At 64.2% G+C, this 115343-nt stretch carries 111 protein-coding genes and 1 tRNA gene (2 of these 112 only partly in view); 49 read left to right on the top strand and 63 right to left on the bottom strand.

What is annotated here, in order from left to right; translation table 11 throughout:
- Positions 1 to 382 carry the end of a S9 family peptidase gene (locus V9F06_04375; protein MEI2616869.1) on the top strand. It extends 1568 nt beyond the left edge of the window, so only the last 382 of its 1950 coding nucleotides appear in the window; its start codon lies beyond the left edge, outside the window; it ends in the stop codon at positions 380 to 382.
- Positions 383 to 1718: 1336 nt separating this feature from the next.
- Here V9F06_04375 and V9F06_04380 read toward each other — a convergent pair.
- The 3 genes from V9F06_04380 to V9F06_04390 are packed head-to-tail and all read right to left on the bottom strand — an operon-like array spanning position 1719 to position 3305.
- Complete coding sequence (locus V9F06_04380; GenBank protein ID MEI2616870.1) at positions 1719 to 2156, bottom strand: hypothetical protein; 438 nt, start codon at positions 2154 to 2156, stop codon at positions 1719 to 1721.
- On the bottom strand, positions 2153 to 3061 hold the full coding sequence (locus V9F06_04385; GenBank protein MEI2616871.1) for a Xaa-Pro peptidase family protein: 909 nt from the start codon (positions 3059 to 3061) through the stop codon (positions 2153 to 2155). The genes V9F06_04380 and V9F06_04385 overlap by 4 nt, the downstream gene beginning before the upstream one ends.
- A 25-nt stretch (positions 3062 to 3086) precedes the next feature.
- On the bottom strand, positions 3087 to 3305 hold the full coding sequence (locus tag V9F06_04390; protein MEI2616872.1) for an aminopeptidase P family N-terminal domain-containing protein: 219 nt from the start codon (positions 3303 to 3305) through the stop codon (positions 3087 to 3089).
- A 410-nt stretch (positions 3306 to 3715) separates the two neighbouring features.
- Between V9F06_04390 and V9F06_04395 the strand changes: the two genes are divergently transcribed.
- Positions 3716 to 4606, top strand: a complete 891-nt coding sequence (locus tag V9F06_04395; protein MEI2616873.1) for an NlpC/P60 family protein — start codon at positions 3716 to 3718, stop codon at positions 4604 to 4606.
- 96 nt (positions 4607 to 4702) lie between these two features.
- Here the strand turns inward: V9F06_04395 and V9F06_04400 are convergent, their stop codons facing one another.
- The 4 genes from V9F06_04400 to V9F06_04415 form a co-directional block, all read right to left on the bottom strand.
- Complete coding sequence (locus V9F06_04400; GenBank protein MEI2616874.1) at positions 4703 to 6634, bottom strand: S9 family peptidase; 1932 nt, start codon at positions 6632 to 6634, stop codon at positions 4703 to 4705.
- Positions 6635 to 6677: 43 nt separating this feature from the next.
- Positions 6678 to 7613: a DUF1177 domain-containing protein gene (locus V9F06_04405; protein MEI2616875.1), complete on the bottom strand. Its 936-nt coding sequence runs from the start codon at positions 7611 to 7613 to the stop codon at positions 6678 to 6680.
- An 82-nt stretch (positions 7614 to 7695) separates the two neighbouring features.
- A complete protein-coding gene (locus tag V9F06_04410) occupies positions 7696 to 9447 on the bottom strand; it encodes a M28 family peptidase (protein MEI2616876.1) in 1752 nt (583 codons plus the stop codon).
- The gene (locus V9F06_04415) at positions 9444 to 11756 is read right to left on the bottom strand and encodes a xanthine dehydrogenase family protein molybdopterin-binding subunit (protein ID MEI2616877.1); all 2313 of its coding nucleotides are present in this window, start codon (positions 11754 to 11756) and stop codon (positions 9444 to 9446) included. Before V9F06_04415 ends, V9F06_04410 begins: the two co-directional genes overlap by 4 nt.
- A gap of 1038 nt (positions 11757 to 12794) precedes the next feature.
- On the opposite strand from V9F06_04415, the gene V9F06_04420 reads away from it, so the two are divergent.
- The 9 genes from V9F06_04420 (at position 12795) to V9F06_04460 (ending at position 25834) form a co-directional block, all read left to right on the top strand.
- Entirely contained in the window at positions 12795 to 17999 is a 5205-nt protein-coding gene (locus V9F06_04420; GenBank protein MEI2616878.1) for a DEAD/DEAH box helicase, read from the top strand.
- On the top strand, positions 17996 to 20728 hold the full coding sequence (locus tag V9F06_04425; GenBank protein MEI2616879.1) for a helicase-related protein: 2733 nt from the start codon (positions 17996 to 17998) through the stop codon (positions 20726 to 20728). Before V9F06_04420 ends, V9F06_04425 begins: the two co-directional genes overlap by 4 nt.
- Positions 20706 to 20846 (top strand): hypothetical protein, encoded by a 141-nt coding sequence (locus V9F06_04430; protein ID MEI2616880.1) that lies wholly within the window; start codon positions 20706 to 20708, stop codon positions 20844 to 20846. Before V9F06_04425 ends, V9F06_04430 begins: the two co-directional genes overlap by 23 nt.
- 15 nt (positions 20847 to 20861) lie before the next feature.
- Complete coding sequence (locus V9F06_04435; GenBank protein MEI2616881.1) at positions 20862 to 21692, top strand: hypothetical protein; 831 nt, start codon at positions 20862 to 20864, stop codon at positions 21690 to 21692.
- A 344-nt stretch (positions 21693 to 22036) separates the two neighbouring features.
- A complete protein-coding gene (locus V9F06_04440; GenBank protein ID MEI2616882.1) occupies positions 22037 to 23599 on the top strand; it encodes an N-6 DNA methylase in 1563 nt (520 codons plus the stop codon).
- A complete protein-coding gene (locus V9F06_04445) occupies positions 23568 to 23897 on the top strand; it encodes a hypothetical protein (protein MEI2616883.1) in 330 nt (109 codons plus the stop codon). Before V9F06_04440 ends, V9F06_04445 begins: the two co-directional genes overlap by 32 nt.
- A 31-nt stretch (positions 23898 to 23928) precedes the next feature.
- Positions 23929 to 24351: a hypothetical protein gene (locus V9F06_04450; protein MEI2616884.1), complete on the top strand. Its 423-nt coding sequence runs from the start codon at positions 23929 to 23931 to the stop codon at positions 24349 to 24351.
- A gap of 393 nt (positions 24352 to 24744) precedes the next feature.
- The gene (locus V9F06_04455) at positions 24745 to 24966 is read left to right on the top strand and encodes a hypothetical protein (GenBank protein MEI2616885.1); all 222 of its coding nucleotides are present in this window, start codon (positions 24745 to 24747) and stop codon (positions 24964 to 24966) included.
- A gap of 535 nt (positions 24967 to 25501) precedes the next feature.
- The gene (locus V9F06_04460) at positions 25502 to 25834 is read left to right on the top strand and encodes a hypothetical protein (GenBank protein MEI2616886.1); all 333 of its coding nucleotides are present in this window, start codon (positions 25502 to 25504) and stop codon (positions 25832 to 25834) included.
- A gap of 137 nt (positions 25835 to 25971) precedes the next feature.
- Here V9F06_04460 and V9F06_04465 read toward each other — a convergent pair.
- Positions 25972 to 26054, bottom strand: a tRNA-Leu gene (locus V9F06_04465).
- 115 nt (positions 26055 to 26169) lie between these two features.
- On the opposite strand from V9F06_04465, the gene V9F06_04470 reads away from it, so the two are divergent.
- Positions 26170 to 26670, top strand: coding sequence for a DNA-directed RNA polymerase subunit alpha C-terminal domain-containing protein (locus tag V9F06_04470; GenBank protein MEI2616887.1), 501 nt, complete (start codon positions 26170 to 26172; stop codon positions 26668 to 26670).
- 205 nt (positions 26671 to 26875) lie between these two features.
- On the opposite strand, the gene cofE is transcribed toward V9F06_04470, so the two are convergent.
- From cofE to V9F06_04500, 6 genes are read right to left on the bottom strand one after another with little or no spacing between them, the layout of a single operon-like run.
- Positions 26876 to 27631: a coenzyme F420-0:L-glutamate ligase gene (gene cofE / locus V9F06_04475; GenBank protein MEI2616888.1), complete on the bottom strand. Its 756-nt coding sequence runs from the start codon at positions 27629 to 27631 to the stop codon at positions 26876 to 26878.
- 35 nt (positions 27632 to 27666) lie between these two features.
- Positions 27667 to 28425: an ABC transporter permease subunit gene (locus V9F06_04480; GenBank protein ID MEI2616889.1), complete on the bottom strand. Its 759-nt coding sequence runs from the start codon at positions 28423 to 28425 to the stop codon at positions 27667 to 27669.
- Entirely contained in the window at positions 28425 to 29420 is a 996-nt protein-coding gene (locus V9F06_04485; GenBank protein ID MEI2616890.1) for an ABC transporter ATP-binding protein, read from the bottom strand. Before V9F06_04485 ends, V9F06_04480 begins: the two co-directional genes overlap by 1 nt.
- A 2-nt stretch (positions 29421 to 29422) precedes the next feature.
- Positions 29423 to 30298, bottom strand: a complete 876-nt coding sequence (locus V9F06_04490; GenBank protein MEI2616891.1) for a hypothetical protein — start codon at positions 30296 to 30298, stop codon at positions 29423 to 29425.
- Positions 30288 to 31259: an ABC transporter ATP-binding protein gene (locus V9F06_04495; protein MEI2616892.1), complete on the bottom strand. Its 972-nt coding sequence runs from the start codon at positions 31257 to 31259 to the stop codon at positions 30288 to 30290. The genes V9F06_04490 and V9F06_04495 overlap by 11 nt, the downstream gene beginning before the upstream one ends.
- Entirely contained in the window at positions 31259 to 32167 is a 909-nt protein-coding gene (locus tag V9F06_04500; GenBank protein MEI2616893.1) for an arginase family protein, read from the bottom strand. Before V9F06_04500 ends, V9F06_04495 begins: the two co-directional genes overlap by 1 nt.
- 85 nt (positions 32168 to 32252) lie before the next feature.
- On the opposite strand from V9F06_04500, the gene V9F06_04505 reads away from it, so the two are divergent.
- Complete coding sequence (locus V9F06_04505; GenBank protein ID MEI2616894.1) at positions 32253 to 32813, top strand: GNAT family N-acetyltransferase; 561 nt, start codon at positions 32253 to 32255, stop codon at positions 32811 to 32813.
- Positions 32814 to 32858: 45 nt separating this feature from the next.
- Here the strand turns inward: V9F06_04505 and V9F06_04510 are convergent, their stop codons facing one another.
- The 7 genes from V9F06_04510 to V9F06_04540 all read right to left on the bottom strand — a co-directional run bounded on the left by V9F06_04510 (position 32859) and on the right by V9F06_04540 (position 40453).
- Entirely contained in the window at positions 32859 to 34754 is a 1896-nt protein-coding gene (locus tag V9F06_04510; GenBank protein MEI2616895.1) for a biotin carboxylase N-terminal domain-containing protein, read from the bottom strand.
- Positions 34751 to 35554 carry an enoyl-CoA hydratase-related protein gene (locus V9F06_04515; GenBank protein ID MEI2616896.1) on the bottom strand — a complete coding sequence of 268 codons (804 nt, stop codon included), beginning with the start codon at positions 35552 to 35554 and terminating at the stop codon, positions 34751 to 34753. Before V9F06_04515 ends, V9F06_04510 begins: the two co-directional genes overlap by 4 nt.
- A gap of 20 nt (positions 35555 to 35574) precedes the next feature.
- Complete coding sequence (locus tag V9F06_04520) at positions 35575 to 37155, bottom strand: carboxyl transferase domain-containing protein (GenBank protein MEI2616897.1); 1581 nt, start codon at positions 37153 to 37155, stop codon at positions 35575 to 35577.
- Between the two features lie 99 nt (positions 37156 to 37254).
- A complete protein-coding gene (locus tag V9F06_04525; protein ID MEI2616898.1) occupies positions 37255 to 37809 on the bottom strand; it encodes a DinB family protein in 555 nt (184 codons plus the stop codon).
- A gap of 42 nt (positions 37810 to 37851) precedes the next feature.
- Complete coding sequence (locus V9F06_04530; GenBank protein MEI2616899.1) at positions 37852 to 39096, bottom strand: MFS transporter; 1245 nt, start codon at positions 39094 to 39096, stop codon at positions 37852 to 37854.
- On the bottom strand, positions 39093 to 39602 hold the full coding sequence (sixA, locus tag V9F06_04535) for a phosphohistidine phosphatase SixA (GenBank protein MEI2616900.1): 510 nt from the start codon (positions 39600 to 39602) through the stop codon (positions 39093 to 39095). Before sixA ends, V9F06_04530 begins: the two co-directional genes overlap by 4 nt.
- Positions 39603 to 39688: 86 nt before the next feature.
- Positions 39689 to 40453 (bottom strand): aldolase/citrate lyase family protein, encoded by a 765-nt coding sequence (locus tag V9F06_04540; protein MEI2616901.1) that lies wholly within the window; start codon positions 40451 to 40453, stop codon positions 39689 to 39691.
- A 90-nt stretch (positions 40454 to 40543) separates the two neighbouring features.
- Between V9F06_04540 and V9F06_04545 the strand changes: the two genes are divergently transcribed.
- Both V9F06_04545 and V9F06_04550 read left to right on the top strand, forming a co-directional pair.
- Positions 40544 to 41062 (top strand): ADP-ribosylglycohydrolase family protein, encoded by a 519-nt coding sequence (locus V9F06_04545; GenBank protein MEI2616902.1) that lies wholly within the window; start codon positions 40544 to 40546, stop codon positions 41060 to 41062.
- Entirely contained in the window at positions 40956 to 41456 is a 501-nt protein-coding gene (locus V9F06_04550) for an ADP-ribosylglycohydrolase family protein (protein ID MEI2616903.1), read from the top strand. The genes V9F06_04545 and V9F06_04550 overlap by 107 nt, the downstream gene beginning before the upstream one ends.
- On the opposite strand, the gene V9F06_04555 is transcribed toward V9F06_04550, so the two are convergent.
- From V9F06_04555 to V9F06_04565, 3 genes are all read right to left on the bottom strand, one after another.
- Positions 41418 to 43127, bottom strand: coding sequence for a DUF5671 domain-containing protein (locus V9F06_04555; GenBank protein MEI2616904.1), 1710 nt, complete (start codon positions 43125 to 43127; stop codon positions 41418 to 41420). The two genes, V9F06_04550 and V9F06_04555, sit on opposite strands and share 39 nt — an antisense overlap.
- Before the next feature lie 40 nt (positions 43128 to 43167).
- Positions 43168 to 43617 carry a hypothetical protein gene (locus tag V9F06_04560; protein ID MEI2616905.1) on the bottom strand — a complete coding sequence of 150 codons (450 nt, stop codon included), beginning with the start codon at positions 43615 to 43617 and terminating at the stop codon, positions 43168 to 43170.
- 85 nt (positions 43618 to 43702) lie between these two features.
- Positions 43703 to 44893, bottom strand: a complete 1191-nt coding sequence (locus V9F06_04565; GenBank protein MEI2616906.1) for a Xaa-Pro peptidase family protein — start codon at positions 44891 to 44893, stop codon at positions 43703 to 43705.
- Between the two features lie 72 nt (positions 44894 to 44965).
- On the opposite strand from V9F06_04565, the gene V9F06_04570 reads away from it, so the two are divergent.
- Together V9F06_04570 and V9F06_04575 are read left to right on the top strand one after the other, a co-directional pair.
- Complete coding sequence (locus tag V9F06_04570) at positions 44966 to 46150, top strand: acyl-CoA dehydrogenase family protein (protein MEI2616907.1); 1185 nt, start codon at positions 44966 to 44968, stop codon at positions 46148 to 46150.
- A 70-nt stretch (positions 46151 to 46220) separates the two neighbouring features.
- Positions 46221 to 47639 carry an amidohydrolase gene (locus tag V9F06_04575; GenBank protein MEI2616908.1) on the top strand — a complete coding sequence of 473 codons (1419 nt, stop codon included), beginning with the start codon at positions 46221 to 46223 and terminating at the stop codon, positions 47637 to 47639.
- A gap of 34 nt (positions 47640 to 47673) precedes the next feature.
- Here V9F06_04575 and pip read toward each other — a convergent pair whose 3' ends face one another.
- The 3 genes from pip to V9F06_04590 are packed head-to-tail and all read right to left on the bottom strand — an operon-like array spanning position 47674 to position 50793.
- Positions 47674 to 48627 carry a prolyl aminopeptidase gene (gene pip, locus V9F06_04580; GenBank protein MEI2616909.1) on the bottom strand — a complete coding sequence of 318 codons (954 nt, stop codon included), beginning with the start codon at positions 48625 to 48627 and terminating at the stop codon, positions 47674 to 47676.
- 55 nt (positions 48628 to 48682) lie between these two features.
- Positions 48683 to 49048, bottom strand: coding sequence for a hypothetical protein (locus V9F06_04585; protein ID MEI2616910.1), 366 nt, complete (start codon positions 49046 to 49048; stop codon positions 48683 to 48685).
- 32 nt (positions 49049 to 49080) lie between these two features.
- Entirely contained in the window at positions 49081 to 50793 is a 1713-nt protein-coding gene (locus V9F06_04590) for an urease subunit alpha (protein MEI2616911.1), read from the bottom strand.
- A gap of 89 nt (positions 50794 to 50882) precedes the next feature.
- Between V9F06_04590 and V9F06_04595 the strand changes: the two genes are divergently transcribed.
- Positions 50883 to 51989 carry a C45 family peptidase gene (locus tag V9F06_04595; protein MEI2616912.1) on the top strand — a complete coding sequence of 369 codons (1107 nt, stop codon included), beginning with the start codon at positions 50883 to 50885 and terminating at the stop codon, positions 51987 to 51989.
- 6 nt (positions 51990 to 51995) lie between these two features.
- Here the strand turns inward: V9F06_04595 and ureB are convergent, their stop codons facing one another.
- The 3 genes from ureB to V9F06_04610 are packed head-to-tail and all read right to left on the bottom strand — an operon-like array spanning position 51996 to position 53681.
- A complete protein-coding gene (gene ureB, locus V9F06_04600; protein ID MEI2616913.1) occupies positions 51996 to 52370 on the bottom strand; it encodes an urease subunit beta in 375 nt (124 codons plus the stop codon).
- Entirely contained in the window at positions 52367 to 52681 is a 315-nt protein-coding gene (locus tag V9F06_04605; GenBank protein MEI2616914.1) for an urease subunit gamma, read from the bottom strand. Before V9F06_04605 ends, ureB begins: the two co-directional genes overlap by 4 nt.
- Entirely contained in the window at positions 52656 to 53681 is a 1026-nt protein-coding gene (locus tag V9F06_04610; GenBank protein ID MEI2616915.1) for a hypothetical protein, read from the bottom strand. Before V9F06_04610 ends, V9F06_04605 begins: the two co-directional genes overlap by 26 nt.
- Positions 53682 to 53814: 133 nt before the next feature.
- On the opposite strand from V9F06_04610, the gene V9F06_04615 reads away from it, so the two are divergent.
- Positions 53815 to 54417 (top strand): HD domain-containing protein, encoded by a 603-nt coding sequence (locus V9F06_04615; protein ID MEI2616916.1) that lies wholly within the window; start codon positions 53815 to 53817, stop codon positions 54415 to 54417.
- A 7-nt stretch (positions 54418 to 54424) separates the two neighbouring features.
- On the opposite strand, the gene V9F06_04620 is transcribed toward V9F06_04615, so the two are convergent.
- From V9F06_04620 to V9F06_04635, 4 genes are read right to left on the bottom strand one after another with little or no spacing between them, the layout of a single operon-like run.
- Positions 54425 to 55912, bottom strand: coding sequence for an ATP-binding protein (locus V9F06_04620; GenBank protein MEI2616917.1), 1488 nt, complete (start codon positions 55910 to 55912; stop codon positions 54425 to 54427).
- Positions 55913 to 55928: 16 nt separating this feature from the next.
- Complete coding sequence (locus V9F06_04625) at positions 55929 to 56642, bottom strand: response regulator transcription factor (protein MEI2616918.1); 714 nt, start codon at positions 56640 to 56642, stop codon at positions 55929 to 55931.
- Positions 56643 to 56661: 19 nt separating this feature from the next.
- A complete protein-coding gene (locus V9F06_04630; GenBank protein ID MEI2616919.1) occupies positions 56662 to 57969 on the bottom strand; it encodes a pitrilysin family protein in 1308 nt (435 codons plus the stop codon).
- Positions 57966 to 58532, bottom strand: a complete 567-nt coding sequence (locus V9F06_04635) for a CinA family protein (protein ID MEI2616920.1) — start codon at positions 58530 to 58532, stop codon at positions 57966 to 57968. Before V9F06_04635 ends, V9F06_04630 begins: the two co-directional genes overlap by 4 nt.
- Before the next feature lie 94 nt (positions 58533 to 58626).
- Here V9F06_04635 and V9F06_04640 point away from each other — a divergent pair, with 94 nt between their 5' ends.
- On the top strand, positions 58627 to 59064 hold the full coding sequence (locus tag V9F06_04640) for a hypothetical protein (GenBank protein MEI2616921.1): 438 nt from the start codon (positions 58627 to 58629) through the stop codon (positions 59062 to 59064).
- Between the two features lie 56 nt (positions 59065 to 59120).
- Here the strand turns inward: V9F06_04640 and V9F06_04645 are convergent, their stop codons facing one another.
- On the bottom strand, positions 59121 to 59669 hold the full coding sequence (locus tag V9F06_04645) for a c-type cytochrome (GenBank protein MEI2616922.1): 549 nt from the start codon (positions 59667 to 59669) through the stop codon (positions 59121 to 59123).
- A 199-nt stretch (positions 59670 to 59868) separates the two neighbouring features.
- On the opposite strand from V9F06_04645, the gene V9F06_04650 reads away from it, so the two are divergent.
- Positions 59869 to 60315 carry a hypothetical protein gene (locus V9F06_04650; protein MEI2616923.1) on the top strand — a complete coding sequence of 149 codons (447 nt, stop codon included), beginning with the start codon at positions 59869 to 59871 and terminating at the stop codon, positions 60313 to 60315.
- 9 nt (positions 60316 to 60324) lie between these two features.
- On the opposite strand, the gene V9F06_04655 is transcribed toward V9F06_04650, so the two are convergent.
- Entirely contained in the window at positions 60325 to 61131 is an 807-nt protein-coding gene (locus tag V9F06_04655; GenBank protein MEI2616924.1) for a serine hydrolase, read from the bottom strand.
- Between the two features lie 192 nt (positions 61132 to 61323).
- Here V9F06_04655 and rlmN point away from each other — a divergent pair, with 192 nt between their 5' ends.
- Both rlmN and larC read left to right on the top strand, forming a co-directional pair.
- Positions 61324 to 62406: a 23S rRNA (adenine(2503)-C(2))-methyltransferase RlmN gene (gene rlmN / locus V9F06_04660; GenBank protein ID MEI2616925.1), complete on the top strand. Its 1083-nt coding sequence runs from the start codon at positions 61324 to 61326 to the stop codon at positions 62404 to 62406.
- Between the two features lie 72 nt (positions 62407 to 62478).
- On the top strand, positions 62479 to 63702 hold the full coding sequence (larC, locus tag V9F06_04665; protein ID MEI2616926.1) for a nickel pincer cofactor biosynthesis protein LarC: 1224 nt from the start codon (positions 62479 to 62481) through the stop codon (positions 63700 to 63702).
- Between the two features lie 2 nt (positions 63703 to 63704).
- On the opposite strand, the gene V9F06_04670 is transcribed toward larC, so the two are convergent.
- Genes V9F06_04670 through V9F06_04680 form a run of 3 tightly spaced genes read right to left on the bottom strand, consistent with a single transcriptional unit; the run spans position 63705 to position 66772 of the window.
- Positions 63705 to 64574: an alpha/beta fold hydrolase gene (locus V9F06_04670; GenBank protein MEI2616927.1), complete on the bottom strand. Its 870-nt coding sequence runs from the start codon at positions 64572 to 64574 to the stop codon at positions 63705 to 63707.
- 2 nt (positions 64575 to 64576) lie between these two features.
- Positions 64577 to 65392: a slipin family protein gene (locus V9F06_04675; protein ID MEI2616928.1), complete on the bottom strand. Its 816-nt coding sequence runs from the start codon at positions 65390 to 65392 to the stop codon at positions 64577 to 64579.
- A gap of 39 nt (positions 65393 to 65431) precedes the next feature.
- A complete protein-coding gene (locus tag V9F06_04680; protein ID MEI2616929.1) occupies positions 65432 to 66772 on the bottom strand; it encodes a nodulation protein NfeD in 1341 nt (446 codons plus the stop codon).
- A gap of 162 nt (positions 66773 to 66934) precedes the next feature.
- On the opposite strand from V9F06_04680, the gene V9F06_04685 reads away from it, so the two are divergent.
- Positions 66935 to 68395: a folylpolyglutamate synthase/dihydrofolate synthase family protein gene (locus V9F06_04685; GenBank protein ID MEI2616930.1), complete on the top strand. Its 1461-nt coding sequence runs from the start codon at positions 66935 to 66937 to the stop codon at positions 68393 to 68395.
- Here V9F06_04685 and V9F06_04690 read toward each other — a convergent pair.
- The 3 genes from V9F06_04690 to V9F06_04700 all read right to left on the bottom strand — a co-directional run bounded on the left by V9F06_04690 (position 68354) and on the right by V9F06_04700 (position 71026).
- Entirely contained in the window at positions 68354 to 69298 is a 945-nt protein-coding gene (locus V9F06_04690; GenBank protein ID MEI2616931.1) for an MBL fold metallo-hydrolase, read from the bottom strand. The genes V9F06_04685 and V9F06_04690 overlap by 42 nt on opposite strands.
- Before the next feature lie 29 nt (positions 69299 to 69327).
- Positions 69328 to 70455, bottom strand: coding sequence for a metalloregulator ArsR/SmtB family transcription factor (locus V9F06_04695; protein MEI2616932.1), 1128 nt, complete (start codon positions 70453 to 70455; stop codon positions 69328 to 69330).
- 106 nt (positions 70456 to 70561) lie between these two features.
- Complete coding sequence (locus V9F06_04700; protein MEI2616933.1) at positions 70562 to 71026, bottom strand: cupin domain-containing protein; 465 nt, start codon at positions 71024 to 71026, stop codon at positions 70562 to 70564.
- A gap of 140 nt (positions 71027 to 71166) precedes the next feature.
- Here V9F06_04700 and V9F06_04705 point away from each other — a divergent pair, with 140 nt between their 5' ends.
- Together V9F06_04705 and V9F06_04710 are read left to right on the top strand one after the other, a co-directional pair.
- Complete coding sequence (locus V9F06_04705) at positions 71167 to 71991, top strand: CAP domain-containing protein (protein ID MEI2616934.1); 825 nt, start codon at positions 71167 to 71169, stop codon at positions 71989 to 71991.
- Between the two features lie 384 nt (positions 71992 to 72375).
- A complete protein-coding gene (locus V9F06_04710) occupies positions 72376 to 72966 on the top strand; it encodes a hypothetical protein (GenBank protein ID MEI2616935.1) in 591 nt (196 codons plus the stop codon).
- 7 nt (positions 72967 to 72973) lie between these two features.
- On the opposite strand, the gene V9F06_04715 is transcribed toward V9F06_04710, so the two are convergent.
- Both V9F06_04715 and V9F06_04720 read right to left on the bottom strand, forming a co-directional pair.
- Positions 72974 to 73702: a phosphatase PAP2 family protein gene (locus V9F06_04715; protein ID MEI2616936.1), complete on the bottom strand. Its 729-nt coding sequence runs from the start codon at positions 73700 to 73702 to the stop codon at positions 72974 to 72976.
- A 52-nt stretch (positions 73703 to 73754) separates the two neighbouring features.
- Positions 73755 to 75926 (bottom strand): peptidoglycan recognition family protein, encoded by a 2172-nt coding sequence (locus V9F06_04720; protein ID MEI2616937.1) that lies wholly within the window; start codon positions 75924 to 75926, stop codon positions 73755 to 73757.
- 164 nt (positions 75927 to 76090) lie between these two features.
- On the opposite strand from V9F06_04720, the gene V9F06_04725 reads away from it, so the two are divergent.
- Together V9F06_04725 and V9F06_04730 are read left to right on the top strand one after the other, a co-directional pair.
- Positions 76091 to 76930: a DUF2085 domain-containing protein gene (locus V9F06_04725; GenBank protein ID MEI2616938.1), complete on the top strand. Its 840-nt coding sequence runs from the start codon at positions 76091 to 76093 to the stop codon at positions 76928 to 76930.
- A gap of 8 nt (positions 76931 to 76938) precedes the next feature.
- The gene (locus V9F06_04730; GenBank protein MEI2616939.1) at positions 76939 to 77400 is read left to right on the top strand and encodes a hypothetical protein; all 462 of its coding nucleotides are present in this window, start codon (positions 76939 to 76941) and stop codon (positions 77398 to 77400) included.
- Between the two features lie 114 nt (positions 77401 to 77514).
- Here V9F06_04730 and rpsU read toward each other — a convergent pair whose 3' ends face one another.
- A complete protein-coding gene (gene rpsU / locus V9F06_04735; protein ID MEI2616940.1) occupies positions 77515 to 77706 on the bottom strand; it encodes a 30S ribosomal protein S21 in 192 nt (63 codons plus the stop codon).
- 212 nt (positions 77707 to 77918) lie between these two features.
- On the opposite strand from rpsU, the gene V9F06_04740 reads away from it, so the two are divergent.
- Both V9F06_04740 and V9F06_04745 read left to right on the top strand, forming a co-directional pair.
- Complete coding sequence (locus V9F06_04740) at positions 77919 to 78140, top strand: hypothetical protein (protein MEI2616941.1); 222 nt, start codon at positions 77919 to 77921, stop codon at positions 78138 to 78140.
- Positions 78141 to 78285: 145 nt separating this feature from the next.
- Positions 78286 to 78900, top strand: a complete 615-nt coding sequence (locus V9F06_04745; GenBank protein ID MEI2616942.1) for a 50S ribosomal protein L25 — start codon at positions 78286 to 78288, stop codon at positions 78898 to 78900.
- A 7-nt stretch (positions 78901 to 78907) separates the two neighbouring features.
- Here V9F06_04745 and V9F06_04750 read toward each other — a convergent pair whose 3' ends face one another.
- Positions 78908 to 80320 (bottom strand): glycosyltransferase, encoded by a 1413-nt coding sequence (locus tag V9F06_04750; GenBank protein ID MEI2616943.1) that lies wholly within the window; start codon positions 80318 to 80320, stop codon positions 78908 to 78910.
- 53 nt (positions 80321 to 80373) lie between these two features.
- Here V9F06_04750 and V9F06_04755 point away from each other — a divergent pair, with 53 nt between their 5' ends.
- The gene (locus V9F06_04755; GenBank protein ID MEI2616944.1) at positions 80374 to 81555 is read left to right on the top strand and encodes a glycosyltransferase family 2 protein; all 1182 of its coding nucleotides are present in this window, start codon (positions 80374 to 80376) and stop codon (positions 81553 to 81555) included.
- Here the strand turns inward: V9F06_04755 and V9F06_04760 are convergent.
- Together V9F06_04760 and V9F06_04765 are read right to left on the bottom strand one after the other, a co-directional pair.
- Complete coding sequence (locus V9F06_04760) at positions 81515 to 81868, bottom strand: hypothetical protein (protein MEI2616945.1); 354 nt, start codon at positions 81866 to 81868, stop codon at positions 81515 to 81517. The two genes, V9F06_04755 and V9F06_04760, sit on opposite strands and share 41 nt — an antisense overlap.
- Positions 81861 to 82523, bottom strand: a complete 663-nt coding sequence (locus V9F06_04765) for an RraA family protein (GenBank protein ID MEI2616946.1) — start codon at positions 82521 to 82523, stop codon at positions 81861 to 81863. Before V9F06_04765 ends, V9F06_04760 begins: the two co-directional genes overlap by 8 nt.
- A gap of 88 nt (positions 82524 to 82611) precedes the next feature.
- Between V9F06_04765 and V9F06_04770 the strand changes: the two genes are divergently transcribed.
- A complete protein-coding gene (locus V9F06_04770) occupies positions 82612 to 83100 on the top strand; it encodes a flavin reductase family protein (protein MEI2616947.1) in 489 nt (162 codons plus the stop codon).
- Here the strand turns inward: V9F06_04770 and V9F06_04775 are convergent.
- Both V9F06_04775 and V9F06_04780 read right to left on the bottom strand, forming a co-directional pair.
- Positions 83076 to 83357: a hypothetical protein gene (locus tag V9F06_04775; GenBank protein MEI2616948.1), complete on the bottom strand. Its 282-nt coding sequence runs from the start codon at positions 83355 to 83357 to the stop codon at positions 83076 to 83078. The genes V9F06_04770 and V9F06_04775 overlap by 25 nt on opposite strands.
- On the bottom strand, positions 83357 to 83878 hold the full coding sequence (locus tag V9F06_04780; GenBank protein ID MEI2616949.1) for a hypothetical protein: 522 nt from the start codon (positions 83876 to 83878) through the stop codon (positions 83357 to 83359). Before V9F06_04780 ends, V9F06_04775 begins: the two co-directional genes overlap by 1 nt.
- A gap of 145 nt (positions 83879 to 84023) precedes the next feature.
- Between V9F06_04780 and V9F06_04785 the strand changes: the two genes are divergently transcribed.
- Positions 84024 to 84158 (top strand): hypothetical protein, encoded by a 135-nt coding sequence (locus V9F06_04785; GenBank protein ID MEI2616950.1) that lies wholly within the window; start codon positions 84024 to 84026, stop codon positions 84156 to 84158.
- Here the strand turns inward: V9F06_04785 and V9F06_04790 are convergent.
- From V9F06_04790 to V9F06_04805, 4 genes are all read right to left on the bottom strand, one after another.
- Entirely contained in the window at positions 84155 to 85882 is a 1728-nt protein-coding gene (locus V9F06_04790) for a proline--tRNA ligase (GenBank protein MEI2616951.1), read from the bottom strand. The two genes, V9F06_04785 and V9F06_04790, sit on opposite strands and share 4 nt — an antisense overlap.
- Before the next feature lie 87 nt (positions 85883 to 85969).
- Positions 85970 to 87316 carry an aspartate--tRNA(Asn) ligase gene (gene aspS / locus V9F06_04795; GenBank protein ID MEI2616952.1) on the bottom strand — a complete coding sequence of 449 codons (1347 nt, stop codon included), beginning with the start codon at positions 87314 to 87316 and terminating at the stop codon, positions 85970 to 85972.
- A 390-nt stretch (positions 87317 to 87706) separates the two neighbouring features.
- On the bottom strand, positions 87707 to 89041 hold the full coding sequence (locus tag V9F06_04800) for a hypothetical protein (protein MEI2616953.1): 1335 nt from the start codon (positions 89039 to 89041) through the stop codon (positions 87707 to 87709).
- Between the two features lie 75 nt (positions 89042 to 89116).
- Positions 89117 to 89890, bottom strand: coding sequence for a VOC family protein (locus tag V9F06_04805; protein MEI2616954.1), 774 nt, complete (start codon positions 89888 to 89890; stop codon positions 89117 to 89119).
- A 151-nt stretch (positions 89891 to 90041) separates the two neighbouring features.
- Between V9F06_04805 and V9F06_04810 the strand changes: the two genes are divergently transcribed.
- On the top strand, positions 90042 to 90803 hold the full coding sequence (locus V9F06_04810) for a hypothetical protein (GenBank protein MEI2616955.1): 762 nt from the start codon (positions 90042 to 90044) through the stop codon (positions 90801 to 90803).
- A gap of 383 nt (positions 90804 to 91186) precedes the next feature.
- A complete protein-coding gene (locus tag V9F06_04815; GenBank protein MEI2616956.1) occupies positions 91187 to 92317 on the top strand; it encodes a class II histone deacetylase in 1131 nt (376 codons plus the stop codon).
- 13 nt (positions 92318 to 92330) lie between these two features.
- On the opposite strand, the gene V9F06_04820 is transcribed toward V9F06_04815, so the two are convergent.
- The 3 genes from V9F06_04820 to ggt all read right to left on the bottom strand — a co-directional run bounded on the left by V9F06_04820 (position 92331) and on the right by ggt (position 96775).
- The gene (locus V9F06_04820) at positions 92331 to 92720 is read right to left on the bottom strand and encodes an RsmG family class I SAM-dependent methyltransferase (protein MEI2616957.1); all 390 of its coding nucleotides are present in this window, start codon (positions 92718 to 92720) and stop codon (positions 92331 to 92333) included.
- Positions 92721 to 93059: 339 nt separating this feature from the next.
- Positions 93060 to 94934, bottom strand: coding sequence for a 1-deoxy-D-xylulose-5-phosphate synthase (gene dxs / locus V9F06_04825; protein ID MEI2616958.1), 1875 nt, complete (start codon positions 94932 to 94934; stop codon positions 93060 to 93062).
- Between the two features lie 179 nt (positions 94935 to 95113).
- Positions 95114 to 96775: a gamma-glutamyltransferase gene (ggt, locus tag V9F06_04830; protein ID MEI2616959.1), complete on the bottom strand. Its 1662-nt coding sequence runs from the start codon at positions 96773 to 96775 to the stop codon at positions 95114 to 95116.
- Between the two features lie 124 nt (positions 96776 to 96899).
- Between ggt and V9F06_04835 the strand changes: the two genes are divergently transcribed.
- Positions 96900 to 99023 carry a molybdopterin oxidoreductase family protein gene (locus V9F06_04835; protein ID MEI2616960.1) on the top strand — a complete coding sequence of 708 codons (2124 nt, stop codon included), beginning with the start codon at positions 96900 to 96902 and terminating at the stop codon, positions 99021 to 99023.
- Here the strand turns inward: V9F06_04835 and V9F06_04840 are convergent.
- Positions 99020 to 99361 carry a hypothetical protein gene (locus V9F06_04840; GenBank protein MEI2616961.1) on the bottom strand — a complete coding sequence of 114 codons (342 nt, stop codon included), beginning with the start codon at positions 99359 to 99361 and terminating at the stop codon, positions 99020 to 99022. The genes V9F06_04835 and V9F06_04840 overlap by 4 nt on opposite strands.
- An 87-nt stretch (positions 99362 to 99448) precedes the next feature.
- Here V9F06_04840 and V9F06_04845 point away from each other — a divergent pair, with 87 nt between their 5' ends.
- From V9F06_04845 to V9F06_04875, 7 genes are all read left to right on the top strand, one after another.
- Entirely contained in the window at positions 99449 to 100078 is a 630-nt protein-coding gene (locus tag V9F06_04845; GenBank protein ID MEI2616962.1) for a sigma-70 family RNA polymerase sigma factor, read from the top strand.
- Positions 100075 to 101259 carry a DUF4367 domain-containing protein gene (locus V9F06_04850; protein ID MEI2616963.1) on the top strand — a complete coding sequence of 395 codons (1185 nt, stop codon included), beginning with the start codon at positions 100075 to 100077 and terminating at the stop codon, positions 101257 to 101259. Before V9F06_04845 ends, V9F06_04850 begins: the two co-directional genes overlap by 4 nt.
- Before the next feature lie 99 nt (positions 101260 to 101358).
- Positions 101359 to 102357 carry an ABC transporter ATP-binding protein gene (locus V9F06_04855; protein ID MEI2616964.1) on the top strand — a complete coding sequence of 333 codons (999 nt, stop codon included), beginning with the start codon at positions 101359 to 101361 and terminating at the stop codon, positions 102355 to 102357.
- Positions 102354 to 103208 carry an ABC transporter permease gene (locus V9F06_04860; GenBank protein ID MEI2616965.1) on the top strand — a complete coding sequence of 285 codons (855 nt, stop codon included), beginning with the start codon at positions 102354 to 102356 and terminating at the stop codon, positions 103206 to 103208. The genes V9F06_04855 and V9F06_04860 overlap by 4 nt, the downstream gene beginning before the upstream one ends.
- Before the next feature lie 43 nt (positions 103209 to 103251).
- On the top strand, positions 103252 to 103926 hold the full coding sequence (locus V9F06_04865) for an MBL fold metallo-hydrolase (protein ID MEI2616966.1): 675 nt from the start codon (positions 103252 to 103254) through the stop codon (positions 103924 to 103926).
- Between the two features lie 12 nt (positions 103927 to 103938).
- Positions 103939 to 104712: an MBL fold metallo-hydrolase gene (locus tag V9F06_04870; GenBank protein MEI2616967.1), complete on the top strand. Its 774-nt coding sequence runs from the start codon at positions 103939 to 103941 to the stop codon at positions 104710 to 104712.
- Positions 104702 to 105067 carry an MmcQ/YjbR family DNA-binding protein gene (locus tag V9F06_04875; GenBank protein ID MEI2616968.1) on the top strand — a complete coding sequence of 122 codons (366 nt, stop codon included), beginning with the start codon at positions 104702 to 104704 and terminating at the stop codon, positions 105065 to 105067. Before V9F06_04870 ends, V9F06_04875 begins: the two co-directional genes overlap by 11 nt.
- Positions 105068 to 105220: 153 nt before the next feature.
- On the opposite strand, the gene V9F06_04880 is transcribed toward V9F06_04875, so the two are convergent.
- Positions 105221 to 106720, bottom strand: coding sequence for an aldehyde dehydrogenase family protein (locus tag V9F06_04880; GenBank protein ID MEI2616969.1), 1500 nt, complete (start codon positions 106718 to 106720; stop codon positions 105221 to 105223).
- Positions 106721 to 106757: 37 nt separating this feature from the next.
- Complete coding sequence (locus tag V9F06_04885) at positions 106758 to 107021, bottom strand: YciI family protein (GenBank protein ID MEI2616970.1); 264 nt, start codon at positions 107019 to 107021, stop codon at positions 106758 to 106760.
- 217 nt (positions 107022 to 107238) lie between these two features.
- Between V9F06_04885 and greA the strand changes: the two genes are divergently transcribed.
- From greA to V9F06_04900, 3 genes are read left to right on the top strand one after another with little or no spacing between them, the layout of a single operon-like run.
- Positions 107239 to 107706 carry a transcription elongation factor GreA gene (gene greA, locus V9F06_04890; protein MEI2616971.1) on the top strand — a complete coding sequence of 156 codons (468 nt, stop codon included), beginning with the start codon at positions 107239 to 107241 and terminating at the stop codon, positions 107704 to 107706.
- 1 nt (position 107707) lies between these two features.
- On the top strand, positions 107708 to 108832 hold the full coding sequence (locus V9F06_04895) for a YbaK/EbsC family protein (protein MEI2616972.1): 1125 nt from the start codon (positions 107708 to 107710) through the stop codon (positions 108830 to 108832).
- Between the two features lie 55 nt (positions 108833 to 108887).
- A complete protein-coding gene (locus tag V9F06_04900) occupies positions 108888 to 109346 on the top strand; it encodes a hypothetical protein (GenBank protein ID MEI2616973.1) in 459 nt (152 codons plus the stop codon).
- An 18-nt stretch (positions 109347 to 109364) separates the two neighbouring features.
- Here the strand turns inward: V9F06_04900 and V9F06_04905 are convergent, their stop codons facing one another.
- Together V9F06_04905 and V9F06_04910 are read right to left on the bottom strand one after the other, a co-directional pair.
- Entirely contained in the window at positions 109365 to 110642 is a 1278-nt protein-coding gene (locus V9F06_04905) for an ArgE/DapE family deacylase (protein ID MEI2616974.1), read from the bottom strand.
- Between the two features lie 10 nt (positions 110643 to 110652).
- Positions 110653 to 111702 carry a D-2-hydroxyacid dehydrogenase gene (locus V9F06_04910; protein MEI2616975.1) on the bottom strand — a complete coding sequence of 350 codons (1050 nt, stop codon included), beginning with the start codon at positions 111700 to 111702 and terminating at the stop codon, positions 110653 to 110655.
- Positions 111703 to 111804: 102 nt separating this feature from the next.
- Here V9F06_04910 and V9F06_04915 point away from each other — a divergent pair, with 102 nt between their 5' ends.
- From V9F06_04915 to V9F06_04925, 3 genes are read left to right on the top strand one after another with little or no spacing between them, the layout of a single operon-like run.
- Positions 111805 to 112914 (top strand): Xaa-Pro peptidase family protein, encoded by a 1110-nt coding sequence (locus V9F06_04915; GenBank protein ID MEI2616976.1) that lies wholly within the window; start codon positions 111805 to 111807, stop codon positions 112912 to 112914.
- Positions 112915 to 112959: 45 nt separating this feature from the next.
- The gene (locus V9F06_04920) at positions 112960 to 114117 is read left to right on the top strand and encodes an FAD-binding oxidoreductase (protein MEI2616977.1); all 1158 of its coding nucleotides are present in this window, start codon (positions 112960 to 112962) and stop codon (positions 114115 to 114117) included.
- A 17-nt stretch (positions 114118 to 114134) separates the two neighbouring features.
- Entirely contained in the window at positions 114135 to 114428 is a 294-nt protein-coding gene (locus V9F06_04925) for a DUF503 domain-containing protein (protein MEI2616978.1), read from the top strand.
- A gap of 61 nt (positions 114429 to 114489) precedes the next feature.
- Here the strand turns inward: V9F06_04925 and V9F06_04930 are convergent, their stop codons facing one another.
- Positions 114490 to 115343 carry the 3' portion of a cbb3-type cytochrome c oxidase subunit I gene (locus V9F06_04930; GenBank protein ID MEI2616979.1) on the bottom strand. Its footprint extends 895 nt past the window's final position, so only the last 854 of its 1749 coding nucleotides appear in the window; the start codon falls outside the window, past its right edge; its stop codon occupies positions 114490 to 114492.

Below are 115343 nucleotides of genomic sequence, written 5' to 3' on the forward strand. Positions count from 1 at the left end.
TAGCAATCGCTTCAAGGCAGCTGTCTCCGGCGCAGGCATTTCGAACTGGGTCAGCTTCCAGGGAACGGCGGATGTTCGCGGTGTGTTCGACGCCTACCTCGGGTCGGTTGTCGACGATGTCGAGACGCACTGGCGGCTGTCCCCGATCCGGCTGATCGGCAACGCGACGACGCCGACCCTGATCCTCTACGGAGGGGCCGACGCTCGCGTTCCGCCAACGCAGGGTTATGAGCTGTACGAGGGGTTGAAGGCGGTCGGAGTCGAGACACAGTTGGTGACATACCCGCGCGAGCCGCATACCATCGGCGAGCGTAAGCATCAGCTAGACCTGCTGGGGCGCGTTGTCGAGTGGTACGACCGGCACCTGGGCCGGGGAGAGTAGGGGACGAGTCGCGGGGCGATGGGGATGGGCTGCTGCGCCAAGTCCCATCGCCGGCCCGTTGGTTCCGTAGCGGCCTCGCTGGCTTGTCATTCCGAGCGCGCACGCGAGGGATCTCCCCTACGTTGGACTGCCACGAGCGTGGGGAGATGCGTCGCTGCCGGGAGCCCTCTGGGCAGAGCATGTCCGAGCGGGGTGACGCTACTGCTCCCGCCACTCCCGCGTCTTTGTCATCCTGAGTGCTCCGACCGCAGTGAATGTGTCAGGCCGGCCGCTTCCCATTTCTTTGTCATCCTGAACGGAGTGAAGGATCCGGTTTCCTGCGTTCGGTCACAGCCGCCGGGGAGGAACGGATTCTTCGCTGCGGCTCAGAATGACAGAACCGGAGAACCCGCGAGAATGACAGGATCACTGCGGTCGACTACTGAGTGTTCCGACCAGCGTGATGTGTCCTGCACTGTGGTGCGACCGCCACCACCGCTCGTTGTCATTCCGAGCCGCAGCCGAAGGATCTCCCTGCGTTCGGTCGCGGCCGACGGGGAGGAACGGATTCTTCGCTGCGCTCAGAATGACAGAATCGGGGAACCCGCGAGAATCACAGAATCAGTGCGGTTGACTACTCAGTGTTCCGACCAGCGTAAAGTGTCGGTGTTGGTTGCGGCCGCCACCCCTTCCTCTGTCATCCGACGTCCAGAGGGCACCCGGCAGTGAAGGATCCGTTTCCCTCGTCTATACACCCAGCAGCGGGGGAGGACGGATGTTTCGCTCCGGGTGCCCTCTGGGCGACACATGACAGGGCGGCTGGGTAGTTGTCAACGAGTCACTTTACGCTGGTCGGAGCACTGAGTGACCCGACCAGCGTGATGTGTCAGGTTGTTGGTTGCGCCAGCCTCCCCTTCCTCTGTCATTCTGAACGGACTGAAGGATCCGTTTTCCCTCGTCTGTACGCCCAGCAGCGGGGAGGACGGATGTTTCGCTCCGGGTGCCTTCTGGGCGACACATGACAGGACACGGGACTGGCTGCCAACAAGTCACATCATGCTAGTCGGAGCACTGAGTAGTCGACCGCAGTGAATCTGTCAGGCGAGAGAGCAGCCGTTGATCCGTGCGTAGGGACAGGCCTGGGCCTGTCCTCGCCGTGAGGCGACCCTCTCCCGTACGGCCGCCACCGCGCTATCATCGCTCGGCACCGTCTGGCCGCCACTGCCGTTCGCATGGACCCAGGGCGTGACCGTCCGTTGCGCGCCGCTGTGCGAACCGGGAGGGTCGCCTCACGGCGATGACAGCGCGAGCGCTGTCCCTACACAAGACTCGAATATCGCTCGCTCGCCTGACAGATTCACTGCGGCCTCAGGTTGACAGGGCGAGGGGATAGAGTCACCCCCGTATCCTTGCCATCCCGAGCGCGCACGCGAGGGATCTCCCCACGCTCGTGGCAGCCGAATGCTGGGGAGATGCGTCGCGGCCGGGAGCCATCGCCCAAGGGGCACCCGGGCAGAGCGTGACAGGCAGTGACGGTCGGGGGTTGGCCGCCGGTGAGATTCGGCGGCCCTGCCTGGAGTTGCGATACACACGTGTGGGCTGTCGCCAACATCCTTTCACTCCCGACCAGCGTCACTGGTGTCGGCGAGCCGATTGTGTAGGTGCCCTGGCGGATGATGATGACGATGAAGATCGCCATGACGATGAGAAAGACGAACAGCGTCGCGACCATCGCGATCCGCGAGTCGCGCGACTCCGGGAACCGATAGCGGTCGCGACGCGGCTTTTCGCTCATTCGATAACGATCGGATCGTAGGGATAGCGGGTCAACGGGCGTGCCCGATCCCCCTCAACGACGACCACGTCCTCGCAGCGGACGTAGAAGCGGCCGGGGATGCCGATCTTCGGCTCCAGCGCGAAGCACATCCCGGCGCGGATCGGCTCCTCGAAGCCCGGCGTCATCCAGGGGTTCTCGTGGACGTCCATTCCGATGGCGTGGCCGAGCGCATACCAGGAGAATTGCTCGCGGAACCCATCCTTCGACACTTCGTCGACGACGAAGTCATGGATGCCGTTCGGCGTGATCCGACCATCGCCCATTTCGGCCATTGCCAACTGGATCACCCGCGTAATCGACTGCCACGCGGCCAGAGCGGTCGGGTCCGGTTCGCCGATGAAGGCCGAGCGGCCAAAGTCAGAGCAATAGCCGCGGTAGCGCACGCCAAGGTCGAAGGCGAGCGACGTGCCGTGGTTCAGCGGGCGCGGCTCGTCGCGATCGACCCAGGTGCGGGCGTAGCGGGCCCCGTGGCCGTCGATGACGACGGCAGGGATGAACGAGTAGCCGTCTCCACCGTGCTTCTTGAGCTGGTAATCGACCTCGATTGCCAGATCGCGATCGAGCATGCCGGGGCGGATGCTCGCGATGACGTCGGCGAAAGCGGCATCGGTGATCCGGGCGGCAGCCTCTAACGTCTCGATCTCGTCGGGGTCCTTGATCTCCCGGACCCGGTCGATGAACTCGTCGCTCAGCGCGACGAAACGCGCGGCCGGCAGCGCTGCCTGCAAGCTCAGCAGGGTTTGTCCCCAGAGCATCTTCGGCACGCCGATGACCTGGCCGTCCAGTCCGAGTGCCCGCACCGACTCGGCCAGGAATGTGTCGGGATCGGCGCCGTCGGGCAGGATAATAACCTCGAATGGCAACCCTTCCGCATATTCGCGTATCCAGCTAGGCCGCAGGATGAGCGTCGGATCTCTCGTCCATCCGCAGCACGAGGCCCGTAATCCAGTCTCCGGTCTGCCGGCCGACCTCCCAGGTCGTTGGCGTCTCGAGGCCGGTGACGTATTGGAACGCGGGGCCGTAGGTGAGGTAGGCTGCGTCGATCCCTGCTTCACGCATTGCGACACGGAGCCGCGCGATGCGCCGCGCCTGGTTGGTCGTCTCCATTGCTTCCCCTTTGCTTCCATCACACTGATCTACCTGCTTGCGGGACAATATCGGAGAACAGCGGGATGATGCAACCCGTTGCCTGCCGGATGCGCGAGGCCGAGACCTCGTCGACATGGCCTGCGTAATTGCGCCAGCTCCACACGTTGGAGATTGGCGATTCAGGTGCGTCCGTACGCCCTTTGATAACAATGATGTGACGTCTTTGTGACACGAATCACATTGTCGCGTTACAGCAACGCCCGTACAATCCTCCCTCGGCAGGATCTGAACAGATCGAACGCGCAGGCTGGGGGGCTTGCGCCGCCAACGTACATGCCGGCGCCAGAACCTGACGGTTTCACAGCGTGCCAGCATAGTCCCAGTGGAGGGGATGCGTTATCAAGCGGAATAACTTCCTTGGCCTTCTGTTGCTCGGCGGGACGTTGCTTGTCTCGTCGATCGCGCCGGGCTTGATGCCGGGCGGGACGACAGTAGCCCAGGCACAAGAGCCGACGCACTCATTGACGATCTCGACGACGCCATGGATTTCGCTCATCGCTCGTGTCTCGATCGAGGCCGGCGTGCCGGCCGGCGCTTTGCGGGCGCTCATCGCGGTTCAGTCCGACGGCAACGCCGCCGTCGCTACCGGCTCTCACGGACAGACCGGCCTGGCCCAGATCACGCCGGAGATGGCAAACGTCGTGCAGGCCGGCGGCGACCTGACTCATCCGGACGCGAACCTGACTGCTGGCGCTCGTTATCTCTCGGCAGCGTACGCACGGTGGGGCGACTGGAACCTTGCGGTTGCGTCGTTTGTCGGCATGATCGACGACACTGGCCAGGCGCCAGCCGAACGCCACGACCGAGCGTCGTCGGACTTCGGGATTCTCGCGCGCTACCAGCAAGTGCTGCATCAGCAGCTCTACGTCGATGGCGCGCCACTGACACAGGCTACCGCGCTCGCCTACGGGTTGGAGGCGATCGGGATGCCGTATCTCTCCGGCGGCGACGACATTGCGGCCGGCGGGTTTGATTGCGCTGGCCTTGTCTACTGGTCGTTTCACATGGCAGGAGTCGAGCTGCCTCACGGCTCGGGCCCACAGTGGAACGCAACCCAGCGGATCGATCAATCTCAGTTGCGCCCCGGTGACCTTGTCTTCTTCGCCGGAACCTGGGACGCGGGGATCTCCCACTCCGGGATCTACGCCGGCAACGGCTACTTCCTGCACTCGGTCAATTGGGGAGAGCCAGTCCAGTTGACCTCGTTGAGCGACAGTTACTGGGGAGCTCACCTGGCTGGCTTCGGGCGCATTCCGTAGCGATCAGGGGTTGAATGCGGGCCGGATCGAGATGGGGCGAACACGAGGTTCGCCCCTACGCCTTGGCGTCCTGAGTCCCGATTCCCTCGTCCCCCGTCAGACGCGTTCGGTGAGCCAGCGGACGCCGCGTTCCAGCACATCGCGCAGGTGCTCGCGCTCGATCGGCCCGTGGCCCTCGCGCGGGTAGACAGCGAGCTGCGTTTCGACGCCGCACTCGCGGAGCGCGCGCCACATCTCATATGCCTGGCCGACCGGGCAGATCGGGTCCTTCTCACCGTGGAGAAACAGCGTCGGCGTCTGGGTGTTGCGGACATGGGCCATCGGTGAGAACTGGCCGTACCGGCCGTCCCAGCCAAACGGATCGTCCTGGTAGAAGACCTGGTCGAACGCCTGGATTGTGCTGCCGCCGTGGAAGGAGATCCAGTTGGTGATCGACGCGCCGGCGACGGCCGCGCGGAAGCGGTTGGTCTGTGTGATCGCCCAGGCGGTGAGGTAGCCGCCGTAGCTCCAGCCACCGACGCCGAGCCTGTTCGGGTCGGCGATGCCCTGCTCGACGAGCATCTCGACGCCAGACAGGATATCGACGAAGTCGCCACCGCCCATGTCGCCGACGTTGGCCTCGGCGAAGGCGCGACCCCAGCCCATGCTGCCACGAGGGTTGGGCAGGAAGACTGCGTAGCCGGCCGTAACCAGCAGCTGAACCCAGCCCATCGATCGCGTGCCCATGAAGTCGAAGCCCCAGAGCGCGGTCGGACCTCCATGGATCAACACAACCGTCGGCAGCGGCTCGTTCGTAGTCTTCTCTGGCTGGAGCAGCAGCCCCTGGATGTCGGTCCCGTCGATTGACTGCCAGCGGACTACCTCCGGGCGTGGCATCAGCTTGCCTCTCACGCTCGGGTTCTCGTGAGTCAGTTGCTGCCACGTCAGGCCGCCGTCGTGCTCGGTCGCAAGATGGACATCAGCTGGAACATCCGGGGCGCTGAGCACCGCCGCGATGCGAAGCCCGGTCGCAGTGGTCGCGACGGACAGAATCGGACCGGTCCAGCGGGCAATGCCCCGCTCGCCTCGCCAGAGCTCATGATACTGGCCATCTTGTCGGAGCCGGCCGATCGACAGCTCCCCATCGTCGATCGTGGAGCAGAGCAGGTGCGTGTCGTCTACCCACTCGACGGACAGATATGATCGCGGGTGGCCATCGCTGATATTCCGCGCGATTCCGTCAAGCCCGACGACCATGACGTCCCCGCCAGTCATACCCTGATCGCTGAACGCCGAGACGATCACTGCGACGTGCCGGCCGTCTGACGACCAGGCTGGCCGGGTCATCTGCCAGTCTCCCGCGAGTAGTGTCTCGACATTGCCGCTGGCCAGGTCAATGCGCGCCAGCCGAGCGGCGTACCACGCCCAGTTGTGGGGCGATTCGGAGACGAGCGCGACGACTGCCGCGCCGTCCGGAGAGATGGCGAACTCCCAGACGTGCAGGTCGCCGTGAGCGATCGGGGCACGCTCGGCGGTCGTGGCGTCGATGCGCCAGAGGCGGGTCAGGCGGGACGTGTCTTCGTAGAGGAGCCAGTCGCGGCCGGCCGCCTGCTCGGCCTCCTCCCCCTCCGGCGCGGAGTCGGGGATGGCGGCAATCAGGCCGCGGCCGTCGGGCGTCCAGGCGAAGGCCGAGACGCCGGCCCGGCCGGAGGTAATCTGGACTGCCTCGCCGGGCGACTCGCCCAGGACGAACAGCTGGTCCGGCCCCTGCGGATCGCGATTGCCGAGGAAGGCGATTGACGCGCCGTCCGGCGACCAGCGGGGAGAGTGGGCGCGCGTGCCGGCGGCGGTCAAGGGACGTGGGCTGGGGCTCTCGGTATCGACCAGCCAGACGCGCGAGGCCGGTTTGCGCTCGTGGTGCGCGCTGGCGTTGTCGGCGACGACGTAGGCCACGCGGTCGCCCTGCGCCGGGATCTGCGCGTCGGAGACCTGTTGCAGATCGAGCAGATCGTCGATGGTCAGTCTGGCCGGCTCCGGCGATTCGGTCATTCGGGCTCCCTTCTTCGATTCCGTTCGCGTGTTGCAGGCGCGATCAGCTCGGCGGTGGCGCTTGCAGGTGGGTCATCTCGCCGTAGAGCTCGATCAGCCGGGCGTACTCGGCGGGGTCATGGAAGCGGCACTGGCCAGCGCCGAATGCCTTGGAGACCTCGATGCAGAATCGAGCAACCTGCTCTACATCGGTCAGATGTGTCGCGCCAGTCCCCGAGCCAGGCACTGGCACCTCTGTCGTGATCGCGACACCGACGACCGGCGCGGCAGTGGCGGTGGCCGGCTGGAGGATGCTATTCAGGTGGAAGACGTCGTTGCCGTATGGGGTAATGTCCTGCGTCGTCAGGGCGAAGACGGCCGGCAGCCGGCCGGTGGTCCACTGCATGATATCGAGCAGATCCTCGCTGACACGGAGGATATAGCCCTGCTTCACGGTCGGCGAGATGGCGAACCCGCGCGTGTTGATGATCCGGTTGCCCTTGGTCGTATCCACGGACAGTATCGCCTCCATCCGGGCATCGACCTCGTATTCGTTCATCTGGCTGGTCTCGACCGGGGAGGCCATGAACGGAACCGGGTCGTGCGGGCGGACCGGGGCGTTTGGGCAGACGTGGGTAGCGACGATCACGTCGCCCGGGAGCGCGTCGCCGTGACGCTGCATCAGCCCCAGCTTCATCGCGACAGCGATCGCGGCCAGCGCGCCGTCGCCGTCGGAAACGAAACCGATCCTCTCCGGGCGAGCCCCCAGCCCGCCGAGCCGGCCGATGATCCCCAACGTCGGCGCGTTGCCTCCAGCCGATCGGCCATTTGTGCCTGGCACGACTGCCTTGATGAAATCGGTATAGCCCCGATCGCCGTGGACGCGTTGGATTGTCACGTCGTCCACGCCAGAATCACGGACTAGCGCCGCGGCTCGCTCCCCGTCGGCCGTCGCGCTATCCAGCGCCTCGAAGGCATCGATCACCTGTCGGAAGACCACAGCTGCCCCTCCCGTTCATCGCTCATGCAGACACCTCAGGTTCGCGACCATGGCGCGTGTCGGCCGGTATTATCGCCCGCCCTTATCGGGTTGCGTCCAACGCGGCGCGGGTGGCCACGTTGGCCTGATCGAGCGCGTCGGCGACGCGGTTGCGGGCACGGACCATGGCAACCCACCAGGTCTGATACTCCTCCGAATCACGGGGATACGACGCGAGCCGCGGATACGGAACCAACGACGGGATCATCTGCGTCTGCCAGGCATGTCCGTAGCGATCCTGGCCATACGGCCCGACGACGGTAGATGCGATCGGCGTCAGCGTTCGCGAGAGCTGGATCATCGCGGAGTTGAGCCGTTCGGCGACCATCCCTCCGTCACCCCTCTGGCGGCAGGCGAGACTAGCGGCATCCAGCCGCGTTGCGAGGGACTGGAATTCGCGAGCCCGATCGACCGCGCCGGCCATGTCGATGCCCGACACGTCCAGCGTGGCCATCTCGGCGAGGCGATCGACGAAACGGCCGGCCAGCGGCGCATACTCGTACGGCAGGACATTGTCAGTCAGCAGGCCCCATATCCAGCGCGCATACACGCGCAGGTGCTGCGCGAGCCGCCCCTTGTCGACCTTGTCAATCGTGTTCTCGATCGAGTGGTGCCACCAGCCGAGGCTGGCGAGCGCGGTGCGCTGGATCTGCTCGTCGGTGAACGACATCTCGCCGCCGATGCAGGGCAGGCCGACGCCGAAGAATGACGAATCGCCGTTCTTCTGTTGCCGGCCCCAGTGAATCTCCATCTCCGGCCCGAGCGCTTCGCGAGCTACGCGGACACCGTATTGCTGGATATCGTCGGTGGAGCTGAGATGCCAGGTCGATGAGCCAGCGATGGCTGGCTGGTCGATCTGGAGGTAGGCGATGCAACTGCGGCGCAGACGGTCCCAGTTGGTGTCGGCGAAACGGGAGGACGAGATCATCGTGCCGGTTTCGTGGCCCATCCAGAAGCCCGCCACGAGACCGCGCGGCAGGTCATCGGCGATGAGGTTGAACACGCGGGCAAGCTCGAGAATGCAGGCGCTGCCAGCCGCGTTATCGGTCGCTTGCGGGCCGAACCAGGAGTCCATATGCCCGCCGATCAGCAGGAACTGCCGGCCAGCGTCCGCGCGGAACTCGCCAGTCGTCATCGTCAGTGGCTGCCAGCCGTTGTATGCCTTTGCTCGGAGCCAGACACGGGTCGGGCCGGCGAGGCTGGCGTCCTTCAGCCGCAATCCCTCGGTCCGGGCGATCCCGAGACAGGGCAGGTCCGGCATCTCGCTGACGAGCGTTTCCGGTGTCGGGTTGCCCCAGGCCGACTTCATCGAGCCGAACGGGATCGCCTCATTCGTCTCGTGACCCCAGTTCATCATGATCTGGGCGGTCGAGCCCTTCTGCCAGGCGATCAGCGCTTTCTCGTGCCTGGCCGGAGAGTAGGACAGCTCGGAGAGCGTGATCTTGCCGACGACGTCCTTGCCCTCGTAGTCCGACTCCGCGCCAGAGCCGACGTAGACAAGATCGCCCTCAATGCCCTCGGTTGATGCCGAGTGGCCCAGCGTATTGGCCTGGATGATCCGTGGCTCGGGGGAGAGCACGCGAACCTCGCCGGCCTCCGGAAAGGAGACGAGGCCGCGGAACTCGTGCATCTGGCTCGCCAGGCCGGCCTCCGCGAGCTGATCGTTGGCGTACTCCGCCATGCGTCTGGAATTCTCCGAACCCGCCAGCCGGGAGGGAATGTCCTGCGTGATGTGCTCCAGATGCGCCCAGGCGCGATCGACCGACAGTTCTCCCAGAATACGCTCGAGGGTCATGCCTCGTCCCCCTCGTGCATCGCGCGCCAGAGGCGCTCGCTGGTGATCGGGATCGCCGCCGGCCGGACGCCAGTGGCCGCATGAATCGCGTTGGCGATCGCGGCTGCGCCGGGGACGACGGGTGGCTCGCCAACGCCGCGCGCGCCGAACGGGCCGTCCGGAGATGGCACCTCGACGATGATTACCTCGACGTGCGGGATGGCCGCAGCATGCGGCAGCGCATATTCCATCAGCGTGCTGGAGGTCATCTGGCCGTCGGAATCGTGGATGAGGCGCTCGTAGAGACCCCAGCCGATCCCCTGGGCGACCGCGCCGATCATCTGGCCCTCGACGGCAGCCGGATTCAGAGCATGACCGACATCCTGCGTCACGACGTAGTCGAGCATCGTGACCTCGCCAGTCTCCATGTCGACACGGACGCGGGCCAGCTGGGCCGAGAAGCCCGGGGCGGCTGCCGTCTGAGCGCCAGTCCCGCGGCCCGCGACGGGCGCGTACCGTGCGCCGAAGCCGCTCGTGAGCGAGGCGATCTTCTTGATTGTCAGCTCGTAGGGCGCGTCGGCCGGCATACCCTTGACCCGCACGCGGTCGCCGAAGATCTCCAGGTCGTGTGGCGCGGCCTCCAGCACTTGACTGGCAAGCTCGAGGATCTGGGACTTCGCGTCCTCGGCCGCTCGCTCGACTGCCTGCCCGACGGTGTAGGTGATCTTGCTGCCGCCGCTGCCGCCGGAGTATGGCGCGTTCGAGCTATCGGCGCTGACTACGCGGACGAGATCGTAGTCGACGCCGATCGTCTCGGCGGCGATCATGCGCATCGTTGTGTAGGTGCCGGTGAGATCGACCGCGCCGACGACGACATTGATCACTCCGGATGCATCGACGAGGCACCATGCCGCGGCCGGCTCCAGCCCACCGCGCCAGCCGCCGACGGCGATGCCGACTCCCTCGCGGTAGCGGCCATTGCTGGAGGCCGCCTCGCCCCGCCCGGTCCAGAGCGGATGATCCTTCAGTGGCAGCAGGCAGTCCGTGATGCCGATCACCGGCCAGGCAGGGCCATCCGGGCGCGGGTCGCCTTCGGACGGGACATTCTTCAGCCGGAATTCAAGCGGGTCGATGCCGAGCTTGCCGGCCAGATCGTCCATCACAGACTCGATGGCGAAGCAGCCCTGCGGGTTGCCCGGCGCTCGATAGGCGCCCGGGCCAAGCCGGTTGGTCATCACCTCGTAGCCGCGGATATCGATGTTCGGAAAGTGGTAGCAGCCAGCGATCGAGAATGCGGCGGCCGACATCGGCGAGCCGGGGTAAGCGCCGGTGTCCCACAGGAGATGCCCCTGGACTGCCGTCACCTTGCCGTCCCGGGTCGCGCCGACGCGGACCTCGATCTTCCCGGCCGGGGCTGGATTGGACGCCAGGAAGTCCTCGGTGCGGGTGAGCTCAAGGCGCACCGGCCGGCCGACTGCCAGCGCCGCGGCGGCAGTCAGCGGCTCGATCAGGCCGAACTTGCCGCCGAATGCGCCGCCGACCGGCATGGCGACGAGGCGAACCTTCTCCTCACTCAGCCCGAGGGTCTGGGCAACGACCTGCCGGGTGCGAAACATCCCCTGGGTGCTGGCGTGGACGACAACCCCACCCATGCCGTCCGGCGCGGCGACGCAGGTCTGTGGCTCGATGTAGCCCTGATGGATCCAGGCGGTCTCGAACACCCCCTCCGCGATAGCATCCGCCGCGGCGAGGCCGGCCGCGATGTCGCCCATCTTCAGGTGTGTGCGGCCGCTGACGTTGGCCGAGAGGCGCTGGACCGGCTCCTTCTGCGCGCCCCCGGCGGCGATGCCGTGCATTGCGGCCTCGGCGGCGTCCTCGGTCATTGATGTGATCACGCGGGCCAGCGGGCTGTCGATCGCGATTGCGGCCTCGATGTCAACGACGGCCGGCAGCTCCTCGATGTCCACCTCGACCAGCTCGGCGGCGATGGCTGCCGCAACGGGCGTCTCGGCCAGCACGAGCGCAACCGGCTGGCCGGCGAAGACGATCTCGGATTTTGCCAGCGATTCCGACGCTCGGGGCGGACCGCCCTGCGGCGCGAACGGCAGATCGGCGGCGGTCAGCACCGCGACGACTCCCTCGACCGCCAGCGCAGAAGAGCTATCGATCCCGACGATGCGCGCGTGGGCGGCGACGCTGAGCACCGGCCGGGCATGCAGCATGCCGGGCAGCCTCAGGTCGCCCGTGTAGTGTTCCTGCCCCATCAGCTTGGGTGGCGCGTCGGCCCGTCGCGTTCGCTGGCCGATTACTCGCTGCTTGCTCCCCGTCATGAAATGTCCCCTCTCGATCATGCTCGTTTGGGGATATCGTCGCATACCCTACCTGGATCCGCGAGCCATTATCCGGGTCGTGAGTCGTGGTCGAATGAATCCGTCAACCCAAATGGGTCAGTGAAAATGTCACCCCACGAAGGGCAGGGTGACGTTGACCGCCCGAGACCAGACCTGACTCCAGGCCCTCAACCAACTCCTTTCCGGGCAACTCACCGCCGATGTGGCGGCCGAGGCGCTTACCCTGTCGCACCGACAGGTGCGTTACCTGGTGGCGCGTTATCGTGAGGATGGCGCCGTCGCCGTCTGAGAGTGCGTGTCATCAACGATGACGATGGCGTCGGTCACGTCGATGAGGCTGATGAGGCTAAAGAGCGTCGAAGCCGCGGGGATCTCGTAAACGTGGTCATCGATGGCTAGTTGCCCCACGACAAGGTGGCGCTCTAAGGATCAGACGCCGACGAGATCGATCGCGCCACGTCCAACTCTCCGCTATATACGCGACGAACAACCCCGTCGTCAATTGTGACTACATCAGCCATTGGGCATCGGGCCAGGGTGACGATCCAGCCAGGAAGACAACGTTCGAATGTTGCCAGATCCAACCGGGCGAACACTCGATCAATCGTGTCATCGGAGGAATGGTCGTTCGGCAGGCCGAGGAAGGTTACCAGCCAGACTCGCTCAGCTTGGCCATGGAGTGCGAGATCGACTCAGAAGTCGGCGTCACTGAGAATGGCACAGACCACAGCACTGATAGTTTCGAGCAGGTGGTCATAACTGGTGCGCTCGATTCGTAGAGTTAGAGACGAGCCAGGATACTGATAGATAGTCAGACATGTACCCTAAGCCACGACATAACAAGTTGACGCGTTGTCGTCAGCGTGCCGTCTACGTACACCCAGAATCAGGACACGCTTGCCCTTCACCAGCGACCTGATAATCTTGACGGGCAGATCACCCACTCCCACGCTTGCGAATCACATTCAAGCGCCTTGCCTGTATACACATCATGTTTCTTGCGCTAAGGAGTAATTCATGGATGTCTTCGGCTTGCGACGGCACCTCATCGACGACTACGCCTCGTACGTCCAGAGCTTCATCCGCATCCGCGACCAGAAGATCCGCGACCACGTACGGGCCGAGATGGACGCGGGGGCGCTCTGGCCAGAGCCGTTGATTCAGCTCAACCCGTCCTTCGCGCCGGGTGAGACGATCGATGAGCTTGTCGGAGCTGGGGTGCTGCATCACGAATGCAGCAATATCTTCCAACGCAAGTCCGAAGATGATCCGCCGCGACCGCTACGACCGCACCGTCACCAGGTCGACGCCATTCACGCTGCCAGGGCTGGGCGTAATTATCTTCTGACGACCGGCACGGGGTCCGGGAAGAGCCTGGGCTACATCATCCCGATCGTGGATCACGTGCTGCGGCGCGGATCGGGGCGTGGCATTCAGGCGATCGTTGTCTATCCAATGAATGCGCTCGCGAACAGCCAGATGGGTGAGCTCGAGAAGTTTCTGAAGCTTGGTTTTCCGGAGGGCAAGTCGCCGATAACGTTCGCCCGCTACACCGGTCAGGAGAAAGAGGATGAGCGCCAGGAGATCCTCGATAACCCCCCTGACATTCTGCTGACCAACTACGTGATGCTCGAGCTGATTTTGACGCGTCCACGTGATCGACGGATTGTTGACGCCGCGCGGGAGCTGCAGTTCCTTGTGCTCGATGAACTCCATACGTACCGCGGTCGGCAGGGCGCCGACGTGGCGATGCTCGTTCGACGCGCTCGAAACCTGATGGCTGCTGATACGCTGCAATACGTCGGGACATCCGCCACGCTCGCCTCAACGGGTTCGCTCGACGAGCAACGAGGTGCGATCGCAGAAGTTGCCGCCCAGATCTTCGGCGCTCCAGTAGAGCCGTCGGACGTCATCACTGAGACTCTGCGACGGTCGACGGTTGACTATTCGCCTGACGATGGAGCATACGTTGCGGCGCTTTCGAACGCCGTTCGACTTGCCGGCTCTATCAGCGCGTCCGACTACGAATCCTTCATTACTAATCCACTGGCACGATTTATCGAAAGTACGTTCGGGGTGGCTACCGATCTCGTCAGCGGGGAGCTCGTGAGGAGAAGTCCTCGCAGTGTTCGAGGGACGCAGAGCGCGGCTGCCTCACTCAGCGAGTTAACAGGCATTGGAGAGACCGAGTGCGCTACGGCGATCGAGGCGGCGCTGCTGGCTGGCTATGAGATCGAGCAGCCGCAGACCGACTTCCCGGTCTTCGCATTCAAGCTGCACCAGTTCATCAGCCGCGGCGATACAGCCTATGCATCAATTGAGACGCCCTACCGGCGCTTCGTTACGCTCTATGGCCAGCAGTTTGTGCCCGGCGATCGTTCCCGTCTCCTGCTACCACTTGCGTTCTGCCGTGAATGTGGGCAGGAGTACTACAGCGTATACCGGGAGAAGGGTGACGACGGACGCGACATCTTCACTCCGCGGGAGTACCTCGAGCGGTCGGAAGATGGCGACCATATGGCCGGCTACCTGTACTCCAGTGACGACCGTCCATGGCCGGACACGGCGACAGCCATTGACGATAATCGTGTCCCGGAGAGCTGGATCGAAGAAGCGCGAGGCGTCCGGCGCATCAAGTACAGCTATCGACGCTACATGCCGGATCCTGTGACCCTCCTGCCAGATGGCAGCGTTTCGAGCACTGGTGAAGGGCTGGACGTTCGCTTCGTTCCGGCGCCATTCCGATTCTGCCTGAATTGTGGTGTTGACTATCCCGGGCGTGGCACTGACTTCTCCCGTCTCACCTCCCTTGGATCTGCGGGCCGCAGCACGGCGACAACAATTCTGACGCTTTCGGCCATCCGCCACCTGCGCGAGACCCCAGAGGAGGAGCTTCCCAAGGAGGCGAGAAAGGTCCTGTCGTTCACTGACAACCGCCAGGATGCCTCGCTCCAGGCCGGACATTTCAACGATTTTGTCGAGGTTGGTCTGCTGCGTGGCGCGCTCTACCGGGCGGTCGCGTCGGCGGGCGCGGAGGGGCTGAGTCACGATGAGCTGACCCAGCGTGTGCAGGAGGCACTCGACCTGCCGCTGGGCGAATACGCGATTGATGACACCGTCAAATACAACGCGCTCACGCAGACCAATCGCGCGCTGCGCGACGTGCTTGGCTACCGTATCTATCGTGATCTGCGTCGCGGCTGGCGGATCACGCAGCCGAATCTGGAGCAGTGTGGTCTGCTGCAAGTAGCCTATGACTCACTTGATCTGGTCAGCGCCGACGAGGAAGTCTGGCAGGGGAAGCATGAGGCGCTGGTGACTGCGAGCGCCGAGACGCGCGCAGCGATATCCAGAGCGCTCCTCGATGTCATGCGCCGCGAGCTGGCGATCCGCGCAGACTACCTTGAGCCGTTGCGCCAGGAACAGATCAAGTCCAATAGCAATCAGTATCTTCGCTCGCCGTGGCCGATCGATGAGCAGGAAGAGATGGAGTCCGGCAAGATTCTCTATCCTCGACCTCAGCGACAGAACGAGCCGCGAACGAACGCGTACGTGTCGGCCCGCAGCCGCTACGGGCAATACCTGCGCCGCTCGTCGACGTTCTCTGAGTATGGCGCACGGCTCACATTAGAGGACACGGCTGAGATCATTCTTCAGCTGCTCGACGGACTGCGTATCGCTGGGTTGGTCCAGCAGGTCGACGATCCCAGATCGGACGGTGATGTCCCTGGCTACCAGATTCCGGCAGCGGCTATGCGCTGGATCGCCGGTGATGGGAAGACACCACTGTACGATCCGACGCGGGTCAATCCCGGAACCGAACGGGCAACGCAGTCAAATCAGTTCTTTGTCGACTTCTATCACCATGAGGCCGTCGGGAATATCGGGATCGAGGCGCGCGAGCACACCGCCCAGGTCCAGAGCGAGCAGCGCGAGGAGCGCGAGAGGCAGTTCCGCACGGCAGCATTACCTGTCCTCTTCTGCTCCCCGACGATGGAGCTGGGCGTCGATATCTCTGAGCTGAATGTCGTCAACATGCGCAACGTCCCGCCCACGCCGGCGAACTACGCCCAGCGGAGTGGTCGGGCGGGTCGCCATGGGCAGCCTGCGCTCGTCTTTACCTACTGCGCCTCCGGTAGCCCGCACGACCAGTATTTCTTCCGCCGCCCGGAACTTGTCGTTGCCGGAGCGGTCAGCCCGCCGCGGCTCGATCTGGCCAACGAGGATCTGATCCGCTCCCACATCCACGCTATCTGGTTGGCGGAAACGGGTCAGAACCTGCATCGGTCGTTGGGTGACATTCTGGACCTGTCTGGTGAGCGACCAACTATGGCTCTGCAATCCGATGTCCGGGCCGGCCTCGAGCAGCACATTGCGCGCCAGCGAGCGGTGGCGCGCAGCCGTCGAGTGCTGTCCGGTATCGAGGAGACACTGCAATCCGCTCCATGGTATTCGGATGAGTGGCTAGAAGGCACACTGGGTGGCGTCATGCACGAGTTCGATCGCGCCACGTCGCGCTGGCGCGACCTGTACCGCTCGGCGCTGGAGCAGGCGCAGGCGCAGACGCGGATCATTCACGACGCCACCAGGCCGCACTCGGAGAAGAAGGATGCACAGCGACTTCGGCGGCAGGCTGAGGCGCAGTTGAGCCTGTTGACCGCGAGCGACAGGCTCTCGCAGTCCGATTTCTACTCCTACCGCTACTACGCCAGCGAGGGCTTCTTGCCCGGGTATTCTTTCCCCCGTCTGCCGCTTGCGGCGTTCATTCCTGGCCGAAGGCTATCCCGCGATGAGTTTCTGCAGCGGCCGCGGTTCCTGGCGATCTCGGAGTTCGGGCCGGGTTCGATCATCTACCACGAGGGCGCGCGCTACGTCATCGACCGGGTCCACATTCCCGCTGGTGAATCTGGTGAGCCGGGTGCGTCGCACCCTGAGCTGCCGACGACATCGATGAAGCAATGCGACACGTGCGGCTATATGCATCCGCTGACCGGCGCCGTAGGGCCGGATGTGTGTGAGCGTTGTGGGGCCGAAATGCGCGGGATGCTCGGCTCGCTCTTTCGAATGCAGAGTGTGACAACCCGCCGACGCGACCGCATCTCGTCTGACGAGGAGGAGCGGCTGAAGCGCGGCTACGAGTTGCGCTCCGGCGTGCGATTCGCCGTGCGGGATGGGCGTCCTTCGTTCCGGTCAGCGACCGTTCAGATCGACGGTGCGCCGGCAATGAAGCTCTCGTATGGAGACGCGACGACCATCTGGCGCCTCAATATGGGGTGGCGGCGTCGGAAAGTCCAGGATCAGTACGGCTTCGTGCTGGATGTGCAGACTGGCCGCTGGCAAAAGGCAGACAGCGAGGTGTTTGACGATGATGACGTACCCCAGCCTGGCGCTGCTCATACGGCGCGGGTGATCCCCTACGTCGAAGATCGGCGCAACGTCCTGCTGATCGATCCGGAGGACAAGCTCACGGTCGAGCAGTTCACCAGCCTGCAGGCTGCGCTCAAGAATGCTATTCAGCTCGTTTACGACCTTGAGGATAACGAGCTCGCCGCCGAGCTCCTGCCGGACCGTGAGCGACCAAAATCCATGCTGCTCTATGAGTCGGCTGAGGGAGGCGCTGGCGTCTTGCGGCGTCTGGTCGATGATCCGGACGGCATTGCGCAGGTGGCGCGTCGAGCGCTGGAGGTCTGCCACTTCGACGCGGATGGCGCCGATCTCCGGCGTTCGGACCGCATGAAGGAAGACTGCGAGGCGGCCTGCTATTTCTGTCTGATGAGCTACACCAACCAGCGCGACCACCAGTTGCTTGACCGCCACCTCATTCGTGATCTGCTGCTTGACCTGACCCGCTCGATCGTCGAAGCTTCGCCCGGGTATCGATCGCCGGAGGAGCACTTCGACTGGCTGATGGGACGCTGCGATTCCGAGCTGGAGCGAGACTTCCTGCGCTATCTGCGCGAGCACGGACACAGGCTGCCCGACTCGGCCCAGGATCTGATCGCCGACCACGGGACGCGGCCCGACTTCATGTATACCGGTCACGGCAAGGCTGCCATCTATATCGACGGACCGTACCACGACTATCCCGAACGGCAGGCCCGCGACGAGGCGATCACCTGGCAACTTGAGGACGACGGCTATGTCGTCATCCGGTTCGGTCATAACGACGACTGGGCGGAGACAATCGCCCGCCGACTCGATCTGTTTGGGGAGGGACGATGACGGCCAGCGAACCGCAGCCTGGCGCGTTCGCCTCCGGCTCGCTGGTGCGGGCGCGGGGGCGGGAGTGGGTCGTCCAGCCGGAATCGGGCGGCGACCTGCTCGTCCTGCGGCCGTTGGGCGGCACCGCGGACGAGATAACCGGCATCTATCTGCCGCTTGAACGGGTCGATCCGGCCCAGTTCGATTTGCCGGACCCGACGCGGATCGGTGACGATCGCTCAGCGCGCCTCCTGCGTGACGCGGTTCGGCTGGGCTTCCGTTCAAGTGCCGGCCCGTTTCGATCGTTTGGTCAGATCGCCGTCGAGCCACGGCCGTATCAGCTTGTGCCCCTCCTCATGGCGCTGCGCCTCGATCCGGTGCGATTGCTCATCGCTGACGATGTTGGGATTGGGAAGACGGTCGAGGCGGGTCTGATCGCGCGCGAGCTGCTCGATCGTGGCGAAGTGCGGCGCATGGCCGTGCTCTGTCCACCGCATCTCGCCGAGCAGTGGCAGGCTGAGCTTCGTGACAAGTTCCACATCGACGCCGAGCTAATCCTGCCGGGCACCGTGTCGCGGCTCGAGCGCGGCATCGGGGTGAACGAATCGATCTTCGATGTCCACCCGCACGTCATCGTCTCGATCGACTTCATCAAGTCAGAAAAGCGGCGGGACGACTTTCTGCTGCGTTGTCCAGAGCTGGTCATTGTCGACGAGGCCCACACCGCGGCCTTCGGCGAAGTGGGACGGGGCGGCAAGCATCAACGCCATACACTGGTCAGGGACATTGCCGGCGATGCCAGGCGACACCTCATCCTCGTCACCGCGACGCCGCACTCGGGCAACGAGGAGGCGTTTCGCTCGCTGCTCGAGTTTCTGAGCCCGAGCTTTGCGGAGCTGCCCGACGATCTTTCCGGATCGGCGAACGAGGCGAAGCGCCGCGAGCTTGCGCGCTACTTCGTCCAGCGCCGCCGGAGCGACATCCGATCCTACCTGGATGCGGACACGCCATTCCCGGCTCGGATGGAGATCGACGAGACCTACAACCTGACGCCAGAATACCAGCGCCTGTTCGATCGCGTGCTCGCTTACGCGCGCGAAACGGTGCGCGACCCGGCCGGCGGCGACACGCGCCGGCAGCGGGTGCGCTGGTGGTCGGCGCTTGCGCTCCTGCGCTCGCTCGGCTCGAGCCCGGCGGCAGCGGCGGCGACGCTACGCTCACGGGCAGCAACCGCCGATACGCTGACCGCGGACGAGGCCGACGAAATCGGCCAGCGGCTCGTCTTCGATATCGACGAGGACGAGGGCGCAGAGCGGCTGGACGTTGCGCCCGGCGCCGACCCCGAGGATACCGCGGACGGCGGACGCACCCGCCGCAGGCTGCTGGAGATGGCGCGCGATGCCGACGCGCTCCACGGCAAAGGGGACGCCAAGCTGCAGCGCAGCATCCAGCTGGTGCGGCAACTCGTCGACGACGGCTTCAACCCGATCGTTTTCTGCCGTTTCATCCCGACGGCGGAGTACGTGGCCGAAGCGCTTCGCGGCAAAGTCGGCAGACGCGTCGAGGTGATGGCGATCACCGGCAACATCCCGCACGGCGAGCGCGAGGCGCGGGTGCTGGAGCTGGCCGCAGCCGAGCAGCGCGTGCTGGTCTGCACCGATTGCCTCTCGGAGGGTATCAATCTCCAGGAGCACTTCGACGCGGTGATGCACTACGACCTGTCGTGGAACCCGACCCGGCACGAACAGCGCGAGGGCCGCGTCGATCGTTACGGTCAACCGAAGGACGAAGTCCGTGTCGTCACCTACTTCGGCACGGACAATCAGATCGACGGTATCGTCCTGCGGGTGCTACTGCGCAAGCACAAGGAAATCCGCAAGTCCCTCGGCATCTCGGTGCCGGTGCCCGGCAACACGAACCAGCTGATGGAGGCGATCTTCGAGGGGCTGATCCTGCACGAGCAGCAGGGCTTCAACGCCCAGCGGCTGCCAGGATTCGATGGCTTCTTCGCGCCGAAGCAGCGCGAGCTGTTCGGCGATTGGGAGAATGCCGCCGATCGGGAGAAGCGCTCGCGGACGTTGTTCGCGCAGGAGGCGATCCACGTCGACGAGGTGCGTCGTGAGCTGGAGGCCGCGCGCTCGGCGATCGGCTCCGGCGTCGATGTCGCCCGCTTCACCGAGGACGCTCTGAGGTTACATAATACTGTCGTGTCGCATGGCGCCAGCGGCACGCTGCGGATCGACCTGACCGAATCGCCGCGCGCGCTGCGCGACACGATCGGCTACGACGGGGAGCTGCTGGCGCGCTTCGAGCTGCCGGTCCCGGATACCGTCATCTACCTGACGCGGACGCATCCGCTGGTCGAGGGTCTGGCGGCGTACGTGATGGATACGACGCTCGACCCGATCGGTGGGGGCAAGGCCGCCCGGGCCGGCGTGATTCGCACGCGCGCCGTCTCGACGCGGACGACGCTGCTGCTCCTGCGCTACCGGTTCCATATCCTCGGCAGCACCCGCGACGGCTCGCCGCTACTGGCGGAGGATGTCGGCCTGCTGGCGTTCGAGAGCATCCCGGCCCAGGCGCGCTGGCTCGCGCCCGACGCGGCCGAGGCGCTGCTGGCCGCGCGGCCCGACGCAAACATCCTGGCGATCAGAGGCAACGACGTTCGTGCAGCGCGTAGTCGATGGCATTGCAGATCTGCAGCAGCACCTCAACGAGACGGCGTCTGTGCGCGCCAGCGATCTGCTTGACGCGCATCGGCGCGTGCGACGGGCGACGTCGTCCCGCTCCGGCGTCGGGGCGGTGCTGCGGGTCGAGCCGCAGCTGCCGATCGACATCCTGGGCATCTATGTCTACGTTCCGGCATAGCGAGGGGTAGGGGAGATGGCGCGGAACACGACAACCGTTCGGATCGAGGGCGCGGTGCTTCCGCCCGATCTGCTGCAGCGCGTCGCTCGTGGCGATTCGTCCCTGCCGGGGATGCGCCCCGAGGACTACCACCTTGTCGCGGGCGAACGGTTCAACGAGGGGATCGCGCGGGCCTGGAACCGTGTCCTTGGCATCTGGACAGCATTCCGTCCGAGCCTGGATGGCCGGCCAGCCGGCGAGAGCCTGACGACGCTGACCCGAGAGCGCTGGTTGCTGCCGCTGTTCGACGTCCTCGGCTATGGTCGCCTGCAGACTGCCCGCGCGATCGACATCAACGGCGCGAGTTACGCCGTTTCGCACGCCTGGGGCAGCGCGCCGATCCATCTCGTCGCCGCGAATATCGAGCTGGACCGCAAGACGGCCGGCGTGGCTGGCGCGGCGCGAATGAGCCCGCACGGAATGCTGCAGGAGCTCCTGAACCGGTCCGACGATCGGCTGTGGGGCGTCGTCTCGAATGGCCTGCGGCTGCGCATCCTGCGCGACAGCGCGCGGCTGACCCGCCAGGCGTTTGTCGAATTCGATCTGCAGGAGATGATGGATGGCGAGGTCTATGCCGACTTCGCCCTGCTCTGGATGCTCGTCCACCAGTCGCGGATCGAGGGCGAGCGGCCCGAGGACTGCTGGCTGGAGCGCTGGTCGCGGGAGGCGATCCAGCAGGGCACCCGCGCGCTCGATCATCTGCGCGGCGGCGTCGAGAAGTCGATCGCGACGCTCGGCGCTGGCTTCCTCGGTCATCGCCGCCAATACTGCCCTGCGGGAGGCCCTGCGCACCGGCGAGCTGGATAAGCAGGACTACTATCGCCAGCTCCTGCGGACTGTCTACCGGCTGCTGTTTCTCTTCGTCGCCGAGGATCGTGGGGTCTTGCTCGACCCCCGCGCGGACGAGGCGGCCCGCGAGCGCTACAGCGTCTGGTACAGCACCCAGCGATTGCGACGGCTGGCCCAGCGCCGCCGCGGCACGCGCCACGCCGACCTCTGGCAGGGGTTGCGGCTGATCATCGAGCGGTTGGGCAGCGACGATCGGCGAGCCGGGGCTGGCGCTTCCGGCGCTCGGCTCCGGCCTCTGGGCGCAGGCGAGCACGGCGGCGATCAACGGCTGCGAGCTGTCCAATCGCGATCTGCTCGACGCGGTGCGGGCGCTGGCCTTCATCGAGGAGGGCAATGCCCGACGGGTGGTCGACTACCGCAACCTCGGCTCCGAGGAGCTGGGCAGCGTCTACGAGTCGCTGCTCGAGCTGCATCCCCAGGTCGATATCGACACGTCATCGTTCTCGCTGGCGACGGCCGGCGGCAACGAGCGCAAGACGACCGGCTCGTATTACACGCCCAGCAGTCTCATAGCCGAGCTGCTCGATTCGGCGCTCGATCCGGTCATCGAGGACCGGCTGCGCGAGGCCGGCCCGGACGCGACGGCGCGCGAGGATGCGCTGCTGAATCTGAAGGTCGTCGATCCGGCGGCCGGCAGCGGCCACTTCCTCGTCGCGGCGGCCCACCGGATCGCCAAGCGGCTGGCGGCTGTCCGCACGGGCGAGGATGAGCCATCGCCCGAGGAGACCCGCGCCGCCCTGCGCGCCGTCATCGGCCGCTGCGTCTACGGCGTCGACATCAACCCGATGGCGGTCGAGCTGTGCAAGGTCTCGCTCTGGCTGGAGGCGATGGAGCCGGGCAAGCCGCTCTCCTTCCTCGACCACCACATCCAGTGCGGCAACTCGCTGCTGGGGGCGACCCCGGCCCTGCTCGAGGGCGGCATCCCGGACGAGGCGTTCACCGCGATCACCGGCGACGACAAGAAGTACGTCTCGGAGTGGAAGAAGCGCAACCGGGAGCAGCGCAAGGGCCAGCTATCGTTCGACCACGCGCTCGCCAGAGCGCCCTGGGAGCGGCTGGGCAACTTCGCGGCGGCAGTGCAGTCGATCGAGAGGATCGAGGACGCGACGATCGCCGGGGTGCGCCAGAAGCAGCAGGTCTGGGAGGAGACGCTGCGCTCCAGCGGTTACGCCTTCTCGAAGCTGTGGGCCGACGCCTGGTGCGCCGCGTTCGTCTGGAAGAAGACCCGCGAGTGGTCGCACCCGATCACCGAGGCGGAGTTCCGCCGCATCGAGCGGACCCCGCACGCGCTGCACCCGGACTGGCGGGGCGAGATCGAGCGGCTGGCCGGCCAGTACCAGTTCCTCCACTGGCACCTGGCCTTCCCGGACGCCTTCCGCGTCCCCGGCCCCAACGAAGACCCGGACAGCGAGCAGACCGGCTGGATCGGCGGCTTCGATGTCGTGCTGGGCAACCCGCCGTGGGAGCAGATTTCAAGCTCGCAGGAGAAGGAGTTCTTCGCGCATGACGCCGGCCAGACATCGCCAATGTCTGCGCAACGCATGCGCGCCCGGGACAAGATGATCGAACGATTGCTGCAGCTGGCGACGGGAGACGCGCCGCTCTACGCCGCGTTCCAGGATGCGAATTGCGACAAGCAGCGGGCGAGCCAGCCATTTCGTCCGCGCGACCGGTCGCTATCCGCTGACTGGCCGCGGCGACGTTCGAACACGTACCGCGCTCTTCGCCGAGTCGAACCGGACGATCCTGTCTCCGATCGGGCCGCTTCGGCATGCATCGTGCCGACCGGCATCGCCACCGACGCGATCGACGCAGTACTTCTTCCGCGACCTCATGGACACCGGCACACTGGCCAGTCTCTATGACTTCGAGAACCGCAAGCGCGGATCTTCCCGGCAGTTGACAGTCGCGATGAAGTTCTGCCTGCTGACGATCACCGGCCCGGGCCGGCCGGCGACCGGCGGCGCCGACTTCGTGTTCTTCGCGCTGGCGACCGAGGACCTGCGGGACGACTGGCGGCGCTTCACCCTCTCGGCGGCCGACATCGCCCTGCTCAACCCGAACACCCGCACCTGCCCGATCTTCCGCTCGAAGCGCGACGCCGAGCTGACCAAGTCGATCTACCGCCGCGTGCCGGTGCTGATCGAGGAGGAGCCGACGTGATGAAGGAAACCCGTGGGGCAGTTCACGCTCGATGCTGATGTTCCACGATGGCAATACGACTCGGCAGCCTCTGTTCTGCACTCGCGAGGAGCTGGAGGCGCAGGGCGGACGGCTGGAGGGCAACGTCTTCGTCATGCCGGCCGGCGAGCGGTATTTGCCGTTGTACGAGGCGAAGATGATCCATCAGTTCGATCACAGGTGGGCGACGTACAAGGGCTTGGACTCTGGCGACGTCCCGCAAGATGACAAGCGCCGCCCGGAGTGCGCCGCACTCCCAAGGTATTGGGTGCTTCAAAGCGACGTGGTCAATCGCGTGCCGGGTGATTGGCGTACGTGGGTGGCTTCTGGGTATGGCGGGATATCTGTCGAATACAACGAACGAGCGAACCGTTATCGGGACTATTGTCCCTATGGTTGGAGTTGGGCACACGATGCCGTCGATCATGTTGAGTGAGCTCAATCGACTCATTTCAGCACCTGTCTGTCAGGTCAATCTCTCGGCACTCGTATGCCCTTGACTTACGTTAGCACGGCAGAAGCTTGGAGGAACACATCGCTCACGTACTGGTCTATTCGAAACAGTTTGCCTGCTATTCCACCAGCTATGTATACTCGCAGGCAGTGTTCGGAGTGGCATCCCGGCAGTGCCGTATAGCCGATTGGCTCGCTCGCCCGCGTCCTCGAACTCACCTACACTGCTTGGGACCTCGAACCCTTCGCCCGCGACTGCGGCTACGACGGCCCGCCGTTCCGCTGGGACGAGGAGCGCCGCTTCCTGCTACGCTGCGAGCTGGACGCCGCCTACTTCCACCTCTACGGCATCGACCGCGACGACGTCGACTACATCATGGACACGTTCCCGATTGTCAAACGCAAGGACGAGGCGGCCCACGGCGAGTACCGCACCAAGCGGGTCATCCTCGAGATCTACGACGAGCTGGCCGAGGCGACGCGCACGGGTATCCCCTACCAGACCCGCCTCGACCCGCCGCCGGCCGACCCCCGCGTCGCCCACGACGCCTCGACGCGGCCGGCCTGGCTCGACGTAGGCGCGACGCGCGCGGGGTAGCGCGCAGCGCACAACGTAACGACACGGCGCAGGTGAGGTCGACGCGCCGGCCGCGCCCGACCGCGAAGCCCTCGTGGATTGCGCCGTGCGCAACTCCGGTCTGTGCGCCCACCTCGGCGACTTCATCGGCGCCCTGTACGGCCGCGTCGCCCCTGCCATCTGTCTTGACCGCAGTGAATGTGTCCGGGGTACGCGAACCCGTTTCTCTGTCATGTCGAGCACAGCGAAACATCCGTCCTCCCTGCTTTCAGACAGGAAAGCGGATTCTTCGCTCCGCTCAGAATGACAGAACCGGTGGCACCACCAAGTGGGCTGCCAACGTCAACGTGGCACATACTGCTCCGACCAGCGTGATGTGTCCTGTACTGTGGTGCGACAGCCACCCCGGCCGTTTGTCATGCTGAGCCTCAGCGAAGCATCTCCTCATGCTGGATGCATTCAGACGCAGGAGAGATCCTTCGGCTGCGGCCTCAGGATGACAAGGTGCGGGGAGGCTGCCAACCTGACACATCATGCTAGTCACTGTAATACGGTGGTGCGGCAGGCACCCCTTCGATCTGTCATCCTGAGGCCGCAGCCGAAGGATCTCTCCCGCGCGACGTTCTGGTACGAGTACAAGTTCACCGTTCGGGCGATTGAGAATCTGGGCTATACGGATGTCCGGGAACGCGTCTCGTTTGGTGATTTCCTCGGCTTCAAAGCCGAAGCGCCAACGTCGATCAGTCGCCGGGGCAAGGAGTACGCCAACGAATCCGGTGGGCGCGGCGAGAGCTACCTCCTCTGGACCGTCGAGGCTGCTGTTGCTGCCTGGGCAGGTCGCTGGGGCTGGCGTCGCGGGGTGCGGTTCGTCTATTCGCAGTCGAGCTGAAGCTGAAGCAGGAAGCGGCAGACCGTCTCGCGCGGCTTCTGGGGAGCTGGATCCGGCGCGATGCAACCTTCGCGCAACCTTGAGGGCATAGAATCCGGTGTTTTCTGCGTCCACAAGCCATAAAATCGAAGCTGTCGTGCCGAAGGTGGGAGTCGAACCCACACGACCTTGCGGTCAGCGGTTTTTGAGACCGCCGCGTCTGCCATTCCGCCACTCCGGCCTGGGTCGGGCGCGAAGGTGAAGTATACCGGATAATCGGGATCTGTTAGAGTGCGCCCACGCGCGCTGCGGCGCGTGGAGCGCGGTCATCCGTCCCAACTGCTCGAGGTCTGCCCGTGCCATACCAGCCCCGCGCCCGCTCCGAGCTTGCGATGGCCTATCGCGGTGGCGGAGGGAACGACATCTTCGCGGTCAATCCACTGCGCCGTTCGGCCTGGATCGTCGGGGTCTCCTGGGCGCTGATCCTCGGGCCGGCCTGGCTGCTCGACGGCGACGCTCAGTCGGTGATGCTGATCGCTTTTGGCTGGCTGGCGATGACTGGCATCGTCATGGTGACGCCAGTTCTGATCTGGTGCCTCGTCGAAGAAGGGGTCAAGGCCGTCCGTCGCCGGCGCGATCCCACGACCGAGCTGCTCGACCTGAGCCCGCGCGCCGTCAATCTGCTGCGCCGGCACGGCTTCGAGACGATCGCCCAGGTCGAGCGGACGCCCGACTCGACGCTCGCCCTGCTCTCCAACATGGACGCCAGCGCGATCCGCGAGATCCGTCGCGCGGTCAGCATCTGGCGCTACCAACGCTGGCAGGAGCGCGGCTTCCCCGCCGACGATCTGCCGTAGCGTCGTCGTTCGAGTTGCTTACTTTCGTTCGCGAACGATATGCGCGCGCGTGTTTCAGGTGGTTGGTCCGTCCTGATTCCCGAAAGAGATCGGGAATCAGGCTACCGCGCCCGCGGGTCGCGGATCGGCGTGGGAGGGGCGTCTGCGGACGTCGGACAGGCCCGGGCCTGTCCCTACGCACCCCTCATCCCCTCGTCCCCCGCCATCACCGGAACATGTCGCGGTCGGGGTCCATGACGAGCTCGGAGGCGGCGCCATCGGCGGGGGTGAAGCCGTAGCCGCGGATGAGGGCGACGGGCCGGGCGTCGACTTTGCCGGCCAGCAGCTCGGCGGCCGCCGCCAGCTCGTCCGCGACCGCCATGACGCTGACGCGCAGGTCGTAGCCGTAGGGGTCGGTGACGCCGCGGTAGTCGGCGAAGGGGCTCATGCCGGCGACGCCAACGGCGATGTTGACGATGCCCTTGCGCCATGGCCGGCCGAACGAGTCGCTGATGATGACCGCTGGCGCTGCGCCGAACCGCGCCTGGATGCCCGCGCGGATCGCCCGCGCCGAGGCGTCCGGGTCCAGCGGCAACAGGCAGACGATGTGGTCGCCCGGCACGTTCGAGGCGTCGACGCCGGCGTTCGCGCAGACGAAGCCGTGGCGTGTTTCGCAGATCAGCACCCCGCGATCCATCCGCACGATCCGGGTGGCCTCGCGCAGGACAACCTCGACCTGGCGGGCATCCTTGTCCCAGCGCTCGGCCCAGACGAGGGCAAACGGTGACGGCTCGATCGTGGCGAGGTCGACGAGTCGCCCTTCGGCTTTCGAGACGATCTTATGGGTAACGACCAGCACATCGCCGTCGAGCGGAGTCAGGTTACTGGCCTCCAGCGCGTCGCCGATTATCGCGTTCAGATTGTCACCGGGGCGTACTTCGGGGATGCCGTCCAGTCCGTAGAGTCGGATTTCGCTCGGCATGTCAGCGCGTCTCCCTCACTTGTCGTTACGATCAGCTATTCCAGGTTCATTGTTCGCAACCGCCAGGAGGTTGCGACGATGGCGAGTGCTGTCAGCACGAGCAACGTGACGATCGCGGAGATGAGCCGGTTCGGGTGGTCCATCGTGGCAGCCGGGTCGTTGGCTAGCCGAACGTAGATCGACTCGACGAAGTGCCGCACGCTGAGCAGCCGGACGCCGGGAATGAAGCGGCTGAACGTCGTCTCCCAGAGCAGGGTGTAGATGATGCCGGCCAGCAGTGCTCGTGAAATGAGGAGGCTTAGCAGAAGGAACAACGCGCCGTAGGCAAGGACCGCGAACATCTCTGCCACCAGCATCGCGATGAGCATGCCCAGCTCCCCGCCGGCCTCGCCGCGCATGACAATCACGAACCCGATCGTCGTCCCTGCCCAGAGAAGCAGCGTTGCGACCACTGCGACCGCGAGCAGCTTCTCCAGCACGATCCTCATCCGCGTCTGCGGCTTGAGGACGAGGTAGACCATCGTGCGGTCTTCGACCTCATTGCCGAGCGCGCTGGTGGCGAGAATCAGAATCGCGAGGGGCAACACCGTCGGCGCGACGCCGTGGGTAAACAGGTTGTTGGCAAACGTCACCCGGTCGATCGTCGGCTGGCCGATCAGATAGATCAACGCGAAAACAACCGGCACCGCCGCGAAGAGCGCGACGACGCGAACTGCATTGCCATGGGCGAGCTGGCGGAGCGTCAGTGTGGCGATCGGCACGGTTGACCGCGCCCCGTGAGTCGTGCCAGCCATCAGCCGCGCTCCACAACGTAGGCAAAGACGCTGGCCAGCGACTCGTCGAGGGCCGCTACCTCATAGAGGTGCACGTCCTGGCGCTTGGCGATGGCCGGCGCCAGCCGGTAGAACGCGCGCACGTCGGCCGTTTCGACGACCAACGCAGGCGGCAGGTCTCCGGTCACAGGCTCGAAGCGGACGCTCAACACAACCGGGGTCTGGACGAGCGCAGCCGCCAGCTTGCGTGGGTCGCTCGCTCGTAGCCGCACGGCTCGGGCGTGCTCGTCCATCCGGTCGCGGATCGCGTGGAAGTTGCCGGCGGCGGCGAGCTTGCCGCGATTGATGACGAGAATACGGTCGGCGAAGCGTTCAACCTCGTACAGAATGTGCGACGAGACGATCACGGTCTTCCCCTGCCGGCCCAGCGCCTGAATCAGCTCGATCAGCCGCGCTCGCTGGAGCGGGTCGGTCCCGTTCAGCGGCTCGTCCATCAGCAGCACGTCGGGATCGTGGACTAGCGCGGCCGCGATCTTCGTCCGTTGACGCATGCCTTTGGAGTAGCCGCGTAGCGGGCGGTCGGCGTCACCGAGCAACTCGACTGTCGCCAGCGCCTGATGGGCGGCGCCGGAGGGATCGTCCATCTTCTGGAGAACTGCGTTCAGCTCGACGAACTCGCGTCCGGTCAGAAATGGGTAGAGCGCTTCCTGTTCTGGCGCCATTCCGACGTGGCGGTAGAGCTCGACATCCCCGCGTGCCGGCCGGCCCAGAATGCGGATCTCGCCTTGCGAAGGCGCCAGCAATCCGGACAGCATCTCGAGCGTGGTGGACTTTCCCGCCCCGTTCGGCCCCAGCAACGCTGTGACACCCGGTTCGACGTGAAACGAGATATCCGAGACCGCGACTACATCGCCGTACCATTTCGACAGGTTCCGAACGACGACGGTGGCATTCGGCGGCGCTTCCGGCGTTGTGTCCGGGCCAGGTGGTCTGGCTTGTGTGACGCTTGTCTGCACGGTTACTCCTCCGCAAGGTAGCGTCGCTGCATGATCAGCCCCGCGGCGATGACGGCGGCAACGACCCCGACCAGATAGGCCGGCCCGACCAGATTGCCGATGGTGCTTCCCGAACCACCCAGCAGCCAGCCGGTGATCGACTGGACCAGCTCGATCGGGCTGATCAGCACAATGTAATCGCGCAATGTCCCGCTCGTCGCGTCGAACAGCGCGTTCGTGATCGCGGTGATGAGAAGAATGCCGCCGATGAACACAGCGCTGGCGATCCCTTTTCGGTCCACCAGCGCGGCGACGGCCAGGCCGATGGCGGTGTAATAGACGCAGATGATCGCGCCCCATGCGATGATCCGACCAAGGTCGCCGAGGTGGTTTCCGAAGTAGCTGAGTGGGTTGTCGGCCAGCAGCACCTTGGCGATGAAGAGCAGCAGCTGCGGTCCGAATGCGATCGTCGCCATCAGTATGATCATCGCTGCGATCTTGGCCAGCAGATAGTTGACCGGGGTGATTGCGCGCGCGAAATACAGCGCCAGCACATTCTCGCGACGGTCGTCGGAGAGCATCTCCGGCGCCAGGCCCGCTGCGAAGATCAGCAGTGCCATCGAGATGAACCCGGCCAGGCTGCCATAGCTGAAGTTGACCTGGGTTGGCAGGAAGGCGAGGATCCCGGCGACGATCAATGCCGGCGAGTAGGCGGCGACATACAGCAGCGCCGGCATGATCTTCGATGTCCAGCGCTTTCGAATGCCCAGCCCACGTTTCATCGACCAGACGATCAGCGCGCGAATCGCATGGGCGCGACCGAGTCGCTCCCCGTCGTAGTGCTTGTAGCCCAGGTCGTAGACCTCGCCGTAGGGCTGGCCGGCCGATTCAGCTGGCATGGACTGTCTCCTTGCCGCGCGCGACGTCCGCGCCGCCGACTGTCTGGATGTAGACATCCTCGAGCGATCGTTCTCCGGCCTGCAGGCCGCGGAGCGGAAGGCCGAGCTCGACGACAGCATCGCGAATCGCATCGTAGATGGCGTCGCGCTCCCCACCGGGCGCGATGACGATGTCTCTCTCGCGCACCCGCGCCGCGACACCGCGCGCGATCAGCGCCGCAACGAGGCTGGATTGATCGCTATCGACCCGGACGACAATATCGCCGCCGCCGCGCATCAACGTGTCGATCCGGCCGGCAGCGACCATGCGTCCGCGGTCGAGCATAACAACGTGATCGCAGACTCGCTCGATGTCCTCCAGCAGGTGTGACGAGACGATGACCGTGATTCCCAGGCTACCGTGGATCCTCTGGATGAGCCGGAGCATCTCGTCGCGTCCTTGCGGGTCCATCCCGTTCGTGGGTTCATCGAGGAAGACGAGCTGAGGGTCGTGGACAATCGCCTGCGCCAGCTTCACTCGCTGCTTCATGCCGGTTGAGAATCCCCGGATGAGCCGGTATCGCTCTTCGTCCAGCCCGACCTGATAGAGGACGTCATTCGCCCGCTGGCGGGCAGCCCGCTGTGGCAGCCCGCTCATTTCGGCCATGTGGGCGACGAAGTCGGCGGCCGTGACATCGGCCGGCAGACAGTCAGATTCCGGCATGTAACCGACCCGCTCGCGGACGTGGGCGGCGTCGCGGGTGGCGTTCATTCCTAGCATGGTGGCGCTGCCGGAGGTCGGCTGGATCAGCCCGAGCAGTAGCTTGATCAGCGTTGACTTGCCTGCGCCGTTGGCGCCCAGCAATCCGACAGCAGCCTGCGGTATCGAGATGTCCAGGCCGTCGAGCGCGACAATCGAGCCGTAGCGCTTGGTCAGCGCGGCTGTCTCGATCATTGGTTGGCCGGCCTGCGACATGTTCATCAGCTCCCCAGCAGCGCCGCTGAGCCGTGCTGCCGCCAGATCTCCAGCCCGCCGCGGACAAGCTCGGTTCCCGAGCGGAGCATCACATCGCCCCCTTCGCCGCTGGCCCAGACCGAGACGACAGCGTAGACCGCCACTTTCCCGGTCGCCATAATCGCGTCGACTGCCGCCAATACCTGAGCCATGTCCGGGCCGTTCGGCTCCTTCGTCCGATGATTCGGTGTCAGCGACTCGTCGAGGATGTCGGAGTCGATGTGCAGGTAGAGCACGTCGCATTTTGCCGCTAGCTCGTCGACCGCCTTCTGGAGATCCTCACCGGGGAACCCCGGCGCTGGCGCGGCGATGACGACGTCGGTCGCCCGGATCAGATGCTCCTCGGCTTCGTCGAGGTTGCGGACGTCGACCATGACGATACGGTCAGTCGGCACCGGCACGATCTGCTTCGAGCTCTCGCGCCAGTTCGGCCAGGCCAGGCCTGCTGAGACCGCCACCGGCATCCCCCCGAGCATTCCGGAGAGCGTCGTCCGGGGCGTATTGAAGTCGCCGTGCGCATCGAGCCAGAGCAGCCCGACCCGAACTGTCGGCCCATACGCCTCCTGGATGCCGCCGAAGACGCCCGGCACGATCCCGCAGTTGCCGCCGACGACCAGCGTCGCCCGGCCATCCTTCAGCCCCTCGGCGACAGCGTCGGCGATCTCCGCGCCGAGAATGCCCAGGTCCGTGGTTGGGTCGTTCGTTCGCTCTGCTTCAGGGAAGCTCGGCTCGGTTGTTGTGACCGCACCGGCAAATGTGTCGTAGCCCCCTTCAGCGGCGTAAGTGTCGACGGGATCGTCGGCCGGCAACACCGGCGCGCTGCCGCTGTAGCGAATCGGAACGACATGGAGCCGGAGAGCCTGCGTAACTGCCATACTGAACCTTTCTCATGACGGATAGATCGTCGCGGGGCATCGTACCATCGGCGCGATGCCAGACGCGTTATCCGAAGGGGCTGATATGCAAATCATGGACCTCGACCCACCCGACGAGCGACGAGTCCATCAGGCTGCCGAGGTGCTTGCGGCTGCGTTCCCGGGTGAACATCACCCCGGTGGCTGGGCGCACCTGCCGGATGCGCTGGCCGAGGTTCGCGAATCGTTTGGTTCGGGTCATCTCTCGCTGGTTGCCATTGAAGGGGACGCCGTGGTTGGCTGGATCGGTGGAAGCCGTCACTATCACGGAAACACCTGGGAGCTGCACCCGCTCGCCGTTCATCCAGGCTGGCAGCGTCGCGGCATCGGCCGCGCCCTCGTCGACGCACTGGAGGCTCGTGTCCGGGCCGAGGGTGGGCAAAACATCTGGCTGACAACGGACGACGATACTGGCGAGACAAGCCTGGCCGGCCAGCCCCTCTACCCGGATGTCCTCGCCGGGCTCGCCACCCTCCGCGCCGATGGCGGCCGCGTCAGCTTCTACCTCAGCCTTGGCTACTCACTCACCGGTGGTATCCCGGATGCCTATGCCCCTGGTCACCACGAGCTCGTGTTCACGAAGCGACTCAAGCCCCGAGTGTCGTGACCGCGCCGTGCGCACAGTTCGCGAGCGTCGCCGGCCTCAGTGAGCTCACGGTTTTCGGATCGTCACCAATGCCTGCTTCGACCCGACGAGGTCACCGGGCTCGCAAGCAACCCGCTCCACGATCCCGTCGAAAGGCGCGGCGAGTGTGATCTCGATCTTCATCGCCACCATCGTGGCCAACACATCCCCTTCATGGACGGCCATCGCCGGCCGGGCAGGGACGGACACGACCGTGCCCGGCATCGGGGCGCGAAGAATCCCATCGCTGATGGCGCCCCGTTCCTCGGCTCGAATAATCGGTCCTGGCCAGACCAGCCAGCGGCCACGCGCTGATGTCGTTTCGCATCCCCCCTCGGCCGCGATAACCAACGTCCCTGCCGCGGTTGCCGTGCGAGGATCCGGGTCGCTGCACGCTCCATTCGTCCCGACAAGCGGGCGCCAGCTATTGCCCGCCCGGCTCCAGACGATGCGGCGTTGCCAGCCGCCCGCCTCGTTGCCGTGGACGATCTGCGTTGCCTGGCCGACCAGCCGAAACGGTCCCGCCTCGGACTCAGCGGCCGCCAGCAACGCCCGCCCGGCGGCTGCGATGACGCCGTCGTCGGGCGCTGTTTCCGACACAGTCACCGAATCAGCCGTCTGGAGATCGTGGGTCGCGGACCGGAAGCGCTCGTCGTCCAGCATTGCCCGGAGCCATGGTCGGTTGGTATAGATGCCGGCGATCCGCGATCGATCGATTGCCTCCGCTAGCCGGACGAGCGCGGCGTCACGATCCGGCCCGTGCGAGATGAGCTTTGCGACGAGTGAGTCGTAATAGCTGGGGACACTGTCCCCCGTCTCGTAACCACTATCGATGCGCAGGCCGGGAAGAATGGGCCAGTCGAGCCATGTGATTTGGCCCGGGCTGGGCGCGAACCCATGTGTTGGATCCTCAGCATAGAGTCTCGCCTGAATCGCGTGCCCGCGTGGCGTCACGGGGTTCGGCAGATTGTCGCACGCAAGCAATCCCAACTGGATCGCCACCAGGTCGAGGCCGGTGACCTCCTCGGTGACGGTGTGCTCAACCTGCAAGCGTGGGTTCACCTCGATGAACGCCAGTGTGCCGTCGACGCCCAGCAAGAATTCGACCGTCGCCACCCCGCGCAGCTCGACCGCGCGGGTCATCGCCACCGCGTGACGGTGAATCGCCGCGCGTGTCTCGTCCGGCAGGTCGTGGGCAGGCGCTTCCTCGAACACCTTCTGGTGCCGGCGCTGGACCGTGCAATCCCGATCGCCAATTGCGACTGCGTCGCTGCCGTTGCCGGCCACCTGGACCTCGACGTGTCGGGCCCCCTCCAGATAGCGCTCGAGATAGAAACGAGTCCCGGCGGCCGACGCCCCCGCTTCCCGTAGCGCCGATTCGATCGCTGCTTCAACGTGTTCGTGTGTTAGCGCTACTCGCAGCCCACGCCCGCCGCCGCCACTCACCACCTTTGCGATGAGCGGGAAGCCGACCTCGCTGGCGGCTGCTTCCCAACGACCGCGATCGTCGATCGACATCGGCTCGCTGGCCGCCAGCACTGGAACACCCGCCGCCATTGCTGCGTCGCGAGTTGCTACTTTGTCGCCGCAGATGGCCAACGTCAGCGGAGATGGCCCGACGAACGCGATGCCAGCGTTCTCACACGCCTGCGACAGGTCTGCTCGTTCGCTGAGAAACCCGTAACCCGGATGTAGCGCAACCGCGCCGGCTCTTTCTGCTGCCGCGACGACCAGCGCCGGGTCCAGCTCGCTGCCGGCCGGCCCGATCCGCTCGACCCGGCCGATCTCGCGGGCCGCATACCCGTCGAGGTCGGGGTCACCCAACAGCGCCACTGGCTGCCAGCCGAGCGCCTGCGCCGTCCGCGCGATTCGGGCGACAATCTCGCCTCGATTGGCGATCGCCAGAACCGGTCCGAGCGTCATCGGCTCACCTCCGCCCAGACGGGCTTACGCTTCTCCAGGAAGGCGTTCATCCCTTCCTGCCCCTCGGGATCGGCCCGTCGGTCGGCCGCGAGGGACGCACAGTGCTCGCGGAGTGCGTCTGGCGCGAGGCCGGCGAACGCGATGTCGTTGACCAACTGTTTCGAATCGCGCATCGAGCCCGGCGCGTTCTGTCCGAACTGCGCCAGCCACCGCGCGATCACATCGTCCAGCCCGTCCTCCGACGCCGTGGCGTGGATCAGCCCGATTCGCAGCGCTTCCTCCGGCCCGAACGGCTCGGCCAGCAGCATGTGCGCCCGGGCGTAGCGAGGCCCTACCGCGCGGACGAAGGCCGGCCCGATCGCGGACGGAACCAGACCTAGCCTCGCCTCGGAGAGCGAAAAGCGCGTCCCCTCAGCCGCCACGACCAGGTCTGCGGCGGCAACCAGCCCGATCGCCCCGCCAAAGGCCGCCTTCTGCACCCGCGCGATCACCGGCTTCGGTCCGGTCGCGATCCGCGCCAGCAGGTCGTACAGCCGCACGGCGTCAGCCACGACCTCATCGCGGTCGGAGGCGACTCGATACTGGTTGACGTCCGCGCCAGCACAGAAGACCGTCCCCGCTCCCGCCAGCACGACTGATCGGGCCGAGTCGTCGGCGAACGCCCGCTCGAACCCCTCGACGAGCGCCGCAACGAGCTCCCTCGCGAGCGCATTCCGAATCTCCGGGCGGTTCATTGTCAGCCAGGCAGCGCCGCTGCGCGTCTCGTAGAGCAGGATGCCGCCGCCGAGCCCGTCAGCCATGGTCATTTCCCATCCGTCCGCTACATCCGTAGGACTCCGATTGGCGAGTCTTCGATCTCGGCGTTCAACGTCGATTGCAGGGCCAGCCCCAGCACCGTCCGCGTGTCACGCGGGTCGATCACACCGTCGTCCCACAGCCGCGCCGTCGCATACCACGGTGTCGTCTCCGCCTCATAGCGCGCCTGCACGTCGGCTCGCAGCCGATCAGCATCCTCGGGTGACGCATCGCTGTCGCGCGAGCGGCCGATCGACGTCAGCACTCCCGCTGCCTGCTCGCCGCCCATCACGCCGATGCGCGAGGTCGGCCAGGTGAACAGGTAGCGCGGGTCATACGCCCGGCCACACATGGCGTAGTTTCCGGCGCCATAAGAAGCCCCGGTGATCAAGGTCAGCTTGGGCACCCGCGCCGTCGCCACCGCCGAGACCATCTTGGCCCCCTCGCGGGCGATTCCGCCATGCTCCGCCTCGCGTCCGACCAGGAAGCCAGTGATGTTCTGGACGAAGAGCAGCGGTATGCGTTGCTGGGCGCAGAGCATGATGAAATGCGCCCCCTTCCTCGCCGACTCGCTGAACAGCACACCGTTGTTGGCCACGATCCCGACCGGGATGCCAAACAGCCGGCCATAGCCGCAGACCAGTGATTCGGCATAGTCGCGCTTGAACTCATCCAGCGCGCTTCCATCGAGGACACGACGCAGAATCGGGCGGGGGTCGTAGGGCGTGCGTGGGTCGGGCGCGACAAGCCCGAGAATGTCCTCGGGGTCTTCCAGCGGCTCGCGACTTGGCAACACCTCCCAGGGAAGGGCGGGCTTCGTTCGCGCAGGAACCTGCATCAGCCTCCGGGCCAGCGCCAGCGCCTGCTCCTCGTCATCGGCGATGTAGTCGACGACGCCGCTGATCCGACCGTGGACATCTGCGCCGCCCAGCTCCTCGGCGCTTATCTCCTCGCCGGTTGCTGCCTTCACCAGCGGTGGGCCGCCGAGGAAGATCGTTCCATTGCCACGAACGATGATCGCCTCATCGGACATTGCCGGCACGTATGCGCCGCCGGCCGTGCAAGAGCCGAGCACTGCCGACACCTGACGAATGCCGGCCGCCGAGAGCTGAGCCTGGTTGCTGAAGATCTTCCCGAAGTGCTCGCGGTCGGGAAACACCTCGGCGTGTAGTGGCAGAAACGCGCCTCCCGAGTCCACGAGATAGAGGCACGGGAGTCGATTTTCTCGCGCGATCTCCTGGGCTCGGAGGTGCTTCTTGACCGTGATCGGGAAGTAGGCGCCGCCCTTTACGGTCGGGTCATTTGCGACGACGACGATCTCGCGTCCACTGACGAGCCCGATGCCGGTGACGATTCCTGCGCCCGGCGCCTCGTCGTCATACATCCCGCCTGCTGCCAATGGTGACAGCTCCAGGAATGGTGAGCCGGGGTCGAGTACTCGGTCGATCCGCTCGCGCACCGGCAGCTTGCCGCGTTGCCGCGAGCGCTCCTGCGCCCGTGGCCCACCGCCGTCGGCGACTCGTGTCAGTCGACCGCGAAGCTCCTCGATCGACGCCAGATTCGCCTCACGCCAGTCCTCGCGCGCTGTCGTCGGTGCAGAGGTCACGGTAGCCTGCCTCCAAGCGGCGCTCCCACAGCGCCCGTGCGCCGGGCAACGTTGCCCGGCGCGTCGGTCCTCAACCACGTCGCAAGAACCCGGCCGGAACTAGCTCCGAGGCGGAGTTGTCGGATCAGGATAGCCGAGCAGACCCTTGGTCAGACGAATCTCACCGATGTGATTCCACGAATGCGCGACGACGTGTTGCAGCCGGCCGGCAACGGACGTTGGCTCGCCACGCAGCTCGAACGCGCGTTGCAGGTCCTCGTTGGTCGCCCCGGCGAGGTAGGACTTCGTCTCGTCGACCAGCTGCTGCTGGTAGCGGGACAGCACATCGGCGCGATATGGCACAGCGTCGACTTCGGCATCGGTATAGCCGAAGCCGAATCCCGTCCCGCCGGGTCCGACTCCGATCGGCTCATACCCGATTTCATCGCCATAGCCGCCGCGGTGCCAGGCATCGGTCTCGGGGGCGCCGCCCTTGATCAGCAGATTCAGGTCGAGGTCCCAGATACGCAGGATATGCCACTGGATGAACCCGATCGGGTTCAGTGCCGGCCCCGGCCGCTTGGCAAGGGTTGCGTCGTCCAGGCTGCCGACCTGCTGCGCGAGCATCGTCGCCATCGCGCTGACCTGTTCGTCGTAAGTGCTCTGGAGGCTCATGCCTTCCCTGTCCTTCCCCGTCTCCGCGTTGGTCGCGGCCCCTCAGGAGCCGCCACGGTTAGCGGCCTCGTTGTTCGTCAGATGGTGCTCGGTCTGGATTCTCCCCGGTTGCGACCAGGTGATTGCGCGCGCGGTTGCCACGACGGCCACGAGCGCCATCCCCGCTCCGAGACCTATCATCGTTGGATTGTAGCCGTAACGGTCGATTGCCTGGGCCGCGACGAGCGCGCCGACGCTGCTGCCGAGGAAGAGCGCAAACGCGAACAGCGAGATGCTGGTCGCTCGTGCGGCCGGCGCCAGCTCTGTCGCACGGGTCTGGAGTGTCGAGTGCATCAGGGTGAACGTTGCGCCACAGAGGAGCATCGCCAATGGAAAAACCACGAGCGACGGTTGCAGTGTCGTCATCAGGTAGGCCACAACGACTCCGATGCCGCCGACCGCAATCATCCGACGTTCGCCCAACACCCGTGCCGCCCGGCCGATGAATCGACCCATAGCCACCGATGTCAGGCCGAAGAGCGCAATGAAGAAGCCGATTGCCAGGTAGGAGTAGCCATCCCGAGCGCGGAGTAACGCGCCAAAGTAGGAGAACGCTCCGATCGTCAACGCCCCCTCGACGAAGACAAGCGCGAGGAACAGGATGTGTCGGGGATCGTCGAGCACTGTGCGGTATGGGCTGAGGCGCGACCGATCCACGGCAACCACCGGCTCGTGGCGCGGAAGCCCGGCTCGAAGCATCATGACGGCGATCACCAGCGCCAGCATGCCGTCAAGCACGAAGATCGTGCGCCACGAGACGACAGCCGCCATGAATCCGCCGGCCGCAGCCGAGAGTACCTGCCCGATCGAGGCAGCCATTACCGTATAGCCGATGATGCTCTGGCGGTGGGTATAGTCGACTGTTTCTCCAATCCACGCGAGCACCAGCGGAAAGATCGCCGCCGCGACCATGCCGGTCAGCAGGCGAAAGCCGACGAGCGCGGGGAGGCCGGGCGACAGCGCGCAGAGCGCCTCGCCGATCGCGAAGCCGAACAGTGCGAAGCAGATAACCCGGACGTGGCCTTTCCTGTCGGCGAGTGGTCCGTAGAACAGCTGGAACAGGCCATAGGGCAGCAGGTAGGCAGTGACAATCAGTCCGGCGCGCCCGATCGTGACTCCCAGATCGTCGGCGATGGCCGGCAGAATCGGCGTGATCACGCGCGAGTCGATCGACACAACGAAGATCGCGGCGATCAGCAGCTTCAACGTTGCGCGTTGCGCGATCTGCTGATCGCCGCTGGCGATCATTCCGTGAGAAGGCGCGTCGCGACTGATGGGGGGATCATCCAGCGCAGCCGGCCCGTCCCCGGCAGCAGGGCATCGTCCGGCAACTCGATGCGCGCGACCGCGCCCGTCTGGAAGCCAAAGCCGGCATCGGGATCGTGATGGATCAGGTAACCGCCGAATTGGCTGACTCCCGGCATGTGGCCGGCGATCACCACATGACGCGGCCGGCCGTGGCTCAGGATTTCATCCAGCACGCCGGCTGGTGACCCGTCCGGGGCCAACTGATCACTCAGCGTCACACCAACCGCCACGCCGAGCGCGTCGGCAATGATCTCCGCTGTCTCGCGGGCGCGGACGAGCGGGCTGCTGAGGACGAGGTCGGGCCGCACCCCCAGACGCGCCAGGAGCGTCGCCATCGTCGTCACCTCGTCGCGTCCCTCGTCCACGAGCCAACGCATCGCGTCACTCGTGGCGCGCGGATCGTGATGGTCGAGCGCCTTACCGTGGCGGATGATGTAGATCTGCATGACACGAACCTCTCGGGACCGGATTCAACCGATTCGCACGCCGCCAAGTTACCATAACGAGTGCGACGTGAAGACCAGCGCTCTCGTCAGTTGTTCTTCAGCCCCAGCATCTCCAGGCCGGCCCGCGCTCCGCCGAGCATGAAGCTGGCGTCGGTGCCGGCGGTCAGGAAGCGAAACCCCTGCTTCATGCGCATCAGGGCATCCTCGGGGGTGAACGCGGCGAAGCCGGGGATCTTGCCGGTGTTGTGACAGGCTTCGACGACACGCTCAATCGCGCGCGCGTGGCGATCGTCCTTCGCGGCATCCCGCGGATGAATGCCTAGCGAGAGCGCCAGATCGGCCGGCCCGATCCAGCAGCCGTCGATTCCCGGAGTCGCCATGATGGCCTCGGCGTTGTCGACTGCCTGGATGCTTTCGAGCTGGACGGCGACGAACAGCTCGTCGTTGATCCGGTCGAAGTACTCCGCTCCATAGCGTCCGGCCCCGCCGATGCCCCACGAGCGCGTTCCGGCCGGCGGCAGGTGGGTAGCGTCAGCGGCAGCCTTTGCCTGCTCGGCGGTGTCGACCATCGGCACGATGATGCCGAGCGCGCCCTCGTCGAGCAACCGTCCGATCAGCGTGTAGTCGTTGCGCGCCACGCGAGCCATCGGGATCGACCCGCCCGCCTCGATCGCCATCAGCGCCAGGCTGACCTGCTCCTGCCCGAACGAGCCGTGCTGGGTGTCGATGAAGACGAAGTCCGGCCCGAGCCGTGAGATTTGCTCGGCGGCCGCCACCGATCCCAGCCCGAGTGTGTAGCCGTACGCCGGTTGCCCAGCCATCATCTTCCGCTTCGCCTCGTTGGTCCGCATTGCTCCCCCTTCTCGCTGCTCGACTCTCTGGAAAACGCTGCGACACTATACTCTTATCGTGTGCTTTGTGGCTCGGAAAGGGCATGCCTCGTGGTAGATCACGAACAACTACGCGATCGGTATCGGGGCGTCATGCTCGGCATGGCGGCCGGGGATGCGCTCGGGGCAACCGTCGAGTTCCAGACCCCTGCCCAGATCGCCGAGCAGTACGGTGTCCACCGCGCGATTATCGGCGGCGGCTGGCTGGATCTCGCGCCGGGCGAGATCACCGACGACACCCAGATGGCGTTGTGTATTGCTCGCTCGTTCGTCGCCCGAGGGCGCTTCGATCCCGACGACGTCGCCGCGCGATTTGTCGAATGGTTTCACTCGCATCCCAAAGACATTGGCAATACGACGCGCTTTGCGTTGGAGCTGCTGGCGGCTGACACGCACTGGGAGGAGGCTGGCCGGCTCACGCACGAGGCAATGCAGCCCCGCGACGCCTCGAACGGCTTCGATCATGCGCTGCGCGCCGGTCGCGCTTGCGACACGATCCGACGTTGCGCTGAATGCGCTCTGTTCCGCCGACTCATCGCGCATCACCCATGCGAATCCACTCTGTGTTGACTCCTGCGTCGCGCTCAACGCGGGACTGGCCGCGCTGTTGGAGGATCCGCGCGCGGATCTGCTCGCCGCCGCGACTGCTGCTGCCGCGCTCGACGACGTGCGCGCGGCAGTCGAAGCCGCCCGCGATGCGACACCAAAGGCGCTGCCGGCCGGCGGCTACGTCCTCGAAACGCTCACCGCCGCGCTCTGGGCTGTTGGCCACCACGATTCGCCGGAAGCCGCTATTGTCGCCGCCGTCAACCTGGGCAACGACGCCGATACTACCGGCGCGGTTGCCGGCGCGCTGGCCGGCGCCCGTTGGGGCGCGGCAGCGCTGCCGGCACGTTGGCTGGATGTGCTGGTCGACCGCGACGAGCTAACCAGCGTGGCTGACGCCCTGTTCACCATCGGGTAGTGGTGGCTCCGCCGCCGCCTCGCTCTTCGCGGGGGTCAGCAAGCGGACTCGAGACCCTTCCGGCAGTCCCTGCGCGACCTGGTTGGCGATCTCGTCCAGGTCGATTCCGGGTGGGAGGGTGATCTCCAGCAGGAGTCGCCGGGATTCTTCGACCGCCTCCGGCCGCGCAGCCAGATCGGACCGTAGCAACAGCGCGTGATAGGTCAGGACCGCGGCCGCAACGAGGAAAACCCCTCCCGGTGTGCTCAGCTCGCGACCGAGGGACTCGGTCCCGACATTGAGAATCGCCGTCAGCACTTTGTAGATGATCAAGGCCAGCGAGACCAGGACCGCGACGACCGAGCCGGCCAGACTCACGTAGACATAGACGCGCCTGACGATGTTCGTCCGCTCGACATCGGGGTTCGATTCGACCCACCGACCGACTCGGTACGACTGCCAGAGCCAGGCCGCGGTGCCGAACATCGCGATCGGCAGCATCCTGCTGAGGTCGTCCTTCCAGGGATCGATCCCCTCGAAGATCGGCCGCGTTTCCCCGGCCAGACGGTGAAAGAGCGCCGCCAGCGTGCCGGCCAGTCCTCCGGCTCCGGCCGCCAGCCCGATCAGCGCGATTCCGTAACTGTAGATCCGACGCACCGTTGCCTGGTCGGTAGCCTCCCCGGCCCGATCTGCCTCAGCGATCACCCGCCGGCCGAAGAAGTACCACGCCCCCGCGAACGGTAGCACTCTGAGAAGCGGATCAGCGACGCGGAATCCGAAACCCTCCGAACCGTGGGAAGCGTCGAGTAGAGCCCGGAGCACTTGCTCGAGTCCGCGACTCAGGAAGAAGAGGCTCACGGCAAGCCCGATGAAGGTCAGTGCATAGAGCGCGAGCCTGCGCAGTGCGGACCGGCGTTCGCGATCGCCGAGCGCGTCCGGACGAGCGACCAGCGCGTTTCCGACCGCCATGTGCAGACTCCACAGTGCCAGCCCGGCTACTGCGCCCCCAAGCCCATCCGCTAGTCCCGACACCCACCAGCGCCCGTCGCTCACAAACGGCCCGGCGTCGAAGATCGCCTGGGCAGTCACGCCGAGCAGATGACCGACTCCGGTGAGCATCACAAGCGCAGCAATAACGGTTGCGAGGTAGAGGTAGAGTCGAGGCAGAACCGTGCTTTCGGCGAGACCGGCCCCAAGCCGTTCGTCGCGCTGCCGGACGTGCGCGTGATAGCCCCAGATGCTGGCAGCCATGATCATCATTGCCAGGCTGTCCGGCAGTGCCGACGGGTTGTCCCACAAGCGGTCGCCTGCCAACTCGCGCACCAGCACCGACAGGAACGAGCTCGACGAGGTGAGCAGGATGACGAACGAGACGAAGAGCACGCCCGACAAGTAGAGCGCCCGTTCCGGCGCGGTTCGCTCGGTGTTTGCCTGAGCGCTGTCACCGCCTGTGGCACGCTCGGCAAGCCACCAGTGCAGCAGCCAGATCGGCAATGAGACGACGATGATCGCGATCACCAGGCTCGCCTCGCGACGGAACGCCTCAGTGTCACCCGAGACGATAGCCGTGCCTCGCAACGCGTCGCTGATACGCTCGAAGAGATTCGTCAACAGCCGAGCGAGGCCGGTCCCGAGCGCGATGAGGCTGATCGCCGAGACGAAGTAGAGATAGAGCCGCCTTGCGCGTTGCATTGCTCTCCCCCGATCTCGATCGCCGCGCGATCGTCAAGTATCAGAACGGTGTTGCGTAGGGCTCGTCGACCCGCCAGTTTCCGTTTTCGCGGACGAGCGGAACCGGCATCGTCCACGAATAGCGATCCAACGACAGCCCCGAGCCGCCAGGGGACTCGATTCGAAGCCACACCGTCGCGTGATCGCCTTGCACGACGGTGCGTTGCAATGTCACGAGCCGGTTATCCTCCAGTGGCGCCGGGCGGTACTTGTCGTGGATGCCGTCGGCATCCAGTTGCCTGAGCGCGCGCTCGCTGAGTAGTTCACGGACCGCGTTGTCGTCGCCAATCCGAGCCGCTTCAAGGTAACGCTGTACGACGCCCTCCGGCGACGCGGGGTCGTACTCAGCCGTCTTCGGCCCTCCGATCGCGACGATGACCGCCACGGCCAGCGCCGCGATGGCCAGCACACCGCCGCCAACAATCAGAACGAACCGCTCTGGCTTACCCATCTTCGCCGTCCAATATCTGACAACGACTGCCGCGTTCTGTTGATATGACGTGACTACATAGCTGCTGGTTTCGTCCGGCTGCCGATCAGTCGTCAGACCACCACCAGCGCTGGCTGGAATTGAGGTTTTCACAACCCTCAGGCGTGATCAGAATATCGTCCTCGAGCCTCAGCCCGCCCTCTGGATGGCGATAGAGCCCGGGTTCGGGCGTGATGTACATTCCAGGGCGCAGGATCGTTCGATCGCCGGTGAAGAGGACCGGCGGCTCGTCGTTCGAGACGCCGAGGCCATGCCCGCAGTAGGTGCTCGGCCCGCCGAAGTGCATCGACTGATAGCCGTCGAATCCCTCGACATGGGCGATCTCGTCGATCTCGTGCTGCAGCTCCTCGGCCCGCACGCCGGGCGCTGCCTTCGCGATGATCGCGTCCAGCATCCGGTCGACTGTCTCGAACATGTGCCGCTGGGTGTCGTTTGGCGGGCCGATGACCGCCGAACGGCAGATATCGAACCCATAGCCGCGATAGCTGCCGCGAATCTCCAGTTGCGCCATGTCGCCGAGCTCGAGAATGCGGTCGCTGGCGAACGGCCGGATCAGCGGCTCGCCGGACCGGTAGACGCCGCTCTGGCAGGTCAGCGAGGTGTTTGTCGCGCCGAGAGAGCGTAACGTGCTGTCGATATCGTTGACGACGTCCTGCTCCGTCCGCCCGGCGCGATAGGCGCGCATTGCGGTCGCCGCTCCGGCGTCGGCAATCTTCGCCGCCTCGCGGAGAATCTGCTGCTCCATCTCGTCCTTGATCGTTCGCATCGACCACAGGACGTCGTCGGCAAAGTAGAAGCTGCAGAACGGCAGCGCCGTCTGGATGTCGCGATAGAGCAGGACCGGCAGGAACTCCTCCCCGACCAGACCCCAGCGCTCACCGCTATCCAGCCCGTAGCTGGCCAGGATGCGCGCCAGCCCGCGTGGCAGGTTGGTGTCCACCTCGACGCGGTCCACGGTCACGTCAGGCTCGTAATATGGCGATGTGACCAGCAGCGTCTCGTCCTGATCGACTGGAATGATGATGGCGCAGTAGCCACGCCCGCGCTGGTCGTACATCGAGGGATGCGAGCCGGCGATCGGCCGGTGGTTGGCCAGGTAGAGCCCGTTTCCGGCCCGGTCGGGATCACGCGAGAAGACGATCAGGCCGGCGAAGCTGCGAGCGCTCGCCTCGACGCGGCAGCGCTGCCGGCGCGCAGCGTAGGTCTCGATCGGGATTGCCAGACTCGTTCCGCTCATCGTCTTCATGCCCTCCATGGTGCGTCGCGATCGTCCACACTCCCCAGCGCGATCGTACCGTACAATCCGGCAATGGTGACGCGATTCATACCTGCCTGCTGGCGCCCGTCCGCCGATCTCGTTGACATAGTCCGGGGACTCACCCCGCTGGCCGACGATATCGACGGCTGCTTCGCTCGGGGCGAGCCGAATGACGAGGCTATCGCGGTGCTTGCCCGGGCCGGCCTCCTCGGGCTGACCCTGCCAACACGCTACGGGGGACAGGGGCGCGACTACACCGCGCTGGCCGCTGTCTGCGAAGAGCTTGGCGCGATCGACACTTCCCACCAGGTCAGCCTTACCGTTCATCTTGCGCTCGCCGCGATGTGCATGTTCCAGTGGGGTTCCGAAGCCCAACGAGACCAGTGGCTGCCGGCGTTGGCCCGTGGCGAGCGGATCGGCACGTTTGGCCTGACCGAGCCGGGCGCTGGGTCGGACGTTGGCGCGCTGCGAATGCGGGCGCATCGGGTGCCCGGCGGCTACGAAATCTCCGGCGAGAAGTCCTGGATCAGCGCGACCAATCAGGCGACACTGTTCATCCTCTTCGCCACCATCGACCCTGCTCTGCGACACAAGGGCATCACCGCGTTCATCGTCCCGCGCGAATCGGCTGGACTCTCGACGACCGTCCTGAACGGTAAGCTCGGTTTGCGAGCCGGAGACACCGGCGCCGTCGTCTGCGACCGTGTCTACGTCCCCGACGCCGCGGTGCTCGGCCGGCCAGGCGAGGGGTTCGCTGTTGCGCTTTCCGCGCTCGGCAACGGCCTGTTTACCGTCGGCTGCGGCGCGCTCGGTATCGCCCGCGCCTGCCGCGAATGGACGGCCGGCTTCCTGCGCGACGCTGGCGATGATGGCCGTGGCCTTGATGGCGCGCTGCTGGCGGCCATGGTCGCGCGGGAGGAGTCGGCTCGGCTGCTCCTTGCTCGCTCTGCCTCGCTCAAGAACGATGGCATGCCGAACGCGAGCGAGACGGGCCTGGCCAAGTGGCGCGCCGCAGAGGCCGGTTTCGCCAACGCGTCCGATGCGCTGACGATCTGGAACAGTCGCGCCGCTGGCGAGCAACCGACACTCCTGCGTCATCTTTTCAATGCCAAGGGCGCGGTCATCTACGGCGGGACATCCGAGATTCACCAAACAATGCAGGGCGCGTATGCGCTCGGCGATCGTGTTGAGCGACCATTTCGCTGCCCCTCTCCCTCGGCCCGCGACCTCCGATGAATGCTCTTCGGCCGTACAATGGCCGCGCCGGAGGGTCGCTCCGGCGCGCATCGAACGACGGGAGAAATGCATGGTGAAACATCAGGAGGTCGGCGACTGGCTGGACGAGCGCCAGCAACGGTTTGTCAATATCTCCGACCAGATCTGGGGGTTCGCCGAGGTCGCTCTGGCCGAGACGAAATCGTGTCAGCTACAGGCCGAAGATCTGGAGGCCGATGGCTTCCGAATCACCCGTAACGTCGGCGGGTTGCCAACAGCCTTCGTGGCTGAGTGGGGCGAAGGCTCGCCGGTGATCGGCTTCCTCGGTGAGTACGATGCGCTGCCAGATCTTTCGCAGAAGAACCAGGCTGCTCAGGAGCAGCTGGTAGCCGGTGGAGCGGGCCATGGCTGCGGCCACAACCTCCTTGGCACGGCTAGCCTTGCCGCTGCGTCGGCGCTGAAGGCGTGGCTCCAGGAGACTGGCCGGCCTGGAACCGTCCGCTACTACGGGTGCCCCGCCGAAGAGACTGGGGCCGGCAAGGTGTTCATGGCTCGCGCGGGCGCGTTCGACGGGCTCGATGCTGCGATCACCTGGCACCCGGGCTCCAGCATCTCCGCGATGCGTGGCAGCTCGCTGGCGATCGATCACGCGACGTTCCGATTCTTCGGGAAGACATCCCATGCGGCCGGCGCGCCAGAGCTGGGTCGATCGGCGCTGGACGCTGTCGAGCTGATGAATATCGGCGTGAACTTCCTGCGCGAGCACATCATCGAAGCGGCTCGCATTCACTATGTCATCACCAACGGCGGCGGGCAGCCGAATGTCGTGCCTGCCGAGGCGGAGGTCTGGTACTACATCCGTGCTCCGCGCCGTGATCTTGTTGACCCGATCACCAAACGAGTTCTGGCGATTGCCAACGCTGCCGCGGCGATGACGGAGACGCGCGTCGAGGTCCATGACCTCTACGGTATCCACAACTTCTTGCCAAACCAGACGCTGGCGACGCTGGCGATGGGCGTGCTGGATGAGCTCGGCCCGATGGAGTTCACCGCCGAGGAGGAGGCTTTCGCTCGGGAGGTCTCGGACGCGTTTGGCGAAGCGGCCCGCATCCGCGCGCTCGAACGCTATGGCCTGCCCAAAGAGCTGAAGGATCGGGCGCTCTTGACCGAACCGGTCCAGCCGACCGACGAGGGCAAGACGATGTCCGGCTCGACCGACGTTGCCGAGGCCAGCTGGAACGCGCCAACCGTCCAGGTCACGACAACTTGCTGGGCGCTCGGCGCCGCCGGCCACTCCTGGGGAGTGACTGCGACTGGCGCGATGTCGATCGGCCACAAAGGCATGATGCACGCGGCCAAGGCGATGGCGATTACGGCGGCCCAGCTTGTCGATGATCCTGAGCTGCTGCAGAAGGCGAAGGACGAATTTACCACGTCGACGGATGGCTACACATACGAGGCCCCGATCCCTGAAGGGACCGAGCCGCCGAAGCCGCACATTCGTTCCTAGAACGACGGGGCGTAGGCCGCGACAGCGCAGCGGCCTACGCCCGGGCGAGTTCGTTCAGCGCATCCACCACAAGCCCGGGCAGATCCTCTCCGCCGTGTCCCGCGTCCTGCATGACGGTGAGCTGGCTCGTCGTCCAGCGCTTGGAAAGCTCCCATGCGGTCTGCAGCGGGCTGCTGATATCGTATCGACCGTGGATAAGACGGCCAGGGATCCCATCGAGAGTCTCGGCGTCCCGAATCAGCTGATCCTCTTCCAGAAACGCTGAGTTGCTCCAGTAGTGCGTCACGAGCCGGGCGAAACGAACTCGGAACTCAGGATCCTCGTATCGGGGGCTCGGCTGGTGGCCCGGGGCGAGCGAGACATGGACATCCTCCCAGACACACCATTCGTGAGCGGCACGCTCGCGAACCGCATCGTCGGGGTCACGAAGCATTGCCGCATATGCGTCGACGAGTCGCATACCGCGGTACTGTTCGGGGACGGCCGCAGCGAATCGATCCCACTCACGCGGAAATACGCGGCCCATGTCCTCTGTTACCCACTCGACCTCGCGACGTGAGGTCGTCGTCACGAGCCCCAACACCAGCCCACGAACTCGATTCGGATGTGCCTGAGCGTAGGCCAGCGCCAACGTCGTCCCCCAGGAGAGACCGAGAATGACCCACCGGTCGACGGCATGCAGCTCGCGCAGCGCCTCGATATCGGCGATCAGGCGCTGGGTCGTGTTGGTCGATAGATCTGCGTCTGGTTCGCTGGCCAGGGGCCAGCTCCGGCCGGCGCCGCGCTGATCGAACAGGATCGCCCGGTACACATCCGGATTGAAGAATCGCCGTTGCCCCGCGGACGCCCCGGAACCCGGCCCGCCATGCAGGAACAGTGCCGGGATTCCATCGGGGTTGCCGCATGCCTCCCAGTACAGGTGGTGTCCATCGTGTGTATCGAGAAACCCATGCTCGAACGGTTCGATTTCCGGATATCGTCGGTCCATTGCGGTCTCCTCGGTGCGTGACAAGATGGAGCGGTGCGACGGCATCCGCCGGGTCTCATTGCTTCTGCGTTGGCCAGAGGCCCGCCCGGCGTCGATGGATCGTCATGTAGGAGAACGACGTGCCGGCCGGCCGCACGGAGCGCCACGCCCCGACCGGGATAACCAGCACCTCCTGGGGATTTAGCCGATATTCGTCCTCATCGACCAGCACAATCCCTTCGCCGGCGACCGCGATGACGACGACATCCACCTCGCGGTTCAAGTGACGCTGGATCGGTGTGTCGGCGCTGATGACGACGACATTCATGTTGAGGTCGCTGGACGTGAGCGACCAGACCGCGCCATTGACATTCGCTGCCGCAGCTATCTGTCGTGGGTTGATCCATGCGCTTGTTTCGAGTCGCTCGTTCGATCCGGTCATCTGGCGTTCCTGTTCGATGATGTCTTCGGCACTCAGGCGAGGAAGTAGCGTTGGCCGAGCGGCAGGCTTTCGGCCGGCGGATTGTTGACCGCTTCGCCGTTGATCAGTACCTCGTGAGTCGTCGGATCGACCTCGATTCGTGGGCTGGCAGCGTTGTGCAGCATATCGCTCTTGAACGTCGTGCGAACGTTGCGAACGGCGACCGGGCGACGGCGCAGGTGCCCTCCACGAGGAATGCCGCTGGCGGCGTATCGCGAGACGAAATTTACTGCGAGATGGGCGGGCGCGAGCCCCATGCCGCCCCACATCGGCCGGTAGATGAGCGGTTGGCTGCCTCGCGTCGATCCCTGACCATCGCCGACCTGAGCGGCGCTGACGAACCCCCCCTTGATGACGGCAGTGGGCTTGGCGCCAAAGAAAGCCGGTTGCCAGATGACCAGATCGGCCAGCTTCCCAGGTTCGAGGCTTCCGACCTCGTGATCCAGTCCGTGGGCAATCGCGGCGTTGATTGTGTACTTGGCCAGGTACTGGAGAATGCGCGCGTTGTCGTCCCCCTCGTTTGTTGCTGGGTCGAACCCGCCGCCACGCACGGTTTTCATGTGATGCGCCAACTGCCACGTGCGGGAGATAACCTCGCCGATTCTGCCCATCCCCTGTGAATCAGAGGAGACAATAGCGATCGCGCCAAGGTCATGCAGGATATCTTCGGCAGCAATCGTCGATGCGCGGACGCGGTCGCGCGCAGCAGCCATATCCTCCGGATTGTTTCTGTCGAGTCGGTGGACGGTAATGATCATCGCCAACTGCTCGGCGACCGAGTTGACCGACCACGGCAGCGTCGGATTGGTGGACGATCCGATGATCCGGGGGTCGGAGCAGATCTCGATCAGGTTCGGCGCGTGTCCACCGCCGGAACCCTCGACGTGATACGCGTGGATCGAACGCCCTGCGATCGCCGCGATCGTCTCGGCAAGCGCTCCCGCTTCATTCAGGCCATCGGTGTGAATCGCGACCTGACCGCCGGCCAGGTCGGCAATCGAGAGACAGGCGTCGATGACGGAGGGAAAGGCGCCGACGTCCTCGTGGATCTTCAGCCCGGACGCGCCGACCTCGAACGCCGTCTCCAGCTCCGCTCGATCGCTCGAGCCGCGAGCGAGCACCGCAAGATTCATCGGCACTGCCTCGAATGCCTCAAAGACGTGCAGCATGTTGCTCAGCGGGTTGACTCCCAGGTCCCAGACCCCGCCGCTGCCCTGGCCGACGAGCGTTGTGATCCCGCTGTATGCGGCCGCGCCGATGATGCTGGAGGACGACAAGTGGACGTGGGTATCCACCCCGCCGGGAGTGACGATCGCCCCGTCGGCCGCAATCAGTCCGGTCGCGCTGCCGATCAACAGCTCGATATCGTCGGTGACATCCGGGTTGCCCGCTCGCCCGATCCCGGCGATCCGGCCGTCCTTGATGCCGATGTTGCTGCGGAAGATTCCAAGCACCGGATCCATGATGATCGCGTTCGTGATGACCAGGTCGAGCTGGCTGGCGCTTGTCCGGCCGTTCCAGCCGGAGCGGCCAAAGAGCATCCCATCGCGCATCGGCCGGCCGAAGCCAGCTAGTGGCTCGAACCCTGGCAGCGTGTCGTCGCGCTCGACGCGGGCGAAGAGATTCGTATCGGCCAGTCGGATCCGATCGTCGGCTGTTGCGCCGTAGCGACGGTTGTACTCAGCTCGCTCCATCCGGATTGGCATCGCGACGCTCCTCTCGCATGGCACGATCGAGACAGGAGTGCATGATACTCTGACTGGACTATTGGCCAGGGAGACAGGAAGGCGTCGCGATGGATGCGATCGATGGAACCACCAGTCGAGCACAATCGGGTCGGGTATTTCCGAAGCACCGCTTCGCCGGCAGCCACCTTGAGATCGGCGAACAATTCGGCGAGGCGTGTCGCGACCTGATCGCCAGCCATCTCGACAAGGCGCTTGGCCGGCTGTCCGAGCGATCTGCGATGAGCCGCGAGGATGCGCTGGAGAAGGCGCTTGCCTATCGACCGTGGATCCAGCGCTACGCCGCGTTCTTCGACGACGAAATCCAGGGTGTTGCCCGTGGCGCCCGTATCTCGCTTGGCGAGGCATGCCTGCTCCAGCTACGCGCCGAAGTCGCAACGCCGGTCGCCCCGGACGATGCCGCCGAATGCACGACCTTTGCTGTCCAGCCGGAAGCGACGGCAAATGGCATCGGCCTCGTCGGCCAGAACGCCGACCTGCCGGCCTTCTACGGCGAGATCGCCATCGTTGCGGAGATCGTCCCCGACAACGCGCCGCGCCTCCTGATGCTGATGCCAGCCGGGCAGGTGTCGTACATCGGCATCAACGATCGCGGCCTCGGTGTCTTTGCCAACTTCGTCACCTGCAATGGTTGGCGGCTTGGCTTCCCGCGCTACCTGTTCTCACGATTGGCCCTGACGCGCGACACCGTCGATGACGCGATCATGGCAGTGCGCGGTGTTCGCCGGGCGTCGTCGCGCAACCTGATCATGCTCGACGCGCGTGGCATCGCCGCCGACCTGGAGACGACACCGACCTCCGACGCGCGGCTTGATCCGACGGACGGGATCCTCACTCACGCCAACCACTATGTCTCCCCGTCGCTCCTTGCCGAGGAGCGCTCGCCGGAGGAATCTGTCGCCAACTCACGCGCCCGACAAGATCGGATGTCGTCGCTGCTTGCCGAACGACGTGGCCACCTCGATGCCGGGATGATGGAGGAGGTCCTCCGCGACCGCGCCTGCTACCCGGACGCGCTGTGCAGGATGCCGGGAGACGCGCCGGGAAGCGACATAATCACCTTCGCATCGGTGATCGCCGAGCCGTCCGAAGGACGGATGCGCGTCGCGGTTGGCCCGCCGAATCAACACCCGTACGTCGAGCACCGGCTGGAGTAGCCCGCTCTAGCCTGCCGGAACGTGCCGGAATCCGCGTTCGATGAGCTTCGCCAGCGCCTCGTGTGGGTCGGTCTCATCGAGCGGCCCGTTCACGGCATCGTTGAATCCGTGCACCACACGAGCGCCGCCAATCGGCACGAGTGTGACGGTGACGGTGGACCGTGGCTCTATCCGGACCGCCCCGTCCGACGGCACGTCGAGACGCATTCCCCAGGCAGCCAATCGGTCGAAGGCCAGGTGGGGGTTCGCTTCGAAGACGTGATAATGCGCGGTGATATGAACCGGGACGAGCCCGGTGTTGGTAATCGCAACCGTCGTCACCGGCAAGCCCGCGTTGAGCTCTACTGGCTCGTCGCGCCGGATAATCTGTCCGGGGATCATCCGGCGTTCTCCCCGATCGGATTGCGAACGGTCACAAGGCGCGTGCCGTCGGGGAACATTGCATCGACCTGAACGACAGACAGCATTTCCGGCACTCCCTCCATCACGTCGTCCCTGTGCAACACCGTGCTGGCATGGCGGATGACCTCGTCGAAGCTCGCGCCGCCTCGCGCCGCGTCGAAGATCTCATCGGTGATGAGCGCGACCGCCTCAGGATAGTTCAGCAGCAGTCCACGTGCGAGATGCCGACGCGCCAGCTCCGCGGCGACAAACACGAGCAGACGGTCAGTTTCCTTCGGAGTCAGTGCCACCGTGTTCCTCCTGAGGCGTGGAGCTGTGGTCGATCGTTGGCAGAATGGGCGGCATTGGCCGGCGGACGCCGAGAGCGATCTGGACCGAGCGCCCGATCGCCGCGCGTATCTCGCTCCATTGGCTTGGCGGCGCGACAACCGTGATCCCCAACTCGGCAGCCCGCTCACGCGAGATACGCAGCGCCATCGGAAGCCGCCGTTCGATCGACTGGCGACGGATCACCAGGATGGTCGTAATCATGACCGAGGACACCACGATGACCCCAACCGCAAACAGGATCGCCAGCGCGGCGAGTGCCCACGGAGTGTCCTTGCCGACGGTGGAGTCGGCCGTGATTGACGTCGGTTCATCGAGTGAGAGTGTCCACCTCGCGCTGTCATTCCCGATCTTTTGTCCGGTCGAGTCCCGAATGCGTCCCGGCATCGTCGCGGTGTAGGTGATTGTGACGGCGTCGGGCAGCGCACTGGGTGACTGCGGCTGTCGTGAAGCGGGAAGAATTGACTCGATCGCCGCCCGAAGGGTCTGCCCATCGAAGGTCAGCTCGAGGTGATACTTGTTGCCACCAACAGCCGGGTTCGACCGTGTGAACGTGCCCTGAAACGGGGCAATCGGGCTGCTATCGGATCGATTCAGCATCGAGTTGATGAGACTGTTGAGCTCGGCCGCCGCATTGCCTGCGTCGGACGACGACCGTGCCGCACGGAGACCCAGCTGAGTCGCGCTGTCGATTCGCTGGACTTCGTAACCATCACTGGTCATTCGTTCGTCGACCCTGGCGATTTCGTTCGTGAGGCGGGTGACTTCGGCTGGCTCCAACAAGTCGCGCTGGAAGGTGATTACCAGACGGTGGCCGGCGGAGCCGTCGACGACGAAGGTTGACCCGAAATCGACGTTGACGCACGCTGACAGCACCAGCGCAAGGAGGATTACCGCTGCGCCGCGTGGCAGTCCGTGTCTGGTGGGCCAGCGACTCGCACAGGGAGCGTCGTGTGCCGTCAATCGCGCCTCCAAACGTCCAGTCGTCAGGCCTTCACGTGACTGCCCGACAGGCGTATAGCATACGTTCACCACTTGTCGCGATGCACGTAACTCGTCCATGCTTGAGAACGACTACAGATCGAGGGGACTTGCCGTGTATCACCGTGCGCCGATCCCGACATCGCTGGCGATGATCATTGCAACGCAGCCGGCAGGTGAGGCCGGCCGGATCGACTACGCGTTCCAGTTCGCCGCGGCGGCGCATGGCACGCAACTGCGCGATGAGGGAACGCCGTTCATCGACCACCCGGTTGCAGTCGCTGCGATCCTCTGGGGCGAGCTGGGAAACCGTGATCCCGACATGATCGTGGCGGCGTTGATGCACGACGTGCTCGAAGATTGCGCAGGAATCGATCCGATAGCGTTGGCTGATCTCATCGGACCGCGCGCATTCAATCTCGTCGTGAGCGTCACTAAGCCGCCAGCGCCAGACGAGCGCAAACCGGAGCGAGATCGGGCCTATCTCGACGCGTTACGGCTGTCATCCTCCGATGTCCGACTGTTGAAGCTTGCTGACCGGATTCATAACCTGCGGGAAGTCATCCACTCGGGTGATCCCGCCAAGGCTCGGCGCTATCTCGAGGCGAGTCGGCTGGAGTTCTACCCCCTCGCGCTCGCGACAAGCGCCGTCGCTGCGCGTCTGGTGTCCGACGCATGCGACGCCATCGAACGATACCTGGAGGAGATGGACGCATAGGTCAGCCTCAGATCGACGCCGGGATCTTCCCTGTTGCCATCGCTGTCTCGATACGCTTCGCAGTGATCGGCACCCGGACCCGGAATGTCGTGCCGTCTCCGAGCTCACTGTCGACATCGATTTCCCCGCGGTGGATCGCTGCGATCCACCGGGCGATCGAAAGCCCGAGGCCTGCTCCGCCGTGGGCGCGTGATCGCGCGTCGTCGGCGCGATAGAACCGCTCGAAGACTCGGCGCAGATGCTCCGGTCGAATACCTGGCCCGGAATCGGCGACCGCGATAATGGCATCCTGACCGTCCCGATCCAGCGTCAGGGTCACATCTCCCTCGTGGGAGGCGTACGTGAAGGCGTTATCCAGCAGGATCAGAATCAGTTGGCGGAGCTGGTCGGCGTTCCCCTCGACGATTATCTGTGGGGCCGCGCCATCGACGTCCGGGGCGGGTAGTGAGATCGAGAATGGTCGGCCGTGGGCCAGAGGCGTCGCGAACCGGCCCGCGTCGCGAACGATTTCGACCAGGTCTACCGACTCCATCTCCGGTCGCCAGCCGACGTCGGCGCGGGCGAGGGTCAGGAGATTCTGGACCAGGCGCGTCATTCGGTCCACTTCGTCGCGGACGTCGGTGAGGCCCTCGCGAAGGTCTGCAGAATCGACAATGCCGCTGTCCACTTGCCGGAGCATGATCTCGCTGTTGGCGCGAAGCGCCGTCAGCGGGGTGCGCAACTCGTGAGACGCGTCGGCGACGAATCGGCGCTGAGCGTTGAATGTCTCTTCCAGCCGCGCGAGCATATCGTTGAACGTCTCGGCCAGGTCCTGAAGCTCATCGTGTGTGCGGGGCAGATCGATGCGTTGAGAGAGATCCCGGGTGCTGCCAATCGAGCGCGCGGTGTGGCTCATGCGAGCCAGCGGGCTGAGCGCGCCCTCGCTGATCACCCACGCGCCCGCTGCCAGGAGGATCGTCGCCATCGTCGACCCGATCAGCAACGTCTGCTTCAGCGCGCTGAGCGTGCGCTGGACGGGGGTGAGCGGCTCCGCGATCTGGATAAACCAGGTCTCGGCTCGTTGGGGGCTGTAGAGGGGCCCCGATAGCACGCGGACTGGCCCGTTCGCGACGGTCGTCGTATAGAAGACGGTGTCTCCCTGCGCGCTCTGTGCGAATGCCTCATTGCTGATCTGAATGACGTCGGTGCCGAGGTTATCGGAGCGCCGCTGGACGATTCCATTCTGGTCGAGAATCTGGATGTACAGCCCCGATGAGGCGAAGGGATTCGGGTTCAGGTTCGGTGGGATCACCAGCACACCGGTGCCAGGCACGAACCAGGCGTCGGGCTTCTCCTGATAGTTGCTCTGGTAGTTGCGGAATACGTTCTGTAGCCGGGAGTCCAGGCTGCTGTGTAGGTGGCGAGACATCATCACATAAATGCCGCCGCCCAGAATGAGCAACGAGGTCGCGATGAGCACTGCGGTGGCGAGTACGATGCGAACACGAATCGGCATGTAGTGATCCCGTGTGCTAGTCCCGACGCAGGACGTACCCCGCGCCACGAACGGTCTGCAGCAGGCGGCTCTCGCCGTCTGCTTCGAGCAGCCGCCGGAGATTCTTGACATAAACCTCAAGGACGTTTGACTCGCCGGGGAAGTCGTACCCCCAGACGCGCTCCATGATCACGTCACGCGGCAGCACCTGGTTGGGATGGCGCAAGAACAGCATCAGCAAGTCAAACTCGCGAGTTGTCAGGTCGATGCGTCTTGCGCTACGGTGGCCGAATCGCGTGGTTGTGTCCAACGACAGATCGTCGTAGCGCAGGATCTCGCCATTCAGCGCGAGGGATTCCTCCTCGCGCCGATCGCGACGACGAAGGAGTGCGCGGATGCGTGCGACGAGCTCCTCGAACGCGAAGGGCTTGACCAGATAGTCGTCGGCGCCAGCATCGAGGCCGGCCACGCGGTCAGCAACCTCGTCCCGGGCGGTCAGCATCAGAATCGGCACGTCCTCGCCCGCCGCGCGCAATCGCCGGCAAACCTCCAGCCCGTCGATGCCCGGGATCATGATGTCCAGCACGACGAGGTCTGGCATGTTGTCGCGGGCGAGGTCGAGAGCCTGACCGCCCGATTCCGCGACAGTGACCCGATAGCCTTCAAACGCAAGCCCGCGCCGGACGGCCGAGGCGATAGCCCGGTCATCCTCAACAATCAATACCTGAGCTTGTTCCGAAGTGGCGCCCATATGGCTCGTTCGTTTCGTGTCAGAACGTCAGTTGATCCCGAAAGCGCTGTTCGTCTTCATATGGCCCGACGACTGCAAGTGACATCCAGTCCTCGCGGATGTACTCGCGGGCAAGCATCAGCATCGATTCGGCATCGACGGCGTCGATCCGATCCATGACCTCCTCCGGCGTGAGGATTTCTCCGAATGTCAGCTCCTGCGATCCAATCCAGCCGGCGACGGAGCGAGAGTCCTCCATCCCCATCAGGATACGACCCTTGCGAAGGTCTTTGGTTCGCTGAAGCTCCTCTTCCCCGACCACGGTCGTCCTGAGCTTGTCGAGCTCGGCCATGACAGCCTGAATCGTCTCGTCAATTCGCTGCACATCGGTGCCGGCATAGACGACTCCCTGACCAACATCGGCGTATTGTCGGAAGTAGCCGTAGACGGAATAGACCAGCCCGCGTCGCTCACGAATCTCCTGGAACAGGCGGGAGCTCATGCCACTGGAAAGGATCGCGTCGATCATTCCCTGGGTATAGCGCCTGTCGTCGGTGTAGGGGAGCGCTGGATGGCCGATGCACAGGTGTGCCTGTTCGGTTGGCCGGTTGACGAGCCGCACGTGGGGCGCAGTGTGCTGAAAGACGGACGGAATGATAATGGTTGGTGTGGCTGGGGCCATGGCGCCGAAGTAGCGATCGGCAAGCTCGACGACGCGCTCGTGGTCGACCTTCCCCGCAACCGCGATGACCAGGCGATCCGGGCTGTAGTAGCGGTCGAGGAAGTTGTGCAGGTCGCTCGTTCCGATCGAGCCGACGGTTTCCTCGGTGCCGATAATCGTGCGGCCGACCGGCTGATTGTCCCAGACCACCTCGTCGATGATGTCGTGGACAAGATCGTCCGGAGTGTCGACGATCCCTCGGATCTCCTCAAAGATGACGAGCCGCTCTTTTTCGAGCTCGTCGGCGGGAAAGGTTGAATGACGGAGGATGTCGGCCAGGACATCGAACGCGAGGTCAAGCTTGTCGGCCGGAACCTTGGCCCAGTAATTCGTGCTTTCGCGTCCTGTCGCCGCGTTGAGGATGCCGCCGACGCCCTCGATTTCCTCGGAGATCGTTGCCGGGTCGGGGCGTTTTTCGGTGCCCTTGAACAGCATGTGCTCGAGCACGTGGGAAATCCCCGCGTGAGACTCGATTTCCCAGCGAGACCCTACGTTGTAGTTGAAGATGACCGTGGCCGAATGGACATGGTTCATCCGGCTCGTCACGATTCGAACACCGTTCGGCAGCGTCGTCTTCCGAAAGAAGTCGGTTACCTCGGTCCGCGGGCCTGCAATCGTTGAGGTCACTCGGATTCCTGTTCCGTATTCATTGGCGATCGATCTCTCGTCAAATGCACCGCCAGCGCGAGCGCCTCATGGATCGCTGACTGCATGATTGTCGCCCGGTGGCCTGAAAGCGCTAGCTTCCGGGTCTCCACGCGATCAGGCAGCGCGACGGCGATGTAAACAAGGCCGACTGGCTTCCGGGCTGTGGCCCCGCTCGGACCAGCAATACCCGTGCTGGAAATGGCAAAATCGACATCCAGTGCTCGTCGGGCGCCAGCTGCCATCTCGGCAGCGCACTCCTCGCTCACCGCGCCAACGCGGTCGAGCGTGCTGTGCGTGACACCGAGTACCCGCACCTTTGCTTCGTTTGAATACGTGACGAAGCCGCCCGTCAGATAGTCGGACGACCCAGCGATCTGAGTGATCGCGTACGCGATCCCTCCGCCGGTGCACGATTCGGCAGTCGCGCAGGTCCAGCCACGCTGGCGAAGCTGATTTCCAAGTTGCTCGGCCAGCCCAAGGACTGGCTCTGGAAATGATACGGACTCCAGTTTCATGTTCACCTGTCGCGGAGTATCGTTCACTCAGGGTTCTCGTTGCAACCTCACGGGCGTGGGTTGTGATAATCAGCCGCAGATTGTCTCCGCGCGGTCTTCGGAAAGGCACGACGGTAGCGCGATGACCTATCAGTCGACCCGCGAAGTCGTCCGCAGGGTGATGCCACTGCTGGACCAGTTGGCGACCAGCTCAGTCGATAAGGCGCGGTTGCTGCAGTACCTGTCGGCATCGGCCGGCGTTGATTGGGGTGTGCTCGAGGTTGCAGCCGATCGGGTTGTGGGCGGAGCGCGAGTAGTCACATACCGTGATTGTGCCAACGGAGCCGAGCATTCACTCGTCTACCCGGACGCGCTGGCAGCGGACTTGCGCGATCTCGTCGTTGCTGAATACAAGCGGCTAGCTGTCGATCGGCCGTTGTCGTTGATGGATGAACGGTTGTTCGCCCACTTCTATAGCAGTCAGTGCGCGAGTTGCGTGTTTCGTGGACCAGGCAATGAGCAGATCCACGCCGAGTGCTACTTCGCGGGATATCCAGTCAACTTCGAGCCGACTGCCTAGTCGGAGCACGCTCATCGCGCACCCCGACTGATCGATCTGCGTGCGTTGCCGCGGGGCTACTTCAGTGTCTGAATGTAGGCAATCAGATCGGCGACCTTCTGGGGAGTCAGCTGGCTGGAGAAGTCCGGCATCACCGGCGGGTATCCCTCGACCAGGTGGCTGTTGGGCTTCTCAATCGCAGTCTGGATATAGGCTTCGTCGGCGGTCACGCTGGACCCATCAGCCAACTTCACCTGATTACCGTAGAGACCCTTCCAGGTCGGGCCGGTCAATTTCGATCCGTCGATCGAGTGGCAAGCCACACAACCAAGGCTGGTCGCGAGCGCCTTCCCGTCATCCGCATTTCCCGCTGGCAGCGCGACAGGGCTGCCGCTCTCGGCGCCAGGTGATCCCACGGGCGAGCCGTCCGCCACAGGGGATGCTTTAATATTTCGCGCCTCCATCGTCGCGAGCGTCTGCTGATTGGTTCCGCTGTCATCGGTCCCAGAGCAGGCAGCCTGGAGGGACACGAGCACCAGCAGCGCGGCTGCGATGGCCATCACTGACAGCGATCGCGCTCGGCGAGGACGAGGAGTACCTTCGACCTTCTCCTGGATCTCGAGCATGTTCTTCTTTCCTTGGATCCGACCACCCAACCCACGGACGCGCCCACCCACTGGCGCATCGCCGTGTAACGTATCACAACATCCGGGGGTTTGCACCGCGCGGCAGACCTCGAGTGTGGAACAATCGCCGGTTGGCGGGTCCGCGCGCCGCGCGACCGCAACTTGGCACTAGACGATATCGCTCTCGGGGGGATCCAACGTGGGAAGAGTTACGAAACGAATACTGCTGTTCGCGATCGTCGCGATTGCGCTATCCGGTTGCGGCGGGGGGAATAGCGGCGCGGATCAATCGGTCAAGGACCTGGTTACAAATCTGAGCACGAGCAACTACGCGGGAGCATGGGATGTGCTCCACCCCGCTCAGCAGCGAGTAGTTCCGAAGGATCTCTTCATCCGCTGTGGCGTCGATTCCGAGAAGACGAAGGATCCGAAGGTCGACAATCTCGAAATCCTGGAGACCAGGAAGGTGAACAAAGATCTCCCCTGGGTCGGGAAGGTAGATGCCACCGAGGTCAAGATCCGGATGCTTCAGGGCGAGGATACTCGCGAAGGGTTCTACGATGTCGTCAAGGTCGATGGCACATGGCGATGGACCCTGACGACGCGATCACTGAGCGCGTTCGAGGCTGGAAACTGCCCGCCATAATGGTCGGGATCAGTCTGCTGGCCAGAGGCCGGCCGCGTGCAGAGCGGCGCGGCTGAGCTCGCCGATGGCGTATTCCCCGTCGTGCTGGTCGGGGAACCCCTCGCAGAAGACGGCGAGGATCATCCGCCCGACTGGTGTCTCGACAAACCCGACGTCGTTGGTGACGCCAGCGATACTGCCGGTCTTCGATCCCCAGCGCAGATCGGCACGTTCTGGCAGATAGCGGGCGATTCGCCGCGCATTCTGCTGCCGGGACAGCATTGTCACCATCGCCTCGCGGGCCGCTGTCGACGTGGCGCGATCCCCGAAGATCGCGTCAACGATCGCGACGTAGTCGTCGGGAGTTGCCAGGTTCTCCTGCTCTCCCTCAATTGCCGGCCGGCCCTTCATCTTTCGCGCCAGTGTGGACATCGACATCCCCAGCTCGAGCATCGTCGCGTTTACCGCATCCATTCCGGCAAGGTCGATCAACATGTTCGTTGCCGTGTTGTCGGATATCGAGATCATCAGGTAGATCAGATCGTCGATGGTTAGCTCAATTCCGTCGTGGAGATGCAGCAGAATCCCGCTACCGGCCGCTTTCTCGGTAGCCGACAGAACATGCCGTTGGTCCAGTGACCGCTCACCACGGTCGATCTGACGATAGATCTCGATCATGAGCGGGATCTTGACCGTGCTGGCTGCCTTGAACTGTCGTTGGCCATTGTGACTCCAGCGGTTGCCATCCGGCCCTGCAACCGCGATTCCGACAGTTCCCCCCGACGCCTGCTCGATCGTCGTTACGAGCTCCTCGACCGGTTCCCAGTTGATCTTCATTCGTGTTCCCCCTCGCCTGGCAGCAGTTGCTCCGACCGGCTGCATCGTACCGCAGACGCGTGACAGGTAACGCTCGCGGGGCTAGACATAAACCGCCCGAGAGATTGCTATACTTATTTGATGGATACGAATGAGATCGCCACACCCGAACCACAGCTCGTCCTGCACCCGGTCGCCAGACGAGGGCGGTTCGTGCCACGCAATATCTACGAATTACGGCTCGACGAGCTTGAGGGCTGGTGTCACGATCGGGGCGAGGCGACCTATCGGGCCCGCCAGCTCTACCGCGGGGTCTATCAGCAGCTTGCGAGTGGCTATGACGATGTTCAGGTGCTCCCGAAGCGGTTGCGTGACGCGCTGGCCGAGGACGTGCCGTTCGCGGCGCTGACGCCGATTCACGAGATCTCGACCGACGACGGCGAGACGCTGAAGGTGCTCTACCAGACGGCCGATGGTCAGACACTCGAGACAGTGCTGATGTTCTACTCAGATCGGGCGACTGTCTGCGTTTCCTGTCAGGTTGGCTGTGCCGTCGGTTGCTCATTTTGCGCGACCGGCCTGATGGGGCTGCAACGAAACCTCAGCGCAGGGGAGATGGTCGCTCAGGTGGTGGATATGGCCCGCCGGGCGCGGGACAAGGGCCGCCCATTGACCAATCTGGTGATGATGGGGATGGGCGAGCCGTTCCACAATTACGACAACGTCATGAAGATGGTCGCTATCCTCCACGACCCGATGGGGATGGGCTTCGGCGCGCGTCGAATCACGATCTCGACATCCGGTGTCGTGCCGTTCATCGACAAGCTGGCGACGGAGCCCTGGCAGGTCAACCTGGCGGTCTCGATTCATGCGGGGGACGACGAGCTACGCTCCGAGCTGGTGCCACTCAACCAGCGATGGCCGCTCGCGGAGCTCATCGGCGCAATCCGGCGCTACATCAAGATAACTGGCCGGCGGGTCTCGTTCGAGTACGCAATGCTCAATGGCGTGAACACAAGAGACGACGACGCTCGACAGCTTGCTCGTCGACTGCGCGGGCTACTTTGCCACGTCAACCTGATTCCCTACAACCCGACCCCGGCCTATCCCTACGAGCGACCTGGCAAGGACGTTATCGAACGCTTCGCGGCCATCCTGCGCGATGCTGGAATCCCCGCCACCGTGAGATATTCGCGTGGTGTGGAGATCGCGGCCGCCTGCGGCCAACTCCATGTGGAGCACGCCGCGACGCTGCGTGCGGGGGCCGATTCAGCCTCAGGCTCTCTCGACGACTGACCACCCGGAGCGCGTATGCTCTCGTTGTGGCCCGCGAGATGGACGGTCGGGCCAAATGCAAGGGGGGTGTTCGTGCGGATCGCCTGGTTTGACCCGTACTCTGGCGCCAGTGGGGATATGGTGCTCGGCGCGCTTATCGATGCTGGCTTGTCGGTTGACGCTCTGCGAGATGTGCTGGAGGGGCTTCACCTGCCCGGCTGGAGGCTATCGGCCGAGGCGGCCGGCCAGCACGGGATCACCGGCACTCGCGCCATTGTTGCGGTCGACGATGACGCCCCTGCCCGGGATTGGGCCGTGATCCGTGACCTGCTCGAACGCGCGACGCTCCCCGAGCCGGTGCGCGACGGCGCACTGGCGATCTTCCGCGCTCTGGCAGAGGCCGAGGCTCGCGTTCACGGCGCCGACGTCGAACGGGTTCATTTCCATGAGGTCGGTGGAGTCGATGCGATCATCGACATCGTCGGCGCGGCGGCGGGGTTGTACCTCCTGGGAGTTGAGCGCGTCTTCTCAGGACCTCCGGCGCTGGGCCGCGGCTTCGCACAATCCCAACACGGCACGATTCCAATTCCTGCGCCGGCCACGGCGGAGTTGCTGGCGCGAGCTGGCGCGCCGTCGATCGACGCCGACGTTCAGGCCGAGCTGCTGACCCCGACTGGCGCCGCGATCCTGACGACGTTGGCCGAATTCGAACGACCGATGTTTCGCACGACCGCCGTAGGCTCCGGCTTCGGCCAACGCCAGCTCCCCTGGCCAAATGCGCTGCGAGTCTGGCTTGGCGATCTGTCTGATGCCGTCCCAACTACGGACGAACCAGCGGCTGACAGCGAGCTGCTGCTCGAGGTCAATATCGACGACATGAACCCGGAGTTCTATGAGCTGCTGATCGAGCGGCTCTTCGGTGCTGGCGCGCTGGACGTGTTCCTGACACCGATCGTGATGAAGCGCGGGCGGCCGGCCACGAAGCTGAGCGTCATCACCGGCGCAGACCGACGCCGCGAGATCGAAGAGACGCTGTTCGAAAACAGCTCGACATTCGGGGTCCGGGCAACACGGATCGAGCGGACGAAGACAGATCGCTCGTGGGTGACGGTCGCCACTCGTTGGGGCGACGTTCGGCTGAAGCTGAAGATTTGGCGTGGTCGCGTCGTCGAGGTTGCGCCGGAGTATGCCGATTGTCTCTCGATCGCTCGCCAGGCGGACGCGCCGCTCCGACTGGTCTACGGCGAGGCGAAGCGCATCGGCGACGCATTCGTCGGCCGCCGGGGGGACGCTATCGATGCCGACCGCCAGCGCTGAGGTCAACGCATCAGCGCACCGCGCAGAAATGCGAGGATGAGCCGACCGAGCGCCTCCGGCCGATCCTCCTGGATGAAGTGATTGGCGTGCTCGAAGATATCGGTCCGACTATCGTGGAGAAGCTTGCCGATCTCGACTGCTCGGCTGGATGGAAACGCGCGATCGTTGCCACCCCATGCGACAAGCCCCGGCCTCTCGAAGTTGTAGAGCGCCTCTCGCCAGCGGTGAAAGTCCGCTGACGTCAATCCGTCGATGTGGCTCATGCGGCGCAGGACACTCCAGAGGCCGTCGGTAAACGGGCGCCAGTAGACCGCGATGACATCGTCGGTCAGTCGCTCCTTGTCATCGACGTAGCGGCCGAACGCCTCACGTAGCATGAATGGCCGCGCGGCCGCAGTTGCCAGCCGGCCGGCGATCGGCAGGTTGATGAGGGCGAGCGGCGAGAGTGGTGAGCTGTGCCAGTCGTCGATCCAGACGCTCGTGTTCGTCACGATCATGTCGCTGACCCGGTCAGGCGCTCGGGCGAGCATCTCGCAGGCGACAAGCGCGCCATAGTCATGACCAACCAGCGCCGTCCGTCCGATGCTCAGTTCGTCGAGCACGCGCAGCATCGCCGTTGCCTGACCGGCCGGCGACAGATCGACGGTGGCCGGCCGGTCAGCGAACCCGAAGCCGATCAGATCCGGGACAATGGCGCGGCGCTCGCGGGAGACAACTCGCGCCACGTCCCGCCAGAGAAAGCTCGACGTCGGAATGCCATGCAGGAAAACGATCGGCTCGCCAAGCCCCTCATCCAGCACGAAGGTGCGAATGCCGTCAACGACGACCGGTCGAAGCCGCGCTTGCCAGTCCGCGACCGGATCGGTTGTCATCCTCACGATTCCGACTCGGCCTGATGCTCGACAACCCGCGCGAGATTGGCCAGCGTGCCACTCTGACTGAGGTTCATGAACGCGCTGATGAGATCGACCGGGACCGGGAAGAGGATCGTCGAGTTCTTCTCGGTCGCAATTTCGGTCAGGGTCTGGAGGAATCGGAGTTGCAGCGCGATTGGCTCGGTGGCCATTACCGCGGCGGCGTCGTGAAGCTGCTGGGCTGCCAGCGATTCACCCTCGGCGTGAATGATCTTGGCGCGCTTCTCGCGCTCGGCCTCGGCTTGTCGCGCCATCGCCCGCTGCATCGAGTCTGGTAGCTCAACATCCTTGATCTCGACGACACTGACCTTGATGCCCCATGGCTCCGTTTGCTCGTCGATGATTGTCTGGAGCTTCTGGTTGATAACCTCGCGAGCCGCGAGCAGCTCGTCCAGCTCGACCTGCCCCAGAATCGAGCGAAGCGTCGTCTGGGCGATCTGCGAGGTCGCGCGGACGTAGTCGGCGATGTTGACGATCGCCATCCCGGCATCGACGACGCGGAAGTAGGCGACCGCGTTGACGTTCACCGTGACGTTATCGCGGGTGATGACCTCCTGTCGGGGGATATCCATCGTGAGGGTTCGGAGGTCGACACGAATCATCCGTTCGATGAACGGGACCAGCAGGATCAGCCCCGGCCCGCGCGCGCCCGCAAGCCGGCCGAGACGAAAGACGACGCCTCGTTCGTACTCCTGGGTGATCTTGATCGTTGCCGAGGCAAAGATGATCAAAAACAGGATGATCGCGCCGACGGCGATGAGAATACCTACGTTCACGTCAACTCCATTCGCTTGCGCCACGCACCATGTGGCATATCAGGTTCCTGCGGTCGGGAGAGGAAGCGCCGGTGTCGTTGCGTCGTGTTCTGGTTCGGCCGGCGTCACCACAAGCGCCAGCCCTTCGATCGCCACGACACGGACGTGCTCTCCCGTGTGGATCGGCGCGTCTGCTCGCGCTTGCCAGAGCTCGCCGAACACGAAGACCATACCCTCCGGATCGAGGTCAGAGCGGACTATGCCGACTGTTCCAACCAGCGCCGACAGGCCGGTAACGGCCGGCTTCTTCCGAATGCGGACAACGGCGCCGATGATAAAGCCGAAGAACACCGCCATCATCGCTGTCATCGCAAAGACAACACTCCGGGAGACCTGCAACACACTGGGGCTGCGGGTGTTCGCCAGCATAAGCGAACCGAGCAAGAACGCGCCGATGCCGCTGAGCGTGAGAACGCCATGGCTCGGCAGGAAGACATCGAGCGCAAACAGGATGAAGGCGAGGATCATCAGCGCCAGCCCTGTCCAGTTGGAATCCAGTGTGCCCAGGCCATAGAAGCCAGCCAGGAGCAATATCACACCGACCGCCCCAGGCCCGATCCCGCCCGGGTTGGCGATCTCGAAGATAATCGCCAGCGAGCCGAGACTTAGCAGGATGTAGGCGATGTTCGGGTTTGTCAGCACCTGGAGGAACTGCTCGAAGAACGACATGCGGAACGTTTCGACCTGTGCCCCGGCCGTATGAAGCACGACCGGCTGACCGAGCACATCCACTGTCCGGCCGTCCGACTGTGTGAGAAGCTCTTCCTGTGACGCGGCAATGAAATCGACAACGCCGAGCTGGACAGCCTGGCTGGCCGGGATGTTTTCCGCGTCGCGGACCGCGGCCTCGGCCCAGTCACCGTTACGTCCGCGCCGTTCGGCCAACGCGCGGATCTTGGCCACCGCGTCGTTGATGATCTTGCGGTCCATCGTGGTCGGGGTGGCGTTTGCTTCTCCACCTGCACCGATCTGCACCGGTGTCGCCGAGCCGATGTTCGTTGCCGGCGCCATCGCCGCAACATGCGCAGCGTAGGTGATATAGACCCCAGCCGAGGCCGCGCGCGCGCCATCCGGCGCGACCCAGACGATGATCGGGATCGGCGCGTTGAGGATGTCGCGCACGATGTCGTCCATCGCTGAGGATAGCCCGCCCGGCGTGTTCAGCTCGATGATAAGCGCATGATCTCCACGTTCGGAGGCGCGCTGAATGCTGCGGTCAATGTAGGTCGCCAGCGGAGGGGTAATCGCGTCATCGACACTGATCTTCCCGACACGGTTGCCCGAATCGGCCGCGGCGGTCGATGTGACAACCGCGATGAGAACACTGATCGCGACCAACATGATGGACCATTGAACCGGAGTTGACCGCTGTGGCCGCGTGGAGGATCTATACACTGCGAGCTCCTTTGCCCGACTGCGCTCCAAGTATACGGTGCAGTCGCTGGCCCGGGGCGCACGGCCAGTACAATCAACAGGCTGTCCGGACGAGAAAGGGGAAGCGGCGTGGACGAGGAAAAGCAGGAACCCGAGCAGGAATGGATGGCGAATGAGGCCGCAGCGTATCAACGGGCAGAACGCTACCTCAACAGCCTGATTTTCGGCCCGCCCTCTCCACCACCCGGCACATCGCAAGAGGAGATCCGCGCACGCGCTGTCGCCCGGCTGGCCCGACTACGCGCGTTCCTGGCGTTTCTCGGCAACCCCCAACGTGCCTACCGAACGATCCATGTTACCGGAACCTCAGGGAAAGGGTCGACAACGACGATTACTGCCAGCATCCTGACGGCGGCCGGCTATCGTGTTGGAGCACACGTTTCGCCCTATCTCCAGGTGGCTACCGAGAAGTTGCAGATCGATGGACGGCTGATTTCCGCCGGCCGGTACGAGCGCCTCGTCGATGACATGCATCGCAGTGTCGATGAGTGGGTGGCGGCAGGGCGCGAGCGACCGAACTACGGCGAGATCTGGGTCGCGATGACGCTACGATACTTCGCCGAGGAGCAGGTCGATGTCGCCGTTGTCGAGGTCGGGGCAGGTGGACGATTCGACGTTACCAACGTCCTCGAACCCGATGTCGTCGCGATCACCAGCGTCGGTCTGGACCACACGGTCACCCTCGGATCAACGCTGGAGGAGATTGCCTGGCACAAGGCCGGAATCATCAAGCCCGGATCGGTCGCAGTCACCGCAGTGACTGGCCCTGAGACCCTTCCGATTATCGAAGAGGAGTGCCGGCAGACTGGCGCTGATCTGGTCGTTGTCCGGGAAGGGGAGCGATATCGCGACGTGCGCGCGGACGCCGATGGCACGTCGTTCATCGACGGCGCTACCGACGAAGCAATGCGGATCACATTGCCTGGCACGTTTCAGGCGTCGAACGCAGCGATGGCAATCGAGATCGCGCGCCGGTTTACCCACGGTCACCTGCCCGTCGAGACGCTCCGAGCAGGACTGGCGGCGGCCCGTTTCCCGGGCCGGATGGAGCTAGTGCAGGACAATCCACGAGTGCTGCTGGACGGCGCCCACAACCCCGAGAAGGTTGCCTCGCTGGCGCGGAACCTCGAGCATCTCTACCCTCACCAGCGCAAGCTGATCATCTTCGGTGCGCTCGAATCGAAATCGCATGCCAGCATGCTGGCGTCGCTGTCCCCGCTAGCCGGCCTGGTCATCGCGACAATGCCGCGCGTCCTGGCAAAGCCAGCGACCGACGCCGCCGAGATCGCCGCCGAGGTTATCGGTGATGTCGAGGTGATCATTGAGCCGTCCCCGGAACGCGCCATCGAGATCGCCCTGGCGCGCGCAGAACCGGACGATCTCGTGGTCGTCACCGGCTCGCTCTACCTCGTCGGCAACATCCGCGAACGCTGGTATCCGTCGGAGGCGATCCTCAGTCAGAGCAACTGCTGGCCGCGCACGACGCCGCTAGGGTTGTGGGATCCGCCCCTGCTTGCGAAGGAAACGTAGCAACCCATCGATCGACATCCAGTGGGGCGTCGTCAGCTCGAACATCGGAGCGAGATCGGATGTGCCGTTGCGGCCCATTTCCTCGAGAACGACAGCGCCAAGCCTCGCGATCATCGCGTCCCGATCGAGACCGTCGATAGCCCACTGCTCGACCAGCGCCACCCACTGATCCAGCCGGGCGCCAAGCTGGTCGAGATGCGGCGAGACATCATCCCAGGGGCCGAAGTGCGTCAGAAGCATCCGGTCGGGATTGGCGGCTCGGAGCCGGGCAATGCTGGCGTGCCAACCGACGATATCGACGTCGGGAGGTGGCGTTGGGGGCCAGACCTCGATGGCCGGCGGAATCCGGACGCCCGCGACGTCCCCGACGAAGATCAGCCGAGCGTCCTCGTCGTGATAGGCGATATGGTGTGAGGCGTGCCCCGGTGTGTACATCGCTCGCAGCGTCCGACCACCGATCGAGACGATTTCGTTGTCGGTAACGATGACGACCCGGTCCGCCGGGACAGGCCGGATCTCGCCCCAGAGCAGATCCATCCGGTCACCATAGATCCGAGCCGCGCTGCGCACCAGGTTGGTGGGGTCGATCATGTGCGGCGCGCCAATCTCATGGACGTAGAGTTGCGCCTGCGGGAGCCGGTCGAGCAGCACGCCCGCCGCGCCGGCATGGTCGAGATGGATGTGCGTAACCAGCACGTGCCGGACGTCGGCCAGGTCATGCCCGAGCGAGCGAATCCCGGTTTCCAGCGCGTCAAGGGTCGTAGTCGGCCCGCACTCGATCAAAGCCAACCCATCGGAGGTGGGCAGCAGATACGCGCCGATCACGCGCGGCATGCCCTGGAAGTGAAGATCGATCAGTCCGATCTCGGATGTGAGCCATCGTGTCTGGTCGTCTATGTCCATGATCTCCTCTTTGCCGGGTGGCTGTCTTGCTAGGTTTGGTCGGCATCCGCCATCGCGGCAAGCTGCGCCGCGAGCGCCTGTAACCGGTCGCGATCGATCGCGTAGTACTTCATGCCATTGGCCGGCCGGATAGTCACCAGATCCGCCGATTCCAGCGTGCTGAGGTGACGGGAGACGGCCGACTGGCTGATCCCCAACCGTGAGACGATCTCCTGAGCGTACAGCTCCCCTCCCCGCAGCATTTCGACAATACGCATCCGCGAAGGGTCGGACAGCGCGCGGAACCCTTCCAGCGCGTCGGCAGTGGAGAGCTGGGTCACAGCCTCTGCAGTCCGTGATGCGAGCGTGCGACGCTGTAGCACGGTTTGCGGGTTGAAGTAGAGGATCAGGTTCGGTGGGTAGAGGATGTACTGGATGAATCGGCCGAGGTGGATCGAAGGACTGTAGATCACCCTCTCCACATCTCCAATTCGGAGGCTGATCTCCTCGGGCAACCGGTGGCCGGTGATCTCGGCGAAGGACTGCTGGGCCGAGGTGTAGTGAATCAGTGACTGCGCGACGCGGACCGCTTGACGCATATCCGGCAACGTCGATCGATACTCTGTTTCGAAGGCAGCTCGCCAGAACCCGTCCAGCAGCGCGAGTGTCCGCAGCTTGAGCTGGCCGGGCGAGATAATCAGCGAGACTGCTTCGTCGATATTCGCGCGGGTGATGCCGGGTCGGAGGAACATACGCCAGTCGTACGGATCATCGTTTTCCGGCGGCGCCTCGGCTAGCCCTCGATCACGGTAGAGCCGCACGACGCTTTCGGTTGCCATGTCCTTGAATCGCTCTGGGGGTAAGGCGCTGAGGAATTCGAGGTAGTCGTCGAACGACGCGCTCAATTGTTCGTGGGCCACTGCGTCGAACGCCGCCAACATCTCCTCGACGTAGTAGAGCAGGCGGCCAGAGAATCCGAGCAGCAGGTCAAGATCGTGTCGCAGATCCTCGTCCAGATTGCGCCAGGTGTCCACCAGCCAGGGATCGAGGGCGGAGTCTTCCTGGTCCACGGCATAGCCAGCCCGGAACGCGAGCGAGATGGCTGATGTCAGCGTGAGTGGCGCTGAGACTGCAACGATCTGTTGTGGAGCAGGTTTGCCGACGATGAGTTGGCCCACGGCTCTACCCTCGCCATCACAACAAGACGGATTCCCGAGGCCAACGTTGGCCCGGCTGGCATCACGGTATCACCATAACATGCTAGACCGACGCACGGAGTTGGTGCTACCCCTTGGGGCGAGCCTGAGCGATGTAGTCTTCGCGCGGTGGGCTGAAAAAATCCAGCACGAGGCACCCACCTGGTCCGGCCGTGCCGCTGTGCGGGACGTGACCGGGGATCGTGTATGCATCACCAGGCCGGCAGAGTCGCGTCTCACCGGCAACTACCATCTCGATCTCACCTTCGAGGACTACGCCGACCTGCTCGTTCGGATGGGAGTGCATCGGCACGCCAGCGTCAGGCTCGATCCGCACCCAGTTCGCCATCATTGCGTCGCCCACCATGATGCTCATCTCGACACCGGGCGCCGGCTGGAGGCTCGGAAGTGACGCGACCTCGTGAAATATCGGGTGGGACTTCGCTTGCTGGGCGGACTCCCGTGCCTCTTCGGGCTGGATCCAGAAGCCAGCCTGCTCGCCATATGGCTCGTCGGGACGCATCACGTGGCGCTCGCGCGGTTTCTCGGTCATCATGTTCTCCTATCTGCCCCGGCTCGATCCACCCCCATGATATTCGATCTCCCTGAATGCGGGCGCACTGTGACGGTTCCGAGAGGCTTCGGTGCGATAGGATTCGCCGACAGTCCGGCTTCACAGATGGGGGATGGACGATGCGCGATCGTCGACGCAGCGTAACCGGGGTTGCGCGCACAGGGTCAATGGCGCTCGTGGCGGTCATGCTGCTGACGCTGGTCGGGGCTGCCGCGCCCGCGAGCGCCCGACAGGAAAACGATCCCGGGATCATCGCATCGCTATCGCTGATCAATACCTGGCGAGGCTGGTTAGGTATCCCCCCGCTGAAGATCGATCCAGCTCTCCAGAAGGCTGCCGAGGCGCATGTGGAGTACTACAGGCTCAACTTCGGCGACCCGTCGCTTGCCGGAATGGGTTTGCATTACGAGACGGCCGGAAAGCCCGGCTTCACCGGCGCGAGCTTTCAAGAACGAGTTGAAACGGCCGGCTATTCGGGCTGGGCAAACGAGAATGCCGGGTTGTCCGGCTCAATGGTCTGGTCGACGAAGTGGTTTATCGGAACCGTTGGCCATCGGTTGACGCTCCTTGACCCACGGTATTCCGACATCGGCCTGGCTGCGATCAACGACGGTAAGATCAAGTTCGAAATCATCGACCTTGGCACGAAGAAATGGATCGAAGAGGCGAGCCCTGACTGGGCTGCCTGGCCGCCGAACGGCACGACCGGCGTCGAGACATCCTTCGACGGGGAAGCCCCTGACCCATTCCCGAACGCTACGTATCCGGTCGGCTATCCAATTACGCTCAAGTACTTCGGCGCTGGCGACCTTACCCTGACAGTGGCCACGATCTCGGCTGGCGGGGTCGCAGTCCCGTCCTTCTCCTCGATCGGCTCTGGCTGGCTGACCCGCAAGACGATCCAGCTTGCGGCGAATAAGCCTCTGGACGAGGGAAAGCGATAAGACATCCACGTCGAGGGCACGGCGAATGGACAGCGATTCGTTCGCGACTGGAGCTTCACCACCACCACAGGCGATGATGAGCTCGATCTACCGGGCACTCCGCGTCCTACGCCGCCACCGGCTCCTCAGCCGACTCCCACACCGACTCCATCCCCACCTCCGACACGGTCGCAGGTTCCCCTTGACCAGCTGCCCGACGGGCTGAAGTCCGCCAATGCTCTCGTCCAGCAACTGTGGTGGGAGACAGATGGCCCTGTCGCGCGAACCGAAGTCGATCGATCCTGGCTTTGGGGCCCGAATTCGTGGTCTGCGGTCACTGAGTCGTATGCCGAGTCTCCTGCTCACCGCCGGCAGGTGTACTACTTCGACAAGGCGCGGATGGAAGTGAATGATGCGACAGGTCAGCGGGACGGCTTCGTCACTGCCGGCCTGCTCGTCCGCGACATGATCCTGGGCAAGGCGCAGGTCGGCGACGCGACGTTCGAGAACCATGCGCCGGCCGACGTGCCGCTGGCGGGCGATGAAAAGCCGTTCAACCGGGACGCGCCGACGTTCGCGAGCCTTGTCGGCGTTGCCTCGATCGGCGGGGGACATACTGCTGCGGCGCGGCGGGGTGCGGCGATTCGCGAGGTGTTGTCGTCGAGAGGCGCGATTTCCACAAACAATGCCCTTGGAAATCTTGCGGCCTATGGCTCATACGAGCCGACGCTGGGCCACAACATCGCGGCTGTGTTCGATGATTATCTGGCCGGCCTTCCCAACGACTGGATGATGAGCGTTGGTCTGCCGCTCACCGAGCCGTACTGGATCCGGACGAATGTCGCGGGCGTACCGAACTGGGTGCTGGTCCAGGCGTTCGAACGGCGGGTTCTGACATACACGCCCGACAACCCGGCCGGCTGGCAGGTCGAAATGGGCAACGTCGGCCGCGCCTATTACACGTGGCGCTACGGCGTGCTGCCTCCCTGGCGCTAACAGCAGACTAGCGGGGTTGCCACGGCGTTTCGTCGCCAAGCTTCCGTCGATGCAGGCCGATGAGCGTCGACAGGAGGGCTGTTCCGAGTGAGTAGCTCGCAAGGACGTCGGTCAGCCAGTGATGTCCGAGATAGATCCTCGACGGCCCTACCAGGCCGATGAACGACGTGACGCCGCCAGTTGGCAACCAGCGCGACCACCGGCCTCGAATCTCGGTGAAGCACAGATACGCGAAGAAGCCCCAGAAGCAGACATAATGTAGGACGTGCCCGCTGGGAAAGCTGGAGTCGCGAAGCTTGGCTTCCGTAACCATGATGCCGTCCCCGCCCGGGCGAGGCCGCTGGACGAGCATCTTGGTAGAGAATGACAGCAGCGACGCGAGCCATGCAAAGACCATGTAGCGCGCCTCGCGGCGGAACCCGAGCATCCAGACACCGGCTGTTGCCGTGCCAGGCAACAGAAGTGACTGCGGCCGGAAGCCAGGCCAGGAAATGGCGTTCAGGAGTCGAGATAACGCGGGATGGTTCAGCCGCTGCATCCCGAGTGTGACGGCGACATCGCGTTCCATGCGCGGGTTGCGCCGAACGGCGACCAGCAGCGACACAAACGCCGTGAGCGCCACAAGCGCGATAGCGAGGAATCCACGCCCGCGCGACTTCGCCTCGGCCGGCGACACCGTCGCCTTTCGGGCGCGCATCCCGTTTCTATAACTGACATTCTGTGATTGCTGGCTCATTCACGCCTCCCGGCCGAGGATTGTACCGGGAGTCGGACGGACGCGTCGGGCGTCACTTGCTCCGCTTCATCCAGCCTCGTCGGATCAGAACCTCACGAGCCAGGTGACCCAGCATGATTTCGTCCTTCGTGCCTGCGTAATCCGGATGGTATTCGAACCGGTTGCGCTCAAAATACTGGACGATGTGAACCGTGCCGTCGGTGTCCGAGGCTTCCTTGAACTCCTCGGAGATCGGATAACCGAAGATCTGCACACCACCGTTCGCGTCCCAGAAGCTCTTGAAGCCGCTGGAGAGGCTGTGCCCGGTCAGATCGAAGTACCGCCGGTTACTTGTCGAAGGAAACGGGGCGATCGGCCGAAATGGAGCTTCTTTGGCGCGTGTGGCGGTGGTCTCGGAGCCGAGCAGGCCGAGCAACACCTCATCCGGCGTGCCGGCATATTCGGGGTGGTGCTCGAACCGCGCACGCTCGAAGTATTGCGTCACATAGCGGCCACCGTCGGTTTCGGAAGCCTCCTCGAATGCCTCGGTCAGCGGGTACCCGAATCGCTCGACTCCGCCGTTCGCGTCCCAGTATGAGACGAATGGCTCGGGGACATTGTGTCCGGTGATTCCGAAAAAGCGAGAATTCGGGTCGCGAGTCTGCGCGACGGGCCCGACGGGCGGCGACGCAACGGTAATCACCGACGGCGCGATGTCGGTGAACTGGTAGGCGACGAACTCCTTGATGATGCCTGCGCGGTATTCGTCACGCCGGAGCGATTGCAGGCGGACATAACCGATGATATCGCGCGTTTCGCCGGCCAACAGTGGTTCACCAAGCCCCCACCGATACGGGTTTGGCGTCCCGGTCCACGACACTGGCTGCATCGTTATTCGATATTCATCCTGGACCTTCGGGAACCCCACTGTGTCGAACGTCTGTCCCTGTTCGTAGATGAAGCCCGACTTTGGCCCGCCGCCCTCCAGTGGCGTCGTGCCGGCGTTCCTCACCCGCATGCGTACCGCGAGCAGGTTGCCCTGATAAACCGTCGCCGGCCCGATCGAACACGAGATGATCTCGATCCCTTCTGTGCGCTTTGGCGGCGCCAGATAGACCGGAGCGGTGCCGGCAATCATGCCGCGCAGTGTCGGGAGGAGCGGATAACATAGCTCGCCCGGGCATGACGTGGACATAACGTCGCGATGGCCACACAGATTGGGACAGTCGTTCAGATCCTGGAAATCGGCCGCCTCGGTGACATCGACGTTGCTCGCCCGCAACTGGACGAGGCTCGTTATCGAATCGAGCATTACCTGAGGTGGTTTCGTCAGATCCAGGTTGCCCAGTAGCGCGATGCCGATCGATCCCACGTTGTACTGTAGCGCGTGCCCGCCGATGACATTGACCCCGCCGAACCGGCCCTCGTACACCTGGCCCTGCCAGTCGACGAGGTAGTTGTAACCGACGTCACCCCAACCACGAGTGACCGCATGGTAGAAGTAGACAGACCGGATCGCGGCTGCCGGATCGGGGGAGTTGTTGTCGGTCACTGTGTGATGGATGATGATTTTTTCGATCGGGGCGTAACTCGGTGGCCAGATCATTCGGCCCTTCGGGTTCTTGTTCTCGAACCGTAGCGTCTCATCCGCGCCACAACCAGCCCGGGAGATGATGAGACCGTCGATGATCGTCGCTGACGCTGCCGCGTCAGTGGCAGCTAGCGATCCGCTAACGGCAATCGTCGACGTATCGAGCGCGCCGACGACAAGCTCGCGCAGACCGGCGTTCGCGACAACCGAGACGCGAGCCTGAGCCGCGACTCCGCGCGAGAGAATCGGCGCGACAAATCGCCGCGTGCCTGGCGTTGATTCGCCATGATGGTCGGGGTGGCAATCGATCCAGTCCGACCAGACGCCGTCTTTGGCCCGAACGCGAAGGTTGACTCGGACGGCATCATCATCGACCGATTCGGCATCCCAGGAGAGATCGATGGCGTCGAAGCCTGTCTCTGGTGCAAGAACTGGTGACTCCCAGTCACCGTCGGACGGCAAGCCCTCCCTGAACGTCCACTCCGATCGCACGGCTTCCACCGCGCCGGCCGCGCTGACGGAGAACGTCCAGCGTGTCACATCGAGGGCGGCTGCGGCAGACGCGGCAGCGCCGATGCGGAGAACCTGTCGTCGCGAAAAGCGTCTTGAGAGAACCATGTTCCATTCACCCAGAAGCTTGGCGACCCGGCTCACACCCGACGATCACCGCGCCATTCATCAACCACGGGAGACCGCAACGAAACCCGCGTCCGAACAGTACCAGAGGGTGTACGTACGTGCAAGTTTCTGGTCTATTCAACGTCGAGCACGATCCTCTGCTATAGTCTCGGCTGCCTGCCGACGAACCAGGAGTATTGGTGCACGGTCAGTCTTCCCTGAATCTGCAACGCATAAGGAACGGCCGGGTTGCGCCGGGCTGGCCATTGGTCTTCGGCGCCGTCTGGCTCGTGTTGGCGATCGTGTTCGTCGCGCTCCCATGGCCAGCTGGCACGAAGGCGCTGGCTGTCTTGCATGGTCTCTGCGCTCAGCAGCCGACACATTCCTTCTACTTTGGCGATCAGCGTCTTCCCTTCGATGCGCGAATGACGGGGATCTATGGCGGATTCGCCACGGCGTCGCTGGTCCTGCTGGTGGCCGGCCGATGGCGCGCGGGAGCATTTCCGCCCCGTGGGGTTGTGCTTTCGCTGGTGTTCGGCGTCGTGGCACTGGCCGTTGATGGCGCGAACTCGACACTCGTCGATGCCCGTTTGTGGCATGTCTACACGCCGCGCAACGATCTGCGCCTCCTGACAGGGCTGCTGGTTGGAACGGCGCTGGCCGTCTTCGTCTGGCTGCTGATTGGTCAGGTGGGGTTTGCGCGAGCGGGGCGGCGACACGGTTCACCGCTGACGGGGTGGCGGGACCTGGGAGTCGTTCTGCTGGCGCAATGGCTCTTCGCGCTGCTCGTGCTTTCTCGCTGGCGCCCGCTGTGGTTGCCGATCACGGTGATACTGATGGCAGCGGCGATACTGGCGTTGACCGGCCTGATGCTGGCGTTCGTGTTGTTGCTTGGCCGGCGGGAGAATCGAGCGATCGTGACGAGCGACCTGGCCGGGCCGGGGACGATCGCGTTGTTTCTCGCGCTCGTGATGATCGGCTCACTCGCCGCTGGGCGCTTCCTTCTGGAGATCTGGCTCGGCCTGCCGGTGCAGGGATAGGAGTTCTGGTGAACAATCTTTCGACACATGCGGGTGAGAACGCAGCTAACGGGGAATCGGATTGGCCACAGACACCGGGTGATCTGGTCTACCTTCTCGACTCAGTCGTTGCGCTCTTCGAGGATGCCCAGCAAGGCGCGAAGATCGATCTGCTGGAGCGGCTGCTCGACTGCGTTGACTGGCGGGAGATGTTCGGCGGCGACGGGGCCGCTCCACTCCTGGCGGCACAAGTCGAAGAGCTGAAGGCGTACTATCGTGCCAAGTTCGCGGCGCTCGATCGATTCTTCCTGGCCGAGCAACTCAGCACGGAGTTGATGACGTCGTTGATGGCGAGCGGCGACATGCGGTTCTCCGAGGATCTGCGCTCTCTCGGGCGCGATCGGCCCGAGCTCTGGCAGGAGATTCGCACATTCTTCAGCCGCAAGGAGCTGGCAACGTCGATGGTGATGCTCGCCGACGAGCGCGTATAGAGACCGAACGCGCAGGCTGTGGCACACCCACGGCCAGGCGCGTCGCCGGAAAGATGACGAAGACGCCGCACATGGCGGCGTCTTCGCGTTGTGTCGATCTGAGTTGGCCAGACCTCAGGGTGTCTTGGCCTCCTTGCGCCTGCGCTTGTGCTCGGCCTTGCGGGCCTTCGCGCGGCGCTGCTCGCTCTTGCTAACGAATCGGCGCTTGCTGCGGTACTCGCGCAGCTTGCCGGATTTCTGCATCTCCTTCGTGAACCTGCGGAGCAGGCCCTCGAAGCTTTCGCTCTCGCGTGCTTCAATCTTCATCGCGTAATCACCCCCTCCCTGTTCTGGATTGGTGGTGTCGTAAAGTATTCAATCAATCAGGCGACGGGCAAAACAAAGCAACCCCGGTCGCTCGGACAGCTCATTGTACCGTATCGTGTGTGCGTCGAAGAGGGATACTGACCACAAGCGGTTGGTGGGGCGTTGCGGAAAGCATCCTGGTGGCGATGAGCGGACGAAGGAGCGGGGGATTCGTGGAGACAGGCGCGACAATCGAGGGTCTACGCCCCTACCTGATCCATGACGAACGCTACATCGTGGTCTACTTCACGAAGCACGACGATCTGGAAACGATTCATCAGGCACAACTCAGTGCTGATGCGCTTCCGGACGGCATCCGGGTCGGCGATGAAGTGATTGTCACCTGGGTTCTCAATATCGTTGCCGGAATCCGCCGAGCAGCGCCTGCGGATTAGTCGGTCGTCGTTTTCGAGACTGGATTTGGCATGGTCTCGCCGCGCTGGTATCGTTTACGGTTGGCCGGTCTGGGTGAACCAGAGCCGGAACGTGTGTCGCGCGCCGGCGCGAATGAATGAGTCATCCAGAAGGGCCAAGGGACGCATGGTTCAACGACACGAGCTGACAGCATCCACCCGTTCGGTCATCGGCAAGGACACGAAGAAGCTCCGCCGCGATGGCATCGTGCCGGGCATCGTCTATGGCCCGGTTATCGAGGAGCCGGTCGCCGTGAGCATCGACATGAAGGAAATCGACCGGGCATACGTTGCCTACGGTCCGAACGTCCTGATCGATCTCTCGGTGGAGGACGCCAGGTACACCGTCTACATGCGCCACATGTCGATCGACCGCCTGCGCCGTGAGCCGCTGCATATCGAATTCTTCGCGCCGAACCTGAAAGTCGAGATTCACGCAGCCATTCCGATCGTCGTCGTCGGCCAGCCGGCGAACACGGACGGCGTTGTGACCTATGGTCGAGAGACGATCGACGTGCGTGGGTTGCCGGCGAACCTCCCCGCGGTGTTCGAGGTCGATGTGACCGGCTTCGAGACAATCGACCAGGCCATCCACTTGCGCGACCTGACGATTCCGGACGGTGTTGAGGTCCTGACCGACCTGGAAGAGATGATCGTCAAGCTCTCGGCGCCGCAGCGCGTGGCGGTCGAGGATGTCGCCGAGGAAGCCGCCGCCGACGAGCAGCCGGCCACCGAAGGCTAGCCGGGTCTCATCCCCGCTTCGTTCGACCGAACAGCGAGTTCAGGTCTGGCCGCGTCAGGTGCTTGCGCCGCGCGGCCAGTTCTTTATCTCGATCGGCAACAACGGTCTCGAGTTTCCGCGCGTACTGCGCGGTTTCGCTATATAGCCGTTCGAGCCGCGCCAGGTATTCGTCCGATGGATCAGCGCCGCGCGACGTGCTGAGCTTCCACGGCTCCCGGCAATAACGGAGAAGCGGTTCGCAAACGTACTCCCACGTGTGTCTCGACGCGACATCGGCGAGGCGCGAGCGGATTGCGCGACCACGGTCGAGATCGAGTGTCTTTTCGATCGCCGCCATAACCGACGCGACATCGCCGGGCCGGGCGATCTCGCCGATGTCTTCGCCTCGGATAAGGTCGGCGAGCACGTCGCCATCGCTGACGATGGCCGGCAGTCCACACCAGAGAATGTCCATCACCCGGGTTCGGTAAGCGTATCTTGCCTCGACCGTTTCGACGTGGAGTGACAGTGCCGCGTCCGCTTCCAGAAGCCAGTTCTGACGTTCGTCGTAAGGTACCCAGGCGTTGAAGAACACGTTGCCGTCCAGGACGCCGAGCTCTCTGGCGAGCGCGACCGCCTTGTCGACAATCTCCATTTCGGCCACCTGGGCGCCGGGGCTACGAACACCCATGAAGACCAGCCGTAACTCGGGCCGTGACTGGACCAGCGCTGCTACTGCGCGGATAGCGGTTAGTGGATCGAGCCAGTTCCAGACGCCCCCGTTCCAGATCAGCAGCGGGTCATCATCTCCGATCGGCGGGAAGATCGACCGTGGGCCGGGTCCCGTCTTGCGTGGCTTGTCGGCGGGGAGCCCGAACGCGACGACATCGATCAGCGAACGCAGCGCGGGGTCGACTCGCAGGTACGCTGGTTCCAGCCGGCCGGCGACGGTCAATGCGCCGAGCCAGTAGTCACGCTGACGCTCCGACGCGCAGACGAAGAAATCGCCGAGCCCGAGCAGCCGCTCCAGAATCGTGAGGTCGTCGCGCCGGTTCGGGTCGCCTCGCTCGGGGTCGAGCCGTGCGTATTCGAGCTTCTCAAGGATCCACGGCGCGTAGAGATCGACGACAATGTGGCGATTCGCGAGAACCTCGGGATCGGCGTAGAGAAATGGCAGGTGCTGTGCGACGATGATCTCATGCTCGCGGACCAGAGTGGCCAGGTGATTGCCGCGCTCGTCCTCGGTTGCGCCGTCCCCGCCGTATGCGACAAGCGACACGCCGGCCGGCGCGGCCAAAGATACCGGGCCGGGCGTGGCGAGTGTCACTGGCTGCTGGGTTCCGATCACCCGCGCCATGTTCCAGTAGCGGATACCGGAGCCTGCCATTCGCTCGCCGATGGTGTCGGACGCGATCAGCAGGACCGATGGGCTTGTCGTCACCTGATGCTCCCTCGGTGTGACTGGAATAATGCCGTCCGAACAGGGAGGGTGTCATGCGGGAGAGCTGGTCGGCGGTTATCATCAACTATAACGGTGCGGCATTCCTTGGCGCTTGTATCGTAGCGCTCCAACAGACCAGCCCACCGCCCACGGAGATCGTCGTCGTCGACAACGCATCAACGGACGACTCGCTTCTTGAGCTGTCCGGGTTTCCACGGGTCAACGTCATGCGCCTGCCGCGCAACCTCGGGTTCGGCGCTGGCGCAAACGTCGGACTTGGAGCGGTCGAGACTCCCTATGCGCTGCTGATGAACCCGGACGTCGAGGTCGATCGTGACTTTGGCGCGGCATTGCTGGGCGCGTTTGGGAGTGACGCACGGCTCGGAGTGGCCGGCGCGCTGCTGCTCTTTCCGCAGACGACGACTGTCCAGCATGCAGGAGGCGTCCTCGAGAAGCCACTGATGACAACGCGACACCGAGGCTACCGTGAGCCGGCCGAGTCGATCGGCCCGGACAGTGTCGACGTAGATTTCGTCACCGGCGGCTGCGTAGCCTTGCGCACGGAGGCGTTCCATGCGGTCGGGGGATTCGACGAACAGTTCTCGCCGGTCTACTACGAGGATGTCGATCTCTGCGCGTCGTTGCGCGTCGCTGGTTGGCGGGTCCGTTTCGTGCCCGCACTCCGTGCTGAGCATCACGAGGGTTCGACGCTGGGTCGGTCTGACGACTACTTCCGCCACTTTCATCGCAATCGGCTGCGCTATGCCCTGAAGCACCTCTCGTCAGTCGAGTGGCGACGATCGTTTCTCCCGGCCGAGATCGAGCGCATCAGGTGGGACCTCGGCGAGGAAGGGGCGAATGACTGGCGCGCGTTCTCCGGCGCTGACGCCATTGAATCTCTGTTGACCGATGGCAGTGAAGCCGGGTCGACACTTGGCGCAGTGTCGCCGGCGGCGCTCCAGACGGCGGTTGGTGAATTGAAGGCCGGTTGGGAGGTGCAGCGACGCCGTCAGGGCGAGGGCCGGCTACGGCGAGCGCTCACCCCCTGGAATCGTCAGATCGACCGGGTAATCGAGGATCAGCGCGCGTTCAACGGCGCCATTGTCCGGGCATTCGCGCAGCAGGACGCAATGAATCGTCAGCAGACTGCGCAACTGCTGCTGATTGCGTTGGAGATTGCCGAGCGGCTTCGGGCTAGCGGTCGTCCTCCTGCCGATTTGCCAGGCCTCCGATAACCGGCAGCGACGGGTCGTGGCCGGAGTAGACAGCCCAACCGATCAGCGCGCCGGGCACAAACGGAGCCAGCAGTAGCAGTGGCAGGATGCAAAACAGAATCAGGCTCTGCCGTAGCAGCCAGATCGCCACAATGACCGTTGCGACCAGAAGCAGCAACAGAATGGGCGAGAAGAAGATAGCCTGCCGAGCGTGGCGGCGAAGAAACACTCTCTCCTTCGCCGCGCCGGTCAGCATCAGCAGCGGGACGATGGGCGTGAAGACGTAGCCAAGCGCGGCCGCGAGACGTTCCTGTTGACCTGGAGTGTTATCCAACCTGGTAGCGATCGTACACCTCGCTGAATCTGCCGCCCTTGAGAAGCTCCTCGCGCATGCGAGTCTCGGTCGTCGCGAGCGATTCGACCTCCTCCAGCACGTCGACCGTCAGCTCCGCTGGCACGATCACGACTCCGTCGGCATCGCCGACAACGAAATCGCCCGGCCGAACAAGCACGCCGCCGCACTGGACAGCATGGTCGTAGCCGCTGATGCGCCAACGTCGGATCGAGCTGGCCGGCGAGCGGTAGCGCGCGAACGTCGGGAAGCCCATCTCCAGAATCTGACTTACGTCGCGCGTGCCGCCGTCGATCACGACGCCATTGCAACCCCGGCCGCGCGCCCCGGTGCTCATGAGCTCGCCCCAGTGTGCGGCACTTTCGTCGCCACTGGCATCGACGACGGCAATAGACAACGGAATGAGGGCGTCGAGAAACGCTTTACGCAAATCCCAGTCATCTGGCTCTAGCGACGTGGCCGGCGCGCCTTTGCAGGTGAACGCTGGCCCTGCTACCCGCATATCAGTGGTCAACCCCTGGATTGCGCCGTGGACGATCTGGCCGCGAAGCCCACGCTTGTCGAGGACGTCCGCCACGGCGCCGGAATATACTGCCCGGTAGCGTTCGCAAAGATCGCGTAGCGCCTGCTCGTCCATCTCAACCTCCCTTATCTCGTCGGTATGTCGCCGGGGAGTCTACGCGGGCGGGCGGGTGAAGGGCAACAGGGGCAGGCAAGGAGATCGGGTGGAGAGTCGGTCTTTCCGTGATGTGGTCGGTCATTTCCCAACAGGCGTCGTCGTCGTTACCAGTGCCGACCAGGCGAGTGGCGCAATGCACGGCGTCACTGTCAACGCGTTCAGCTCGCTGTCGCTCGATCCGGTGCTGGCGCTTGTCTGTGTCTCTCGTGATTCACAAAGCCACGACTTTCTGACGACGCGGCCGGCGTTCGTCGTGAACATTCTCGCCCGGCGACAGATCGCGCTCGCCGAGCGATTCGCCGGCCGCGCTCCACTGGTATCTGCCGAATTTGCCGGAGTGCCGTTTGTCCCCGGAATCGACGGCGCGCCGGTCCTCGGTGGTTGCGTTGCCTGGATCGAGTGCCGGCGCGTCGCTACCTACCCTGGCGGCGATCATACGATTCTCATCGGCGAGGTCGTCGATGCCAGGCTCGGTGATGACGATGATCCGCTCGTCTTCTTTACCGGTGATTACACGTCGCTCACCTGGGGGTGACGGCGGATCGCTGCCTCCACGTCGCGGCGGCGCGTATATGGCGTCAGCCCGAGCAGCCCGGCAGGCTCACCATCGAGCTCGACGACCAGAGTCCGCTGGGTCGGGGATTGTCGAATCCATTCGGCCCGCTCGGCATCGGTCGTGAATGGGACCTGAAGCAGGTTGGCAGCAACATCGGGGTCGTTATGGAGAGCGTTCAGCGCTGGGATATCCGAGGGTTGGAACTCGCGGATGAATGCGGCTGTGCGTTGGGCCATCATGCCTCCTTGGTGCTGGCGGCGCGCGCGACGGCGATGTTGGCGGCACACAGGGCGAAGAAGAATCCGGAAAAACCCGCCTGCCGGAGTGCATCGATCAGGCGATCAGAGCTGAAGCTGATGATCCCCAGGAGGATCTGTAGCAAGGCCGCGGCTAGCATAAAGAGAGCGATTGCCGCAAACGGCAGGCCGGCCACTCCGCCAAGTACATCTGGCTTCACTGCCCTGCCGGACCCGCGCGCGACTCGGACGTAGAGTCCCGCATATCGATACCAGATGACGACGCCGACTGCTGTGAGCACGATAACGAGGAGTACGGCAGTGACTAGAAACGGCAGCGGGATCATGACGTTGATCAGACGGTTGACCAACGACGCGACAGCCAGCAGGATCAGCGCAGCAATGATGCAGACCGTGTTGATCGCGGCCAGCCGCAAGCCATCCGTCACTGCGCCACCGCGGGGTGACAATAGACGCCAGACCTGATCCTGGATTGGTTCCGGGCTGCCGGTGTAGCTCACGTGTCTATCCCGATCTTCGCTCTTGACGGGCGTTCGGCCGAGAGATTCTAACCCGAACCACCGGTGTCGGTTGCTATACTCGACCGGACTATGACGCTTGGTCGCGACGTACGCCGCGACCCCGTGCGACGAAAGTGAGGGCATCTTGGGAGGGACGCGCAACGTCTCGGTTCTCGTGGTCGCGCTGCTGATCCTTGGCGCGATCCTGGCACTGCTCTACCGTTCGGCGAGTAGCGAGGAGATCGGCGAGGACGAGTGGCATGACTTCGAGCACCCCTAGGAATGCAACCCGGGCTGTAGCGCCGCGTGCAGTCCGCTGAGGCTTTTCCGGACTGCCGCCACGACTGATTCAATCGAGACGACTTCGGCTTCGCTCGCTGACTGATCCCGCCGCTTGAGCTCGACCCCGCCTGCCTTGAGCGACCGCGCGCTGACGGTGAGCCGGATCGGGATGCCGATCAGGTCGGCGTCTGCGAACTTCACACCAGCGGATTCATCGCGATCGTCGTACAGAACCTCGACCCCTTCAGCAGTGAGCTGTCGATAGACGCCTTCGGCGATATCGCGGACAGTATCATCGGCGCCGATCAGAACCAGATGCGTGTCGAACGGCGCGACGGAGGCCGGCCATTGCAACCCTCGATCGTCGTGATGGCACTCGGCCAGCGCGGCGAGCATTCGCGAGACGCCAAATCCGTAGGAGCCCATGATCATGACCTGTTCCTCGTCCCGGACATCGAGGTAGGTTGCCTTCAGCGGCGCGGAATACTTCGTCCCGAGCTTGAAGATATTGCCGACTTCGATGCCTCGCGTCTCCTCGAGTGCCGTGCCACAGGACGGACACGGATCGCCGGACTCGACCATCAGCACGTCGGCAACGTAATCCGGCTCGTAGTCGCGACCGAGGTTGACGTTCAACAGGTGATAGCCCTCGCGGTTGGCGCCGGCAACCAGGTTCGGCGCCTGGGCTGATTCATCCGCGACGACGATCGTATCGCGCAGCCCGACCGGAGAGGCGTAACCAGGCACAGCTCCGCTTGCCCGGATCAGCTCATCGGTAGCAGGTGACAGATTCGCCGCGCCGATCAAGTTGGCCAGCTTGATCTCGTTGACCGACCGATCTCCGCGAATCACAACGAAGACGAGTTTTTCACCAGCCTGGTAGAAGACTGCCTTTGCTGTCCGATCGCGGCCGACACCCAGGAACGCAGCCACCGCCTCGATGGTTTTTGCGTTTGGTGTTTCGACCTTCTCGAGTGGAAGCGCAGGTTCGTCGGGCATTGATAGCGTGGTGCGGGCGACCTCGCGGTTCGCGGCATAGCCGCACGACGGGCAGGTCAGCAGCACGTCCTCACCCGCGTCAGCCACCAGCATGTACTCGTGGGACCCTTCGCCGCCCATGATGCCCGAGGCTGACTCGACGACGAGCACATCGATTCCACAGCGGTCGAACGCGCGGAGGTAGGCGCGATGGCAATCGTCGTAGAAGCGCTGCAGATCCTCACGGTTGGCGTGGAAAGAATAGGCGTCTTTCATCAAGAACTCACGCCCACGCAGCAGGCCGGCCCGTGGTCGCGGCTCGTCGCGGAACTTCGTCTGAATTTGAAAGAACTGGATTGGCAACTGGCGATAGGAACGCACCTCGCGGCGGACGAGGTCGGTCGCGACCTCCTCGTGTGTCATCGCGAGGACCATCTCCCGTTCTCCGCGGTCGGTGAAGCGGACGAGCTCGTCGCCGATGTCGTACCAGCGCCCGGTCTCTTGCCAGAGATCAGCGGGATGGACAACTGGCATCGCCAGCTCGTGGCAGTCGATGCGCTCCATCTCTTCGCGGATAATCCGCTCGATCTTCCGGAGAGATCGCCAACCGAGTGGCAGGTACGAATGAATGCCTGCGCCGAGCTGGCGCACGAAACCAGCGCGAATCAGCAGGGATGCGCTGATCGTGTCGGTCCCGGCCGGCGCGTCGCGTCGAGTCTTCCCGAACATCCCGCTGTAGCGCATGTCTCCTCCTTCGATCGGCGGAACTGTAACAGAGGCCGGGGGGCTGGCACGATGTCCAGCCTCCGGCCTCGACGTTGGACGCGGTTGCTACGGGGCTAACCTGTTGATATCTCGCGGGAACGCCGTCACCTCGCGGACGTTTGACGCGCCGACGAGTTGGGCGACGAAGCGCTCCAGACCGATCGCGCATCCTCCTTCGGGGGGCATGCCGAAGCGAAACGCGTCGAGATAGCCCGCGAACGGGGTTGGGTCCATGCCGCGCGCTGCCAATGCCGCGATCAGATGATCGTAACGATGCTCGCGTTGTCCGCCTGTAATCAGCTCCAGACCGCGAAAGAGCAGGTCGAACGAGCTGGATACCTCTGGTTTGGCTGGGTCTGGCATCGTGTAGAAGGGGCGCTTCGAAGTTGGATAGCCTTCGACGAACAGCCACTCACTACCGTGCTTGCGGGCGGCCCACTCGCCGAGCCAGCGTTCATGCTGGGGCGAGAGGTCTGGCTCGTGGCGCGCGTCTTCACCATACTCGTCGAGAATGACCTGCTGTGCCTCCTGGAACGTCACGACCGGGATGTCGGGGACGGCGGGTAGCGTCACGCCGAGTGACGCCAGATCGCGCTCGGACGTGATAGCTATCTCCGCCATCATCTCGTCCAGAAGCTCATTCACAAGCGCCATCACATCTCGGTGGTCCTCGATGAATCCTAGTTCCAGGTCAAGCGAGATGTACTCATTCAGGTGTCGTGTCGTTGCGTGCGGCTCTGCCCGAAAGACTGGCGCGACCTCGAAGACCCGTTCATGTACGCCGACCATGATCTGCTTGTACATCTGTGGCGATTGAGCCAGAAAGGCAGGTCGACCGAAGTACTCGATCGGGAAAAGGTTAGCTCCGCCTTCAGTTGCCGCGCCGACGATCTTCGGCGTGAAGATCTCGACGAACCCGCGTCGGTCGAGCGCGGCGCGGTAGGCGGCGACGAGGCTCGCCGTCAGCGCCAGCGCCGCTCGCTTCGACTCGTGCCGTAGCGCGATCGGGGCGCGCTCGAGCCAGACGTCGAGCGCAGGCTTCAGGACGGGCCGGTTGATCTCGAACGGCGGCGGCTCCGTGACCGCGGAGAGAACGTCGATCTCGCGCGCATGGATCTCGACCCCGCTCCGCGCCCGCGGTTCGGCGACGACGTCGCCGTGGACGGAGAGCACCGATTGAACCTGCAAGCCAGCGAGAATCTCGCGCAGGCGTTCGTCCTCGACGACGACCTGGGCTTCGCCGGAACGGTCGCGGATGGCGAAGAACGAGACCGCGCCAAGATCGCGGCGAGTGGTCAGCCAACCCTCGATCGTTGCCGGCCCCGTTGAGTCCGACGTCAGGTCTCGCGCCAGCGTCCGCGGCTTCGGGGCACATCTCCGGGCCCCGGTGGGTGTTGAGGAACTGAGAGCCACTTGGCACCTCCATATTCGGCTGGTCGTCGGGCGAGGGAAGATCCTCATCTGCTCGCGTTTGCCGACCGCGCCAAACACACGCGCCCCCGTCGAAAGGACGGGGGCGCGACCGTGGTGCCACCTTTCTTCGCGCCTGGCTCACGCCATACGCCTTTTCGAGCGCGCGACAGAGTGCCGCTGCTCGGACCCGCTAACGTGGGTCAGACGAATGCGGCTCGTGCCCCATCGGGGCGTCGCCGCACTGGCTCGGGAGTGTCTTCGCCGCCCACCCTGACCGCCGTCTCACACCTACTCCGGCTCGCTGAGGCAGGCGCAGCGGCTACTCTTCTCCGTCGTCGCCATTGGACTATCTGATTGTCGGGCTACTGTAGCGGTCTTCGATGTCGCGCGTCAAGCCCGACCGGGCGGCTCCTCGCCGTCTTCGTCCTCCGCTGGCGGCGAAGATGACTCCGTGCCGTCAATCACCCGAAAGTCGCTGACCGTTGGTCCTCGACGCGGCTTATCTGCGTTTTCCTTCGGCTCGCGTATGACTGGATTGACACCTAACCAGCGTCGATGTGCGCGGCTGCTGCCACGCGCTGCCAGCGCCTTGACCAACTGGTCGTCAGCGATCGCCCGGTAGGTCGAGTCTCGCAGCACGTCGATCCCGGTCATTGCGATGCACTCACCGAGGAGGATCGCCTGAGCATGTGCTTCGTCACTGGCCGTTAACATGCCGAAGTCGGATGTGCCGGGCGCTACCGGGTCATCGGTGATCCGCATCGCCACGTCGGCAGACGGCGTAATGTACGACACGTTCCCCCAGTCGCTCGCCGGTCCGGGTGGCGTTCGGACAATCGGATCCATCGGCAGCTTGTATGTGTCGCCGTATGTTTTCACCCGTCGGATGATGATGCGGTTGACGATCATGTCGTCGATTGCCGAGCCGAGGTCGAGATCGACGGTCGCGTCGTGTTCGGCGGCAACCGAATCCGCGCGATCTTTCAGCTCAACAGCCGTCTCGATCAACTCCGAGCGCGACCTTCCGAGGATCTCGAATCGAGCGGATAACGGCGTTGTGTCGACGACTCGGATCACACGTGGCGACGCCAGGGTGGTATCCAGCTCCTGGACGGATGGCAACAGCGCTTCGCAAGCGAGCGCTGCGGCGCCGCCCTCGAACGACACCGATGCAGCAAGCGAGCCCAGCCGATCGCCGGTGTTATCGATCGTGTAGGCGAAGCCCTGTCCAGCGGCGGCTGTGTGCACGCCAAGCGCTGCATCGAAGGGTTCCACCAGCCCGCGGGCTGCGGCCATCGCCTTCCAGTTGTGGGGGCCAGCCATGAAGGTCACGAACCCGAACTCGTGCTTGTCCTTCAGTGAAGCCGCCAGACCGATCGCCGCGGTTATTGTTGCTGCGATCGCGAGGTTGGCGCCATCGTTTGCCCAGCCAGTGGATTCATCGGGAAGGTCGGCAAGATAGGCGACGTGTGCATGTCGCAAACCTCGCCGTTCCGCCTTGGTATCGCGCTGCTCGTAAACCGCGCGGATTGTCCCCTCGATACCATCGGTATCGAAGTCGACCGCGAAGCCGGTGGCCTGGAACAACGCCGCGATGAGGGCCACACCCTGCGGTCCAGCTCCGTCGTGAAGCGCTCGTGATAGCGCCACGATATCGGAGCTTGCATCCTCGATCGCGGTGTGAACCGCCATGCGTGCGGCGTCTCGAACAAAGAACGTGCTCATATGCCCTCCGGGCGTTACTCGTCGTGAGATCGAACCACGATTGTACGTGACGCCCGGAGAGGTCGCAGAATCGCGTTAGCGAGCGACGAGACGCAGCCGGGCGCCGCCTGCGGCGGATGGGTCGATGTCTCTCTCCTCGGACGCTAGCAACTGGAGCTCGAACAGGCCAGTTCCGCGTTCGCTCAATTGATTGGCGACTGGTCCATCGCTAACCGCAGAGGCGAGCTCAACGCGATGTGGCCCGATGAGGAAGTACGCGCCACCCGCGCTCGTGCCGTCCGGTTCGCTCTTGTCGAGGAGCCGCTGGTAGCCGCCCACCGCGGCGTCGAGATCATCGACGGCGATGATCAGCGCGGAGATGCCGCGAACGCCGTTGGAATGGGTGCTGGCCTCCGCTGGCACGCGTAATCCACGGTCCGTGATGTCCTCGATGACAAACGGCAGGGCGGCGCTGTCGCCGGCCCCGACCATCGCGCTTCGCCATGCTAGCTGCTGGCCGTCGGGCCTCGCTCGCTGGCCGGGGTGCGGGCCGTCGTACGAGAGCCCGCGACTGCTGGTGGCGGTAACCACCGCCGTGACGTCGTCGGTCCCGACGGCGAAGTCGATCAGACCGCCTCCGTGACTGAGATGACGGTACCAGCGGTGGCCCGTGCCACTCGCGGGATCCGGCGCCTCGTAGAAGGCAATGAGCTCGAGATAGCTGCCATCCTGAAAAGTGATCAGCGCATTGTGGGTGTAGCGGGCGTGCTTGCCGCCCGGCACGACGGTGAATCCGAGCTGCTCGTACTGGCGAACGGCTTGGTCGAGATCTTCGACGAGAATCACGACATGGTCAATGGCGGTTGGCATCGTTGCTCCCTCTGCTGGATTCGCAATTTCACCAGCTTCCCGGCCGGCATACCGTCGATTGTAGCCGCAAAGGCGTATCTGGTTCCCGGATAATCTGCCAGCAAACCAGATCACTACCTGTACAATCGCTTCGAACCTGATGGGAGAGACGATGACGGTCGAGCGACGCCGAATCATTCGCACGTGTGGCCGGCTCGGGGTCATCGCGCCGGTGGCCCTTGTCCTCCTCGTTCTGCTGGCATGTTCGGGGCCGGAAACGCGGGACGACACCGATCCGACACCGATCCCGACTGCGACGCCGATCCCGCCAAGCCCGACCGCTACCGCGACGCTCGCGCCGACTGCTACCGCAACGCCGTCACCAACCCCCAGCCCGACGATAGCGCCCGCGTCCCCAACGGCGAATGCCTCGCCAACCGCGGTCGTTGAGCTGCAGAGTCGACTCCCGGCATTGGCAGACCTGCCGGATGGAGGCGCAGGCTACATCATCGCCGAAGAGGGGACGCGGAGCGCCCAGGAGTTGGCCAATGCTTATAGCGACCCGGCCGCGCATCTTCAGCGTCTGAATACCTGGGGTTTCAAGCGCCATGTGTACCGTGCTTTCGCGCGCGGTGACGAGTCGGGGACAGCGCCGACGACGATCCTCACAACAATCAATGAATATGGCAGCCCGGAACAAGCGTCCGATGCAGTCACCTGGCTCAAGCGACTGGCGACGACGCAGGGCGCCACCGAATCGGAGCCGCCGAAGCTCGGAGACGAAGCAGTCGCGCTCACCCAGCCAACGGCCGGCGGAACGCCAACGGCGTCGATCTACGTCCGCGAGGGTGCGATGGTCTTCGTCTATTTTGCGCAAGGTGGCGACCCACTCCCGACAATCACCTCAATCGCAACGGCGGTGCTCACGCGTTGATCGGTGGTGTTGTCACGATCGAGCGACCCCGGGGGTGGTCCGCTCGTGATCTTGCTCTGCGCCCCTTTTCTTATGATGACGCCATCATCACCCGGTGTTCCGCATGGGTGATGTCAGCACGTTATGCCGGCAGGGCTTGACCGGCTGGCTACTCGCCGTACACTAGCCCGCGATCGATGCTTCACATGGCCGCGAACGGGCGCGCGATGGGTCCGGCCGGGCAATGTCAGCCCCGCTGGTGTCCGTCGAGCCGCGTCCAGCACGTTGGCTCTCGCTGTCATACGCGGAAGTCGGCGGCTCTGGCCCCGGCTCGCGGAGGCAGGGCGTTGTGTGACGACCATCGATAGCCGTGGGGTGTTGCCTTCAAAGCGTAAGGGGTGCCAATGGCTGGTGAGGCGAAGGCGGGACTGGTATTCAGTCATCGCTATACACAACATAATACGAACCCGTATCGAATGCGGTCCGGAGAGCGACTGCCGTTCGTTGAGCAGGTCGATCACATGTCGAATCCACGGCTCATCGATCGGACGATGCACCTCGTCGATCTGAGCGGTCTGTCGGATCACGTGACGCATATTGAGCCGTATCTGGCATCGGAGGAGGCGATCCTCTCCTGCCATACCCCGGAACTGCTCAACCGTGTGAAGGAGGCTGATGCTGCCGGCGATGGCGACGCCGGCCGAGGCTCGCCGGTGCGTCGCGGGTCATACGATATTGCGCGGCTGGCGGCGGGGGGCGTCATGGCTGCCGTCGACGCCGTGATGGCTGGCGATGTGCGTCGGGCCTACGCGCTGGTGCGACCACCCGGCCATCACGCGACACCAGATATGGGGATGGGTTTCTGCATCTTCAACAACGTCTCGATTGCCGCCCGCCACGCCAGACGGCAGCACGGCGTCGGGCGCATCCTCATCGTCGACTGGGACGTTCACCACGGCAACGGGACGCACACCATCTTCTACGACGACCCGAATACGCTGTTTGTCTCGCTCCATCAGACAGAGGTGTTCCCGGTAGGCTCCGGATTGATCGAGGAGGTTGGTGAGGGCGAAGGCGTTGGGCGGACGATAAACCTGCCACTGCCGGCCGGCTCCGGGACTGCCACATATATCGCGGCGCTTGAGGAGATCGTTATCCCGATCGCCCGCCAGTTCGCTCCGGAACTGATCTTGCTCTCGTGCGGCCAGGATGCATCGAACTCCGACCCGCTCTCCCGGATGTGCCTGACGACCGGGAGCTATCGTCGGATGACGCAGATGATGATGGATCTGGCCGACGAATGCTGTGATGGCCGGCTTGTTGCCGCTCAGGAGGGCGGCTACGCGGAGATCTACGCGCCGTACTGCACGCTGGCGATCATCGAGACGCTGGCCGGCTACCGGTCATCGCTCGAGGAGCCGATGGAGGATGACCTGAGCCTGCACTGGCCACAGACGACCAAAGTCGGGCTCGATGCTCGCGCGGCCCTCGACGCCATTCGGGCGCAGCAGTCGCAGTACTGGCAACTGCCCTGATTGGAGAGGGCCGCTAGTTCTGTGGATCCACCAGTGGCGTCGAGTTGGGTACGCCGCTGCGCCGAGGGAACTGCGCCGGAGTCGGCTTGAGCTTGTCGACGATGATGATCCTGGTGCCCTCGACACGACCGTCGAGCGTCGGACGCGCCCGCCCGCCGAGCAGGCGAATCGCATAGTCCGCCTCCGCAAGCTCCTCATCGGAGGCGGACCCCTTCGGCAGAATTGCCACGCCGCCGGGCCGAATGAGCGGCAGTATCAGCTCGACGAGTGTGACGAGTCGGGCGACTGCCCGCGCCGTTGCGACGTCGAATCGTTCGCGATACTGCCGGTCGCGCCCAAGATCCTCGGCGCGCGAATGGATGGCCACAACGTTGTCGCAGCTCGATTTTCCGGGCGGTCTCATTGAGGAAGCGGACCTTCTTGGCGGTGGAGTCTACCAGCGTTACGCGCAGACTCGGCCGGCCGATCGCGAGCGGCAGGCCCGGAACGCCGCCACCGGATCCGATATCCACCAGCGTCCGCGCGTCATCCGGGATGACCCGGAGCAAGTCGAGCGAGTCCGCCAGGAGGCGAATCTGCGCCGCGTCCGGATCGGAGATGCGGGTGAGATTCATCACGCTGTTGGCCTCAAGCAGCAGATGAAGATACTGTGTCAGCTGCGCGGTAGCACCATCGTCGAGCCGGATCGCATGCTCATCGAGCCATCGGCGAAGGATCGGCAGCGGCTCACTCACCCCGACGGTCAGCGTGTCGGGACAGCCGCGCGCTGCGCGACGACCGTCCGCGCGCCCGCCACGATGTCTTCCAGCGTCAGACCTGCCTGTCGGCGCAATGATGTCTGCGAGGCGTGGTCGAAGAAGCGGTCGGGAATGCCCAGCACGTGGACAGGGATCTGCACGTGCTCACGCGCGAGCAGCTCAAGCACTGCCGAGCCGAAGCCCCCGATCGCCGCGCCTTCCTCAATCGTTACCACCGCGCCAGTCTTTCGCGCCATTCGGAGAATCAGCGTCTCATCGAGTGGCTTGATGAAGCGGGCGTTTACTACTGCCGCCGAGATGCCCGCTTCTGCGAGCGAGTCGGCTGCCCGTTCGGCAGTGAGCGCCATCGTGCCGCAGGAGATGAGCGTCACGTCCTTGCCGTCGCGGATGATCTCGCCTCGACCAATCGGCAGCACATGCGGCTCTTCGGCGATCGAGACGCCCGTTCCGGACCCGCGGGGATAGCGCAGCGCGCTCGGCCCTCCCTCGTGCTCGACGGCGGTCCGCAACATGTGGCGAAGCTCTGCCTCATCCTTGGGCGCCATGATGACCATGTTCGGCAGGCAGCGCAGGTACGAGATGTCGAACACGCCGTGATGCGTCCGGCCGTCGTCACCGACGAGGCCGGCCCGATCCATCGCGAATACCACCGGCAGATTCTGGATGCAGACATCGTGAACGATCTGATCGTACGCGCGCTGCAGGAACGTCGAATAGATCGCTACCACTGGCCGAAGACCGTGTGTCGCCAGACCGGCGGCGAAGGTAACCGCGTGCTGTTCGGCGATCCCGACGTCGAAGAATCGATCCGGATGACTTCTGGCGAACGGCAACAGGCCGGTGCCATCCGGCATTGCCGCGGTGATCGCAACGATCCGGTCGTTCGCTGCCGCAAGCTCGGTCAGCGTTTCGCCGAAGACATCCTGGAACTTCGGCGGTTGCGGCGCCGTGTTCGCCGGCGTAGCGACCTTCGCCGCGTGGTGCTTGAACGGATCGCTCTCCGCCCAGTCGAACCCCTTGCCTTTGGCAGTAACGCAATGAACGAAGACCGGGTCATCCACCTGCTTTGCCTGCTCGAACGCCTCGATCAGGTCGCCCATGTTGTGTCCATCGACTGGCCCGACATAGGTGAAGCCGAGCTCTTCCCAGATCATCGTGTGATAGACGAACTCCTTGAACGAGTCCTTCATTCGCTTGCCCAGCTCGACGAACAGATCGCCGCGCGGCAACCTGTCCAGAATGCGCTCGAACTCGTCCTTGGCGCGGTGGTAGCGCTCGTCGGTGCGGACGCGATTGAGGTACTTCGGGATCGCGCCGACGTTTGGCGCGATGCTCATCTCGTTGTCGTTCAGCACGACGATGAGCGGAAGGCCGAGGCTGCCTGCGTTGTTCAGTGCCTCGTAGGCCATGCCGCCGGTCAGTGCTCCATCACCGATCACGGCTATCGCCCGGCCCGGTTGCCCGGTCAGGTGATGCGCGGCTGCCATGCCGAGCGCGGCCGAGACGCTTGTGCTGGCATGGCCAGCGCCAAACGCGTCGTGCTCGCTCTCCTCCCGTTGGAGAAACCCCGATAGGCCGCCCTCAGTCCGAATCGTCGGGAACTGGTCGTATCGGCCTGTCACCAGCTTATGGGGATAAGCCTGATGACCGACATCGAAGACGAGGTGATCGGTTGGTGAATCGAAGACGTAGTGCAGGGCGAGGATCAGGTCGGTCGCTCCGAGGTTGGATGCGAAATGCCCGCCATTCTTGCTCGTGACTTCGTAGATCTCATCGCGGATCTGTCGGGCCAATGCCTCGAGCTCGGGAATCGAGAGCTGTTTGAGGTCTTCTGGTCCATGTAACTGCTCGAGGTGCATGAAGATCTTCCTCCAGAGCGCGACAGGTACGATCCCCTGCCCGCCGGCTGTCCCTATTCGCTGCCCTGCCCGGCCGGCCGCGGCCGGCCGGATAGGGCGCGCAACCCCTGAATGGTACTCCAGGACATAATCTCCGCGACCAGCCGCGCGAACCGTGCCGCCGCTGGCTGGTGTGACGATTAGAGCCCGAGCGCAATTCCCTCGGTGCGCGGATCGGTTCCACCCTCCAGGTTACCGGTTTCGGGGTCTCGGTAGATGATCAGTGCCGCGCCGCCAGCCGCATACGGTCCAACGACGCGGACCGCGTGGCCTCGCGCGCGCAGCGCTTCGATCGTATCCGCGTCAACCCGAGATTCGATTCGCAGCTCGAACGGGTTGTCGATGTTGATCGGGTCGGTGCCGGGGAACGATTGCCAGCGTGGCGCTTCCACTGTCTGCTGAACATCCAACCCGTAGTCGAGCAGGTTCGTCACTGCCTGCATATTCCACTGTGGCTGCTGATCGCCGCCGGGTGTCCCTCCGACATAGAGCAGCTTGCCGTCGCGACCGATTGCGTAGCAATTGAGCGTGTGCATCGTCCGTTTGCCACCTTCGATGACATTCGGATGGCCTTCGACCAGGCTGAAGCCGCGGCCGACCCGATTGTTCAGCAGGATCCCGGTGTCTCCTGCGACGACATGGCTGCCAAAGCCGGCCGAGTGCGACTGAATGAATGACACCATGTTGCCGGCTGCGTCGGCGGCGCAGAGATAGGTCGTGTCGCCGTTCGTCTCCGGGATCGCGCCTGGCTCGACCGTGTTTGTCGCGTGCTGGGGGTCGATCGTGGCGAAGCGGTCTGCGGCGAACGCTTTCGATAGCATCGTGTCGAGCGGCACGGGGCCGAAACGCGGGTCGTGGGAATATCGGTTTCGGTCCGCGAAGGCCCGCTTCTTTGCTTCGGTCATCAGGTGGATCGATGCCGCGCTGTTGTGCCCGAGGCCGGCCAGATCCGCGTGCTCGATGATATTCAGCTCTTCGAGGAGGATGTGACCCTGGGTCGGCAGCGTCGTCTGATAGACGGTGTAGCCGCGATAATCGACCGAGATGGGCTCGTAGATGTCGTTCTCGTGGCTGGCGAGGTCTTCGACCGTCAGCTCGCCCCCCATCTCGCGGATCGCATGTGCGACACGCCGGCCGAGATCGCCACGATAGAACGCGTCGGCCCCTTCCTCCGCCAGGATGCGGAGCGACTGCGCCAGCTCGGGATTTGCAAGGATCCAGCCCGGTTGTGGCGCGCGCCCGTTGTCGAGATAGATCCGAGCGGAATCAGGGTACTTTGCCAACTCCTCCGCCGATGCCTCGATCGTCCGGGCGCCGGTGTCCGAGAGCGGGAATCCGCGTTCGGCGTAGTGAATGCCGTAGGCAAATAGCTCCTTCGCCGGCAGGGTGCAGAAGCGTTCAATCGCGATGAACCATGTTGCAACCGCGCCGGGAACACCCATCGAGAGCGGGCCGAAGAACGGCATCTGTGTGTGGCCACGTGACGTGAAATATTCTCGCGAGAGTGCTCGTGGCGCGATCCCGGATCCATTGACCGCCGTCATTGTTCCGTCGGCCTGGCCGTAGATGAAAAACGCATCCCCGCCGACGCCGCACATCGCCGGTATGACGACCGCTGTCGTGATTGCCGCGGCAACGATCGCGTCCATCGCATTGCCGCCCTTACGGAGCACGTCCAGCCCGGCGGCGCTGGCCAACGGATGTGCCGTCGCGACCATGCCGCCATTGGCCAGAACTCGCGATCGTGTCTGCTGGAACGACGCGGCCAGCGCGTGATCGGCCGCTTCTCGAACCTCTGCCATGCCTGCGATACCCCTCCCCGAATCAACCATGTGGACCGCCCGCAGTGTACTTGATTGACGTTCAAGATCCGGGTCGTAGACTTCGACGGTACGACACATCGCGTGAGGCGCGGAGGGATCCAGCATGACCACCAGCCCGACGATACACATCCGAGGAGCGTGCCCGCACGACTGCCCCGATACCTGTGCCACGTGGGTCGATGTGCGCGACGGGGTTGCGGTTGGCTTTCGAGCTGATGATGCGCACCCGATTACTCAGGGCTGGCTTTGCGCGAAGGTGCGGCCATATCTCGACCGTGTCTATCACCCCGACCGGCTTCAGCACCCGCTGCGTCGCGTTGGCCCGAAGGGGGCCGGCCGCTGGGAGCGCATTGGATGGGACGAAGCACTCGCGGAGATCGCCACTCGCTGGCAACAGATTATCGACACCGACGGCCCGGCGGCGATCCTGCCGTACTCCTACAGCGGCACGCTCGGCCTGGTACAGAATGTCGTCACTGCCGCGCGTCTGTTCAATCGCATCGGCGCCAGCGGTCTTGAGCGCTCGATCTGCGATGCCGCTGCCTCGGCGGCGATCGCCGCGACGCTCGGCGCCAAGTGGGCTCCGCTGGCGCAGGACGTCGAGCACGCGAATCTCGTCATCATCTGGGGTCACAACCCCGCAAGCACGAACCCGCACTTCATGCCGTTTCTGCGCCGCGCTCAGCGGGCTGGCACGAAGGTCATCGTCATCGACCCACGCAGGACGACGACCGCTCGTTCGGCGGACCTGCACCTCCAGCCGAAACCGGCTACCGACGGCGCGCTGGCGCTGGGCATGATGAACATCATCTTTGCCGAGGGACTGCACGATGAAGCCTGGCTGGAGACACATGCGCTGGGCTGGCGTGAGCTTCGCGAGCGAACAACGGAGTATTCACCAGAGCGGGTTGCGGGAATCACCGGCCTTGCCGAGGAGGTCATTGTCGCGCTGGCGCGTGAATACGCGACGACGAAGCCGGCGCTCCTCAAATTCTCCGATGGCGTCCAGCGCCACGGTAATGGCGGCCAGACCGTTCGGGCATTGTTGAGCCTGGCGGCGATTACCGGGAATATCGGCATGCTCGGCGGGGGCATCTTCTACAGCACGAGTGGATACGTGGCGTGGGATTCCGAGGCGGTCGGCCATGCATCCGAGTGCCCGCCCGTGCCGCGAATCATCAATATGAACCGGCTTGGAGCAGCGCTTACCGGCGAGACGTCCGACCCGCCGATTCGCGCGCTCTACGTATTCAACGGCAACCCGGCAGCGTCGACCCCAAACTCGTCGAAGATCATTGAGGGCCTCCAGCGCGAGGACCTGTTCGTTGTCGTCCACGACTTGTTTATGACCGATACGGCCGGTTACGCAGACATCGTCCTGCCGGCTACCTCGCAGCTGGAACAGGTGGACCTGCACAAGGGCTACGGCCACCACTTCCTGCAGTACAACCATCAGGCCATCGAGCCGCTCAGTGAGGCGCGTTCTAACTGGGACGTCATGCGCGCGCTGGCAGAGGCTCTGGGCTACGAGGATACGTGGCTGCGTCAGAGCGTCGAGGAGGTTATCGATGAGGTTCTCTCGGCGACCCGCGACCACAACCCATTACTGACAGGGGTGACGCTGGAGCGACTTCAGTCGGAGGGCACAATCCCGTATGCGTCAATTGAGCCGGGCTGGGTCCCGTTTGGCGACGGGGTCTTCCCGACGCCGTCCGGGAAGGTCGAGCTTGCCAGCGACGCCATGGTCATGGCTGGCCTGGATCGCCTCCCGGAGTACCTGCCGCCGGCCGAGTTTGCCGGCCGTATCGACGACGATCAACTCGTCCTGCTATCCGGGGCGGCACACCATTACGTGTCCAGCAGCCTGGCGAATCTCGCAGTGCTGATGCGCAAGGAAGGCGAGCCGTATCTGGAGATCAACCCTGCCGACGCCGCAGCGCGTGGCGTTGCCGACGGCGGGCCCGTGCTCGTGTCTAACGATCGTGGATCAGTGAGACTGCGCGCCATCGTCACAGATGATGTGCCGCTCGGAGTCGTCGTTTCGCCAAAGGGACCATGGGCTCGGAACGCGGCCGACGGACGAAATGTCAACTGGCTAACGTCCGATGCGCTGGCCGATCTCGGTGGCCAGAGCACCTTCCACAGTAACCTGGTGACAGTCCATCCGGTGGAAACTGCCGAGGCGACAACGGGGCGGCGTGAGTTGGCGGCGATGCCTGGCGACTAGGCTGGCGTGATCTTCTTCCACCACGCCGCCACGGCCCACGGGTCATCCTCGCCATATGCGTAACCGTTCCAGTCGACAAGACGGCTGGCACGCAGCAGTTGCGGAATCACCTGCCCATGGATGACCATTTTCGCCATGTCCGGGTTGTTTTCCGGCCAGCGGCGGATTGCCTCCTCATAGGCGACTTCGGTCGGCGGGTCGAGCTGCATCGCCTGGATGAACTCCACGGTCGTGAATTCGTCTACGTTTATTCGTCTGATAATCGGCGCGATGTACGGTTCGAGAAAATCGATCAGATCTTCGACCGGATCACCGCCCGGCGGATTCAGGGTCGACACGCCATCCTCCAGATCACTGCGGCGCAACCAGTCGGGCATTGTCACATATCGGACATGGACGGTGTTATATCGGTAGCAGGGACGGACATGACTGCTGACGACGAGAGGCCGGCCAGCCGGGTGACCGCGACGATGATCGACACGAAAGCATCCGACCCCAGCGATCACACGCTGCTACGCGAATCGCGGGGCGGAGACGCGCGGGCGTTCGAGGCACTGTTCACTCGCTACTATCCGCTCGTCTATGGTGTCGTCGCGCGGATTGTCGGCGACGCTGCCGAGGCAGAGGAGCTGACGCAGGAAACGTTTCTGCGACTTTACCTGCGTCCGATCGAGGCGACCGAGTCCGCCAATGTGCGGGCCTGGTTGCTACGGGTTGGAACGAACGCGGCATTCAACGCCGTGCGGGCTCGTCGTCGGCGCGCCGGGTGGTTGCGACGGCTGGCGGGACGCGCGGATGCGCGTGCCACCGGCGACGACCCGTCGTCGATCGTGGCGGACCGCGACGAGGCGGACCGTGTCCGACAGGTGCTCGCGCAACTGCCGGAGCGACAGCGCGCGGCACTGGCGCTGCGCGCGTCGGGCCTCTCGTATGCCGAGGTCGCCGGTGTCCTTGGCGTACGGCCCGGCTCGGTCGGAACGATCCTGGCACGCGCGGAGCGAGCGTTCCGCGAAAAGGCCGGCGGGATATATCTGGCGGATGGAGGCGAGGAATGAGCCTGGGTGACCGGATTCGCGGCTGCCCGCCCGATGGAGCGCTTCGAGCGCTGATCGACGGCGAGGGTGATCCGCTCACTCGTGGTCATGTCGATGTCTGCGTGCGCTGCGCCCAGCGGCTGGCGCGACTCACCGACACGGTCACTGGTGTCGCGACAGCGATGGACTGGCTGTCTACGGACTCTCGGGCAGCCGATCCCACTACCGCATATCGACGATTCAACGCAACGAGAACGCCGTCCCATCGGCGTTTCGACTCGACAGGGGGAAGCTGGATGAGAGATATCTGGACACGGCCGCGAACCAGAGCCGTTGCTGCGCTGGCAACCGTTGTCGTGCTGATGCTTGCTGTGTCGTTCTCGCCGATGGCAACGGTCGCGAATGACTTTCTGAACCAGTTCAGAGTGCAGAAGTTTGCTGCGATCACGATACCGGTAAACTTGAGTGATCCGGGCAAGACCGCGCTGTTCGAGACGATGACCCACGGGGATCACAGCGAGATGAGCTCCCAGTTCTCGGCGCTGGGATCGTTCGACACAACATTCAACGTCAATAAGGACAACTTGCCGGCCGCGCTGACTGTCGACCAGGCTGCAGCCGAGTATGGCGGAATGCAAGCGCCCACAACGCTGCCGGGCGGCTATAACGCGGCCCCGCAGGCGTTCGTCACCGAAGCAGGCAGCGCCTCCTACACGCTCAATGTCGACGAGGCGAAGGGCATCATCAGCCGACTGAATCTACCGATTTACGCGTTCGACTCCGTCACATCGCCGACACTGACGTTCGGTGTCGATGTGCCTGCGGCAGCGATTCTGCACTATCAGAATGCAGCAGGTGAGAACCTCGTCGTCGGTCAGATGGAAAGCCCGCAGCTCAATATCCCATCCGAGCTGAATGTGAACGCACTCCGCGAGGATATTCTGCGCTTCCCGGCTCTGCCAGCCGATTTGGCGGCCCAGCTTCGGGCAGTCAAGGACTGGAAGGAAACGCTGATCATCCCGATTCCTGAGGGCGCGACAAGCGAAGACGTGACAGTTGACGGCCATGCCGGCCTGCTGATCAAGTCCGATCAGGGCAACGGTGTCATCTGGCAGGCGGACGGCAAGCTCTACGCGGTTGCCGGCCAGGTGTCTGCAGATCAGGTGATGGCGACAGCCAAGTCGATGGCCGCAGTCCACTGATCCATGCTCCCGCCCGCGGGCGTTGTGGCACTCTGGTGACGATAATCTTGAAACGAGCCGCTCTCGTGGCGGCTCGTTTCATGTAGTGGTGGTGGCCTGATGACGATAGGCGATGGTGGCGAGCACTCTTCTGGAGGCGATCGCGGCACGTTGCGATCCGCCCATTTGGCAATCGAGACGGGCAGCCTCCGGAAGGTATTTGGCAGCTTTGTCGCGGTCGATGACCTGACCATCGCCGTCGGCCAGGGAGAGGTCTTCGGCTTCCTCGGGCCAAATGGGGCCGGGAAGACGACATCGGTCAAGATGCTGATGGGGCTGACGCGGCCAACCTCGGGTGTGGCGCATCTGCTCGGCCGGCCGCTGGGTGATCGAAACGCGCGCCGCCGGATCGGCTTCCTCCCCGAGCTATTTCGCTTCCACGACTGGCTGACCGGGGAAGAGTTACTGGAGCTGCATGCCCAGCTTTACGGCATGGCCGAGCCCGAGCGTCGCCGACGGATCCCCGAAGTGTTGCAGCAGGTTGGGATGTACGGTCGGCGTGCCGAGCGGCTTCGATCCTACTCGAAGGGCATGCAGCAGCGCATTGGTCTGGCGCAGGCGCTGCTGCCGGATCCGAAGCTTGTCATCCTTGACGAGCCGACGTCTGCTCTTGACCCGATTGGGCGGCTGGATGTCCGCACGATCATTCAGTCGCTTCGCGCCGAGGGAACGACCGTGTTCCTCAACTCTCACCTGCTGTCCGAAGTTGAGTCGGTCTGCGATCGTGTCGCGATTATCAATCGCGGGCGCGTCGTGGCGGCCGGCTCGATGCGCGATCTCCTGAATCGCGAGCTCCTCGTCGAGCTCCGTCTTGGACGGCTTGACGACGACGTCCGGCGAATTATCGAGCGATACGGAGGAGTCCGGCATATCGTGAACGATCCCGGCCGGCCTCCCGTGATCACGGTCGAGGCGCGAGACGAGGAAACGGTGGCGCTGCTGATCGACGCGCTGGTCGCGGCGGCAGTGCCAGTCTACGGCGCGACCCCGCATCACCTCAGCCTTGAGGAACTATTCTTCGAGGTCGTTGAGACGACACCGGAACGGGCGGAGGCATGAGAGTCCTCCTGATCGCCCGACTGACGTTTAGCGAGGCCTTTCGACGCAAGATGATTCTTGCAGTGCTGCTGTTGAGCGTTCTGTTCCTGGCGCTCTATGTCTTCGGTTTCCAGATCTTCCGCGAGGATATGCTCCAGTATCGCCAAGAGCGACTGGGGCGGGCGCAGGATCTCCTCCCATATGATGTGCAGGCGAGCGCGATGGTGCTGCTCGGCCTCTACACCGTCAATTTTCTGGCGGGGATCATGACGATCTTCGCCGCCGTCGGCGCGATCTCTGGAGAGATCGAGGCCGGCACGTTTCAGTCGATCCTGCCCAAGCCGATCTCACGCTGGGAGATCATTACAGGGAAGTACCTCGGATTTCTGGTGATGATCGCCGTCTATGTCGGCCTGATGGTCGGTGGGGTCGTGCTGGTCTCTCGAGTCGTCGGCCACTACATGCCGCCGAATATCTTCCACGGGTTAGCGCTGATGATCCTGGTCGCGGCGATCCTGCTGGCGCTGACGATGTTTGGTTCGACGATCTTTTCGACGATGGCAAACGGCATCGTCGTCCTCATGCTGTACGGCATGGCGTTGACTGGCGGGCTCGTGGAGCAAGTAGGGGCGGCTCTTGATAATGACACGATGGTCCGGATCGGCGTTATCACGAGTGTCGTGCTTCCGAGTGACTCGATGTGGCGGCTCGCTTCGGATGTCGTCCAGCCGCCGTCTGCGGTCGACCTCCTCGGCCCGACCCCGTTCGGCACGATCTCACCGCCGTCCGAGTTCGCCGTGCGCTATGCCGTCGCCTACTGCGTGATCCTTGTCGCTGTGTCGGCGATCACCTTCAACCGGCGTGATATCTGATCTGACGAAGTCGCTTGCTCGTTCGCGTAGAATCGACGATGGCGTGACATACGAGCAGGAGGCAATAGTGTCGGCAGTCGATGGACTTCAGGTCATACAGGTTCCAGCCGGGCCAATCGCGACGAACGCATGGGTCGTGATCGATAAGGCCAGCAGCACCGCGTTCATCATCGACGCGCCGCCAGACGCGGCGTCGCCAATCGACACGGTTCTGTCAGAGGCCGGCGCAACTCCGGTCATGCTCGTCCTGACGCACACCCATTGGGACCACATCGGCGACGCGGAGGCGATCCGTGTTCGTTACAACATCCCGCTCGTCGTTCATCCGCTCGACCGCGGACGCCTCGATGCGCCGAGCAATACGCCGGTGCCAATTCCGCCGGCCCAGGTCGACCGCGAGCTGGCTGAGGGTGATGAGCTGGCACTGGGAGACTACCGATTCGTCGTCATGCACACTCCCGGGCATAGCCCCGGACAGATCTCGCTCTACCTCGCCGAGGCGAACCTGCTCTTCGGTGGCGACACGCTCTTCCCGAATGGCTACGGTCGCACAGATATCCCCGGCGCGAGCGAGGATGACACCATCGCGACGATCCGGCGACTGCTGGAGCTGCCAGACGCGGTGACGGTTCTCTCTGGCCACGGCGAGCCAACGACGATCGGCCGCGAGCGCCGCTGGATGCAGCATGTCGCGACGACCAACCGGCTACTCGGTTAGCGGCGACCGACGATGGAGATTACCTTCCTCGGAACCGGGACGAGCAACGGAGTGCCGGTCATTGGCTGCCAGTGCGAGGTCTGCCGCTCGACCGATCCACGAGACAAGCGCACACGCTCGTCAGCGATTGTGCGCGTCGACGGTCAGACGGTTCTGATCGACACGACTCCGGAATTGCGGCTGCAGGCGTTGGCGAACAACATCACGCACATCGATGCGGTTGTCTTCACCCACGCCCACGCCGACCACGTCGCAGGATTCGACGATCTGCGGAGCTTCAACTATCTCAACCAGGCGCCGCTCGAAACCTATGCCGACGGATTCACTGCTCAGCTGCTCCGGGAGCGCTTCGCCTATGCGTTCGAGTATCCATTCCCGTTCTACGGTGGGAAACCCGACCTTCGACTCCATTCTGTCGATCGAGATTTCGACATTGGACCAACGAGGTTCCGTCCGTTCCCGGTCAGCCACGGTCGATGGACGGTCATGGGATTTCGCATTCACGACTTGGTGTATCTCACCGACGCCAAGATCGTGCCGGAATCATCGCTCGACGTCATGCGTGGCGCAGAGGTTCTGGTCATCAACGGGCTGCGCGAGCGGCCACATCCGGTTCACCTCTCGATCCCCGAGGCGCTGGACATCATCACCGAGGTGCGACCTGCGCGGGCGTATCTGACACATCTGTCGCACGAGGTCGGCCACGCTGCCTGGAGTGAGCGGCTGCCGTCCGGTGTCGAGCTGGCCTACGACGGGCTGACGGTGGAGTTGGGAGATGGGCACTGAGGCGGCGGCTGCGCTGCGGGAACGGCTGTCTGGCGATCTCCGCGGCTGGCCGTTTGCCCGCCGGGGCAATGTCTTCGGCAATCCCGCGCTGACCGTTCCCGGCACGCTCTTCGCGTTCTTTCGCGCCGATCATCTCGTCGTCAAAGCGTCGCCCGCAGTTCGTGCCACCTTGCTGACATCTCCCGACGTCTCCGAGTGGGTTCCCGAGGGTAGCGGCATGCGCTCATTCGGCGATTGGGTCGCTGTGCCAGTCGCCGGCCGCAGCGATGCGGATCTCCATGCGATTCTCGACGACGCCTATCAACGCGCGACGGGTTTCGCGCCGTCGAGCATGGATCCGCCGATCGATCTCTGACAGAGTCTTGTCGCGCGGGAGGGCAACGACAACGGTCTAGTTGGCGAACCCGACGTTCGGCATCCACGTATCGCGGCACGGAGCGGGATGAACGAGAGCGGGGCCGGCAGTCAAGCCGGCCCCGTGACCATCGTGGCTATCAGTTGATGCGTGCTACGGCTTCTCCGGCCAGCGGCCATACCAGTCGAATGGCTGCGGGTTGAGATTGACGACGACGTTCTTGACCTCGGTATAGAGATCCATCGCATGGCGCGACAGTTCGCGGCCGAGGCCGGACTGCTTGTAGCCACCGAACGGCGCTTCCGGCGGGTTGACCGTCGGGTAGTTGATTGACACATTGCCCGCCCGGATGGCGGCTGCCATCCGGTGAGCGCGTTTGACATCGTTTGTCCAGATCGTCGCTGCCAGGCCGTAGATCGTGTTGTTAGCCATCGCCGCGACTTCGTCGTCATCCTTGAACGGGATAACCGACAGGACCGGGCCGAAGACTTCCTCCTGGGCAATCGTCATATCGTTATGCACTCGGTCCAGCACGGTTGGCTGGACGAAGTTGCCGTTCGCAAGCGCGGCGGCATCGACCCGTGCTCCGCCGTGAGCGACATTGGCGCCTTCGCTCTTCGCCTTATCGATGAACGACAGAATCCGGTCACACTGCGCGCGCGAGACGACCGGCCCCATCTGCGTGTCCCAGTCGAGCGGATCCCCGACGCGAATCTGCGCCGTGCGGGCGAGGAAGTCGGACAAGAACTTGTCGTGGATCGACTCGTGGAGGAAGAGCCGTGTTCGCGCGGTGCAGCGCTGCCCGGCATTGGTGAAGATGGCGAACAGCGACCCGCGGACTGCCTCGTCGATATCGGCGTCGGCGAAGACGATGTTCGGGCTCTTGCCCCCAAGCTCGAGGGTGACCTTCTTGATCGTGCTGGCCGACTGGCGCAGGATGCCGCGTCCTGTCTCGGTCTCGCCGGTGAAGGCAACCTTATCGACGTCGGGATGCTCGCAGAGCGCCGCGCCGATCGTCGCGCCGGGCCCGCTCAGCACGTTCAGCACACCGTCGGGGATGCCGGCCTCGAGGGCAATCTGACCGAGCAGAAGCGCGGTGATCGGCGTGTTGCTGGCAGGCTTGAGGACGATGGTGTTGCCAGTCGCCAGGGCAGGGGCGATCTTCCAGGCGGCCATCAACATCGGGAAATTCCACGGGATGATCTGCGCGCAGACGCCGATTGGCTCTCGGACGGTGTAGTCCAGGAGCGGCCCATTCATCGGGATCGTCTCGCCCCAGGTCTGGCCGGCCAGGCTGGCGTAATAGTCGATGCAGATCGCCGAGTTGAGCACGTCTGCGCGGGCCTCGACGATGATCTTGCCGGAATTGAGCGTCTCCAGGCGGGACAGTTCATCTACACGCTCGCGGATGATGTCGGCCATTCTGCGCATCCGCTTCGTGCGCTCCAATGGCGTCATCTTCGACCAGCGACCGTCATCGAATGCGCGCCTCGCCGCAGCCACGGCGCGGTTCACATCCTCGATTCCGGCCTTTGCGATCCGGCCGACTGCCTCGTTGTTCGCGGGTGAGATCGTTTCGAACGTTGCCCCTTCAGCGGCATCGACCTGCTGGCCGTCGATAACCAGCTTGTATGAGTCTAATGTTGTCTGCACCACTGTGTTCTCTCCTCCCGTATCTTGTATGCTCGAGTCAGAAGACCTGTCGCCAAGGCTTCATCGTGTACGATTGAAACACGCCGGCCTTGTTGAAGGGATCGTTCTGGATAAGCGCTTCGGCGGCCTGGTGATCGTCGGCCTCGTAGATGATGAGCGCGCCAGAGTCGTCCTCAAACGGCCCGGAGGCCCAGAGTTGGCCCTGCTCCTTCAGCTTCGTGAGGTATTCCCGATGAGTCGGGCGCACCCGGGCGATCGTGTCGGCATCATCAGCGTAGATGATGGTCGTCGCGAACTTCACGGTCTCGTTTCCTCTCAACGCTCCCCGCGATTGGTCGTGTTACGTCCAGTATAGTCGTTCCCGGCCGAAGTCTTATCGCGTCGTCACCCGAACCGCGTGCCAGATCGGGCGTATACTTCAGGATCCCGACGTGGAATCAGGGGTAGCAGGTCATCGCAGCGTGTGGACCGGCTCACAACGGGATCACCCCTTACGATACATTCACAGATGAGGACACATGTACGAACGAACATTAGTTACGTCCGACGGTCTGGCGCAACTGAAGGCCGAATATCAGGAGCTGATTACCGTCAAGAGGCCCGAAGTGATTCGCGCGATCGCTGCCGCTCGGGAAGAGGGTGATCTGCGCGAAAACGGTGGGTACCACGCCGCTCGCCACGATCAGACGCTGATCGAGGGCCGCATCAAGCAGCTGGAACAGATGCTGAAGCGCGTTGAGATTATCGACGAAGAGGCTGCCAGCACGGCCAGCACTGTTCGCCTTGGTTCGACGGTGACGATCGATATCGACGGAGACGAGGAGACGTATACGATCGTCGGGGCGGTCGAGGCCAATCCGACCGAAGGGCGAATCTCGAATGAGTCGCCGGTTGGGAAAGCGCTGATCGGACATGGTGTCGGTCAGGCGGTTGTCATTCATACACCGCACGCTATTCTCAAGGCGCGCATCCTGGCTATCGGCTGACATGCAAGACCAGCCGTTACTGTCACGAATCCAGCAGGTGGCCCGCCAACGCGCGGCGGCGAATGACGCCGCACACGATGCGGCGCACCTTGCGCGAGTCGTCGCCAATGCGCGTCTGCTGGCGGATGCTGAGATAGTGGCCGGCCGGCCGGTCGATCGTCACGTCGTCGAGGCCGCCGCCTGGCTGCATGACGTGATCGCGCTGCCGAAGGGACAAGGCGCGCCCGGCGAGGCCGCCCGTCTCTCCTCCGCCGAAGCTCGGACGATCCTTCGCGATCTCGGGGCGGGCGACGCGTTCGCCGAACACGTTGCGAGCGCGGTCGAGTCGCACTCGTTTTCCGGCGGGGTTGAACCCAGGACGCCCGAGGCGCGGATTGTTCAGGACGCCGACCGGCTCGACGCGCTCGGCGCGATCGGCATCGCCCGATTGTGGGTGACCGGCGCGATGCTCGGTGGATCGCTGTATGATCCGGACGATCCACTTGGTGTCAGGCGCGAACTCGATGATCGGGCCTGGGGACTCGACCATATCGAACGCAAGCTGTTGCGGCTTCCGGCGCTGATGCAGACCGATGCGGGACGGGCGGAAGCCGAGCGCCGCGCCGAGTTTGTCCGTTGCTTTCGCGACCAGCTACTACGCGAGATCGGCATCGACGCCCCCACGCTTCTTGACCGGCTGATTGCGAGAGGCGAGATCCACGCGCGGATGATCGAGCCGGGCGTGCCGACGCCGACGGTGGCGGACGCCGCCGCAGCGATTGGCGTCGATCCGCGACAGATCATCAAGTCCCTTCTCTTCACCGACGGTCGTGACGAGGTTGTGCTGGCAGTGTTGTCGGGATCGTCACGAGTCGATCGATTGCGGCTTGCCGACGTTGCCGGGCTGTCGCGAGTGAAGATGGCGCCAGCGGAACTGGTGCTCGCGCGAACAGGCTACCCCGCCGGCGGCACGCCACCAGTTGGACACATCGAAGCGCTTCCGGTTATCGTCGACGAGCAGGTTGCCGACCTGCCGGTTGTCTTCGGTGGCGGCGGGCGCGTCGATTCTCTGCTGGAGATCCGGCCGGCCGAGATCCTCCGTGTCACCGGCGCCCGCGTCGCGGATATTGCTGAATCTTCGCGCTGAGAGTGGCGCGCGAAACGTCGTGTTGGATTCGGACAGAGAAGAGGAGGCCGGCGCCATGGTGAAACAGGATGGAACCGCTGCGGTGGCGAAACCGACGCGCGGCCAGATTGCGCCGGACCTTGTTGGCCCGACGCCGCGTGGCAACCGGCTGTCAATTCGCCAGGCGTTCTATATGCGCCGCAACCTCGGCATACTCTTCGTTGCTGACGACGCCACCGGCCAGCGCTGGCTCACCGATGCCGTTGGTCAGCGGGATGCGGCCCATGCAGAGATCGGAGAGATTATCGCGATCGTCCCGCCTGGCATGGACACGCACAACCTGCCGGCGATCGTCGATGCCGACGGCGCACTGCGGGCGCGCTACGGTCTCGCCGAAGACGATCTTCCCGCCGTCTTTGTCACCGATCGTTATCTGAAGATCTTCTCCACCAATACCGGCGAAACAGAGACACCCGACCTGATGCCCGACGACATTCCCGGATGGCTCGAGTTCATCGCGGCTCGTTGCACCTGAGGGATTTGAGCCAGCCGCCTATGCGACTCCACACCAGTCGACCAGCAGGCAGGCAATTGTCTTCGAGGCCGTCAACAGGTCGGTGATGCTGATGTGCTCGTCGGCGTGGTGGGCGATTGTGACATCCCCCGCGCCGTACATGACGCATGGCATGCCGCCGATCATGCTGAACAGGCGCATGTCGGCGCCATACGTGACAGCCTCGACCGGTGGAGGGCTACCAGTGATTGCCGCGTGCGCATGAAGGATCGCTTGCGCGATCGGCGCGTCGACGGACGTCTCGGCCGGGGCGAACTGGCCACCAAACCACTCGATGACTGGCGGGTGCTCGCGCAGCCATGGGTCGCGGTTGGCGACGCTCATGATCCGTTCGACGACCTGCTGTTTGAATTCGTCCACGTCCTCGCCGGGGATCAGCCCGACGCGGCCCTCGGCCACCAGCGACTCCGGCACAGTCGAAGCCCAGACACCGGTGTGGACAACGCCGATGTTGATCGGGATCTTGTTGGCGATCGATGCGTAGAGTGGGTGCTGGAGCGTCGCGTTTCGTTCGGCCTCGAAGGCAAGCAGGTCCTGGAAGATCGGCACGAACTTCTCCAGCGCGGAGACTCCCTCGTCACGGACGGCCGCGTGAGCGGATCTGCCCTGAATCGTCATTCGGAACACCAGCGAGCCACCCTGGGCGGTGACCAACGCCAGCCGGGTGGGTTCGGTGATGAGCGTCGCGTCACCACGATACCCGCGCAAGATCGAAGAGAGGGCTCCGAGGCCACCGTCCTCTTCGCCAACCGTTGACAGGATCGTCGCGTCGCCGGCCAACTGAATGCCGAGCGTGTCAAGCGCATCGAATGCGGCCAGGAAGCTGACCAACCCACCGTGCATGTCGCAAGAGCCGCGTCCATACAGCAGGTCGCCGACAACCTCGCCGCCGAGCGGGTTGTGCGTCCAGGTCGCAGGATCGCCCGGCTCGACGGTGTCGACGTGGGCGTTGAGCAGGATCGACCGTCCGCCTCCCGCGCCACGCCGGATTCCGGCGACGTTCGCGCGGCCCGCGAAGACCGTCTGCCGCCCGACATGCTCGACAAATGGCGCAATCTCCTCGGGTGTTGCTTCCCATGCGTCCACATCCAGCGCCCGGTCTGCGAACGCCGCCGCGACGACTCGCTGGACCGGCCCTTCGTCATTTGTCACTGATGGGATCTGGACGAGTGATTGCAGCAGCGCGACGGTTGTGTCGCGCCGCTCGTCAATCGCCTGGCAGATTCTCGTTACCAGCGCCTGGTCGATCGACGACATCCGTCTCTCCTTAGTACATCCGTTCGATGTCGAGCACGTTGCGCATGTCGCTGGATCGTCCCTCGACGTAGCAGCGCAGATTGTGCAGGAAGATATCCGTGATCCGGCCATTCTCCCGGTCCGACGTGCTGGCCGAATGCGGGTTGATCAACACATTCGGCAGATCCCAGAACGGGGAGTCAGCCGGCAGCGGCTCGGTTCTGAAGACATCGAGCGCGGCAAAGCGGATCGTGCCGTCAAGGAGCTTCTCGAGCAACGCGGCCTCGTCGACCAGTGGCCCGCGGCCGATATTGATGAAGACGGCGCCCGGCGCCACAGCGTTGAAGGCTGCCCGGTCCATGATGTTCTCTGTCTCTGGGGTATGCGGCGCACAGAGGACGATCGCATCGGCAATACCGAGCATCTCGTGGAGCTCGTCGCGACGATAGAGACGCTCGACGCCCAGTTCTGCCGCGCGCTCCGGCCGGCAATCGCGCGCGGTGGCTACCGGGCGCATGTCGAAACATCGGGAGATACGGATGATCTCGCTGCCGATCTTGCCGGGCCCGACGATCGCGATGACCTTGCCGGACAGCTCATCCGAACAGAAGCGCACCCAACGATGAGCAGCCTGGTCGTTACGTAGGCGATCATGCTCCTTCACCACCATTAACAGCGCCATCATGACGAACTCGGCGAGTGGCCGGACGTGGACACCGCTGGCGGTCGTGATGATCAGCTCGCCTGGCTTGATCCCCATTGTGGCTACCGTCCGGCCAACTCCGGCGCTGGTTGTCTGAATCCAGCCAACACGCGGTGACGCCTCGTGGGGATGGAGCCTGCCGGGCGGGAAATCGAAGAGGATGTCGGCCGTCGCCAGCAATTCTGCCCAGCGCGCTGCTTGCTCGGAGGTGTGGTGATAGTCGTCGATGCCGTTGTGATCGGCGGTGTATCTGGTCGGAGGCAGCAGATCCGGCTCGTAGATCACGTCGACGCCGGCCGGCGCTTCACGTCTGATCCGATCGACGTGCTCGGCCTCGAGCGGCGTTGTGATCATCACCCGATGTGTCCCCACAACCATCCCTTTCAGTTCCCTCAATCGTTGCGACGGCAGGATAGCACAGCGTTCGTAGGTTAGAATCGCCCCGACAACCAGGTGAACGACATGGGGAGGAACGAGAAAATGGCAGACAACAACCCGGTTCTGGCGCGTCGACTGACACGCGCCCAGCAGGAGATGGCGCGGCAGGGGGTTGACTACCTGCTGGTGACGCCGTCGTCCGACTTGACATATCTGCTCGGATATCCGGCGCATGCATCAGAGCGACTGACGTTGCTCGGCGTCCCGCGTGAAGGCCGGCCGTTCGTCGTGGCCCCGCAACTGGAGGCTGTTCGGCTCGAGGCGCGGCGCGACATCGTCGATGTCCATGCCTGGGGCGAGACGGAGAATCCGTCGGCGCTGGTCGCGTCGCTGGTCGGTGACGCCGCCGGGAAGACGATAGCCGTGAGCGACCAGACTTTCTCTGTCTTTTTGATGCGGCTGCAGGCAGCCTTGCCTGGGGCAAGCTGGATCCCTGGTGGACACGTCATCGGACTGCTGCGCGTCGTCAAGGACGAGGCGGAAGTCGCGGCGCTGCGGGAGGCTGCCCGGCGGACCGACATCGGTTGGGCGCGGTTCGTCGAGTCCACGCGACTGTCGGGTCTGACGGAGCTTCAGGCCGCCGAGAGATTGGCTCAATGCCTGGCTGACGAGGGGTTGCCGAAGCCGGGATTCCTCATCGTTGCCAGCGGCCCGGGGTCAGCTTCGCCGCATCATATGACGGGCGAGCGAGTCATTGCGGAGGGAGACTCGGTCGTCTTCGACTTCGGCAGTACCTGGGAACACTACTATTCGGACATCACCCGGACCGTCCATGTCGGCGAACCGAGCGAGGAGTACCGCACGGTCTATGAGACTGTCCTGCAGGCGAATGCCGCGGCCAAGGCGGCTGCCCGACCGGGCGTGGCGTGCGAGGCCGTCGACAAGGCAGCCCGAGACGTCATCGAAGCAGCGGGCTATGGTGAGTACTTTATCCACCGCGTCGGCCACGGTCTTGGGCTGGATGTCCATGAGGAGCCGTACATGGTCCACGGCAACGCGACGCCACTACAGCCAGGCATGGTCTTTTCGGACGAGCCCGGTATCTACATTCCCGGTAAGTTCGGCGTGCGGATCGAGGATATCCTCGTTTGCACCGAAGACGGCTACGAGAGCCTGAATAACGCAGCCCGCGACCTGACAGTGATGGATTAGTCCATCGATCGGTTACGCTATCGCAATAGACAGAAAGGGCAGGGAATGGTCGAGATTCCAGCGACGGCTGAGGTCGTCATCATCGGCGCCGGTATCATGGGATGCTCGATCGCGTACCACCTTGCCGAGCGAGGGGTTCGCGATGTGGTTGTGCTGGAACGCGACCAGATTGGCCGCGGCGCAACGGCCGATGCGGCCGGCGGAATCCGGCTGCAGTTCTCGACCGAGACAAATATCCGACTCTCGCAGATCAGCCTCGAATACTGGGAGCAGTTTGAGGAACGATTCGGTGTCGATATCAACCTGCGGCAGCAAGGCTATCTCTTCCTGCTCACTGGCCAGGACGAGGTCGAAGTCTTTCAACAGAACCTCGCCCTCCAACAGTCTCTCGGCGTGCCGGTGCGCTGGGTAACCCCGGATGATATTCGCGCACTGAACCCGGCTGTCGTGGTGGACGACGTGATCGGCGGAACCTTCTGTCCGCGCGATGGCTGGGCCGATACGTCGACCAGCACGATGGGATTCGCCCAGGCGGCGCGTCGGCTCGGCGTCCGTATCGTCGAGGACGCTCCGGTCACCGGGTTTGACATTGGGGATGGGCGTATTCGCGGTGTTCGTAGCGGCGACTCACGGATCTCCGCGCCATTGGTCATCTGTTGCGCTGGGCCGCAGACGAACGCGGTCGGAGCGTTAGCAGGGCTGGACTTGCCGATCCACCCGTACCGGCGGATGTCGTTCATCACCGAGCCGTTTGACCTGATCCCGCCGACGGCTCCGATGACGATCGAGTTTGCTCGATCGCTGTACTTTCACCCCGAGAGTCAGGGCTTCCTCTTCGGCATGAGCAACAAGGATGAGCCCAGCTCGGAGAACAAGGTCGTGGACGACGACTGGATGGTGGCAACGGTTGAAGCACTGATCGAGCGCGCGCCGGTCTTCGAGGAGGCGGCTGTGCTGCGTGGCTGGGCGGGCTTCTACGAGGTCACCCCCGATGACAACCCGCTGGTTGGCCCCGTGCCGGAAATGGGGGGGTTGCTGGTGGCTGCCGGCTTCTCCGGTCACGGCTTCATGCAAGGGCCGGCCATCGGGAAGGTGGTTGCCGAGATGGTTGTGGATGGTGAGTCGAGCGCGATTGACGTGTCCGCCTTTCGCCCCAGCCGGTTTCAGGAGGGCGCGCTCGCGCAGGAGCATAACGTCATCTAGAGTCGGACGAGAGCGCTATGATCGTGGGAGTCGGCTATATCTCGGTACAGCTCTTCGAGAGCCAGTCGTTGAAGGAGAAGCGCCGCGTGGTTCGCTCGGTCGTCGAGCGGGCGCGATCGCGCTTCAACGTCAGCGTCGCTGAAGTCGACTATCTCGATTCCTGGCAGATGGCGGGTATCGGATTCAGTTGCGTGTCCAATTCCAGCATTCATGCCGACCGCATGCTCGCGGAGATCATCAAGTTCTTTGAAGCCAATCTCGCGTTTGGCGCGATCGCAGATATCTCGACCGAGCTGATCCACGTCGGCTGACAACGTGAGATGCCTCTCCGATCCGGAGAGGCATCTCACATTCAACCGCCTGAAATCGGGGCTAGTGCACTCCCCAGGGGAGTTTGCTCAACTCGAACCAGGAGAAGCCGTACAACCCAACGAACAACGCCAGGTAGATGAGCGCAAGCACCAGCGCGCCGGGGGTCTCAAACCCTTCGTGCTCTTTGTGCTTCTTGACGACAGCCTCATCCTCGCCAGATGCGCCAGAGACAACCGGCACCGGCGCAAACGTATCCGCCATGATCTTCCCGAGGTACGGAGTGGCCGAGCGTTTCCCGGTGAACACGGTCCCGACGATAACCGTCACGAACATGGCTCCACCGATCACGGCGAGAATACCGCCGATCCCGAGGAAAGCCAGGAACACGTCGATCGTCCGGGTCTCGAAGATATCGGACTTCAGCGGAAAGACGGAGGACGAGAACGTGATGTCCCAGTGCCGGCGTGGAACACCCCAGTGCCCCGCCAGCCCCATGCCTGCCGCCCAGATCACCATGCCTGCGCCGTAGATGTACGGCTGCCAGCGTGCGAACCCGCGTAGGACCAGCTCACGCTGGAAGATCAATGGAACCAGGTAGTAGGACAGCCCCATGAAGGCGATCGTCGTCCCGGTAACCACGGTCATGTGGAAGTGGGACGGGGAGAGAAGCGTGTTGTGCATGATCAGGTTGACCTGCGGGCCACCGATGATCACGCCACTGATGCCGCCCATGACACCGAAGAGGAAGAGGCTTACTGCCAGGGCCGCGAAGCCCGGCTCGCCCCAGGGGGCGCGTCGTAGCCACCCAAAGAGCCCCTTGCGGAAGCCCTGCTCGCGAAGCCCCAGCTCAATCGAGGCCGGGATGCTGAAGCCGTGGATCAGGCTCCCAAGAACCGCCAGGTACATCATGTAGC

Source organism: Thermomicrobiales bacterium, assembly GCA_037045155.1.
Classification (GTDB): domain Bacteria; phylum Chloroflexota; class Chloroflexia; order Thermomicrobiales; family CFX8; genus JAMLIA01.

Excerpts from the sequence above, each read along its gene's own strand:
- V9F06_04590 (MEI2616911.1), bottom strand. The coding sequence starts at position 50,793 with ATGCCAATCCGGATGGAGCGAGCTGAGTACAACCGTCGCTACGGCGCA.
- V9F06_04800 (MEI2616953.1), bottom strand. The coding sequence starts at position 89,041 with ATGAGCACGTTCTTTGTTCGAGACGCCGCACGCATGGCGGTTCACACC.
- V9F06_04690 (MEI2616931.1), bottom strand. The coding sequence starts at position 69,298 with ATGGACATAGACGACCAGACACGATGGCTCACATCCGAGATCGGACTG.
- V9F06_04790 (MEI2616951.1), bottom strand. The coding sequence starts at position 85,882 with ATGCGCTACAGCGGGATGTTCGGGAAGACTCGACGCGACGCGCCGGCC.
- V9F06_04810 (MEI2616955.1), top strand. The coding sequence starts at position 90,042 with ATGACGGTCGAGCGACGCCGAATCATTCGCACGTGTGGCCGGCTCGGG.
- V9F06_04645 (MEI2616922.1), bottom strand. The coding sequence starts at position 59,669 with ATGCTCGAGATCCAGGAGAAGGTCGAAGGTACTCCTCGTCCTCGCCGA.
- V9F06_04585 (MEI2616910.1), bottom strand. The coding sequence starts at position 49,048 with ATGACCGGATCGAACGAGCGACTCGAAACAAGCGCATGGATCAACCCA.
- V9F06_04925 (MEI2616978.1), top strand. The coding sequence starts at position 114,135 with ATGATCGTGGGAGTCGGCTATATCTCGGTACAGCTCTTCGAGAGCCAG.
- V9F06_04380 (MEI2616870.1), bottom strand. The coding sequence starts at position 2,156 with ATGAGCGAAAAGCCGCGTCGCGACCGCTATCGGTTCCCGGAGTCGCGC.
- V9F06_04895 (MEI2616972.1), top strand. The coding sequence starts at position 107,708 with ATGCAAGACCAGCCGTTACTGTCACGAATCCAGCAGGTGGCCCGCCAA.
- V9F06_04845 (MEI2616962.1), top strand. The coding sequence starts at position 99,449 with ATGACTGCTGACGACGAGAGGCCGGCCAGCCGGGTGACCGCGACGATG.
- V9F06_04450 (MEI2616884.1), top strand. The coding sequence starts at position 23,929 with ATGCTGATGTTCCACGATGGCAATACGACTCGGCAGCCTCTGTTCTGC.
- V9F06_04815 (MEI2616956.1), top strand. The coding sequence starts at position 91,187 with ATGGCTGGTGAGGCGAAGGCGGGACTGGTATTCAGTCATCGCTATACA.
- V9F06_04530 (MEI2616899.1), bottom strand. The coding sequence starts at position 39,096 with ATGATCGCCAGCGGCGATCAGCAGATCGCGCAACGCGCAACGTTGAAG.
- V9F06_04700 (MEI2616933.1), bottom strand. The coding sequence starts at position 71,026 with ATGACCGAGAAACCGCGCGAGCGCCACGTGATGCGTCCCGACGAGCCA.
- V9F06_04900 (MEI2616973.1), top strand. The coding sequence starts at position 108,888 with ATGGTGAAACAGGATGGAACCGCTGCGGTGGCGAAACCGACGCGCGGC.
- V9F06_04455 (MEI2616885.1), top strand. The coding sequence starts at position 24,745 with ATGGACACGTTCCCGATTGTCAAACGCAAGGACGAGGCGGCCCACGGC.
- V9F06_04570 (MEI2616907.1), top strand. The coding sequence starts at position 44,966 with ATGGTGACGCGATTCATACCTGCCTGCTGGCGCCCGTCCGCCGATCTC.
- V9F06_04835 (MEI2616960.1), top strand. The coding sequence starts at position 96,900 with ATGACCACCAGCCCGACGATACACATCCGAGGAGCGTGCCCGCACGAC.
- V9F06_04435 (MEI2616881.1), top strand. The coding sequence starts at position 20,862 with ATGGCGCGGAACACGACAACCGTTCGGATCGAGGGCGCGGTGCTTCCG.
- V9F06_04400 (MEI2616874.1), bottom strand. The coding sequence starts at position 6,634 with ATGACCGAATCGCCGGAGCCGGCCAGACTGACCATCGACGATCTGCTC.
- V9F06_04875 (MEI2616968.1), top strand. The coding sequence starts at position 104,702 with ATGGGCACTGAGGCGGCGGCTGCGCTGCGGGAACGGCTGTCTGGCGAT.
- V9F06_04550 (MEI2616903.1), top strand. The coding sequence starts at position 40,956 with ATGCGCTGCGCGCCGGTCGCGCTTGCGACACGATCCGACGTTGCGCTG.
- V9F06_04625 (MEI2616918.1), bottom strand. The coding sequence starts at position 56,642 with ATGGGCGCCACTTCGGAACAAGCTCAGGTATTGATTGTTGAGGATGAC.
- V9F06_04410 (MEI2616876.1), bottom strand. The coding sequence starts at position 9,447 with ATGACCCTCGAGCGTATTCTGGGAGAACTGTCGGTCGATCGCGCCTGG.
- V9F06_04505 (MEI2616894.1), top strand. The coding sequence starts at position 32,253 with ATGCAAATCATGGACCTCGACCCACCCGACGAGCGACGAGTCCATCAG.
- ureB (MEI2616913.1), bottom strand. The coding sequence starts at position 52,370 with ATGATCCCCGGACAGATTATCCGGCGCGACGAGCCAGTAGAGCTCAAC.
- V9F06_04755 (MEI2616944.1), top strand. The coding sequence starts at position 80,374 with ATGCGGGAGAGCTGGTCGGCGGTTATCATCAACTATAACGGTGCGGCA.
- V9F06_04745 (MEI2616942.1), top strand. The coding sequence starts at position 78,286 with ATGGTTCAACGACACGAGCTGACAGCATCCACCCGTTCGGTCATCGGC.
- V9F06_04500 (MEI2616893.1), bottom strand. The coding sequence starts at position 32,167 with ATGGCAGTTACGCAGGCTCTCCGGCTCCATGTCGTTCCGATTCGCTAC.
- sixA (MEI2616900.1), bottom strand. The coding sequence starts at position 39,602 with ATGCAGATCTACATCATCCGCCACGGTAAGGCGCTCGACCATCACGAT.
- V9F06_04510 (MEI2616895.1), bottom strand. The coding sequence starts at position 34,754 with ATGACGCTCGGACCGGTTCTGGCGATCGCCAATCGAGGCGAGATTGTC.
- V9F06_04655 (MEI2616924.1), bottom strand. The coding sequence starts at position 61,131 with ATGAAGATCAACTGGGAACCGGTCGAGGAGCTCGTAACGACGATCGAG.
- V9F06_04820 (MEI2616957.1), bottom strand. The coding sequence starts at position 92,720 with ATGAGACCGCCCGGAAAATCGAGCTGCGACAACGTTGTGGCCATCCAT.
- ggt (MEI2616959.1), bottom strand. The coding sequence starts at position 96,775 with ATGGCAGAGGTTCGAGAAGCGGCCGATCACGCGCTGGCCGCGTCGTTC.
- V9F06_04855 (MEI2616964.1), top strand. The coding sequence starts at position 101,359 with ATGACGATAGGCGATGGTGGCGAGCACTCTTCTGGAGGCGATCGCGGC.
- V9F06_04860 (MEI2616965.1), top strand. The coding sequence starts at position 102,354 with ATGAGAGTCCTCCTGATCGCCCGACTGACGTTTAGCGAGGCCTTTCGA.
- V9F06_04515 (MEI2616896.1), bottom strand. The coding sequence starts at position 35,554 with ATGGCTGACGGGCTCGGCGGCGGCATCCTGCTCTACGAGACGCGCAGC.
- greA (MEI2616971.1), top strand. The coding sequence starts at position 107,239 with ATGTACGAACGAACATTAGTTACGTCCGACGGTCTGGCGCAACTGAAG.
- V9F06_04905 (MEI2616974.1), bottom strand. The coding sequence starts at position 110,642 with ATGTCGTCGATCGACCAGGCGCTGGTAACGAGAATCTGCCAGGCGATT.
- rpsU (MEI2616940.1), bottom strand. The coding sequence starts at position 77,706 with ATGAAGATTGAAGCACGCGAGAGCGAAAGCTTCGAGGGCCTGCTCCGC.
- V9F06_04425 (MEI2616879.1), top strand. The coding sequence starts at position 17,996 with ATGACGGCCAGCGAACCGCAGCCTGGCGCGTTCGCCTCCGGCTCGCTG.
- V9F06_04620 (MEI2616917.1), bottom strand. The coding sequence starts at position 55,912 with ATGCCGATTCGTGTTCGCATCGTACTCGCCACCGCAGTGCTCATCGCG.
- V9F06_04910 (MEI2616975.1), bottom strand. The coding sequence starts at position 111,702 with ATGGTTGTGGGGACACATCGGGTGATGATCACAACGCCGCTCGAGGCC.
- V9F06_04540 (MEI2616901.1), bottom strand. The coding sequence starts at position 40,453 with ATGCGGACCAACGAGGCGAAGCGGAAGATGATGGCTGGGCAACCGGCG.
- cofE (MEI2616888.1), bottom strand. The coding sequence starts at position 27,631 with ATGCCGAGCGAAATCCGACTCTACGGACTGGACGGCATCCCCGAAGTA.
- V9F06_04915 (MEI2616976.1), top strand. The coding sequence starts at position 111,805 with ATGGCAGACAACAACCCGGTTCTGGCGCGTCGACTGACACGCGCCCAG.
- V9F06_04775 (MEI2616948.1), bottom strand. The coding sequence starts at position 83,357 with ATGGCCCAACGCACAGCCGCATTCATCCGCGAGTTCCAACCCTCGGAT.
- V9F06_04765 (MEI2616946.1), bottom strand. The coding sequence starts at position 82,523 with ATGGACGAGCAGGCGCTACGCGATCTTTGCGAACGCTACCGGGCAGTA.
- V9F06_04445 (MEI2616883.1), top strand. The coding sequence starts at position 23,568 with ATGGACACCGGCACACTGGCCAGTCTCTATGACTTCGAGAACCGCAAG.
- V9F06_04640 (MEI2616921.1), top strand. The coding sequence starts at position 58,627 with ATGACCTATCAGTCGACCCGCGAAGTCGTCCGCAGGGTGATGCCACTG.
- V9F06_04870 (MEI2616967.1), top strand. The coding sequence starts at position 103,939 with ATGGAGATTACCTTCCTCGGAACCGGGACGAGCAACGGAGTGCCGGTC.
- V9F06_04495 (MEI2616892.1), bottom strand. The coding sequence starts at position 31,259 with ATGAACATGTCGCAGGCCGGCCAACCAATGATCGAGACAGCCGCGCTG.
- V9F06_04415 (MEI2616877.1), bottom strand. The coding sequence starts at position 11,756 with ATGACGGGGAGCAAGCAGCGAGTAATCGGCCAGCGAACGCGACGGGCC.
- V9F06_04705 (MEI2616934.1), top strand. The coding sequence starts at position 71,167 with ATGCGCGATCGTCGACGCAGCGTAACCGGGGTTGCGCGCACAGGGTCA.
- dxs (MEI2616958.1), bottom strand. The coding sequence starts at position 94,934 with ATGCACCTCGAGCAGTTACATGGACCAGAAGACCTCAAACAGCTCTCG.
- V9F06_04525 (MEI2616898.1), bottom strand. The coding sequence starts at position 37,809 with ATGAGCCTCCAGAGCACTTACGACGAACAGGTCAGCGCGATGGCGACG.
- pip (MEI2616909.1), bottom strand. The coding sequence starts at position 48,627 with ATGGACCGACGATATCCGGAAATCGAACCGTTCGAGCATGGGTTTCTC.
- V9F06_04565 (MEI2616906.1), bottom strand. The coding sequence starts at position 44,893 with ATGAGCGGAACGAGTCTGGCAATCCCGATCGAGACCTACGCTGCGCGC.
- V9F06_04805 (MEI2616954.1), bottom strand. The coding sequence starts at position 89,890 with ATGCCAACCGCCATTGACCATGTCGTGATTCTCGTCGAAGATCTCGAC.
- V9F06_04420 (MEI2616878.1), top strand. The coding sequence starts at position 12,795 with ATGGATGTCTTCGGCTTGCGACGGCACCTCATCGACGACTACGCCTCG.
- V9F06_04560 (MEI2616905.1), bottom strand. The coding sequence starts at position 43,617 with ATGGGTAAGCCAGAGCGGTTCGTTCTGATTGTTGGCGGCGGTGTGCTG.
- V9F06_04680 (MEI2616929.1), bottom strand. The coding sequence starts at position 66,772 with ATGTTGGTCGCGATCAGTGTTCTCATCGCGGTTGTCACATCGACCGCC.
- V9F06_04920 (MEI2616977.1), top strand. The coding sequence starts at position 112,960 with ATGGTCGAGATTCCAGCGACGGCTGAGGTCGTCATCATCGGCGCCGGT.
- V9F06_04555 (MEI2616904.1), bottom strand. The coding sequence starts at position 43,127 with ATGCAACGCGCAAGGCGGCTCTATCTCTACTTCGTCTCGGCGATCAGC.
- V9F06_04670 (MEI2616927.1), bottom strand. The coding sequence starts at position 64,574 with ATGACAACCGATCCGGTCGCGGACTGGCAAGCGCGGCTTCGACCGGTC.
- V9F06_04575 (MEI2616908.1), top strand. The coding sequence starts at position 46,221 with ATGGTGAAACATCAGGAGGTCGGCGACTGGCTGGACGAGCGCCAGCAA.
- V9F06_04390 (MEI2616872.1), bottom strand. The coding sequence starts at position 3,305 with ATGGAGACGACCAACCAGGCGCGGCGCATCGCGCGGCTCCGTGTCGCA.
- V9F06_04850 (MEI2616963.1), top strand. The coding sequence starts at position 100,075 with ATGAGCCTGGGTGACCGGATTCGCGGCTGCCCGCCCGATGGAGCGCTT.
- V9F06_04490 (MEI2616891.1), bottom strand. The coding sequence starts at position 30,298 with ATGCCAGCTGAATCGGCCGGCCAGCCCTACGGCGAGGTCTACGACCTG.
- V9F06_04595 (MEI2616912.1), top strand. The coding sequence starts at position 50,883 with ATGGATGCGATCGATGGAACCACCAGTCGAGCACAATCGGGTCGGGTA.
- V9F06_04715 (MEI2616936.1), bottom strand. The coding sequence starts at position 73,702 with ATGAGCCAGCAATCACAGAATGTCAGTTATAGAAACGGGATGCGCGCC.
- V9F06_04480 (MEI2616889.1), bottom strand. The coding sequence starts at position 28,425 with ATGGCTGGCACGACTCACGGGGCGCGGTCAACCGTGCCGATCGCCACA.